Annotated in this window: 106 protein-coding genes and 2 pseudogenes (2 of these 108 running past the window's edge); 24 read left to right on the top strand and 84 right to left on the bottom strand. The window is 30.2% G+C overall.

Annotation, left to right across the window (positions count from 1 at the left end; all coding sequences use genetic code 11):
- Together J2Z43_RS07700 and J2Z43_RS07695 are read right to left on the bottom strand one after the other, a co-directional pair.
- Window positions 1-1,258: the 5' portion of a HAMP domain-containing sensor histidine kinase gene (locus J2Z43_RS07700; protein WP_209456642.1), read on the bottom strand. It extends 47 nt beyond the left edge of the window; the window shows 1,258 of its 1,305 coding nt (coding positions 1-1,258); its start codon is at window positions 1,256-1,258; the stop codon falls past the left edge of the window.
- A complete protein-coding gene (locus J2Z43_RS07695) occupies window positions 1,255-1,953 on the bottom strand; it encodes a response regulator transcription factor (RefSeq protein ID WP_234926156.1) in 699 nt (232 codons plus the stop codon). The genes J2Z43_RS07700 and J2Z43_RS07695 overlap by 4 nt, the downstream gene beginning before the upstream one ends.
- Before the next feature lie 129 nt (window positions 1,954-2,082).
- On the opposite strand from J2Z43_RS07695, the gene J2Z43_RS07690 reads away from it, so the two are divergent.
- A complete protein-coding gene (locus J2Z43_RS07690; protein ID WP_209456641.1) occupies window positions 2,083-4,470 on the top strand; it encodes an ABC transporter ATP-binding protein/permease in 2,388 nt (795 codons plus the stop codon).
- 122 nt (window positions 4,471-4,592) lie between these two features.
- On the opposite strand, the gene J2Z43_RS07685 is transcribed toward J2Z43_RS07690, so the two are convergent.
- Both J2Z43_RS07685 and J2Z43_RS07680 read right to left on the bottom strand, forming a co-directional pair.
- Complete coding sequence (locus J2Z43_RS07685) at window positions 4,593-4,823, bottom strand: hypothetical protein (RefSeq protein WP_209456640.1); 231 nt, start codon at window positions 4,821-4,823, stop codon at window positions 4,593-4,595.
- Between the two features lie 322 nt (window positions 4,824-5,145).
- Window positions 5,146-5,649 (bottom strand): DUF2975 domain-containing protein, encoded by a 504-nt coding sequence (locus J2Z43_RS07680; RefSeq protein ID WP_209456639.1) that lies wholly within the window; start codon window positions 5,647-5,649, stop codon window positions 5,146-5,148.
- A 324-nt stretch (window positions 5,650-5,973) separates the two neighbouring features.
- On the opposite strand from J2Z43_RS07680, the gene J2Z43_RS07675 reads away from it, so the two are divergent.
- From J2Z43_RS07675 to J2Z43_RS07655, 5 genes are all read left to right on the top strand, one after another.
- Complete coding sequence (locus tag J2Z43_RS07675; protein ID WP_027701259.1) at window positions 5,974-6,213, top strand: hypothetical protein; 240 nt, start codon at window positions 5,974-5,976, stop codon at window positions 6,211-6,213.
- Window positions 6,214-6,293: 80 nt separating this feature from the next.
- The gene (locus J2Z43_RS07670) at window positions 6,294-6,821 is read left to right on the top strand and encodes a DUF4342 domain-containing protein (RefSeq protein ID WP_027701258.1); all 528 of its coding nucleotides are present in this window, start codon (window positions 6,294-6,296) and stop codon (window positions 6,819-6,821) included.
- A 111-nt stretch (window positions 6,822-6,932) separates the two neighbouring features.
- Complete coding sequence (locus tag J2Z43_RS07665) at window positions 6,933-7,616, top strand: response regulator transcription factor (protein WP_209456638.1); 684 nt, start codon at window positions 6,933-6,935, stop codon at window positions 7,614-7,616.
- Window positions 7,606-9,159, top strand: a complete 1,554-nt coding sequence (locus J2Z43_RS07660) for a sensor histidine kinase (protein ID WP_234926153.1) — start codon at window positions 7,606-7,608, stop codon at window positions 9,157-9,159. The genes J2Z43_RS07665 and J2Z43_RS07660 overlap by 11 nt, the downstream gene beginning before the upstream one ends.
- A gap of 331 nt (window positions 9,160-9,490) precedes the next feature.
- Window positions 9,491-9,682 carry a hypothetical protein gene (locus J2Z43_RS07655; protein WP_209456637.1) on the top strand — a complete coding sequence of 64 codons (192 nt, stop codon included), beginning with the start codon at window positions 9,491-9,493 and terminating at the stop codon, window positions 9,680-9,682.
- A gap of 269 nt (window positions 9,683-9,951) precedes the next feature.
- Here J2Z43_RS07655 and J2Z43_RS07650 read toward each other — a convergent pair whose 3' ends face one another.
- The 4 genes from J2Z43_RS07650 to J2Z43_RS07635 all read right to left on the bottom strand — a co-directional run bounded on the left by J2Z43_RS07650 (window position 9,952) and on the right by J2Z43_RS07635 (window position 14,178).
- The gene (locus J2Z43_RS07650; protein ID WP_268828402.1) at window positions 9,952-11,913 is read right to left on the bottom strand and encodes a Na+/H+ antiporter; all 1,962 of its coding nucleotides are present in this window, start codon (window positions 11,911-11,913) and stop codon (window positions 9,952-9,954) included.
- Between the two features lie 281 nt (window positions 11,914-12,194).
- Window positions 12,195-12,422: a hypothetical protein gene (locus tag J2Z43_RS07645; protein WP_209456636.1), complete on the bottom strand. Its 228-nt coding sequence runs from the start codon at window positions 12,420-12,422 to the stop codon at window positions 12,195-12,197.
- A 383-nt stretch (window positions 12,423-12,805) separates the two neighbouring features.
- Complete coding sequence (locus J2Z43_RS07640; protein ID WP_209456635.1) at window positions 12,806-13,315, bottom strand: hypothetical protein; 510 nt, start codon at window positions 13,313-13,315, stop codon at window positions 12,806-12,808.
- A gap of 26 nt (window positions 13,316-13,341) precedes the next feature.
- Window positions 13,342-14,178 carry a hypothetical protein gene (locus J2Z43_RS07635; protein WP_209456634.1) on the bottom strand — a complete coding sequence of 279 codons (837 nt, stop codon included), beginning with the start codon at window positions 14,176-14,178 and terminating at the stop codon, window positions 13,342-13,344.
- 254 nt (window positions 14,179-14,432) lie between these two features.
- Between J2Z43_RS07635 and J2Z43_RS07630 the strand changes: the two genes are divergently transcribed.
- Complete coding sequence (locus tag J2Z43_RS07630) at window positions 14,433-15,470, top strand: YdcF family protein (RefSeq protein ID WP_209456633.1); 1,038 nt, start codon at window positions 14,433-14,435, stop codon at window positions 15,468-15,470.
- A gap of 223 nt (window positions 15,471-15,693) precedes the next feature.
- Here the strand turns inward: J2Z43_RS07630 and hydA are convergent, their stop codons facing one another.
- From hydA to J2Z43_RS07605, 5 genes are all read right to left on the bottom strand, one after another.
- The gene (gene hydA, locus J2Z43_RS07625) at window positions 15,694-17,061 is read right to left on the bottom strand and encodes a dihydropyrimidinase (RefSeq protein WP_209456632.1); all 1,368 of its coding nucleotides are present in this window, start codon (window positions 17,059-17,061) and stop codon (window positions 15,694-15,696) included.
- A gap of 30 nt (window positions 17,062-17,091) precedes the next feature.
- Window positions 17,092-18,312, bottom strand: coding sequence for a Zn-dependent hydrolase (locus J2Z43_RS07620; RefSeq protein WP_209456631.1), 1,221 nt, complete (start codon window positions 18,310-18,312; stop codon window positions 17,092-17,094).
- 34 nt (window positions 18,313-18,346) lie between these two features.
- Window positions 18,347-19,600 (bottom strand): NAD-dependent dihydropyrimidine dehydrogenase subunit PreA, encoded by a 1,254-nt coding sequence (preA, locus tag J2Z43_RS07615; protein ID WP_209456630.1) that lies wholly within the window; start codon window positions 19,598-19,600, stop codon window positions 18,347-18,349.
- Window positions 19,593-20,837, bottom strand: a complete 1,245-nt coding sequence (locus J2Z43_RS07610) for an FAD-dependent oxidoreductase (protein ID WP_209456629.1) — start codon at window positions 20,835-20,837, stop codon at window positions 19,593-19,595. The genes preA and J2Z43_RS07610 overlap by 8 nt, the downstream gene beginning before the upstream one ends.
- 475 nt (window positions 20,838-21,312) lie before the next feature.
- Window positions 21,313-21,783, bottom strand: coding sequence for a DUF1097 domain-containing protein (locus J2Z43_RS07605; protein WP_209456628.1), 471 nt, complete (start codon window positions 21,781-21,783; stop codon window positions 21,313-21,315).
- Window positions 21,784-22,582: 799 nt separating this feature from the next.
- On the opposite strand from J2Z43_RS07605, the gene yjeM reads away from it, so the two are divergent.
- Window positions 22,583-24,079: a glutamate/gamma-aminobutyrate family transporter YjeM gene (gene yjeM / locus J2Z43_RS07600; RefSeq protein WP_209456627.1), complete on the top strand. Its 1,497-nt coding sequence runs from the start codon at window positions 22,583-22,585 to the stop codon at window positions 24,077-24,079.
- Between the two features lie 139 nt (window positions 24,080-24,218).
- On the opposite strand, the gene J2Z43_RS07595 is transcribed toward yjeM, so the two are convergent.
- From J2Z43_RS07595 to J2Z43_RS07565, 7 genes are all read right to left on the bottom strand, one after another.
- Complete coding sequence (locus J2Z43_RS07595; protein WP_209456626.1) at window positions 24,219-25,205, bottom strand: lipoate--protein ligase; 987 nt, start codon at window positions 25,203-25,205, stop codon at window positions 24,219-24,221.
- Entirely contained in the window at window positions 25,202-26,089 is an 888-nt protein-coding gene (gene lipA / locus J2Z43_RS07590; RefSeq protein WP_209456625.1) for a lipoyl synthase, read from the bottom strand. The genes J2Z43_RS07595 and lipA overlap by 4 nt, the downstream gene beginning before the upstream one ends.
- A gap of 168 nt (window positions 26,090-26,257) precedes the next feature.
- On the bottom strand, window positions 26,258-26,845 hold the full coding sequence (locus J2Z43_RS07585) for a GDSL-type esterase/lipase family protein (RefSeq protein ID WP_209456624.1): 588 nt from the start codon (window positions 26,843-26,845) through the stop codon (window positions 26,258-26,260).
- Between the two features lie 169 nt (window positions 26,846-27,014).
- On the bottom strand, window positions 27,015-27,821 hold the full coding sequence (locus J2Z43_RS07580; RefSeq protein WP_209456623.1) for a DUF169 domain-containing protein: 807 nt from the start codon (window positions 27,819-27,821) through the stop codon (window positions 27,015-27,017).
- An 8-nt stretch (window positions 27,822-27,829) separates the two neighbouring features.
- The gene (locus J2Z43_RS07575) at window positions 27,830-28,489 is read right to left on the bottom strand and encodes a methionine ABC transporter permease (protein ID WP_027701243.1); all 660 of its coding nucleotides are present in this window, start codon (window positions 28,487-28,489) and stop codon (window positions 27,830-27,832) included.
- A gap of 86 nt (window positions 28,490-28,575) precedes the next feature.
- Window positions 28,576-29,379, bottom strand: a complete 804-nt coding sequence (locus J2Z43_RS07570) for a MetQ/NlpA family ABC transporter substrate-binding protein (protein ID WP_209456622.1) — start codon at window positions 29,377-29,379, stop codon at window positions 28,576-28,578.
- Window positions 29,380-29,421: 42 nt separating this feature from the next.
- Window positions 29,422-30,384: a methionine ABC transporter ATP-binding protein gene (locus tag J2Z43_RS07565; protein ID WP_209456621.1), complete on the bottom strand. Its 963-nt coding sequence runs from the start codon at window positions 30,382-30,384 to the stop codon at window positions 29,422-29,424.
- Window positions 30,385-30,908: 524 nt separating this feature from the next.
- Between J2Z43_RS07565 and J2Z43_RS07560 the strand changes: the two genes are divergently transcribed.
- A complete protein-coding gene (locus J2Z43_RS07560; RefSeq protein WP_209456620.1) occupies window positions 30,909-31,736 on the top strand; it encodes an EFR1 family ferrodoxin in 828 nt (275 codons plus the stop codon).
- A gap of 251 nt (window positions 31,737-31,987) precedes the next feature.
- Here the strand turns inward: J2Z43_RS07560 and J2Z43_RS07555 are convergent, their stop codons facing one another.
- The 4 genes from J2Z43_RS07555 to J2Z43_RS07540 all read right to left on the bottom strand — a co-directional run bounded on the left by J2Z43_RS07555 (window position 31,988) and on the right by J2Z43_RS07540 (window position 39,848).
- On the bottom strand, window positions 31,988-33,346 hold the full coding sequence (locus J2Z43_RS07555; RefSeq protein WP_209456619.1) for a peptide MFS transporter: 1,359 nt from the start codon (window positions 33,344-33,346) through the stop codon (window positions 31,988-31,990).
- Between the two features lie 1,333 nt (window positions 33,347-34,679).
- The gene (locus tag J2Z43_RS07550; protein WP_209456618.1) at window positions 34,680-35,048 is read right to left on the bottom strand and encodes a C-GCAxxG-C-C family (seleno)protein; all 369 of its coding nucleotides are present in this window, start codon (window positions 35,046-35,048) and stop codon (window positions 34,680-34,682) included.
- Window positions 35,049-35,145: 97 nt separating this feature from the next.
- Complete coding sequence (gene cdr / locus J2Z43_RS07545) at window positions 35,146-37,626, bottom strand: CoA-disulfide reductase (protein WP_209456617.1); 2,481 nt, start codon at window positions 37,624-37,626, stop codon at window positions 35,146-35,148.
- A gap of 461 nt (window positions 37,627-38,087) precedes the next feature.
- Complete coding sequence (locus J2Z43_RS07540; protein ID WP_209456616.1) at window positions 38,088-39,848, bottom strand: 1-deoxy-D-xylulose-5-phosphate synthase; 1,761 nt, start codon at window positions 39,846-39,848, stop codon at window positions 38,088-38,090.
- 180 nt (window positions 39,849-40,028) lie between these two features.
- Between J2Z43_RS07540 and J2Z43_RS07535 the strand changes: the two genes are divergently transcribed.
- On the top strand, window positions 40,029-40,403 hold the full coding sequence (locus tag J2Z43_RS07535) for a MerR family transcriptional regulator (RefSeq protein WP_209456615.1): 375 nt from the start codon (window positions 40,029-40,031) through the stop codon (window positions 40,401-40,403).
- An 812-nt stretch (window positions 40,404-41,215) separates the two neighbouring features.
- On the opposite strand, the gene J2Z43_RS07530 is transcribed toward J2Z43_RS07535, so the two are convergent.
- From J2Z43_RS07530 to hypB, 3 genes are read right to left on the bottom strand one after another with little or no spacing between them, the layout of a single operon-like run.
- Complete coding sequence (locus tag J2Z43_RS07530; RefSeq protein ID WP_209456614.1) at window positions 41,216-41,557, bottom strand: hydrogenase maturation nickel metallochaperone HypA/HybF; 342 nt, start codon at window positions 41,555-41,557, stop codon at window positions 41,216-41,218.
- 43 nt (window positions 41,558-41,600) lie between these two features.
- Window positions 41,601-44,288 (bottom strand): FAD-dependent oxidoreductase, encoded by a 2,688-nt coding sequence (locus tag J2Z43_RS07525; RefSeq protein WP_209456613.1) that lies wholly within the window; start codon window positions 44,286-44,288, stop codon window positions 41,601-41,603.
- Between the two features lie 28 nt (window positions 44,289-44,316).
- Window positions 44,317-44,991 (bottom strand): hydrogenase nickel incorporation protein HypB, encoded by a 675-nt coding sequence (hypB, locus tag J2Z43_RS07520; RefSeq protein WP_209456612.1) that lies wholly within the window; start codon window positions 44,989-44,991, stop codon window positions 44,317-44,319.
- Between the two features lie 237 nt (window positions 44,992-45,228).
- On the opposite strand from hypB, the gene J2Z43_RS07515 reads away from it, so the two are divergent.
- From J2Z43_RS07515 to J2Z43_RS07505, 3 genes are all read left to right on the top strand, one after another.
- On the top strand, window positions 45,229-46,152 hold the full coding sequence (locus tag J2Z43_RS07515) for a DUF5692 family protein (RefSeq protein WP_209456611.1): 924 nt from the start codon (window positions 45,229-45,231) through the stop codon (window positions 46,150-46,152).
- A 255-nt stretch (window positions 46,153-46,407) separates the two neighbouring features.
- On the top strand, window positions 46,408-46,878 hold the full coding sequence (locus tag J2Z43_RS07510; protein WP_209456610.1) for a cupin domain-containing protein: 471 nt from the start codon (window positions 46,408-46,410) through the stop codon (window positions 46,876-46,878).
- Between the two features lie 248 nt (window positions 46,879-47,126).
- A complete protein-coding gene (locus tag J2Z43_RS07505) occupies window positions 47,127-48,644 on the top strand; it encodes a DHA2 family efflux MFS transporter permease subunit (RefSeq protein WP_327786940.1) in 1,518 nt (505 codons plus the stop codon).
- Between the two features lie 95 nt (window positions 48,645-48,739).
- Here J2Z43_RS07505 and J2Z43_RS07500 read toward each other — a convergent pair whose 3' ends face one another.
- Window positions 48,740-49,234, bottom strand: coding sequence for an FxLYD domain-containing protein (locus J2Z43_RS07500; RefSeq protein ID WP_209456608.1), 495 nt, complete (start codon window positions 49,232-49,234; stop codon window positions 48,740-48,742).
- Between the two features lie 137 nt (window positions 49,235-49,371).
- Between J2Z43_RS07500 and J2Z43_RS15315 the strand changes: the two are divergent.
- Window positions 49,372-49,486: pseudogene (locus J2Z43_RS15315) on the top strand (helix-turn-helix transcriptional regulator); the annotation flags it as partial.
- Between the two features lie 89 nt (window positions 49,487-49,575).
- Here the strand turns inward: J2Z43_RS15315 and J2Z43_RS07495 are convergent.
- From J2Z43_RS07495 to trkA, 6 genes are all read right to left on the bottom strand, one after another.
- A complete protein-coding gene (locus J2Z43_RS07495; protein ID WP_209456607.1) occupies window positions 49,576-50,283 on the bottom strand; it encodes an adenine deaminase C-terminal domain-containing protein in 708 nt (235 codons plus the stop codon).
- 151 nt (window positions 50,284-50,434) lie between these two features.
- Window positions 50,435-51,259, bottom strand: a complete 825-nt coding sequence (locus tag J2Z43_RS07490) for a phosphoenolpyruvate hydrolase family protein (protein WP_209456606.1) — start codon at window positions 51,257-51,259, stop codon at window positions 50,435-50,437.
- A gap of 194 nt (window positions 51,260-51,453) precedes the next feature.
- On the bottom strand, window positions 51,454-52,674 hold the full coding sequence (locus tag J2Z43_RS07485) for a Tm-1-like ATP-binding domain-containing protein (RefSeq protein WP_209456605.1): 1,221 nt from the start codon (window positions 52,672-52,674) through the stop codon (window positions 51,454-51,456).
- Between the two features lie 122 nt (window positions 52,675-52,796).
- Window positions 52,797-54,005: a phosphoenolpyruvate hydrolase family protein gene (locus J2Z43_RS07480; protein ID WP_209456604.1), complete on the bottom strand. Its 1,209-nt coding sequence runs from the start codon at window positions 54,003-54,005 to the stop codon at window positions 52,797-52,799.
- 72 nt (window positions 54,006-54,077) lie between these two features.
- Window positions 54,078-55,523, bottom strand: a complete 1,446-nt coding sequence (locus J2Z43_RS07475) for a TrkH family potassium uptake protein (protein ID WP_209456603.1) — start codon at window positions 55,521-55,523, stop codon at window positions 54,078-54,080.
- Window positions 55,524-55,532: 9 nt separating this feature from the next.
- Entirely contained in the window at window positions 55,533-56,900 is a 1,368-nt protein-coding gene (gene trkA / locus J2Z43_RS07470; RefSeq protein ID WP_209456602.1) for a Trk system potassium transporter TrkA, read from the bottom strand.
- Between the two features lie 362 nt (window positions 56,901-57,262).
- Between trkA and J2Z43_RS07465 the strand changes: the two genes are divergently transcribed.
- Complete coding sequence (locus tag J2Z43_RS07465; RefSeq protein WP_209456601.1) at window positions 57,263-57,460, top strand: helix-turn-helix transcriptional regulator; 198 nt, start codon at window positions 57,263-57,265, stop codon at window positions 57,458-57,460.
- A complete protein-coding gene (locus tag J2Z43_RS07460) occupies window positions 57,460-57,936 on the top strand; it encodes a DUF6773 family protein (protein WP_209456600.1) in 477 nt (158 codons plus the stop codon). The genes J2Z43_RS07465 and J2Z43_RS07460 overlap by 1 nt, the downstream gene beginning before the upstream one ends.
- Before the next feature lie 313 nt (window positions 57,937-58,249).
- On the opposite strand, the gene J2Z43_RS14790 is transcribed toward J2Z43_RS07460, so the two are convergent.
- The 11 genes from J2Z43_RS14790 to J2Z43_RS07405 all read right to left on the bottom strand — a co-directional run bounded on the left by J2Z43_RS14790 (window position 58,250) and on the right by J2Z43_RS07405 (window position 72,417).
- The gene (locus J2Z43_RS14790; RefSeq protein WP_327786945.1) at window positions 58,250-58,432 is read right to left on the bottom strand and encodes a DnaD domain protein; all 183 of its coding nucleotides are present in this window, start codon (window positions 58,430-58,432) and stop codon (window positions 58,250-58,252) included.
- A gap of 462 nt (window positions 58,433-58,894) precedes the next feature.
- Complete coding sequence (locus tag J2Z43_RS07450; protein WP_209456599.1) at window positions 58,895-59,395, bottom strand: CarD family transcriptional regulator; 501 nt, start codon at window positions 59,393-59,395, stop codon at window positions 58,895-58,897.
- 500 nt (window positions 59,396-59,895) lie between these two features.
- A complete protein-coding gene (locus tag J2Z43_RS07445) occupies window positions 59,896-61,089 on the bottom strand; it encodes an abortive infection system toxin AbiGii family protein (RefSeq protein ID WP_209456598.1) in 1,194 nt (397 codons plus the stop codon).
- Window positions 61,090-61,091: 2 nt separating this feature from the next.
- Entirely contained in the window at window positions 61,092-61,892 is an 801-nt protein-coding gene (locus J2Z43_RS07440) for an abortive infection system antitoxin AbiGi family protein (protein ID WP_209456597.1), read from the bottom strand.
- A 461-nt stretch (window positions 61,893-62,353) separates the two neighbouring features.
- Complete coding sequence (locus J2Z43_RS07435) at window positions 62,354-63,883, bottom strand: vWA domain-containing protein (protein ID WP_209456596.1); 1,530 nt, start codon at window positions 63,881-63,883, stop codon at window positions 62,354-62,356.
- A gap of 3 nt (window positions 63,884-63,886) precedes the next feature.
- On the bottom strand, window positions 63,887-65,017 hold the full coding sequence (locus J2Z43_RS07430) for an ATP-binding protein (RefSeq protein ID WP_209456595.1): 1,131 nt from the start codon (window positions 65,015-65,017) through the stop codon (window positions 63,887-63,889).
- 100 nt (window positions 65,018-65,117) lie between these two features.
- Window positions 65,118-65,921, bottom strand: a complete 804-nt coding sequence (locus J2Z43_RS07425; RefSeq protein ID WP_209456594.1) for a hypothetical protein — start codon at window positions 65,919-65,921, stop codon at window positions 65,118-65,120.
- Between the two features lie 289 nt (window positions 65,922-66,210).
- Window positions 66,211-67,629: a Na+/H+ antiporter NhaC family protein gene (locus J2Z43_RS07420; protein ID WP_209456593.1), complete on the bottom strand. Its 1,419-nt coding sequence runs from the start codon at window positions 67,627-67,629 to the stop codon at window positions 66,211-66,213.
- Window positions 67,630-67,740: 111 nt separating this feature from the next.
- Window positions 67,741-68,934: a methionine gamma-lyase gene (gene megL / locus J2Z43_RS07415; RefSeq protein WP_209456592.1), complete on the bottom strand. Its 1,194-nt coding sequence runs from the start codon at window positions 68,932-68,934 to the stop codon at window positions 67,741-67,743.
- Window positions 68,935-69,236: 302 nt separating this feature from the next.
- On the bottom strand, window positions 69,237-70,811 hold the full coding sequence (locus J2Z43_RS07410) for a sigma 54-interacting transcriptional regulator (RefSeq protein ID WP_209456591.1): 1,575 nt from the start codon (window positions 70,809-70,811) through the stop codon (window positions 69,237-69,239).
- Window positions 70,812-71,013: 202 nt separating this feature from the next.
- A complete protein-coding gene (locus J2Z43_RS07405; protein ID WP_209456590.1) occupies window positions 71,014-72,417 on the bottom strand; it encodes an alanine/glycine:cation symporter family protein in 1,404 nt (467 codons plus the stop codon).
- A 638-nt stretch (window positions 72,418-73,055) separates the two neighbouring features.
- On the opposite strand from J2Z43_RS07405, the gene J2Z43_RS07400 reads away from it, so the two are divergent.
- Entirely contained in the window at window positions 73,056-73,544 is a 489-nt protein-coding gene (locus J2Z43_RS07400) for a DUF2975 domain-containing protein (RefSeq protein WP_209456589.1), read from the top strand.
- A 110-nt stretch (window positions 73,545-73,654) separates the two neighbouring features.
- Here J2Z43_RS07400 and J2Z43_RS07395 read toward each other — a convergent pair whose 3' ends face one another.
- Both J2Z43_RS07395 and J2Z43_RS07390 read right to left on the bottom strand, forming a co-directional pair.
- Window positions 73,655-74,494, bottom strand: a complete 840-nt coding sequence (locus J2Z43_RS07395) for a sialate O-acetylesterase (protein WP_209456588.1) — start codon at window positions 74,492-74,494, stop codon at window positions 73,655-73,657.
- Between the two features lie 241 nt (window positions 74,495-74,735).
- On the bottom strand, window positions 74,736-74,993 hold the full coding sequence (locus tag J2Z43_RS07390) for a CD3324 family protein (protein WP_209456587.1): 258 nt from the start codon (window positions 74,991-74,993) through the stop codon (window positions 74,736-74,738).
- A gap of 452 nt (window positions 74,994-75,445) precedes the next feature.
- On the opposite strand from J2Z43_RS07390, the gene J2Z43_RS07385 reads away from it, so the two are divergent.
- Window positions 75,446-75,625, top strand: coding sequence for a hypothetical protein (locus J2Z43_RS07385; RefSeq protein ID WP_209456586.1), 180 nt, complete (start codon window positions 75,446-75,448; stop codon window positions 75,623-75,625).
- A gap of 195 nt (window positions 75,626-75,820) precedes the next feature.
- On the opposite strand, the gene pepI is transcribed toward J2Z43_RS07385, so the two are convergent.
- From pepI to J2Z43_RS07295, 18 genes are all read right to left on the bottom strand, one after another.
- Complete coding sequence (gene pepI, locus J2Z43_RS07380) at window positions 75,821-76,702, bottom strand: proline iminopeptidase (RefSeq protein ID WP_027701198.1); 882 nt, start codon at window positions 76,700-76,702, stop codon at window positions 75,821-75,823.
- 457 nt (window positions 76,703-77,159) lie between these two features.
- The gene (locus J2Z43_RS07375; protein WP_209456585.1) at window positions 77,160-77,495 is read right to left on the bottom strand and encodes a cupin domain-containing protein; all 336 of its coding nucleotides are present in this window, start codon (window positions 77,493-77,495) and stop codon (window positions 77,160-77,162) included.
- A 3-nt stretch (window positions 77,496-77,498) separates the two neighbouring features.
- Window positions 77,499-77,837 (bottom strand): cupin domain-containing protein, encoded by a 339-nt coding sequence (locus J2Z43_RS07370; protein WP_027701196.1) that lies wholly within the window; start codon window positions 77,835-77,837, stop codon window positions 77,499-77,501.
- A 416-nt stretch (window positions 77,838-78,253) separates the two neighbouring features.
- The gene (locus tag J2Z43_RS07365; RefSeq protein WP_209456584.1) at window positions 78,254-78,406 is read right to left on the bottom strand and encodes an AgrD family cyclic lactone autoinducer peptide; all 153 of its coding nucleotides are present in this window, start codon (window positions 78,404-78,406) and stop codon (window positions 78,254-78,256) included.
- Window positions 78,403-78,990 (bottom strand): accessory gene regulator ArgB-like protein, encoded by a 588-nt coding sequence (locus J2Z43_RS07360; RefSeq protein ID WP_209456583.1) that lies wholly within the window; start codon window positions 78,988-78,990, stop codon window positions 78,403-78,405. The genes J2Z43_RS07365 and J2Z43_RS07360 overlap by 4 nt, the downstream gene beginning before the upstream one ends.
- Window positions 78,991-79,027: 37 nt before the next feature.
- Window positions 79,028-80,242, bottom strand: a complete 1,215-nt coding sequence (locus J2Z43_RS07355; RefSeq protein ID WP_209456582.1) for a GHKL domain-containing protein — start codon at window positions 80,240-80,242, stop codon at window positions 79,028-79,030.
- A gap of 384 nt (window positions 80,243-80,626) precedes the next feature.
- Window positions 80,627-80,839 carry an AbrB/MazE/SpoVT family DNA-binding domain-containing protein gene (locus tag J2Z43_RS15155; protein WP_327786939.1) on the bottom strand — a complete coding sequence of 71 codons (213 nt, stop codon included), beginning with the start codon at window positions 80,837-80,839 and terminating at the stop codon, window positions 80,627-80,629.
- A gap of 440 nt (window positions 80,840-81,279) precedes the next feature.
- Entirely contained in the window at window positions 81,280-81,558 is a 279-nt protein-coding gene (locus J2Z43_RS07345) for an adenylyltransferase/cytidyltransferase family protein (RefSeq protein WP_209456581.1), read from the bottom strand.
- Window positions 81,559-81,623: 65 nt separating this feature from the next.
- Window positions 81,624-83,801: a CDP-glycerol glycerophosphotransferase family protein gene (locus J2Z43_RS07340; protein WP_209456580.1), complete on the bottom strand. Its 2,178-nt coding sequence runs from the start codon at window positions 83,799-83,801 to the stop codon at window positions 81,624-81,626.
- A gap of 473 nt (window positions 83,802-84,274) precedes the next feature.
- On the bottom strand, window positions 84,275-84,574 hold the full coding sequence (locus J2Z43_RS15310; protein WP_209456783.1) for an FtsX-like permease family protein: 300 nt from the start codon (window positions 84,572-84,574) through the stop codon (window positions 84,275-84,277).
- A 7-nt stretch (window positions 84,575-84,581) separates the two neighbouring features.
- Window positions 84,582-84,782, bottom strand: a complete 201-nt coding sequence (locus J2Z43_RS07330) for a hypothetical protein (protein ID WP_209456579.1) — start codon at window positions 84,780-84,782, stop codon at window positions 84,582-84,584.
- Window positions 84,783-84,899: 117 nt separating this feature from the next.
- Window positions 84,900-85,535: a response regulator transcription factor gene (locus tag J2Z43_RS07325; protein ID WP_330617476.1), complete on the bottom strand. Its 636-nt coding sequence runs from the start codon at window positions 85,533-85,535 to the stop codon at window positions 84,900-84,902.
- A gap of 235 nt (window positions 85,536-85,770) precedes the next feature.
- Window positions 85,771-87,105: an MATE family efflux transporter gene (locus J2Z43_RS07320; protein WP_209456578.1), complete on the bottom strand. Its 1,335-nt coding sequence runs from the start codon at window positions 87,103-87,105 to the stop codon at window positions 85,771-85,773.
- Window positions 87,106-87,348: 243 nt separating this feature from the next.
- Window positions 87,349-87,486 (bottom strand): hypothetical protein, encoded by a 138-nt coding sequence (locus tag J2Z43_RS07315; protein ID WP_209456577.1) that lies wholly within the window; start codon window positions 87,484-87,486, stop codon window positions 87,349-87,351.
- A 462-nt stretch (window positions 87,487-87,948) separates the two neighbouring features.
- Window positions 87,949-89,391: a metallophosphoesterase gene (locus tag J2Z43_RS07310; protein WP_209456576.1), complete on the bottom strand. Its 1,443-nt coding sequence runs from the start codon at window positions 89,389-89,391 to the stop codon at window positions 87,949-87,951.
- 383 nt (window positions 89,392-89,774) lie between these two features.
- Window positions 89,775-90,203, bottom strand: a complete 429-nt coding sequence (locus J2Z43_RS07305) for an N-acetyltransferase (RefSeq protein WP_209456575.1) — start codon at window positions 90,201-90,203, stop codon at window positions 89,775-89,777.
- A gap of 152 nt (window positions 90,204-90,355) precedes the next feature.
- A complete protein-coding gene (locus J2Z43_RS07300; RefSeq protein ID WP_209456574.1) occupies window positions 90,356-90,625 on the bottom strand; it encodes a CD3324 family protein in 270 nt (89 codons plus the stop codon).
- 319 nt (window positions 90,626-90,944) lie between these two features.
- The gene (locus tag J2Z43_RS07295) at window positions 90,945-91,781 is read right to left on the bottom strand and encodes a MerR family transcriptional regulator (protein WP_209456573.1); all 837 of its coding nucleotides are present in this window, start codon (window positions 91,779-91,781) and stop codon (window positions 90,945-90,947) included.
- 171 nt (window positions 91,782-91,952) lie between these two features.
- Between J2Z43_RS07295 and J2Z43_RS07290 the strand changes: the two genes are divergently transcribed.
- The 3 genes from J2Z43_RS07290 to J2Z43_RS07285 are packed head-to-tail and all read left to right on the top strand — an operon-like array spanning window position 91,953 to window position 92,796.
- On the top strand, window positions 91,953-92,402 hold the full coding sequence (locus tag J2Z43_RS07290) for a GNAT family N-acetyltransferase (RefSeq protein WP_209456572.1): 450 nt from the start codon (window positions 91,953-91,955) through the stop codon (window positions 92,400-92,402).
- 51 nt (window positions 92,403-92,453) lie between these two features.
- Window positions 92,454-92,579, top strand: a complete 126-nt coding sequence (locus J2Z43_RS15050) for a hypothetical protein (RefSeq protein WP_268828398.1) — start codon at window positions 92,454-92,456, stop codon at window positions 92,577-92,579.
- A 49-nt stretch (window positions 92,580-92,628) separates the two neighbouring features.
- Complete coding sequence (locus J2Z43_RS07285; RefSeq protein WP_209456571.1) at window positions 92,629-92,796, top strand: hypothetical protein; 168 nt, start codon at window positions 92,629-92,631, stop codon at window positions 92,794-92,796.
- Between the two features lie 193 nt (window positions 92,797-92,989).
- Here J2Z43_RS07285 and J2Z43_RS07280 read toward each other — a convergent pair whose 3' ends face one another.
- From J2Z43_RS07280 to J2Z43_RS07220, 13 genes are all read right to left on the bottom strand, one after another.
- Window positions 92,990-93,172, bottom strand: coding sequence for a hypothetical protein (locus J2Z43_RS07280; protein WP_209456570.1), 183 nt, complete (start codon window positions 93,170-93,172; stop codon window positions 92,990-92,992).
- Between the two features lie 276 nt (window positions 93,173-93,448).
- Window positions 93,449-94,831 carry an MATE family efflux transporter gene (locus tag J2Z43_RS07275; protein ID WP_209456569.1) on the bottom strand — a complete coding sequence of 461 codons (1,383 nt, stop codon included), beginning with the start codon at window positions 94,829-94,831 and terminating at the stop codon, window positions 93,449-93,451.
- 11 nt (window positions 94,832-94,842) lie between these two features.
- Complete coding sequence (locus J2Z43_RS07270; RefSeq protein WP_209456568.1) at window positions 94,843-95,280, bottom strand: MarR family winged helix-turn-helix transcriptional regulator; 438 nt, start codon at window positions 95,278-95,280, stop codon at window positions 94,843-94,845.
- A gap of 257 nt (window positions 95,281-95,537) precedes the next feature.
- Window positions 95,538-95,723: a hypothetical protein gene (locus J2Z43_RS07265; protein ID WP_209456567.1), complete on the bottom strand. Its 186-nt coding sequence runs from the start codon at window positions 95,721-95,723 to the stop codon at window positions 95,538-95,540.
- 104 nt (window positions 95,724-95,827) lie between these two features.
- Window positions 95,828-97,051, bottom strand: coding sequence for a nitrogenase component 1 (locus J2Z43_RS07260; protein ID WP_209456566.1), 1,224 nt, complete (start codon window positions 97,049-97,051; stop codon window positions 95,828-95,830).
- On the bottom strand, window positions 97,032-98,333 hold the full coding sequence (locus tag J2Z43_RS07255; RefSeq protein ID WP_209456565.1) for a nitrogenase component 1: 1,302 nt from the start codon (window positions 98,331-98,333) through the stop codon (window positions 97,032-97,034). Before J2Z43_RS07255 ends, J2Z43_RS07260 begins: the two co-directional genes overlap by 20 nt.
- The gene (locus J2Z43_RS07250) at window positions 98,326-99,084 is read right to left on the bottom strand and encodes a nucleotide-binding protein (protein WP_209456564.1); all 759 of its coding nucleotides are present in this window, start codon (window positions 99,082-99,084) and stop codon (window positions 98,326-98,328) included. The genes J2Z43_RS07255 and J2Z43_RS07250 overlap by 8 nt, the downstream gene beginning before the upstream one ends.
- A gap of 122 nt (window positions 99,085-99,206) precedes the next feature.
- On the bottom strand, window positions 99,207-99,344 hold the full coding sequence (locus J2Z43_RS07245) for a hypothetical protein (RefSeq protein WP_209456563.1): 138 nt from the start codon (window positions 99,342-99,344) through the stop codon (window positions 99,207-99,209).
- Window positions 99,345-99,728: 384 nt separating this feature from the next.
- On the bottom strand, window positions 99,729-100,448 hold the full coding sequence (locus J2Z43_RS07240; protein ID WP_209456562.1) for an MBL fold metallo-hydrolase: 720 nt from the start codon (window positions 100,446-100,448) through the stop codon (window positions 99,729-99,731).
- Window positions 100,449-100,566: 118 nt separating this feature from the next.
- Window positions 100,567-100,842, bottom strand: coding sequence for a CD3324 family protein (locus J2Z43_RS07235; RefSeq protein ID WP_027701178.1), 276 nt, complete (start codon window positions 100,840-100,842; stop codon window positions 100,567-100,569).
- A 293-nt stretch (window positions 100,843-101,135) separates the two neighbouring features.
- Window positions 101,136-101,501, bottom strand: a complete 366-nt coding sequence (locus tag J2Z43_RS07230; protein ID WP_209456561.1) for a zinc ribbon domain-containing protein — start codon at window positions 101,499-101,501, stop codon at window positions 101,136-101,138.
- A 198-nt stretch (window positions 101,502-101,699) separates the two neighbouring features.
- A complete protein-coding gene (locus tag J2Z43_RS07225) occupies window positions 101,700-102,320 on the bottom strand; it encodes a flavodoxin family protein (RefSeq protein WP_209456560.1) in 621 nt (206 codons plus the stop codon).
- A gap of 240 nt (window positions 102,321-102,560) precedes the next feature.
- Window positions 102,561-103,238: a Crp/Fnr family transcriptional regulator gene (locus J2Z43_RS07220; RefSeq protein ID WP_209456559.1), complete on the bottom strand. Its 678-nt coding sequence runs from the start codon at window positions 103,236-103,238 to the stop codon at window positions 102,561-102,563.
- Between the two features lie 218 nt (window positions 103,239-103,456).
- On the opposite strand from J2Z43_RS07220, the gene J2Z43_RS07215 reads away from it, so the two are divergent.
- Complete coding sequence (locus tag J2Z43_RS07215; protein WP_209456558.1) at window positions 103,457-104,401, top strand: L-lactate dehydrogenase; 945 nt, start codon at window positions 103,457-103,459, stop codon at window positions 104,399-104,401.
- Window positions 104,402-104,704: 303 nt separating this feature from the next.
- On the opposite strand, the pseudogene J2Z43_RS15425 reads toward J2Z43_RS07215, so the two are convergent.
- Window positions 104,705-104,842, bottom strand: a pseudogene (locus tag J2Z43_RS15425) (linear amide C-N hydrolase); the annotation flags it as partial.
- A 40-nt stretch (window positions 104,843-104,882) separates the two neighbouring features.
- On the opposite strand from J2Z43_RS15425, the gene J2Z43_RS07205 reads away from it, so the two are divergent.
- Complete coding sequence (locus J2Z43_RS07205) at window positions 104,883-105,545, top strand: LysR substrate-binding domain-containing protein (RefSeq protein ID WP_209456557.1); 663 nt, start codon at window positions 104,883-104,885, stop codon at window positions 105,543-105,545.
- 131 nt (window positions 105,546-105,676) lie between these two features.
- Here J2Z43_RS07205 and J2Z43_RS07200 read toward each other — a convergent pair whose 3' ends face one another.
- The 3 genes from J2Z43_RS07200 to J2Z43_RS07190 all read right to left on the bottom strand — a co-directional run bounded on the left by J2Z43_RS07200 (window position 105,677) and on the right by J2Z43_RS07190 (window position 109,477).
- Complete coding sequence (locus J2Z43_RS07200) at window positions 105,677-105,919, bottom strand: hypothetical protein (protein WP_209456556.1); 243 nt, start codon at window positions 105,917-105,919, stop codon at window positions 105,677-105,679.
- 585 nt (window positions 105,920-106,504) lie between these two features.
- Window positions 106,505-107,119 (bottom strand): hypothetical protein, encoded by a 615-nt coding sequence (locus tag J2Z43_RS07195; protein ID WP_209456555.1) that lies wholly within the window; start codon window positions 107,117-107,119, stop codon window positions 106,505-106,507.
- Window positions 107,120-107,362: 243 nt separating this feature from the next.
- The gene (locus tag J2Z43_RS07190) at window positions 107,363-109,477 is read right to left on the bottom strand and encodes a cell wall-binding repeat-containing protein (protein ID WP_209456554.1); all 2,115 of its coding nucleotides are present in this window, start codon (window positions 109,475-109,477) and stop codon (window positions 107,363-107,365) included.
- 697 nt (window positions 109,478-110,174) lie between these two features.
- Here J2Z43_RS07190 and J2Z43_RS07185 point away from each other — a divergent pair.
- Complete coding sequence (locus J2Z43_RS07185) at window positions 110,175-110,339, top strand: tyrosine-type recombinase/integrase (protein WP_330617474.1); 165 nt, start codon at window positions 110,175-110,177, stop codon at window positions 110,337-110,339.
- A gap of 149 nt (window positions 110,340-110,488) precedes the next feature.
- Here the strand turns inward: J2Z43_RS07185 and J2Z43_RS07180 are convergent, their stop codons facing one another.
- Both J2Z43_RS07180 and J2Z43_RS07175 read right to left on the bottom strand, forming a co-directional pair.
- Window positions 110,489-113,362, bottom strand: coding sequence for a cell wall-binding repeat-containing protein (locus J2Z43_RS07180; RefSeq protein ID WP_209456553.1), 2,874 nt, complete (start codon window positions 113,360-113,362; stop codon window positions 110,489-110,491).
- A gap of 616 nt (window positions 113,363-113,978) precedes the next feature.
- Window positions 113,979-115,343: the 3' portion of a glucosyltransferase domain-containing protein gene (locus tag J2Z43_RS07175; protein WP_209456552.1), read on the bottom strand. Its footprint extends 258 nt past the window's final position; 1,365 of the gene's 1,623 nt are visible here — the last part of the coding sequence; its start codon lies beyond the right edge, outside the window — the gene reads right to left on this strand; the stop codon is at window positions 113,979-113,981.

Raw genomic sequence — 115,343 nt, 5'->3', positions numbered from 1 at the left:
CTACTCCAAGTTCACTTTTAATATATATCTTTCCACCACATATATCGATTATCCTTTTTGCTAACGATAGCCCAAGGCCATTACCTTCACTAAGATGCGATCTATCACCTTGGTAAAACTTATCAAACATATGTCTTTGTATATCTTCGGTCATACCAATTCCGCTATCTGAAATTTCAACTTCTATTTTATCTTTATAATCCTCAAGCTTAATAGAAACATATCCTCCGTCTTCTGTAAATTTTATAGCATTTCCGATTAGATTTATCCATACTTGTTGTAGGAGATCTTCATTTTCTACAATATTTACTTCCTCTAGTTCTATATCTAGATTAATATTTTTTCGACTCCACTCCTGTTCCATAATAAGTATCGCACATCTAATTTGCTCATCAAGCGAAAACTCGACCTTTTTAGTATTGATCTCTTGATTTTCTATCTTTGACAACTTGAGAATATTTGAAGTCAATTTTGACAATCTAGTCGATTCACTGATTATAATATCAGTAAACTCTTTCTTTTCTTCTTCACTAAAATTATTGTCTTGTAATAGCTTTGCAAATCCCTGAATAGACGCAAGTGGCGTCTTTATTTCATGTGATACATTACTGACAAAGTCATTTCTAAGTGTCTCAATACTGCTTAATTCATGTACCATCTTGTTGAAGTTTTCTGTCAGAAATCCAAATTCATAGTCCTTTGGGATATCCACTCTTACGCTAAAATCCCCTTTTGCTACCTCTTCTGTAGCTCTACTTAAAGCTCTAACTGGACTTAAAACTCTTTTAGAAATAACTCCTGATATTACTGTAGCTATTATTATAGAAATAGTTATAGCTGTTCCAGTTATTAAGAATCCTTTGAAGTGTTCATTGCTTCTATTATAGCAAGTAGATATAACCAAGTAGTTATCATCGACTTTTAATACTGTCTTCACAATAGGCATACCCTTGAGTCTAATTTGACTATATTCTCCATTTTTTAATTTAACTGCCTCATCTTTATACTTTGATAAATCCTCTATTTTACTTACTCTGTACATTCTATTACTGCTCAATTCACTTATTTTATCAACTGGATAGTCCGTGTTCTCAGACAGATCCAGTACTGTATTTACAATTTCTATCTGGCTATCCTTTGATTCCTTTATTATACTTTCACTTGAAATCAGTACAGATATTAATATTGTACAAACTCCTGAAACAAGCATCATCATAACAATAAGAGCAACTAACTTTACCCTCAAATTTTTCATCATACCTTTTTTACCGACTTATACCCAAGACCTCTCACAGTTACTATCTCAAACTCTGCTAAATCGTAATATTTTTCTCTAAGCCTCTTAATATGGACATCAACAGTACGTTCATCTACATCATTATCCATTCCCCAGATTTCATCTAGAAGTTGTCTTCTTGTAAATATAACCTCCGGATAAGACAACAACTTAAATAACAAGTAAAACTCCTTCTTAGGAAGTGTAGTCTTTTCTCCATTTATGCTTACAGATATCTCATCGTAATCTAAAACAATATCTCCAATATACACCCTATGTTCGTTAGATATTTTTGATCTCCTAAGGAGAGCTCCAATTCTAAGTATCATTTCATCTATATCTATAGGTTTAACCATATAATCATCGGCCCCTACAATAAAGCCCTTTTTCTTATCATCAAATGTCTCTTTTGCAGTTACCATCAGTATAGGCATATTATACCCTGATTCTCTAAGAGATTCGGTTAAATCATATCCGTCTACATTGGGCATCATAATATCTGATATAACTAGATCAATATGTTCATTATCTATAATATTTAAAGCTTTTTCACCATCTTCAGCTACAAATGAATTATAACCATTCTTCTTGAGAGTAGCCGATATAAGTTTCCTTAAATTTTTATCATCTTCTGCAATTAGTATATTAAACACTTTATCATCACCCCTAATTTTCATATTACTCTAAATAATACTATCTTAATATTAACTGATTGTGAACATATTGAAAAATAGACTGAGTTTATTCACATTCGGTTCATAATACAATTTTACAATTATATCACTTAGTAGTAAAGGAGGAGAAAAATGCTACAGTTAAAAGATATAGTCAAAAGTTATACAACAGGTGAATTTACACAAGTTGCCCTTAATAAGGTCAGTCTTAAATTTAGAGAATCTGAGTTTGTTGCAATCCTTGGGCCTAGTGGCTCTGGTAAAACGACTTGTTTAAATATTGTAGGTGGACTTGATCAATACGATGAAGGAGACCTCATTATAAACGGAAAATCTACAAAGAATTTTAAAGACTCCGATTGGGATGCTTACAGAAACAACAGTGTTGGATTTGTGTTTCAAAGTTACAACCTTATCTCTCATTTAAGTATAATGGATAATGTTGAGATGGGAATGACTTTGAGCGGCGTTTCATCTAAAGAAAAACATTCAAAAGCACTAGAGGTTTTAGAAAAGGTTGGGCTAAAAGAGCACGTACATAAAAAGCCCAATCAATTATCCGGTGGTCAAATGCAGAGGGTCGCAATAGCGCGTGCACTTGCAAATGATCCAGATATTATACTTGCCGATGAACCTACAGGAGCATTAGATACACATACAAGTGTACAAATAATGGAGCTTATAAAAGAGATTTCTAAAGATAAATTAGTCGTTATGGTAACGCATAACCCTGATTTAGCAAATGAATACACTGATAGAATTGTCGAGTTTAGAGATGGTGAAATAAAATCTGACAGCAACCCATTTGATGATAAATTGGTTAAATCAGATTACAAGCTTAAAAAGACCAATATGAGTTTTCTTACGGCTTTAAAACTATCTGCTAAAAATATTTCGACTAAAAAATGGAGAACTGCACTTACTGCATTTGCATCAAGTATAGGAATCATAGGAATTGCACTAGTACTTTCTCTCTCAAATGGATTTGACAAACAGATAGGTGAGTTTGAAAACAGTACACTTTCAGGATTCCCTATAAGTATCAACCAAAAGATGGCCAATATGGATATAGATGCAATGAAAGAGCAAAATAAAAAACTGGTAAGTAAATCTGTAAATAAAGATCAATACCCAAAAGTAAATCATATTTACCCTTACGATCCTAGTGATAACAGTCTAGAGCACACAAACAAGTTTACAGATGATTACCTAGAATATGTAAAAGACATCAACCCTGAAATGCTTTCAGGTACATCGTATACTAGACTTGTAAATATGAATCTGCTAAAATCTGATGGAGAAACTGCAAACCCAGTTAATACATCTACAGTCAACTTCTCTACATTCCCAAGTGGAAAAGATTCAGATTCAAGCAGTTATTTAAAAAGCAACTACGATCTACTATCTGGCTCATACCCTAAAGATAAAACAGATTTAGTACTTATTGTAGACAGTTACAATAGACTTGATAAAAATATGTTAAAAGCATTAGGAATGGAAGATTCTAAAAACGTTAATTACAAAGACATAGTAGGAAAAGAATTTAAGTTGATATTAAACGATGATTACTATAAGAAAAATGGAGATTTCTTCACTACTAAAGCAAATTCGGACAATCTTATAGATCTTTACAACAACGATAATGCAAAAACAGTTAAAATAGCTGGTGTTCTTAGATCTAGTGAGGATTCTAAATTAGAAATACTTTCACCTGGTCTTTTTTATTCGGATGATCTAGCTCAGTACTTTATAGACGATGCTAAAAATTCTGAAATAGTAAAAGCGCAGAAAGACACTGACTTTAATATACTGACAGGACAACCTTTTGGAGAAGAAACCTCATCAACAGGAATGCAATCTTCTGGAGCTGATCAAATGATGACAATGGGAAATTCAGTAGTTAATGCACAAGCACCTACTAAAGATCAGGTATTATCACAATTAGGTGCTAATTCTACTCCATTTTCTATAACTATATATCCAAAAGATTTTACTACAAAAGATGATATATTAAGTTACTTAAACAAATGGAATAACGGTAAAGATGTTGAAGATTCAATCTTATACACAGACCTAGCTTCCACATTTACAGATTTATCCGGTGGGATAATGGACTCAATAACACTTGTACTAATTGCCTTTGCATCGATCTCGCTAGTTGTATCATTAATTATGATAGGTATAATTACCTATATATCAGTACTAGAGAGAACAAAGGAAATTGGTGTACTTAGATCACTTGGAGCTAGGAAGAAAGATATAACTAGAGTGTTTACAGCAGAAACATTTATAATAGGAACTTGTTCAGGAGCACTTGGTATACTAATATCTTATTTATTGACATTCCCAATAAATAATGTACTTAAGAACCTTACAGACCTAGATGGTGTAGCTCAGCTTAATCCTGTTCACGCTATACTACTTCTAGTTATAAGTGTATCTCTTACACTACTTGGTGGTGCTTTACCTGCAAGAATGGCCGCTAAGAAAAATCCTGTTGAGGCACTTCGTACAGAATAGGCGTTTCCGCGGGAGTTATCGAATTGTTGGGTTTGCTTCAGGGCATAACTATCGGTACGGATTTGATTGTAGCTCACCTAACAAAATCAATAACTCTCGCTGGGTCAAGCCTTTCGGTTGGCTTAAAGGAATGAACTAAAAAGTATAAAAAATCTCAAATAATTCATCTTTGCAATAGGCGTTAGTGATATAACTGACCTTATCGGAAATACATTAGGTGGAATTATTGGAGTCGGATTATATTTTCTATTTTTTAAGCTGTTCAGTGCAAATACAAATAAAATCCTTAATGTTTTAGCTTCAATCGGAACATGCATTGTTGCATTATTACCGTTATTAATTTTAACTTCCATTAAATTTTTATTTAAATCAATGAAAAATGAATTGGAATATATTAATTTGAAAAACAGAAATAGGATGTAAATCGAGACATCCTATTTTCTATTGAATTATAAATTATTCAATTCTAATTTCCGAACTAATTATTTCTAATATTGATATAATTCTGATTTAAAGTAAAAGCTAACTGCTACTAAATAATAACTTAATTATTATTTAGTAGCAGTTTTTTCATTTATCAGTTTTATCCGAAGGGTCAATATTACGGTGTCATTCCTTAATTTTTAAATACATTTATTTAAAGGTGAGTTATTAGACACATTTTTTTCAACTAAGCTATATAGTATTATCATTTTCGTCCTTTATATCTATTGCCATAGTGAAAAATTTAAACGAAATAAGACTATAAAAACCTATAGCTAAAATTATTAGTGATATTATAACACTCAACATTACTATTGAAAAAAACATATTTTTATCAAATATATATTTGAATGTTAATAAAAAAATAGTTATGTTTAAGATTATAAACTCAACAAAAGCACACTTAGATATAGTTTTAAAGATGTTAGGTACTTCTTTAGAGAACGGATTTTTTTCAGTCACTAATATTTTACAAAATCTTTTAATTGAAAATAACGCAATCAAATAAGGTATTGAACATAAGTAAACGGATACAGTAATATTTGTAACAATATTTGAATCTAGTGATCGGCTAGTTTGAAAACTATAGACTATCTCTGATACTATCGAAGGTACTACAAAAAGTACCAAAAGTGTAATTGCTATTCCAAATATCATTATTATATTTAAAGCTTTATAACTAATGTTTTTTAACATTTTTTTACTCCTTCCAATTAATATAAATATATAATAGCACATTTCATATTGTTTATCAAAATTAAATTGCTGTTTATCGATATTAAAATAATCAAACAAACATATAACCACTTAGCAAATCCTTTTATTTTACAAACTGTAAAAAGCATTCCTCCTACCCTACCCAAAGTTTTCTAATCTGTTTCTAATGTTTCATTAACTTAGAACTAAGAATTATTTCATATAATAAGATTATCAACAACAAGCAAACAATAAAAACAAAACATAAGAGGAAATGATAAACTTAAAAGTTTATTTACATAAAATATCTTAAGGGGTGGTAATATGGTTAGGTTTTGTGTCAACATAGCAAAGATTATAGGAATTATTATACTAATAGGAATTGTTTTGGGGTTAGTTGGATCGACAATAGGATTTGTAGTAAAATTAGCTATTCCGATTTTACTTATATATCTTGCTAATGAAAGAATATCAAAAAGCGGTTTTGTAAACTTTGCAATGCTTGCAATAGGGATATTGATGTTAATAAGAGTTGCTTTAAACTTTATACATTTTATATTCTAAGCTTCATTAGCATAAATTAAAATTTGATTTGCAAATAAAAATTTAAATAAAATAAACTAAAAATTTAGGAGGAATAAATTATGATAACTTTAGAAATGATAGATGAATTAAGAAAGAGAGTCGATGTAAGTTTTGAGGATGCAAAGGAAGCTCTTGAACAAAATAATGGAGATATACTTGAATCTATAATATATTTAGAAAAAAACAAAAATATAAGAAATAGCAATAGAGGTTTCAAGGATTTAAATGACTTTAAAAATGAGTTTAAGAAAGGATTTGATGATTACAAAGGTTATGGCAATAAACACAACACTGGTGAAACTTTAACTGGAATAACTAGATGGATTAAAAAGGTTGTAAAAGTTGGAAATAGAAACCATGTTGTTATAAAAAAGGAAGATAAAATAGTAATGAATATACCACTTACTTTCTTAGCTATAGGTACTGTATTTGCTTTCTATATAGTAATCCCTCTACTATTATTAGCATTGTTTACAGGACATAAAATTAATTTCGTAGGAGAAGATGTAGAAAAAACTTCTGTTAATGAATACAGCTCGAAAGTTGGAGATACTGTAAACGATATAAAAGTCGAGTTAAGAAAATAATATAAATAGCACTAAGGATATTGAAAATATGTGTGTATTTTCAGTATCTTTTTGCTATTATAAGATATAAGAATAAAACTTAATATATTAGTGGGAACTATGGAGGGAACTATGAAGGGAAATATCCTTATAGTAGAAGATGAGGTAAAGTTAGCTCGTTACCTTGAGTTAGAATTAAATTATGAAGGCTATACAATTGAAAAATCAGGTAATGGTAAAGAAGCTCTTACGCTTGCTATTGAAAATAATTACGATTTGATTTTGCTGGATATAATGCTACCAGGTCTTAGCGGTATGGAAGTCCTTAGACGACTTCGTGAATTAAAAGATACACCAGTAATAATGCTTACGGCTAGAGACGAAACTTTTGAAAAAGTAAGTGGATTAGATCTCGGCGCTGATGATTATGTAACTAAGCCATTTGAGATCGAGGAACTTTTAGCTAGAATAAGAGTTATTTTAAAGAGAAAAAAATCTTATGTAGAGGAAAGCAACACTCTTACACTTGGAAACTTAAGTATAGATCTTGATAAGTACATAGTTGAATATCAAGACGATGTAATTGAACTTACAAAGAGAGAGTTCGATTTACTTAAGTACTTAGTTGAAAATAAAGACAGAGTATTATCGAGAGATATTATTTTAGAAAAAGTCTGGGGCTTTGACTACTACGGTGATACCAATATTGTCGATGTGTACATTAGATATCTTAGAAGTAAAATAGATGATAGATACAGTGAGAAATTTATTTACACAGTTAGAGGGGTTGGATATGTGATAAAGTATGAAGAATAAACATAAATTTGACGATATAAAGTTTAAAAAGGAATCTAGTAAAGCTTCTGTTGTATTCAAATTCATAGGAAGAGAAATTAAACAATTGGCTAGTAATGCCTACCAATCGATGCTTGAAAGATTCAGACTATCTATAGTATTAAAATTAAATATTATGTATTTTTTTAGAATGTTTAGCGTTTTTATAACTCTAAATTTGTTAATGGCTGTAGCGACAAGTGCATTTGTAATCGCAAGAACAGAACAAAGCTTAGATAAACAGCTTAACTCTTACTCAAACTATATAATTGAAGAGAAAATAACTTCAAGTAAAAGTGTAAAGAAAGATACTAAAAAAGTACTCAGTTTGTTGAATAGATACGATTCAAACAATGTTAGTATTTACGACAATAAAAATAAACTTATCTATAAGAATAGCACTATTAAGGGAGAGAAAGTTGGCAAATCCCACAAAGTGTACAAAAATAGATATTTAGATATCTACAAAGATACAAATAATAAATACAATATAAACTTCTTCTTTAAAAGAAATTTATCTATTAACTACAAGCTTGAGGAAACAGTAAAAGTTGGCAAAAATAATATTCAAGTAGATATGTCGTACGACCTTACTGAAGATGTGTGGCTAATAGGTTCTCTAATACTTGTCTTATTTGTTATTGAAGGTGTTATTACACTTATTTCACTTATAAAAGTATCTATTAAAACAAAAAAAATACTGAGACCTATTGACGATATGAATAGAACCGTTAAGGATATTACTATCAATAATATAGATACTAGACTAAATATCTTAGGATCACAAAATGAACTTAAAGATCTAGCAAACACATTTAACGGTATGTTAGATAGAATTCAAGAATCCTATGAAACACAAAATCAATTTGTTTCAGATGCGTCACACGAACTTAGAACTCCACTTACGGTTATACAAGGTTACGCTAGGATGCTTAACCGCTGGGGTAAAGACGACAAAGCAGTATTAGATGAATCGATTACAGCGATTGAATCGGAATCAGAAAATATGAAAGGTCTTATAGAACAGCTTTTGTTCTTAGCCAGAGGAGATAAAAATACTCAGAGGTTTAATAAGGACATGTTTAAATTAAACGACCTTATTGATAACTTAGTTAAAGAAAGCAACCTAATAGATGAAGGAAGACATAATATAAAATCTGATTTAAATGAACCTATAAATATAAATGCCGATAGAAACCTACTTAAAGAAGCACTTCGAGTGTTTGTAGATAACAGCATCAAGTACACTAAGTACGGCGGTGAAATAACTCTATCTTCTTATGCAACTGATAATAAAGCAACTATTGTTATTAAAGACACAGGTATAGGTATGTCTAAAGAAGATCTTCCAAAGATTTTCGATAGGTTCTATAGAGCCGATAAATCTAGAACTAGAGAAACTGGAGGCACAGGTCTTGGATTAGCAATTGCAAAGTGGATTATTACTAGACACGGCGGTACAATCGATGTAACTAGTAAAATAGACGTTGGTACCACATTTATGTTAAAGATACCACTTGAGTAATTTTGCTTTAGGAAATAAAATATATTGTAAACATTACAGGGAATCTAAATCATTTTAGATTAATAAGTTTTTGAGCAGTAAAAACTTATTAATCTAACAGATCTAGATTTCCTATTTATTTATACAGGTTTTATTTTGTATTGAAGTTAATTATCTTTATTGCAATAAAAATAATTTTATTTTTTGTACGCAAGTTATTCCAATAGTTTGACAGTTATTTATTACTTTTTTCTACTTACTTGGGTTTTTTATACAGATTTATTTGATATAATGTATTAATAGGATCACAACTAAAAACAGGTGTCGTTTCCATATTAAGTTTCAACCTTCTATGAAAGGAAGTGTCTATATGGAAATAGTTATTTTAAGTATGTTAGCATTTATTGCTAGTATTCTATTTGCCATAAATAAGGTTCTAATACAAATAGATTTATTGCTTGGTAACTATATGGAAATAGATGATAAGATACAAAAAATAAAGAAACACCCGAAAGGCCATTCGGATGTCTCTGACATTGATTAAGTTTTTTATCATATAAGAAGCGACACCTAACGATCAATTAGTTGTGATCCTTTTACTATTATATTCATTTCTTATATTAAGTATACATCTAAATAACATACTAGTCAATTCATCTTTACATTAATTTACATTGATTTACATTATGTCTTATCTAACGATCATGTTCAATACAACTTTATGATGAATTATCATTCATATGGCCTTTGTCTTATATTTAGATAATGCTTTCTATTCATTAAGATACTAATCCCATGTACATTTTAATTAGCTTAACTTAGTGTGTCACTTTCAATATAATTTAGATTTTTTCTTAGTTCAGATGCAATACTCCAATTAATAATCCCACTTTCAAACAAACTCTGTATAGTATGTCTCTCTATTTGTAGAGAAATTACTTCTATTTTTTTCTTTTCACCTTTATCAACTCTTCTTATTATAGGTCTTCTAGACATCAATTTTATACCTTTATAGTACTCAATTACTTTGTTGTATATTTTTTCATTGTCTTCGTTTTTATTATCTATTAGGTACTCTATTATATAATCCGCATTAATAGCATGTGTGTCTTGTATTGCTATCATTCTAGTTTTCTCTTCAGAAGTTGTAACTTTTTTTCTTCGTTTATAAAGCATCAACATCCTAAACAGTCTTCTAAATCCCATAGATGCTGCTGTTGCCAAAGATTCTATCCTAATTTTATTCTCGAGTATGCTTTCACAATCGAACGCTACATCTTCATCGATCTCTTTTTCTTCTAATAATCTATGTGTATTCTCAATTTCTTTTTTAAAACATTTTATAAGCAATTTTTTTTCTTCTTTGCTTCTAATTTCCCAACTTTTATAATACGTATTTCCTCTTTCAATTTGACTGATTTGATACTTGTACTCTGCAATGGCCATACCTACATATGGATTATCCGATTCTTTAGACTTTAGTGTCTCTATAGTTTCTCTCCACACTCTTATTTGAGCCTTCTTAAGCTTCTCTGAGTAATCATATTCTTCTGAAGTATCCTTTTTTGCTAACAATGGCAGTATAAATGTTGCAATCAAAAGCGTTACCAGCATTACTCCAACTGCCAAAAATAAAATTAAGTCTCTATTAGGAAACGGATTACCATTGTTCAGAGTCAGCGGAATAGAAAGAATCGTTGCAAGCGTAACAGAGCCCCTAACTCCAGATAGCGAAGTTAAGAGTGCATCGAACCAGTTTACTTTTATACTGTCCTCACTCGATTTATCACCAATACTGTACATAAATAATACCCAAATAAATCTAAGAAATAAGAGCACAAATGATATAATTAGAATATATAAAATGGCAACAGAGGTATTGATTGAAGCTTCTAGATAAGCTGTTTTAATTATGTTAGGTAGTTGAAGACCTACTATCATAAATACAAATCCATTTAAGATATAAACAAGCACCGACCATGTATTTTCAGATACTTCTTTAAGCCTTGCGTTATTCATTTTTGGTTTTTTAATAGACATTGAATATACCATTCCAGCAGCTACTACAGCCAGTACTCCCGAAACTTTAAATACCTCTTCTGAAATTAGATAAACTACAAATGGTGTTAATATTTGAAGTAGTACTTCTACAGTCAAATCCTCCATTCCAAGATTATTTATCCATTTTTCAAAATAAATAAGAAACATCTCTAAAATTAAACCTACAATTACTCCTCCTATTGCAACCAAAAAGAAATTCTCAGTTGCATTAAAAATCGAAAATGTACCCGTAAGTGCTGCTGTAAGCGCAAATTTAAAACATACGATGCCTGAAGCATCGTTCATAAGACCCTCTCCCTCTATTATGTGAACCACTTTGTTGGGAAGGTCAATTTTTTTAGAAAGCGCACTAACTGCAACATAATCGGTAGGTGATAAAGCTGCTGCAAGCGCAAATGCAGCTGCTAATGAAATTGGTGGAACCAGCCAGTTTATAAGTATTCCAACTATAAATACCGTTGCAAATACCAATGCCAATGCCATTAACAGTATATTTTTTCTTTCATTCCAAAGTGATCTCTTATCGGCACGTTTTCCATCGTAAAAAAGAAGTGGAGCGATAAACATCAACAAAAATGTATGTGGATCGAGTTCTATGTTAAACATCGGATTTATTATTACAATAATCGCACCCATAACGATCTGTATTATAGGAATTGATAAATATGGTAAAAATCTACTTATCACGTTTGAAAGCAGTATACAAATTAACAGAATTAAAATATATGTAAAAATAGATACTCCTCCTTTAAATTGCGCAACAATATATATTTATATTCTTGTACATTATTTATAAAATCATACATATATTTTACCATATATTGACCTTAAATTACTTTATTGTCACTATTTTGTTTTAATACCATAAAAAATAAAGTTTTGTATACAATTTCTAATTTTATTATTGTTGAAATAAAAAAGATTATACAAGATAGTACACTAATGTACCTTACTTTGTATAGATCTCTTAAATTATCCCTTAAATATTTCTACAATTAATGCCAGTTAAATAAAACTATACAAAATACTATTGATACTACAATTAAAATTCCATTTTCTATCTTTTGATTTCGTGTAAAGTCTAAACTAGATATATTTTTCATAAATCTTGCTAATCCTGCGATGATTGCTACAGGTAATATCCAGTTTATATACAACTGCATCTGCATAGGTTTCATTGAATCAAGATAAGGGTTACTTGCAAAACTAATTAAAACTGCCAAAATGTTTATTATAACAATTGATCCCGCCGCACTTATAGCAAAATTAGTCTTTTGTAGAGGATTCAGACCACTCTTATCTCTCTTTTTAACCTTATTTATTATACTTCTTCTTCTTCTATTCCCTCCTCTATAACAGTCGTGTTGCTATATATTTATTATAGGATCTTATTTGTTCATTTTTCTTACTCATTTCTTACAAAACTCTTTCTTTATTTTTACTGTATTTTCAATAATAATAAAGTTGGATACTTATTATATAAATCAACAATTTTTTGCACAAAAAAACACAGAGATTAATGTATATATGCTGTAGTATATACAAACATTAATCTCTGTATTCTTGTATTCTAAGGGACTATTTTCAATAATTACTCCTTTAATAATTACAATTTTGGCAAATCATTATTGTCATAATTATTATTTTCGTAGTTATTATTATTGTCATAGCTATTATTACTGTCATAGCTATTAACTTCATTTTTACTTAAATTAGGACTGTTGCTGTAATTCGGTCTGTTAGCATAGTTGTTATTGTTATTAACATTACCATAGTTTGAAGTATTGTTATTATTATAACCTCTATCATTTATTTGATTGTTTCCATAATTATTCCCTTGATTATTTCTAAGTATATCAACTATCTCTAATTGGCTCTTAGTCTGAATTGCACTATTTTCCAATAACTCTGCTATTGCTTTTAATGAATAGCATAATACTAGACCAATAATTATTAATAGAACGGCCACCATAAATCCTGTAATTGGATCTGATTCATCGTAATAGTAGCTATCATACGACAGTGAAAATACAAATATCAAAACTCCGATTATAGAGTATCCTATCCCTATAATTAACCCTAAAGTATTTAAAATTCTTGCTGTTTTATTTTCCATAATAATCTCTCCTAAAAATATTTATTCTAGTCTCCAGCGTTTGAAACAGATATTGTATCCATATATTCATCTAATTTGCGGTATCTATCTGGCTCTGGTTTTTGTGAATAGGATCCTATTAAATATAAAGCAATTAAAATTACTACTACAATAATTGCTGCTATAATACTATTCTTTTTCACGTTCTTTGATTTTGAAGCTTTTATTTCATCCCTCAATTTATCAAGTTTGTTATGATTATGCTTCTTATAACTTTCCCTGGTTTCCCTTGTATCGTTATCTATGGTTCCTTTGTCTATTTTTAGATTTATATTTACGTTTTGACCGCGATCACTGTATTGATCTTGATTTTTTCCTTGGTATCGATCTTCTCTTTGATCTTGATCTAAGTTTGAATATTGCCTATTTTTACCATAATCTATTTCATTATTATCGCATATATGATCGTCCTCTTGATAATTCGGGTTATTTATTGGAGTTGAGATTTCATTATTTATATACTCAATAAAACTCAAATCGCTATAGACTATCTTTTCTAAAAATATTTTAATTTTTCTAGTCTTAGTGCTGGTTAAAATTATAGGATTATCGTCTCCAAAAAAATCTCCTGGGTATACATTAATATAATTATAATTATGTCCTATTTTTTCGCTTACTTTTATACAGTCTTCATCGTAACTTTCAATGCTTAAAAATACTTCCTTTATATTTATATTAGATATATTTTGAAATTTTAGTTGCAACAAAAGATTTCCGTTTAAATTATCCTGAGTAATAGCTCCTCTAGTAATTTTAACTCCCCAGTCTTTATAGCTGATTTCATGTTGTATATATTTAAGTATCTCATATCTAGCCCTTACCATAAAATACCCCCCTGCTGAATAATAATTTCACTATAATATTTCTTTCGCTCAAATATACTAATATTATACATAATTTGCACTTATATTTATAGCTATTACACAAATTTGATTTAAAGCTTACCTTTGATTATCTTAAGTTTAAATAGCTTTTAATTTAATCCCATTTATCAAATGAATAAATAAATCGTATTTATGCTATAATTTATCTGTACGAGTAAAATTATTTACTCAAATAATTTCAATGCGAGGTAGATATGAAACTTTCAATTATTATTACATTAATTTCATTTTTTTTGTTCTTCATATCCTATAAAAAGGAACCTCGAAGAATAGTAAACGGACTTTTATTCAATATCTTTTTATTCTTTGCACTTATATCAATAGGAATAATATCTTACACTATACCAAATTTACAAATAATTTTAGTACTTATGGTACTTGTATTCTTGTTTATCGCTATTTTTGGTTTAATGATATTAATTACATTTTGCCTAATCAATGCACGAATCGTTATGAAAAAAGAAAGCAAAAAATTATCAAATTTACTTACTCTATTTTTAGGTGTAGGACTACTTTGTTATCTATTATTAAGAGGGTTTATGCCTCACAAAATCTGGGGGATAAATAGTGGGATGTTTGTAGCTTGGATTGACTTAATTTTAGTTTACTACTTTTTTAGTGTATTTAACTTCTTATCAATATCTTTGATATATTTATTCAACAAGCCAAAACTTAATCAAGATTACATAATTGTACTTGGAAGTAGATTGATCGGTGAAAGGGTTCCACCTCTATTAGCTAGCAGGATTGATAGAGCTATTGAGTTCTACAAAAAACAAGAAGTGGTAAGAACACCTCCTAAAATTGTATTTTCTGGTGGTCAAGGAAGTGACGAAGATATCCCCGAGGCATTGGGTATGCAGAGGTACGCTGTTTATAAGGGAATCCCTATTGAAAATACTCTACTAGAAGATAAATCCGTCAGCACATATGAAAATATGAAGTTTTCTAAATATATTATGGATAAAAAAGATATCGAAAACTACAACAGCGTATTTGTTACAAATAATTACCATCTATTTAGAGCTAGCTTATTCGCCAAGATGGCTGGGCTTAGAAGTCAAGGGATAGGTTCCAAAACTGCTTTTTATTTTCTACCAAATGCTTTTATTAGAGAATATATTGCTATAGCTGTTATGAATAAGAAAAGACATATAATAGTTGTTTCTTGTATCGTTGGAACTAGCTTGTTGATCTCTATTTTTGATATAGTGATGAGGCATATGGTGTAATCTATAATCACTATTTTAGATCAACTTATTTTAAATAATATAAAAAAATAAGGCTATATAGTTTTAAAATGTACCCTTTTAAAAGGATGTTTATTTCTACTTATATAGCCTTATTTTTATATTATTTTTACATCTTACTTCTTAGCTCCTCTTACCAATATTTATATACTTTACGAAGAGCCTTCAATATTTAAATTTATTTATTTATCTACTTACTTATCTATTACTTTCTACCAACTCTCTTTACAAACTCTCCGTATCCAGGTGTTCCAACAAAGTCTCCATTGTCGTATACAAGGTTTCCACGTACAAACGTTTTAACTGGATATCCGTGAAGTTTCTTGCCTTCCCAAATAGTATGGTCGTAATCAGAGTGCATTGTATCAACTGTTACAGTAAAATCTTTATCTTTGTCGTAAATAACTATATCAGCATCTTTTCCAACAACAAGAGCTCCTTTATCGCTACATCCGAAAATCTTAGCTGGATTAGTTGAACAAAGTTCTACAGCTCTACTAAAACTCAACTTTCCATCATTCGCAGCTGCAAGCATGTATGGATAAAGATTTTCAACACCTGCGCATCCATTTGGTATCTTAGTAAAGTCGTCTTTACCCCAATCTTTTTCGTAGCTTTGGAATGGGCAGTGATCAGTTGCAACTGTATCTATTGCTCCTATATTAATTGCATGCCAAAGAGCATCTTGACTCTCTTGACCCTTCATTGGTGGCGAACATACAAAGTTTCTTCCATCTTCTCTCTTGTATACATCGCAAGTGAATTCAAGGTATTGAGGGCATGTTTCTATGTAAATCTCAGCGCCTTCATGTTTTGCATTAATAGCAGCTTCTAGACCTTCTTTATCAGCCATATGCACTAAGTAAAGTGGAGCGTCAATTGACTTAGCCCAGTGAACAGCACGTTTATCTGCTTCTGCTTCTACAAACTCAGGTCTACTTAAATAGTGGTACCATGCAGAAGTCTTTCCTTCTTTAAGGAAGTTTTCAATATTCATATCTATAACATCTGGATTTTCGGCATGGATATTAGTTATCGCTCCTGTCTCTTTGGCTTTTAGTAGAACTCTAACCAATGTTGCATCATCTACCATCATTCCTTCTTTTTTATAAACTAAGAAACATTTAAAACTTGGAATTCCATATGCAACTGCATCTGCAAATTCATCTAAAATAGATCCGCCATTTAAATCTGTAATACAGCAATGGAAAGCATAATCTACACAGGCCTCTGGATCACACATATCTTTTCTAGCTTGAACTGTTTCGATAAGCCCGCTTCCTTTTCTCTGCATTGGATAATCAAAGACTGTTGTAACTCCTCCACATGCTGCGGCTCTAGTACCCGCCAAATATCCATCAGCAGATACAGTACCACCAAAAGGCATTGCTAAATGTGTATGAGCATCTATAGCTCCTGGAAGAACAAGTTTTCCAGAGGCATCTACAACTTTTGCTCCATCACATGTGATATCTGCTCCGATTTCATATATCTTTCCATCTTTTACGCCTATATCCGCTTTGTACATATCTGTAGCAGTAACTAGTGTTCCATTTTTGATAATTAGATCCATATCATTACCTCCAATAAAGTTTAGAATTAACTACTTCTTATCCACATCTAAAACTGTTTGGAGTAGTACATTTGCACCTTTCCAGCAGTTTTCTACAGGAGTGTATTCTATTTCACAGTGGCTGTGTCCGCCAACACTAGGAACAAATATCATAGTAGTAGGAAGAACGTCTGCCATATACTGAGCGTCATGACCGGGACCGCTGTATAATCTCGTATTGCTGTATCCATACTCTTTAGCATTTTTCTCTACAAAGTCGACTAATTCAGTATTGAATGGTGTAGTTTTTCTTCTCCAATTCAACTTAAAGCCAGCTTCACATTTCTCAACTTCTTTAGGTATTCTCTCCACAACTTCCACAACTTGTTGTATAACATCGGGATTTTGATGTCTCGCATCTAATGAGAAACTGACATCATCTGGAATAACTGTATGTATTCCAGGTTTAACATCCATTCTACCTGTAGTGTAGACTAAATTGCTGTCGAGTTTATCAAGTTCATCGTGTAAGTATTGAATAATCTTACATGCTGCATAAAGAGCATCTTTTCTGTAAGGCATTGGAGTAGTTCCTGCATGGCCTGATTGACCTTTAAAGAATATTTCGTAGTTAACCATACCTACAACACCTTCTACTGTACCTATATCTATCTTTTTGTCCTCTAGAACAGGGCCTTGTTCAATATGCAGCTCTAAAAGCGCTTTATAGTTATCTGATGTCATACGATTTGATTCATCGCCCTTGTACCCACTAGCTTCTAAGGCTTCTGCAAATGTAGTACCTTTTTTATCTGCTGATGCCAACATATCGGCTTTATCGAATTTTCCACTTATAACTCCTGAAGACATAAGAGCAGGTTCAAAACGAGCACCTTCTTCATTTGTCCAAACTACTACAGTTATAGGATGACGGTGTTGAATTTTTTCAGCTACTATAGTTTCAGCTACTTCCATAGCAGTAAGCACACCTAAAACTCCGTCGTAGTTTCCACCTTGAATTACTGAATCCAGGTGAGATCCCATAGCTATTGCAGGTAACTCTTCTTCGCCGGGTATAGTGGCGTAGATATTTGCCATATCATCTGTTTTTATTTCCATACCAAGGGCTTTGCATCTCTTGCAAAGTTCGTCTCTTGCTTGTATTGCTTCTGGCGACATCGATAATCTAGTAATTCCACCTTTACCTGTATCACCAAATTTACTAAAGGTAACTATTTTGTCTTCCATTCTTTCTTTACTGCAAGTTATCATGCTAAGCACCGCCTTTTTAAAGATTATTTTAATTCTAGCCGTAAATTTCTTGAAGCTTTACATCTTTAGCTTCTCTTCCCTCTTTAAACTTAACTTCGCCTGGAGTTATACATCCCTGTACGGGACAGACATTTAGGCATAAGTGGCAACCAACACAGTTGTCGTTGATCTTAGGTTCTCTCTTCTCAGAATCCCAGTCAATCGCCTGATGTCCTGCATCAAAGCAAGATACATAACATCTACCGCATTCAACGCATTTATCATCATCTATCTTAGGAACAACCATAAAATCTCTATCTAGATTTTCTGCTGGAATGATGTTAGGAAGCGCAGCCCCTACTAAATCCTCTAGCTTATCAACTCCTTGTTCTTCCATGTAGTAAGATAGACCACTTATCATATCCTTTACTATTCTGTATCCATACTGCATAACGCTTGTAGTTACTTGTAGATTTGATGATCCAACTAGTATAAACTCTAGCGCATCTTGCCAAGTTTCTATTCCTCCAATTCCGCTTATCGGAGTGTCTTTAGTTTCAGGATGAGTAGCTAAATTGGCTACAAATCTAAGTGCGATTGGCTTTACAGCCGCTCCTGAATACCCTGATATAGAAGATTTTCCATTTACAACTGGCATCGCAGTCATATTGCCTAGCTCAATATTTGTAATTGACTTAACTGTGTTTATAGCAGATATCGCTTTTGCTCCACCTTTTATTGCTGCAATTGCTGGAACCTCCATATTACCTATGTTTGGAGTCATTTTAGCAACTACTGGTAGATGAGTTTGGCTTACAACAGCCTTTGTGTATTTGTAAACTAAGTCTGGATCTTGACCTACATCAGATCCCATAGCACTTGTAGTCATCTGTGGACATGAGAAGTTGCACTCTATAATATCTGCACCAGCTTCAGTAACTAGTCTAGATAATGTCTCCCACTCCTCTACAGTACTTCCCATAATACTTACAGCCATTACCTTAGTTGGGTAATCTTTTTTAAGTCTGGATATGTACTCTAAGTTAACTTCAAGAGGTTTATCTGAAATCTGCTCCATATTTTTAAATCCAGTCCATACAGTAGATTCTTTGCTAGTTATATCAAAACGAGGGGAACATTCATCAGCTATAAATATACCAACTGTTTTATAAAAAACTCCGCCCCAACCTTCATCAAATGCTTTTGCTATCATGTCATAGTTGCTACATACAGGAGAAGAGGATAAGAAAAAAGGATTTTCGCATTTGACACCTAAAAATTCTATAGATAAATCTTTTTTACTAGCCATATACTTTTACCTCCTTTTTACTTAAATACTTTTCAATCTCTGATGCAGCCACCTTGCCTTCTGCAACAGCCTGAACTACAGTATCACCAGAGTTTATTAAATCTCCAGATGCAAATACACCGTCTTCAACCTCAAAGTCTTTAAATTCAGAACTGACCTCTTGTCCAATTGCTACTACTAAAGTGTCAGCCTTTATATTAAGTTCTGAGTACTCATCTCTAGATTTAAAATTAAGACCAACAAGCTTACCACCTTCAGATATTGTTTTTTCTGGTCTAAAAGGAGTTATTATAGATACACCCATTTTTTGAACTATATCTAATTCGTCAATATTGGCAGGAGCTTCAGCTATACTTCTTCTGTATACAATAGATACATTTTTAGCCCCTATTTGTTTAGCTGTCATAGCACAATCCATGGCAACATCTCCACCACCGATAACTACGACATAATCGCCTATATCTATTTTTCCATCGCTTTCTCTTGCATCTTTTAAAAACTCAAGAGCACTTCTAACACCTGTTACATTGTAATCTATATTGCTTTCATCTACCTTTTTAGATTCTGAAAGACCAACACCTACATGAACAGCATCAAAATCGCCTTTAAGCTCTTCTATACCTTTTTTACCATCTATTTTTTTGTTCATCACAAAATTTACACCTATAGATTTGATTTTTTCAATATCGTAGTCTACAAGCTCTCTATTAATTCTAGATGGATTTATTCCATATGTAAGAATTCCTCCGATTTTGTCCTCAGCTTCAAATACAGTTACATCGTAGCCTTTTAATGCAAGCTCAGCAGCACAAGTAAGCGAAGCAGGACCTGAACCTATACATGCTACTTTTTGATCTTTCTTCTCTTCTGGAGATTTTAATATTGCCATATCAAATAATTTTTCTTGCTCTACAGCGAACTCTTGTAATTTCCCTATTTTTATAGGTTTATCAATTCCCGTTCTGCTGCAAGCTCCCTCACATAATTTATCGTGTGGGCAAATCAGGCTACAGCTCCCTCCTAGAACATTATTTGTCCTAATAGTTTCTGCTGCACCTTTAACATTTTTAAATCTTATTGATTGAATAAAACTTCCTGGATCAGTTTCTGCTGGACAGCTTTTACTACATGGTGCATCGTGACACAATAGGCAACGTGATGCTTCTTCCATTGCTGTCCTAGTGTTGAATTTCTCAGTCAAAGACTCTTTGTACTTTAGTTCTAATACTTTTGACATTCTAATCCCCCTTATTATAAGATTTTTTCTATATCTTAAAATATAGGATCTGTCCTAAAAAAATATTACTAAATAAAAAAATAAGCAAATTCACCACAAAACATTTTACTGTTAATTGACAGTTCCTAAAATTATAGATAGCAACTAATTGATTTGAACTTCTTAATAGAGTTCTATTGCAGAACTCTATTATAGATAGTGTTTAGATAATATTTTCCTCGATGATATTCGTAGCTCTTACAATATAAAATAAACTTTAATATAGCTTTGAATAATGTTTAAATTGTTTTTAGAATATAACTTTTTATCTTTAAATATTATAATTTAATTATTAAATTGTATTTTGAAACTCTACTTTAAAACTTAATTTACTACACTTATTTATGATTTCTTTTAACTCACTTATTTTACTCTCTTTTTCTTCACTTCTTTATACTTTCTTTTAACTCACTTATTTTATTCTCTTTTACTTCGCTTATTTAGCTTCATTTTCAGCTTTTCCAAAGACTGAGTACAGCCAATCACCACTCTTATCACATGCAATACCAAGTACGGCACCGCAAAGTAGAGTTATAACTAAGACCACCCAGTCTCCATTAGCCGCAAATGTTGAAAAACATCCCACAAAACTTCCTGGTATAAACGCTAGGTATTTGAATCTTCCGGCTATACACATTACAAATGTTAAAAATCCACTAAATACCATTAAAGATCCTTGAAAAGGAAATAAATCGCATAAAGTTATTATAGCCATACCACATAAAACTCCAAACATATTCTGTCTTATGGTAGTGAAAACCCCATCAATTCCATGTTTTCCTGAAGCAAAATAAGTCGTACAACCCGCAAATCCTATCCATGCTAGTAAACCAATAGGACCACTTATGTACGACCATACTCCACATAGAATACCAGTCGTTATACTTAAAGCCATCAATTGAGTCATTTCTACATCCTCCCTTATATTATTTTGAGTGTAGCAACTTACCAAATATTAGCTAAAAATCTTTTTTATTTTTTATGAAATTAATCTAATAATTACAATTTTCACAAATTTGATTAGTTAATTATAGCATATTCTTATATGTTTATCCAAGACTAGTTATCTTTAAATTTATGTTAAATATAACCTATATACTAAAAACGTTTTATACTTGTTCTCTACCTTATATCTTCCTTCATATAATTTATCTATTTTTTCAATTATACCTTTAAAAATAAGTTTTAATTTTATTTATTTAAAATATATATTACATTCTCTGGCTATTTATTCATCGAAAATTTCTATTAAAGATAGTAAAAACTTATTTTTTAATTACTCAAATAACTTTTTATACCTCTCTTTTAGTATTGCTATAAAAAAGCGAATTTTATTAACTCAAATATTATTACTTATTAACTTTTTGTAGTTCTACTTAAATAAGTTTTCACCGATGTAAGAAAGTTTAATACAAGTTTAAATATTAAGTATTTTTGACCATTTTACATTGTTTACATTTCATCTTTCTATTGATATAATTTAATTAAATATACATATAGTGTAAAACACTACAAAAAAATATTTCACATATCATACAGAAAAGGTCTCAAAAATAAAAAGGAAGTGATGATAGATATGTCGGATAACGTTTTCATTATTTAGTTAAATCTAAAGAATCTTTTAAGATTTAGATGATTTACTTGCGATCTAATCATAATTATTAAATTAAGTTTGGGAAAATTATCTCAAGCGAAAGGAGTATGTTATGAACGATAATGGAAAGAAACTTACCTTAATGTCGTTAATTTTAATGATTTTTACATCTGTATTTGGCTTTACAAACATAACTAGAGCCTATTTCCTTATGGGATACTCTGCGATTCCGTGGTATATCCTTTCAGCACTTACATTCTTTATACCTTACGCATTTATGATAGCTGAATTTGGGGCAGCTTTTAGAAAAGAAACAGGGGGTATCTACTCTTGGATGAACAAATCTGTCAATTCCAAGTACGCATTTGTAGTTACCTTTATGTGGTACACATCTTATCTGATCTGGATGGTTAACGTTTCAACTGGTATATGGGTTCCATTTACCAACTTAATATTCGGTAAAGATATGACATCTACATTTGCTTTCTTAGGTTTAACAGCACCGAAAGTATTGGCGATACTTGCAATTCTTTGGATGCTTGCAATAACTTTCTTAAGCAGTAAAGGTCTCGATAAAATTCAAAAAGTAACTTCAGTCGGCGGTACATTTGTTGCACTAATAAATGCCGTTTTAATTGTTGGTGCAATTTTAGTCCTAATATTTAATGGTTTTGAACTCGCCCAACCTATTACGGCCACAGCATTTACTACTTCACCAAATGCAGCCTATCAGACACCTTTATCCATCTTCTCGTTCTTGGTATTTGCTTTATTTGCATATGGTGGTCTAGAAGTTGTAGGTGGACTTGTCGATAAAACAGAAAATCCTGAAAAAACATTCCCAAAAGGTATCACACTAGCAGCAATAATAGTTGCAATTGGTTATTCAGTTGGTATCCTTTGTGTTGGATTCTTCAGTAATTGGAGCAGAGATTTATCTGGGGATACAATAAACATGGCAAACGTAGCTTACTTAACAGTTGGTAACTTAGGATATTACTTAGGTGATTCTTTAAATCTAAGCCAAGGTGTATGTCTACAATTAGCTGCATGGTTCTCAAGATTTGTTGGACTTTCAATGTTCTTAGCATTGACAGGAGCATTCTTCACATTGATTTATTCTCCAATAAAACAACTTATCGAAGGTACTCCAAAACAAATATGGCCTAAAAAATTAATCAAGCTCGATGATAACGGAATGCCAGTAAATGCAATGTGGGTTCAATGTTTTATAGTTGTAATAATAATTGCTATTACATCATTTGGCGGAGATACTTCATCAGCATTCTTAAACTACTTAATACTTATGTCAAATGTAGCTATGACAATACCTTATATATTCATAGCTCTTGCATTCATACCATTTAAGAAAAGAGAAGACATCGAGAGACCATTTGTTATATACAAATCTAAAGGTGCTGTATTAGTTGCAACTGCTGTAGTTGTAATAACTATAACTTTTGCCAATGTATTTACTATAATCCAACCAATACTAGAAAACAGAGACTATGTTTCTACTATATTCCAAATAGCTGGACCAATTGTATTTACAGTTATAGCATTGGTATTATTCGGTAGATATGAACGTAATTATTTGAGAAAACAATAGGAATTAATATATAAACACAAAAGTGCCAGTAAAACAGATTTGTTTTCTGGCACTTTTTATAGTTAGCTTATAAAAGACTCTTTTTATTTTTTATATTTTTAATGTTAACAAGAATTATAATAGCTACGAAAACTAATATTTAATCAATTAAACAATCCAATAAATCATCGCTTCCTGTACTGTGAATATAAGATCCAGCATCTAGTTCGTCAAGTCTTTGTTTTAATTCATTTTTTCTATACTTAATTCCGACTAAACCTTCTTCTAAAATGCCGACATTTTTAAGCGAAAAAAAATCCCCATATAACTTACAATCTTTAATTATTCCGTCTTCAATATTTAAATTAAATTCAATCTTTCCGCCTGCATATCTCTTCGATTTGAATATTGTGAACTTTGGCGATTTTCCATAGTTCCAATCCCATGTATTAAATTTACTATCGTATAAATGTTTTATAGATGATTTATCCTCTTCAGTTAAATGATATACTTTATAATCTTCATCTAATAGTTCATCTAACATAATCGATCTAAATTCATCCACAGTTAGCTGTGAATTAATACAATCGGATATATTTGCAACTCTAGAACTAATTGATTTAACACCTTTAGATTTAATCTTTTCTTCTGATACTCTAAGTCCAGAAGTCATGTTGTCAATATTGGCATCAAATAGTATAGATCCGTGATGTACCATGCTTTTAGACTTCATAAATTGCGCATTTCCACATATTTTCTTTCCATCAGCTAAAAGATCGTTTCTACCCGTAAGCTCTGCATTTACACCGATTTTTTTAAGAGCTTTAATAATTGGATCTACAAAACCTTTAAAATCTATTTTGTCTCTTTCATAATCTTTTACAATAAAAGAGAACTGCCATATTCCAGGATCTGTGTAGATAGCACCACCACCTGAATTTCTTCTTACAACTTGTATATTATTTTTTTCTATGTAATTGTGGTTTATTTCCTCCATAGTGTTTTGAAATCGTCCTATCATAATAGTTGGATCGGTTCTCCAAAACATGAACAAAGCAGGAAAGTCTATTTTTCCGCTTAATGCTAGGTGTTCCTCAAGAGCAAAGTTGTAGTAAGGATCTAATGAATCACAAGGAACATAAATCATATAGTACTCTCCTCTTTCTTCCTGATATTAAGCGCTTCAGCTGCATTATACGAGCTCCTAACTAGAGGGCTACTCGCAACAAATTTAAATCCTTTTTCCAAAGCTTCAGTTTTATATGTATCAAATTTCTCTGGAGTAATGTATTCGACCAAATCTATATGTTTTGATGATGGTTGTAAATACTGCCCAACTGTAAGTATATCGCAGCCAGTTTGAAGTATATCATCCATAAGTTCGTAAACTTCATCATCTTTTTCCCCCAGACCTACCATAAATCCAGTTTTGGTAAGCATATGTGGGTCTTTATTTTTAATGTACTCTAGAACAAACAAAGATCTTTTATAATCTGCCTCTGGACGGACTGTATCGTATAGCCTTTTAACGGTCTCAACATTGTGATTAAGTACATCTGGTTTTGCATCAACAATCATATTCAAACTGTTTCTATCACCTTTTAAATCCGGTATTAATACCTCTATAGTCGTATCTGGACATAGTTTCCTAACTTCTTCTATTACTTTAACAAATTGCTCTGCACCGCCGAACTCTAAATCATCCCTTGTAACACTAGTTACAACTACATGCTTTAAATTTAATTTTTCCACAGCCTCTGCTACGTGAATTGGCTCCATAGGATCTACTTCTTCAGGCAGATCGTGAACTACATTGCAAAACCTACAATTTCTAGTACACTGACTTCCCAAAATCATAAATGTAGCTGTGTTTTTATTATAGCATTCTCCCATATTTGGACAGTTTGCCTCTTTGCATACAGTATTTAACGATAATTGATTCATTAGACTACTCACATGGCGAATTGAATTGTGATTGTACTTTACTCTAAGCCACTCAGGTTTTCTTCTCTTAATATTTGCATTGCTCATTTGCATCCTCCTTATCCCTAAAAAGCTATGTATTACAAATCGCTTGTCAATGTTGATATACCTTTATCACTACAAAAACTGTGTATTATAAATTACTGTCAATGTCGATATACTTTTTGTATTTATATACATTGACGTTGATGTATTATAAATATATATAGCTTTATGTTATAATATATCAAATTCCCTAAGCTTTTTGTAAATTATGTCGGCAATTAAACTGTTGCCTTCTCCTGTTAAATGTATCCCATCTAGATAGTACTTGAGTTTGTCTTGAATTATATTATCACTATAAAACTCCGTATAAAAATCGATTAGCTTAACATCATAAGTATTAGAATATAAGTTCAACCACTCGTGATATTGTTTCAGCGTCTCTACTATATTAGTATTTTCCATGTACAACTTCCATTTTCCTTCAACTAACTCTTCATGTATTGGAGTCGGGCATCCTATTATAGGTAAAATACCCACAGACAATGATTGTTGCACTATTGCAGCTATATTATTTTTAGCTATATCTGTATTTTCACTGAGAAAAATATCGTTTGTACCCCCTATAAACAGCAGTACATCTGGTTTTTCAGCTAATACATCCCTTTCGAAACGAGCAAGCATACCTGATGTAGTATCTCCATTGATTCCTTTGTTTAGAATTGTAGCATTTAATTTCTCTTCTAATTTTCTACACCAAGATTCAGATCTTTTTACTCCATAACCATAGGTCAAACTATCACCTAAACACACTATTTTCATAATTTCACCACCAATATATTTTGTTTATTTATAGTACAATAACACATCTAGTCATATCAATACAGTATATTTGAATTTATTTTCGTCCAATTTTATACTCGAGAAAAAAGACCTAGAAAAAAAGTTTCTTTTCTCTAGGTCTTTACTATATAATTAAATATCTCTATGACTACTCGTCCTTCTTTAACGTATAAACATTTCTGTAGTAATTTTCATTTAGCCTAATATCTATCCCGTCGGAATTAACATCGTTATCCTCAAGATTCTTGCTTATGACTTCTTTCTTACTGTTAGGTTCAACAGCATTTAGAGTACCTACTACCCCTTCGATTATATTCTCTAGGAAATGGAATGGGAAACCTACTCCCATATCGCCTTCGCCCCATCCTCCTACAGCTCTAGTTCCTGAGCAGAATAACGATAAGTTTATTGTATTCTTTTCATAAGGAACTGCTGTCATCTCAGAGCAGTACGCCTGATTTCCTGAGATAGTAAAGTTATTGTGAATTCCATTGTTGTATGTGTGAGCTTGTACAATTCTCATTGCTTTGTACGGAGTTACAACCATAAGTACAACATCTGGATCATCTTTAAATTCAGATAGCGGACCAACTGCAAATCCTCTTACCTTGTGATTGCAGAAAACTATCTCATTCGCTACTTTTTTGCTTATCAGTAAGTTTTTGTATATTTTTAGATTTCTTCCGTATTCTCCCGACTTGAAATCATCTGATATCTCCATCAAACCTAAAGCTCTAGCTGCTCCAGGGCAATTTATATTCTTGATTGTAGCTTTCATCATTTGTCCTGAAGTTATCGCTTTTTTTACCATAAGGCAGTATGTCATTCTGCCTTTTACTTCATCACATTCAAAATTATTGTAATCATCTTCATTGACTAAGAATTTTACTCCTATAGGAGCTCTTTCTAAATCTAATAGCGATGATAATAATTTTGTTCTCTCTTCTATACTCATAACATCACCTATTTTAATTTTTTATAAACAAAATTCCCTGTAAGTTGAATCGCTTCCACAAGAATCAAGATAATAAACACTGAAAAATACAAAATGAAGTTGTTAAAACTTTGGTATCCATAATTCAGAGCCACTGATCCCAGTCCTCCAGCTCCTACTGCACCTGCTAATGTGGTTGCTGTAAGGAAGTTAATCGTACATAAAGTAATTCCCGAAAGAATTGCTGGCAGTGATTCCTTAATCATGTAATGCACTATTATTTGTAGATTACTTGCCCCAAATGATTTTGCAACTTCTATAAGCTGCTTGTCAACTTCAAGAAGACAGTTTTCAATAACCCTCGCTATAAAAGGAATTGCCGCTATTGTCAGTGGAAAAATTGCCGCTTTTTCTCCAATAGTAGTTCCAACTAGTATCTTTGTAATCGGAGATATAGCTACAATTAAAATTATTATTGGAAATGCCCTAATTATATTAATTATAAAATCTAGAATCTTGTACACTTTTGGTCTAGGTTTAAGTCCATTATTTGGCCCGTAAAGCACTAAAACTATTGATAACAGGAAACCAAAAATACATGCTAGCACCATAGATATCAAAGTCATTCTTATAGTAGCCCCAACCGATGGTAAAATTATCTTTTCTGTATAATCCATCCAAAGTTCCATTTTACTCAACTTTACCACTCCTAACACTCACAATATTTCTAAGTCTACCAATAGATTTATCTTACTTATTTAAAATAATAAGAAATCTACTTATTATATTGTACTAATGTTCCGTTGTACTCTTTTTCAAACCAAGTTCTAAATTCATCGGTAGAAATATATTTCTGAGCTTCTTTAACCCAATCTTTATCTTTGTCTTCTTCATTAACAGTCAAACCAACTGGGAAATCTTTAGAAGTCTTATCTTCCTCTATAAACTTATTTGGATCTAATCCCGCTTGTTGTATTCTTATAGCTGGTGAAATTACTGCATCTGCATCGTTGATACTTCTAGCTATTGTTGCTACATCAGTTTCATAGAATTTAATATTTTTAGGATTTTCTTTGATATCTAAAATTGTGTAAAACTCACCTTTTTTCTCTCCTAGTTTTAATAGCCCTAAATTTTCTAAGAATTTAAGAGAGTTTTCAGTATTTGTCGGGTCATTTGCTATACCTATTGTCATATTATCCGAAAATTCATTTATATTTTTATATTTCGAAGAATACATCGCAAATCTATAGTATGCTAAGTGTGGATCAACTACTGTAAGTTTAGAGTTGTTTTCTTTATTGAATGTGTCTATCCAAGGTTTATGGTTGTGAACAAATCCAGATAAATCCCCATCTTTTGCGGCTATCGCTGCAGCATTATTTGCATCAAATAAAACTGTCTCTGCATTGTATCCTTCTTTGTTTAGGTGCTCTTTTATTTTTACTACTATTGGCTCTGTTGTACTCATTGAACCTAATGTTATCTTCTCTTCTTCTTTTTTACCACAAGCTGTTGCAGTTACCATTACTGCTAAAGCAAGTACAAGTGTTAAAACTAAACTTAATCTTTTTTTCATATTATTTTGCTCCTATCTCTTTTGATAATTTATTTTGTGCTTCTATATTGCTTCATCAAATTGTATTCCTTTATCTTCAAGGTATTTCTTCAATATAGTCATATCTTCCAAAGCCAAGTTTATTATAAATGATCCATTGACTTCATCTCTGTACTTATCCATACCTCCCCATACAATTTTACATCTGATATTTGTATCTCTTGTTATATCCGAAATAATATACTTATCTTCTGGATTTTTGATTACTATCTTTATGTTCACTCCATCAGCTGGAAGAACTTCTTTGCTGTCTTTACCTAATAGCTCTCTAAGCTCTTTTGGTTCATTCATAAATATATCCGTTACCTTACCATCTGCAATAAGCTCACCATCCTTTAGAAGCGCCATTTTATTGCATACTTTTCTAACGACTTCCATTTGATGGGCTACGACAATAACAGTTAGTCCAAATTCTTCATTTATTTTACGAACCAAGTGCAGTATAGAATTTGCAGTGTTAGGATCAAGCGCTGATGTAGCTTCATCAAATAAAAGTATCTTAGGATCAAGAGTTAAAGCTCGGGCAATCGCTACCCTTTGTTTCTGACCTCCGCTCAATTCTCCTGGTCTGCTATCCTTTTTATCAAGCAAACCGACCAAGTCTAAAAGTTCATTAACTTTCTTTTGTCTATCCTCTTTGCTGTACTTACAGCACTTCATTGGAAGATCGACATTTTCATACACCGTTAATCTTTCTAACAGCGAAAATTGCTGAAATACCATTCCGATATTCTTTCTAAACTCCATCAATTCTTCATTATTTAATTTCTTCAAATCAACGCCATCGACTACAAGACTTCCACTATCGTAATCTACCAAACCATTTATACATCTAAGCAGAGTTGATTTACCAGCTCCACTCGCTCCAACAAGTCCATATATATCTCCCTTTTTTATGTTAAGGTTGATATTTTCAAGAATTACATCTTTATCATATGATTTTTTTAAGGCTGCAATTTTTATCATATTAAATCCTCCTTAAATGACTGCCATATAATAATATCACATCATAAAAGATACTAATTATAGTAATTTTCTATATATTTCCTTTGCTTTATAGCTTTAATCTATTCGTATATTGTTAATATTTTTTATAATATAAATATGTATTATCGATATTTTTCAAAGCAAGTGATATCAATACTTGTATTAATTTGTCGCTTTTTAAGAACATAGAACTTTTTTTATTCCACCAATAATAACTATATAAAAATATAAAAAAATATTTGTTAAATTTTTTTATATAGAAATTTTTTATTAATAAATAAATCTATTTTAAAATAAGCGTCCAGAAAATGATTTCCCAATCATCGAAAATCTTATCTACTTCTGATACTATCTAAAAATATAGTACAAAAAATAACGAAGCAACCGAAAGGCAATTTAAAGCGCTGAATTCTAAACCAATATATGGTATACTCTCATCAAAATAGTTATTTAAATAACGCTATAATCGAATTTGATCTTATTTATAATTCTAGGAGGCCTATATGGATGTTAAAAGGATATACACAGTTTATTTTAGTGCAACAGGTACAACCGAAAAGATAGTTTCTGCAATAGCTGAAAATGCAGCAAATTCTCTAGATATAAAATGTGAAACGATTGATTTTACACCAGCAAAAATGCGAATCAATAGAATAAACTTCGAAAGAGAAGATCTCGTTATATTTGGCACTCCTGTATACGCTGGAAGAGTTCCTAATGTACTTCTTAATTTTCTATCGACTATTGAAGGAAATGGAGCAATTGCTGTTCCAATTGCAGTATACGGAAATAGAGATTATGATGACGCCCTTATAGAACTTAGAGATATTTTGGTTAAAGATAATTTTAAAACTATAGGAGCTGCTGCTTTTATCGGAGAACATTCTTTTTCAAGAATACTTGCAAAAGGAAGACCTGACAGTAAAGATTATGAAATTGCAGTTGATTTCTCAAATAAGATTGTGAAAAAGATCAAGTCATTGAATTACTATGATTTAGATGATCCAATACCAGTGAAAGGTACAGATTATCCTTATAGAGGATACTACCTACCTAGAGATAGATATGGTTATTCTATAAATATTTTAAAGGTTAAACCGCATACAAACGATAATTGCAATGATTGCAAATTATGTGTTTCCGTCTGTCCGATGAATTCTATAAGTTTTGACGATATAAGAATGTTTACAGGTATTTGTATAAAATGCGGCGCTTGTATAAAAAAATGTCCGCAAAATGCTAGGTATTACAATGATGAAGGGTATTTATACCATAAGCAGGAGCTTGAGGATATGTATGAAAGAAGAGCTGAGCCTGAAATTTTTATTTAGATGTTTAAAATGTCTTTTGTTTATAACCTAGATTTATATTTTTTATGTCTTATGTTAATCAGCTACATTTATATTTATAATACCTTTAGTTAATCGCTACATTTATAATATATAGAATTTAAAACTAAAAAAACAAAATTTAAATTTTTGCATAATTAACTATAAGTAAATATCTTACTTTTTAGATTTCTTTAAACTAAAAAATAGGTCTTAAAAAATTTAAGACCTATTTTGTAATTTATTTAATATTTTTAGTTTTCGTCATCCACAACAAGTTTACTTAATGACTTGTCGAATACGAATAAAAGTGCAGCTGCTATAAATAGTATTATAGGTATAACAGTGTATACTTTAATCATATCGAAATTTAAAGTAAATTTATATATATATCCGTAACCTAATCCAGCTAAGAATGTAGCGAATGTCCAAACTCCCATAAGTACACCTAAGTATTTCTTAGGAGCGAACTTACTTACAAATGAGTTTCCAAGTGGTGAGAATAGCATTTCTCCACAACTTAGTAATATACCGAAGAATATTATCCAAACTATACTAGCTTTAGCTGTTGCTGCTGCTCCAATTCCTCTAGTGATCTCAGCACCAACAAGCATTAAGAATGCAAGTCCTAAGAATATTAATCCAAGACCAGTTTTCCTAAATAAACTCATATCGCCTTGAGGTCTTTTAGAAAGCTTTATCCATAATGCAGCAAGAACTGGACCTAGAACTATACAAACTAGTGCGTTTAATGAGTCAAACCATGCAAGAGGTACTTCAAATCCTCCAACAAACATGTTTACAAACTCAGCTCCATAATCATAAACTGCAAGGTAAGTTAAATACCAGAATAACCAGAATATTACTGAGAATATAGATACAAGTATGATTGCCCATATTCTTTTTTTCTCCATTCCTGTAAGAGGAGCATCAGAAGGAGCATCTTCAACTTTTTCAGCAACTATTCCCTCTTTAAATGGTCTCTTACCAGCATCTCCAAGGAATCTCCATCCAAGTATGAACCATAAACCACCTATAACACATAGAACTGCTGCTATGAAGAAACATTGAGAAAATCCAAGTACTCCAGCTTTAGCAAATGTCTTTAGGTATAATATACCAACTGCTGTAGTTCCGATGAAAGATCCTATATTAACAAATGAATACTGTATAGAGAATGCAGCATCTAGCTGATCTTGATCATCAAAAAGTTGACCATTTACTGCTGATACATTCCCTTTAAAGAATGCTGTACCAATTGAAACAAGAATTATCATTATATTAACCATTGAAACTGAACTAGCGATTGAACCTACATAATATCCAGCTCCCATGATAAACATACCTACAGGTACGGTGTATCTAGCACCTATCCATCTATCTGATATATATCCTCCAAATATTGGTGCAAGGTAAGTAAATGCAACAAGGTTGGCTTGCATTATCGCCGCTTGTCCCTTATCTATTCCAAGACCACCGTTAACTATTGCAGTAGTTAAGAAGATATAGATTAGGAATTTTGCAGAATAGTATGCTGCTCTTTCAAATGAAAATGTTGTTGCACAGAAATAAAATCCTATCGGGAACCTTTTCTTTACTGTTTGTGTGCTCATAAGTAAAATCCTTTCTTAAATAAATTTTTTTATATTGTTTGAACATTTAGCTATTTCTTCTTTAATATAAAGAAAAATTTAGCCAATTTGCAAATCAATCCGAGATGATCATTAAAATAATTGCATAATTCTTCTTCGAACTTAAACTTATAGTTAATTTATCCAATATAAATAAATTAATTTTAAGTTTTATTTATAGACTGTACAAATTGATTTGCTATAAATTTTTGCTGATTTTTCAATCAACATAAACTTCGTCATTAAAATAATATTTAACGTCACACACTTTAATCACAACTAATCTGAAAATTTCAAATTTATATGTCGCTAATTAGCAACGTTTTCCTATTTATTTTTATATTTATTCTTAATACTTTTAAAACGAAGTTTTAATTTCAATGGTTATAATTTGCTAGTTACATGCAAGTATCCCATTTTTCAGAAAGTTTAAGATATAGGTCATTTTACATTTTTAAAACGTTGTCATTACCTTAACTTTAACCATCCTTTGATTTTTTAAAACTGAGTTTCAGCGTGAAATAATAATTTCATCAGTTTACAGACAGCTTGATCTATTTTATTTAGACTGAAACTGCTAATTCCGCAAATCTAGATTTAAAAGCTTTTGCTTTTTAGTGATTTTTTTAAATATTCGCTTTTTTTTTATCAATTTTGCAAATGATCTAGTCATTGTCATTACTAGATCTATCGACTTTTTTAAATTAATTTTTATGTAGTAAATATTTATCTTAATCACCATAATAATTATTCCAACATTGTAAATGATACCACATTGCAAATTTTTATACAATATAAATATACAAAATGTAATAATTATTCGACAATAAAATTTTTATGTAATATTATATTATATTTCCACTATTATATACAACAAAAAAAGAGATGCAAAAAAATTACATCTCGTTCATTTACTAATTAAAATATATAAAAATAAGTAATCATAATTCAACTATCAAGTGTATTATCAAATGTATTATTTATTAATGTTTAGGCACTATTGAAAAGAAAATTGACAACATCTATATAATAATATCCCTGATTACTTATAACACATGTCTAACATTGTGACTAAACTATTAACCCAAATATGTAATTATAGTAGCAGGAATTAATAAAGTTACAAAGTAGCCAACTTTAAATTTAAAACAAATATCTATTTCGGAATATAAAACGTGATTTTTAGTATTCCAAATTATTTAATATTGAGAATCTTTAGAACTCATTTTATATATTCTTTTTAAAAAAGAACTGCCTCAATTTTTTTATTTTGAGACAGCTCCTTTTTTCCCTATTTCTTTAAACACTCGGCTTTTTAATTTTCCAGGCAACACATTTCATTTAATGTATCATATGTGAAATTAATTATCTCATCACATCCAATTTTACTTCTTTTTAAATCAGCACATATCTCTGTGTTGTATTTATCTCTAACCCTATTCATTAATTCTCGAGAGTAATTTCTTGCTTCATTTTGATCAAGTCTATCATTTCTACCTTTTAAATACCCTATAATAACAACCCCTGCGTTAACTGCCCCACATATACTACCTACAGTCATTCCAACTCCCATTCCACTGCCTATCGATACTGGTATGTCTGTTTCATGCTCTTCATTATATGACTTTATTAATGCTTCAGCACAAGTATATCCCTGTTTATGATATTCTGATGGTTTTGTCATTTATATATCTCCCTTTTAGATTATAATAATTGATTTATATTAACATTACGAATTGTATTAAATCAATTGAATTAGAGTGTAGCTTTATCACATACTTTTATATAAATAAGTTTAGACCAGAGTCTTCAGTCGCACCTAAATATGATGCAACTCCTCCAATTTCGACCCCGTCAATAAACTCCTCTTTTTTTATTCCCATAAGTTCCATACTCATAGCACATGCAACTACCTTTACTCCCATGTCTATTGCATTTTTGATCAAGGTATCTAAATCATCAACATTATTCTTCTTCATAATTTGATTTATCATCTTAGGACCCATTCCCCCCATATTCATTTGAGAAAGAGGTAACTTCCCTGTATGAGAAGGTAACATGACATCAAACATCTTTTCCATAGTATCTTTAGATACATTCGGCTTATCTTTTCTTTTTAATATATTAAGACCCCAAAATGTGAAAAACATAGTAACTTCTTTTCCCATTGATGCTGCACCTGTCGCAATTATAAATGATGCTATAGCCTTATCTAAATCTCCACTGAATACAACTAAAGTAGCTCCATCTTTATCACTCTGCTCAATGCTACATGATTTACTAAGAACTGCATTTTTACCTTTTCTAATATAGGCAACAAATGCTTTTCTGGATTTATCGAAATCAGATTTAATCAATGTATTTCCAGTTTTTTCACACCAAGCTTCTATATCTTTACTAAATCCAGGATCACTTGCTCTTACTTCTAGGATCTCTCCTTCTTGCATCTTGTTCATTTCCTCAAATACTCTTCTTATAGGCCCAGGGCACTGAAGACCACACGCATCTAATGTTACATTCGTAACTATTTCATCTTTGTTAATCGTATCATCGCTTGCTTTACTAGTTGTTGATGACTCTAAATGTTTCTCACTTTGTTTTTTTATAGATTCAAAACCTCTTTTAACAGCTAGGTACGTTTTTACTCCACCATCAATATTTGTACACTTAATACCGTTTTGTTCTAGTATTCTACATGCAATATATCCTCTAATACCAACTTGGCAAGTTGTATATATTTTTTTATCCTTTGGTATCTCGTTTATCCTTTCTCTGATCTCACCTAATGGTATATTAATTGAATTAGGCATAGTACCTGAAATTAATTCAAATTCATCTCTTACATCTATAATTACTCCACCATTTTTTTGTATTTCATCTACATCACTCCACTGAATAGTATCTAACATACCTTCTATTATATTGCTTGCATAGTATCCCAACATATTTACAGGGTCTTTAGCTGAATTATACGGAGGAGCATAGCATACCTCTACATCTGGTAGATCAAAAACTGTAAGCCCGCCTTTTATAGCAGTAGCCAAAACGTCTATACGTTTTTCCACTCCATCTAATCCTACCCCTTGGGCACCAAATATCTTTCCTGTTTTAGGATCAAACGTCATTTTAAGGTATATAGGAAACGAACCTGGATAATACCCTGCATGAGAATTTGGATGGATATGAACTACTTTATAATCAATTCCTAATCTTCTTAAGATCTTCTCATTATTACCTGTAGTTGCAACAGTATAATCAAACACCTTAGCTACTGAAGAACCTAAAGTTCCTTTGTAACTCACATCTCTTCCACAAATATTGTCTGCTACCAATCTTCCTTGTCTGTTTGCTGGCCAAGCTAGAGGTATCATTGTCGGCTTTTTGTTTACAAAATCCATAACTTGTATAGCATCACCTATTGCGTATATATATTTATCTGAACTCCTCATATGGTCATCAACGATTATTGCCCCACGATCATTTAATTTAAGACCTGCATCTTTAGCTAATTTCGTTTCTGGTTTAACTCCAATAGACAGTATTACCATATCTGTATCTATTTCTTTTCCACTTGTTAAGACTACTTTTTCACCATTTTTATCAAATAATTTAACTCCATCATTTAAAATTAACTCTACCCCTTTACTTACTAAGTGCTCATGAACTACGCTTACCATTTCTATATCTAAAGGGGCCATAACTTGCTCACTTGCTTCAACTATAGTTACCTCTATACCTCTTTGATGCAAATTTTCAGCCATTTCTATGCCTATAAAACCGCCACCTATAACAACAGCACGATTTGGTTTATTGTTATCAATATATGATTTTATCTTATCAGTATCTGGTATATTTCTAAGCGTAAATAAATTATCACACTCGTTTATTCCAGGTATAGGAGGCTTTATAGGATTTGCCCCAGGAGAAAGTACTAATATATCATAACTTTCTTCATATATCTCGCCAGTTTTATGATTTTTTACACTTACTTTTCTATTGTTCTTATCAATTTTAATAACTTCACTTAAATTTCTTATATCAATATTAAATTTGGAGCTCATAGCATCTACTGACTGGACAATTAATTTATCTCTTTCACTGATAGTTCCTCCAATGTAATAAGGAAGACCACAGTTGGCAAATGAAATATATTCGCCTTTTTCAAACATTACTATTTCAATATTTTCATCTAAACGTCTTAGTCTAGCTGCTGCTGATGCACCACCTGCAACTCCACCAACTATAACAACTTTTTTATTCATCTATATCCCTCCATATAATTTCATATTTTATAAATATCTATATCTAGATAGTAATTCAATTAGATTCATATAACAGTGACAAAGTCACATATACAAAAATAAAATATTTATATAAGAAAAGAAATACTAATAAACTTTTTATATAATTTTTTAAAAAGAAATATAAAAAATTTATTAGTATAGAATTTATATATGAGGTTTTCCGATACAGATAAAAAATTTATCCTAAAAAATCATTTATCTTATTATAAAGGTCTATCCAATAAGGAAATTGAAGACTTTAAAATATTATGAGTATTATAAATGTGGATGTTTCAAAAGTGAATTATAATCACTTTTGAAACATCCACATTTTATTTTCTATATAATAATTTTGATACTGATGTATAAGCTACCAAAAGGTATCAACTTTTTAATTTGATACCTATAAATCTAATCAACAATATATTCTAACTTTAAGTTTATTTAAGAGCTTTTTTTATGTCTGATATTATTAACTCATCAGTTAGGTGATAACGTTCATATAATTCTTTTAATGGTACGCTATCAGTAAATTCTTTTGAAGCTCCAAAGTTTAATACTTTTATATCTTTATCTCCATAGAATCTTGAGATCTTTTCTCCAAATCCACCGTCAAGTATTCCATCTTCTAATGTTATTACTAACTTATGGTTATCTAATAACTCAGTTAGTAAATTCTTATCTATTCCACTTATAAATCTAGGGTTTATTAATGTAGCATTTATACCTGTTGTTTCTTTTAATTTTTCCTGTACTTTCTCTCCCAGATTATAAAAACTTCCTAGGCCAATTATTGCTACTTCACTTCCATCTTTCATTTTTTCATAAGTGTTTAAGTTGTCAAAGTTTGGCTCTACTTCAACGTTTGCTGATAATACACGCTTGTTTGGAACACGTATAGCCACTGGATATTTGCCTTGTTCTATTCCCCACTCCATCATAGCAATTAATTCTTCTTTATTAGTTGGAGCAAGATAGACTATGTTTGGAATATTAGAGATTAAAGAGATATCAAATATTCCATGATGTGTTACATCGCTACCGGTTACTCCTCCACCATAAACCATAATAAGTGCAGGGTTATTATTTATAGCAAGATCTTGAGATAATTGATCATAAGTTCTTTGTATAAATGAACTAATAAAAGATGCAACAGGTTTACCTCCTTGTGACGCTATACCAGATGCAAGTGCTATTGCATGTTCCTCAGCTATTCCAACATCTATGAACTGATCTTTAAATTCATGTCTAAATGAGCTTAAACCAACTGGACCAGGAGTAGCAGCTGTTATTGCTACTACTCTACTATCTTTTCTAGCTTTTTGTGATAAAAATGCACCTGCAATTTCTGCATAAGTTTCTCTATTGTTTTTAACTAATGGTTCTTTAGTTTTTAAGTCAAATGGCATTATCCAATGAAAGGCTTCTTTATTTTCCTCAGAATCTTTATATCCTTTTCCTTTAACTGTGTGCATATGAACTACTACTGGATGACTTGTATCTTTAACTTTTGAAAATGTTTCAATTAACGACTCAATATTATTTCCATCTTTAACATAATAATAATCAAATCCTAAAGATTTGAAAAAGTTATTTTCTGATTTCCCATTTGTCTCACGAAGTAGAGCTAAGTTTTTATAGAGACCTCCATAGTTTTTTGCTATTGACATATCATTATCGTTTACTAGTATTATTATATTTTTTCCTGTTGCAGCTGCGTTATTTAGTCCTTCATAAGCTTCTCCTCCACTTAAAGAACCATCACCTATAACTGCTATAATATTTTCATTGCCGCCCTTTACGTCGCGAGCCTTTGCTAGACCACATGCTAAACTAACTGAAGTCGATGTATGTCCAATTGTAAAGAAATCATGTTCGCTTTCATCAGGTGAAGTGTATCCTGTAACACTTTCATATTCATCTGGATTTATGAATGCATGCTTTCTTCCAGTTAAAATTTTATGTGTATATGATTGATGAGAAACATCATAAACTATCTTATCTATTGGCGAATTAAATACACAGTGCAGTGCTATAGTTGCTTCAACCATACCTAGGTTTGGTCCGAAGTGCCCACCTGTTGTACTTACTTTTGTTATTATACTCTCTCTTATCTCACTAGATAATACTTTTAGTTCATCAATAGAAATTCCTTTTAAATCTTGTGGTCCGTTAATTTTATTTAATATATTTATTGACATATTAATATCTCCTACATTTTATAATTTAAATTGTTCTTGCTTGCTATATTGATTAGTATACTGCTTAGAGTGAACTCTAAGTCAATAGGTAATTTAAATTAATTTTTTCTAAATTTTACTTTACTCAGAGTTAAGTCTAAAGGTTATAATATAATATCATTTATTTTAGGAGGTAAGATTATGCACTATACAATTAAAGAGGTCGCTGAAAAATATGATTTATCTGTTCATACTCTTCGCTATTATGAAAAAGAAGGTTTACTTCCTTTTGTAAAGCGAAATGAACAAGGTAATAGAATCTTTAATGTTAATGACTTTGAGTGGCTTGATTTGATATGTTGTCTTAGAAATACTAATATGCCTATATCTAAGATTAAAGAGTATGTTGATTTGTGCCTGAAAGGGCCTGAGACTATATGTAAGCGAGAAGATATACTTTTAAAACATAAGGAATATATAGAACATGAGATAAAAAACTTTAATTCTTATCTTAGAATTGTAGATAACAAGATAAATTATTATATTAAAGAACAGAAATCTATTATATGTAAATAATTTAATATATTAATAATAGATCTCATAATATAAGAAAGAGTACTCTATGATAGTCTTAGAGTACTCCGTTTATGATTATTTAATCTCTATAACCTGAAGTCTCTTTAGCAAGGTTTACATCAAGATTAGCATAATTATCACACAAGTATTATATTATAATTTTTATTTCTCCTACTGACTATCCAATCCCAAATCAGTATTAGCTACCTACCAAGGTTGATAACATAAGTATATCTCTTCTACTTTGCCGTTTTGATCTATCTTAAAATGTTTACCAACATTATCTTTTTTACTTTTGTCGTAAGCATGATTTTGGTAATGAATACTATTAGTTGTATCATCCTTACTTCTTTCGAAATCTTTTCCTAGTATTTTTATAACATCACTTTCAGATGTTCCAATTCTATACCCTTGTATTCAAATTTTGGATCAGTTGTTTTAATATTATTAATCATAGGTAGGAGTGGTCTCTTTTTTATGTGCTTTACCTGTGAAATTAATTTAGATTTATAGCTGGTGTGATTATTGATTATATCTCCAACTTTTTTATACTTCTAGTAGGTAGATTATTACAAGGACTTGCGACTGGAATTGCACTTCCTCTTATGTTTAATATTATTTTAGAGGAAGTTTTAAATTTCTTTAATGATTATATCTATATAATCTTGAGCAATGTGTATAATTAAAAAATCACTAAGTAAATTTTTTACCTAGTGATTTTTTTAATAGTTTTATTTTATGCTACTTTAACTTTTTTACCTATTTTGTTTATAAATCCCTATTAAGCTTTTATATTTTTAGCAGGATATATTTTAACAAGCGATAATTTCCTTAATCATAAACTCTCTACCGCACAACAACTCCCATTCCCTACTTTCACATTTTGGGCATATCCGATCATTTTTAAGGAGGTTAAAAACTTTACTGCAATTTTTGCAAATACCATTACCTGGTAATACCTCAATTTCTAATTTTGTATCCTGAAGTATTGTACCATCGACTGCCGCAGGATAACAGAGTTCTATATATCTAGGAATCATTGATGATAGCTCCCCAATTTGTAAAACTAAAGTATCGATTTTATTCAATTGTTCCTCTACAACAATTTTTTCTACAGTCTTTACAACCTCAATTACAACACCCAGTTCATGCAAATCAATCACCTACTCTTATTTTTTACTATTTACTTAATGTTCTCTACTGCTCTTTCTCTGTAAATAAATTTTTAACTTTCTTAACTGCGATTTTCCCCTTACGTTTAACCATATGTTTTACCACAATCGGTTTTAAATCTTCATAAGCCGCACCTTCACCATCATATTTTCTAACAAGTGAAATCGCATCAAACTTACATTTTGTAGCACATACTCCGCACCCTACGCACATAAATTCATCTACAACTGTAGCTCCACAACTAAGGCAACGCTCTGTTTCCTTCTTCATTTGCTCTTCTGTAAATGTTTTTCGAAGATCTTTAAAAGTTTCTTTTGATTTATCTGAATCAACATGGGGCGCTTCTTGTCTTGGTAGACGATCGTATCCGTCTAGATCTAAATCTGTTTTATCAAGGGCATGATATTCTCTTTTGCTACGACCGATAGTTAAACTTTGACCAGGTTGAACGTAACGATGAATAGAGATCGCCCCCTGTTTACCTGCTGCAATAGCATCGATAGCAAACTTTGGTCCTGTTAATGCGTCTCCACCTATAAATATATCAGGCTCACTAGTTTGATAAGTAAGTAAATCTGCTTTTATAGTGTTGTTAGGGTTTAATTCAATTTTGCTACCTTCAATTAAATCTCCCCAATCAATTATCTGACCCACTGAAACCAATACATTATCAGCATCGACAATCTTTACATCATTATCGTCATAGGTTGGATTAAATCTATTATTTTCATCTAGTACAGAAATACATTTCTTGAATTCTACACCTACTACCTGATCGTTTTTAGTAATAATTCGTTTTGGACCCCAAGAATTATTAATCACAACGTCTTCTGAGATCGTTTCTTCAATTTCTTCGTCAAGTGCAGGCATCTGTTCGCGTGTTTCAAGACAGAACATATCAACCTTTGAAGCTCCTACTCTTGTAGCATTTCTTGCAACATCAATTGCAACATTACCGCCGCCAATTACTACTACATTTCCTTCAAGTTTTATGCCTTCTCCCAGATTTATATCTCGTACAAAATCAACCCCTGGTATAACCCCTTTTGCATCTTCACCTTCAATACCTAGCTTTCTACCTGCCTGAGCACCGATTGCAATATAGAATGCTTCAAAACCTTGTTTCCTCAATTCTTCTATGCTTAAATCTTTTCCAACTTCAACACCTGTCTTGAACTCAACGCCTAATTCTCTTAATATATCTATTTCTGCATTTACAACATCTTTTTCCAGTCTGAAAGATGGAATCCCCAGTGTCAACATTCCACCGAGTGATTTTTGCTTTTCAAATACTGTTACTTTATAACCGTCAATAGCTAAGTAAAAAGCACATGAAAGCCCTGCAGGTCCACCTCCTATAACTGCAATTTTATTTTCATAATCATTTTTTATTTCAGGTACATATCGTTGTTTAATGTTTAAATCCTGATCTGCGATAAATTTCTTAATTTCATCAATAGCGATTGGATCATCAATATCGCCTCTGGTACATTCAGATTCACATTTTCTAGGGCAAATACGTCCACATACAGCCGGAAATGGATTTTCGTATTTGATAAGTTGAAGCGCCTCTTTATACCTACCTTGAGATGCCAACTTTATATACCCCTGAATACCTATATGAGCAGGACATTCTGTTTTACATGGACTCGTGCCGCTATCAACAACATCTCGTCTGTTGTAGCGATACTCAGGATTCCATTTATCTGGGCCCCACTCTGTATTATGTGGAAGATCTCTTTTCTTTTCAGGTACATGTGTTTTACCACATAATTTCTGTCCTAATCTTAAAGCATTAACTTGACAGTTTTCGACGCATTCACCGCACCCAACGCATTTGTCTTTATCTACTTGTGAAACATAATTTGAACGTACCATATCGGGATTTAAAAACATCTCAGCACTTCTCAAAGATAAACAAGAGCACCCACAACAGTTGCAAATCGCATGAGTCTTTCCTGAACCATCTAGATTCGGTATTTGATGTACCAATCCGTTCTCTTCTGCTCTTTTAATGATCTCAAAAGCCTCTTCTCGTGTAATCTGTCTCCCTCTACCTGTACGAATATAGTATTCAGCTGCATGACCCATCTGTATACACATATCTTCTTTTAAATGACCGCAACCCTCACCCATAACTTCCCTTGCAGTACGACAAGAGCAGTCTGAAACTGTGAAAATATCATTGTCTTTTAAATATTTGGATACTTCTTCGTAAGATGCTCTTCTTGTTTCCCCTTCAATTGCCTGCTCTATAGGTATAACGCGCATCAAGCCAATTCCTACAGGGAAATTACCCACAGTATTTGGCCCCCTTACTCTTCCATAAGCTTCAAATGCCTCGGCAATTTGAGGATACTTTTTAACATTTTCTTTGTTATTAACCATCATTTCCATAATTCCCGGAACCCAAGTCTCATACCAGTACTTATCAACACCATCTATTTCATTTACAAAACAAACGCCTGCAACTGCTAATTCCCATAAAAGTTCTGTCGTTTCCTCTATAGACTTACCACATAGAGGCGCTACTTCCTCTGCACTCATAGGTTTGCGCATCTGTAGACATAGTGCGACCTCTGCCATTTCATCTGTAACAACTGGCTCCAAAACCATATATTCTGGATCTGTCGTCTTGATTCCAGATTTTGACCCCATCTTTTTTCTACTGACCTTATTAGCAAATTCTAATACCTTTTCCTTCCTAGCCATAGATTTACTCCCCTAATTAATTATATTTTTATGAATTTACGTTCCAGTTTTTCACTTCTGTACGTATCCAATCCGCCCATTCATCAATTCCATCACCTGTTCTAGCTGAGATCGGAATTATTTTAATATCAGGATTTAATTTCTTTACATGCTCTTTTACTGATTCTAAGTCGAATTCAAAGTGATCTATTACATCCATCTTGTTGATTAATAAGACATCAACTATAGAAAACATTAATGGATATTTTAGAGATTTATCATCTCCTTCTGGTATGCTTAAAATCATAGCGTTTTTTGATGACCCAGTATCAAACTCTGCCGGACACACTAGGTTTCCCACATTTTCTAAGATAGCGAAATCAACATCTTCTGTTCCTAATCCTAATAGACCTTGTTTAGTCATATCTGCATCAAGATGACACATGCCACCAGTATGCAATTGTATTACTTTTGTTCCAGTTTTAGAAACGGTATGTGCATCTACATCTGAATCAATATCCGCCTCTAAAATCCCTATTCGCATTTCATCTTTTAAAGCATCAATTGTTCTTAAAACCGTTGTTGTTTTCCCAGAGCCTGGTGATGACATTAAATTTAATAAAAAGGTCTTCTCTTTTTTTAATTCTTCCCTAAGTGAATCTGCTTGTCTATCGTTATCTTCAAAAACACTTTGCTTAATCTCAAGTACTTTATACTTCTCCATATAATTTATTCCTCCCATTTTTAAGTTCTGATTTTCTTTTGGTTTTGTCTTAATATTGTTTCATATTCAATGTAAAGCACTTATATTGTTGATGTTCTAACACTAAGCCTCTATTAATATATTAAATTAAGACTACTCAAAATCCTCTTTTTGTTTAAACGTCTCTCACTGAATCTTACGATGTATGATGTAACAATATTCGTGATTCATACTTTAAATTTAATTGGAGGTAACGCTATGTTCTTATTTGAAGCACAGCCAATATCCAATTGGCTAATGTTACTCTTTGTGTTCTTTATATTAATTATATTGAACGAAATTGGCCGCCGTTATAAATGGGGCGGTGTAACACTATTTATAATCTTACCAATCGTTCTTACAATTTTTGTATGGCCTAAAACCACTGCTGGTACAAGTGTAGATGACTGGTTTCACTACGCTAAAGTATATTCTGCTTTAGCAGGATGTATCGGCTTCTGGTTAATCCGTCACTTAAAAGGTGTCACTGATCACAAATGGGTTTTATTTTTTCCACCATTAATCCTTGCAATTAATATTCTTGAAGCTGTTGCTCGTGATTTCCAAATTGGTTCACTAGGGCTTACACAAGAAGTATTTGAAGGAATGATGGTGTACAGTGGTTCTTGGAATTACTTAAACGGTATTGCTGGAATCCTAAATATCGTTACAATTACAGGTTGGATTGGTATCTGCATTAGCAAGGATAAGAGTAAGGATATGTTATGGCCAGATATGTGCTGGTTCTGGATTATCGCTTACGACCTTTGGAATTTTGCATATACTTATAACTGCTTAGGCGACCATGCTTGGTACTGTGGTTTGGCATTACTCATCGCACCTACCGTATCTGCCTTTTTACTTAAAAAAGGCGCCTGGTTACAACATCGTGCACAAACACTCGCTCTGTGGTGCATGTTCGCAATGACATTGCCTTCATTTATCGACGGTTCTCAATTTGCTGTTAAATCAACACAAAATCCAACTGCATTGTTTATAGTAAGTTTAATTGCATTACTTGCTAATATCACAGTATTTGTTTATATGATCTACAAGGTTAGAAAAACAAAACGTAATCCTTATAAATCTGAGCTTTATACTGATTTAAAATGTTATGATGAAGTAAAAGAATTGGCTAAATAACATAAAGCAAGCTTTGCAAATATCTGCGAGGCTTGCTTTCACTTATTTTATATAGATTTTTCTAAAATAATTTTGTCGAATCATATATTGATAGTTGGACATTAAATAACCTGTTTTTCAATAATATATTCGGAAGGAAGTCTATTTTAAATACAATATTCACTACATTCACCGATTAAATCTTTAACTTCTACTATTACTAACAAATCATCAAATTTTTGATATAATATATTTATTATATTTTGGAGGTATAGTATGAAATCAGCACAGTATTATATAGATAAATTAAACATGACACCACATGTCGAAGGTGGATATTTCAAAGAATCGGTAATATCAGAAGATTTATTTAGAGAAGATAAAAGGTTATTTAGCAGCATATATTTCTTACTTGAAACAGGAGAAGTTTCAAATTTTCATAGATTAACTTCTGATGAAATGTGGTACTACCACGATGGACAGGCTCTTACTATATATATGATCATGCCAGACGGTGAACTCATAACCAAGCAATTAGGGCTAGATATTGAAAAAGGAGAAGTTCCGCAAGTTTTAGTTCCTAAGGGTTACATATTTGGATCATCTATGAACAATGATGGATTCGCACTTGTTGGATGTATGGTCGCCCCTCAATTTACTTTTGATGAATTTGAGTTGTTTGATAGAAAAAAACTTTTGAACTTGTATCCAAATCACGGAGAAATAATAAAGAAATTAACTAGATAAGACGTATTACTATATATTTTAAATGATATGTGTTTTCAATATATTTATCAACAAAATTTCATATTGACTCAAACATACCTATTAGATTTGAGACAACATTATAAATTAGACACAATAAATCTAAGATTTAATTTGAAAATTGAAAAACTTGATTAGAAAAAAGATTTGTTGTATTATAGTTGATAGGCAATTCGTACAGATAGTAATTTTTTTTACTGATAAGAGAGGCGATTTCTACTTATGTAGAAGTGGTCTCTTTTTTGTGTGGTTTCACTTATAAAAATAATTTGAAAGGGAGTGTTTTTTTGAAACAAAATTATAAAGAAAAAAATAAATTATTACTTGCAATCTTTGCGACGGGAATCATGACTTTTTGTGGTGTATTAATAGAAACAGCTATGAACGTTACCTTTCCGTCCCTGATGAACGAATTTAATATATCTCTATCGATGGTACAGTGGGTTACAACGATCTATTTACTTATTATTTCGATTATCGTACCTATTTCTTCTTTCTTTAATCAGAAGTTTGATAAGAAAAAATTGTTTATTACTTCAAATCTTATTTTCATAGCTGGAGTAATTATCGACTGCGTGTCTCCAACTTTTTCTATTCTTCTAATTGGTAGATTATTACAAGGGTTAGCTACAGGTATAGCCCTTCCACTTATGTTCAATATTATTTTAGAAGAAGCTCCACAAGAAAAAAGGGGTACAATGATGGGATTTGGTGTATTGACCACTGCCATAGCACCAGCTATAGGTCCGACTTTTGGCGGATGGTTAACTACTGAATTATCATGGCGTTACATTTTTATTTCACTTATACCGATACTGATTTTATCGCTGTTTTTAGGAATTTATTCGATATCATCAAAAAAAGAAAAGAATACGTCAGATACTAAATTTGATTTTTTAGCGGTATTTTATATTACTTTAATTTTCGGAGGTTTGCTATTCTTTTTCACTATAGTAGGTGAAAAAGGAGTCTTTTCATGGCTACCTTGGACATATTTTATTGTAGGAATTTTAGGTTTATTATTATTTATAAAACGTATGAAAATTTCTGAAACACCGTTAATTAATTTAGAGGTCTTTAAACATGTAGGATTTGATTTATTGCTAATTAGCTTTTTAGTTTATCAATTCCTTTTACTAGGTTTATCATTTATTATTCCAATCTACCTTCAAATAGTGCAGTTAAAATCTGCGTCGATCTCTGGTATGTTTATGCTACCTGGTGCGTTGATAGGAGCTATACTTGCACCTATCTCGGGAAGAATCCTTGATAAACTAGGACCAAAAAAACCAATTCTTCTTGGACTTATTCTTTCATTGATCGCTTTAGCTCTAATGGCATTATCGATTCGCTCCAATATACTAGTATTTATTATCATTTGCCATTCTCTATTTATGATAGGAGAGGGAATCGCTTATAGCAACTTGATGACTACTGCTTTAAATCAATTACCTACTTCATTTGAATCAGATGGTAATGCTATATTTAATACTCTTCAGCAATTTTCTGGTGCCGTTGCTACTTCAATTGTTGCAGCTATTATCGCTTCGTTCCAGAAAAATAGTGCGTCTGGAGATCATATTCTAGGTACTCAGGTTGGAGTACAAGCTGGACTTATATTTTTACTTATATTGATAGCTATTGGTTTATTTAGTACAATGATATTTTTTACAAAACAACGCAGTCTTAAAACTAATATTGATAAATGCGACTATTGCAAAGATGAAGTTATTGAGCGTATAAATTAATTGAAAAGTCAGTTCAACTAGATCCTGGTTTATAGAATTAAGCAAAAAAATACAGTAGCTATAATAGCTACTGTATTTTAAAGTTGTTGTTATATTTAAAAACCTGTTATTTCGCCTAACTTAAATGTATCTATTTCACCATCAACATCAAGGCCTATTGCTTTGAATTTCCAAGTACCATCTTTTGCAAGATTGTTAATATTATCCAAAGCCGTACCTATTTGGTTGCCATCTTTATCAAATAAATTATATGTTATCTGAACATATGAAACATCTTTCCCACTATTATTTTTTATAACACCTTTAATATAGGTAGCAGCTGAATCAGTTTCTGATGTAACATCACCTACTATTTCGTATTTAGCTTTTTCTACTTCTTTTACTCTCGAAGCTTCTTTTCCATTGCTTGTACTTGTGTTATCATTTCCTCCAAGATTAGCCATTGTTCCTCCTACAATAACTACTGCTAAAATTATAAACCAAGCTCTTTTATAAATTGGTTTTTTGTTTTTAGCTCCACATCCAGGGCAAGATTTAGCATTTGAGGCTATTTCTCTTGAACATGATTTACATTGAATCATTTTTGCCATTTAAATTTTTCCTCCTCCATAATAATAATTGCATATATTATTATAACTAAATATACTGTCGAATTTTGTCATTTCTTCTGTAAATATGGTATTTATTGAAATTTATTCATATTTTATGTATATTCTTTAAATTATTTATAAAACACTTAGAAAATGGAAAATATAATCCTTCTTTAAAGTTAGCAATGGATGTAGCTAAAATTTTTTGATACGACAGTAGAGGATTTATTCGAATTTATTGAAGAAAAATAAAATAATAAAAGCTCTAAATTGTATAATATTTTAAATAGAATAAGAGTGCTCTTTCCAATCAGAAGACTGTACTCTTATAAAATCGATATTTAATATATTACTTTTTTACTTTTTACTACATCTATAATTTTCTTATTTGAAACGTCTACTAATCCCAAATCAGACATTTTACCTTTAGGTATAACTGGTAGCGCTAAAGTTACTATTCTTAAAAGCGGGTTTTTCATTTCCGTAATTCCCATTTCTCTTAATGAATTTTTCATTTCATTTGCCTGTATCGCTATCTCATTCGCTTCTTTTGTCGACATTAAACCTGCTACAGATAATTGCAAATTGTTTTTAATCTTATTCAAAGCACAACTCAATCCACCGCCAAGTTTTATTAAATCCTCAGCGACTAGTACAGCCTCATCGGGATTGTCGTATACAATAGTTAAGTTATGGCTATCATGAGAAATCGTACTTCCAACAGCACCTTTATTTATTCCAAACCCCTTAACTAAGCCTATTGATTTTGTATCTAATTTATTATGTCTATTTAAAACTGCAACAAATTTTATGTCACTATCCTCTGCTAGTTTTACTACTCCATCTTCTACTTCCAACTCTCCTTCAATTATTTCTGTTGATGAAGTATGTTGAGATAGATACTTTATTATATTCGCTTTAATTTTTCCATTATTAATTTTACAATTATCTATATCTACTTTTAATTTAAAATCTTCTACAGATAAGTTATTAATATATACTAAGTTATTATTTTCAATATCAAACTCTTCATTTTTTATATCTGCCAATAATGGAAGTTTTTATGTATCATATATGTATGAACAAAAAACAACCTCCTATAGTTAATTTTATTTTACCATAGGAAGTTGTTTAGTTATTATTTTCTAGAATTTTATTAGATTATATGGTACAGCTCACAAAAATTATTTTAAACTCTTCTTATTTTCTAACTTTCTTAAATGCTTCTGCCTGATTCTTTATACCAACTTCAGTAGCAAATCTCTCTATACTAGATGCACCAAAGAAACCATCTACGCCAGTAGTTCTAGCCATCACGTACTCCACATCATTTGGATCAGCTATCGGACCACCGTGACAAATTACCATAATATCTGGATTTACTGATTTCCCTGCATCTGCTATAGCTTGAACCTTTGCTACACTTTCATCTAATGTAAGAGCTGTTTTAGCACCTATAGTTCCTTTAGTCGTTAAGCCCATATGCGCAACTAAAACATCGGCTCCTGCCTTTGCCATTTTTACTGCTTGCTCTTCGTCAAATACATACGGTGTAGTTAGCATATCAAGCTCATGTGCTAGTCTTATCATTTCTACCTCTAAGTCATAACCCATTCCTGTTTCTTCTAAATTTGCTCTAAACACACCATCTATCAATCCAACTGTTGGGAAGTTTTGAACTCCTGCAAAACCTTGTTCTTTAAGTTGCTTTAAGTAAACTTCCATCACTCTAAATGGATCTGTTCCACATACACCCGCAAGTACAGGAGTATTCTTTACAACAGGTAAAACTTCTCTTCCCATATCCACAACTATTTGATTAGCATCTCCGTATGGTAAAAGACCTGCTAGTGAACCTCTACCAGCCATTCTGTATCTACCTGAATTGTATATAATTATTAAATCTACTCCACCAGCTTCTGCACTTTTAGCAGATATACCAGTTCCTGCTCCTGCTCCAAGCAATAAATTTCCCTTTGTTACTTCTTCTCTTAAAGTCTTTAATACTTCTTTTCTTGTTAACATAATATTATACCTCCAAAACTTAATCTATCTTAACTTAATTTATCTTAATTAAATCTATCTTAACTCAACTATCTTATTTTAATTATCATATCTTAACTATCTTTTCTTAATCTATCTTTTCTTAATCTATCTCAACTTAACTATCTTCTCTTAATCTAGCTCAACTTAACTATCTTCTCTTAATCTAGCTTCTCTTATTTTGTCTTTGATTCATAAATCAATTCTATCAATTTTTTAGCTGCAGCTAATGCGAATTCTCCATCATTAATGTTGTTATTCATTTCTATTATATCTACTTTATCCGAATTGATATTAGATTTTAACGTATTAAATAACATCTCATCTTCTTCTTTACCGTAAAAAGCTTCACCCTCTTGATCTATCATTGATACTCCTTTTAATGGTAGCATCAAAGTAGTTTGAGACTTTGACATATTTAATTTACCAGCTATAATTTCTCCTAGCTGTTTGTTTTCTTCAACTGTAGTTCTCATTAAAGTTGTGCTTGGGTTATGTTTATATAAATTTCTTTCCTTGAATTTAGCTGGTATAGTGTCTATTGCTCCGAAATTTACCATGTCCATAGCGCCTACTGATACAACTTGAGGTACTTTGTATTTCGCCGCAGCTTCAAGTCTATGTGGACCTGCGTTTAAAATTCCACCTACTAATTCATCACACCATTCTGTCGTTGTAAGGTCTAGTACACCCTCAAAAAATCCTGACCCTATAAGACTTTCCATTGTTTTTCCACCAGCACCTGTTGCGTGGAATACTAAAACCTCATATCCTTGATTTTCTAAATACTCTCTTGCAGTATCAACACAAGGAGTTGTAACTCCAAACATAGTGGCTGCAATTAAAGGCTTTTCTATTTTTTCTTGTTCAACATCAAATTTAACCATACCACAAATAGCAGATGCCGCATTTGTAAATATCTTTGTAGATATTGAATTCAGCCCTGCAACGTCTACAATTGAAGGGTACATTATAATATCGCTAGTTCCCACATATTCAGAAACATCTCCTGATGCAACTGTTGACACTATAATTTTAGGTACACCTATTGGTAATGCTCTCATCGCTGGAGCTATTAAAGATGTTCCTCCGCTACCTCCTAAAGAAATTATTCCATCAAATTTCCCTTGGGCATAAAGTTTTGGTATAATTTTTGTCATACCTTTACATAAAACTTCTGTTGCTAGTCCCCTATCTTTTTTGATCGCAATCTCTTTGATATCATGTCCTACTTCTTTTGCTACTTCTTCATTTGATATATCTGGTTTAAACTCTGTCTCAAACACACCGCAATTTACTGTAAGTGTTTTCAAACCTAAACTTTCTATAGTCTCTTTAATAAATAAATACTCTTTTCCTTTTGAATCAAAAGTTCCTGCTATAGCTATTGTTTTCACTGTCGCTCCCCCTTTAATAATATAATTTAGTTTAGTTTATTTCCGCCTATGTTAACTTAATCTTACTATATATCGGGTTTTAAAGTATATGTATATATGTATCATTTACTTTTATATTTGTACTATTTTATAGATTCTTTAGGCGACATATTTATATATTCTTTGGGCGACATACCTATTTGTTTCTTAAAAACCTTGCTAAAATGTGCATAGTCATTATACCCCACTAAATCAGCAACTTTCTTTAACTGTATCTTCTCTTTTTTTAGTATTTCTATAGCCTTATTGATCCTGTATCTAGATAAGTATTCCGAAAAACTACATCCTAACTCAGTATTAAATAAACGACTTAAATGAGTTCTAGAAATATGCACTACTTTTGCCAATTCAGTAAAACTTATGTCCTCCATATAATGAACGGATACATATTCTTTTACGAATTCCACATAATCGTAATGCTTACTTACTCCTTCTAGCATTTTATTTAATAACTGATCGTCTTCAAATCTGGATGTAACCTTAAATTCTTTAGTTTTTTTAGTTATAAATTCTTCAGACGGTATTCTTTCAAAAGCAGAACCTCCAAAGTAACCCATAGTGTCAGTATTATCGTACATATATTTTAAATCTCTAGATGAACTCACAGGTCCACCGTATATAACTTTTATGATATCCCTATCTGAATTATTGCATACTTCGAAAACTTCATTAGCTAATTCAACAGCGGACTCAAGGGATAGCATTTTTTTCGCTCCTAATACTCCTCCCTTTGTAACTCCTAGATGAGCACAGATCACATCTGCCCCAGCATCAAACATTTTCTTAGCCTCTTCTTTATTAAATACAAATGCTATTGTGAAAATATTTTTATTACTCGCTATTTTTATTGCTTTTACCTCTTCATCATAAGAAAATCCTTCTTCTTCCAACGCCTCACGAAATAAACCATCTATCATACCTATAGATGGATAGTTGACGATTCCCGAAAAACCTATATTACGGATATTATCAATGTAGAGATCGAGATTTATAGTGGGGTCCGTAGCGCACAACCCAAATATGATGGGGATCTCTCTTATTGTAGGCAATATTTCCCTCGACGCAAAATCAATAACTAATTCATTCGCATTGAAATACGGCATCATGCCGCCTAATGAGCTAACCCCCATCTGTCTAAATTTTCCTGAGTTTAGTGCTAATATTAAATCTGCACCACCCTTAGCCGCATATTTAGCTATTATTCCCGCTCCTAGCGATACACCTATTATATTTCCATTTATTTTAAATTGCGACTTTAAATCGCTTATTATTTTTTCTCTGGTGAAAAGCATATTTCGACTCCCTAAGATTTCTTCTTTATACTGATGTTTTATTATTAATTTTAACATAGTAATAGTATTAATTTAAAACTTGTTTCTCCACAAAGAAGGTGAAAATACAATTAAAAATGGAAATAATTCCAAACGACCTGCCAACATATTAAAGCACAGCACTAGTTTTGAAAACACTGAAAAATCGTAAAAACTCTGAGTAGGCCCAACTCCTGCCAATCCCGGACCAACATTATTTAAACAACTTAATACCGCACTAAATGTAGTAGCAAAATCTAAATTTTGAATTGATACTAACAAAACTGATAAAACCAACATAATTACATAGACAATAAAATATATGTATACACCGTGAATAACCTCACCGCTCACTCTTTTTTTATCTATTGTAACAATACTAACTGATTGAGGATGAAGAATGTGTTTGATCTCTTGCCTTACAGTCTTCACAAGGATAATCAATCTGGATGTTTTAATTCCACCTCCAGTGGACCCTGCACACGCCCCGATTATCATTATTCCAAGTAGTATAGACTTTGAAAACATCGGCCACAATTCATAATCCGCGGTCGCATAACCAGTAGATGTAATAATTGAAACCACCTGGAAAACTGCATATCTTAATGCTTTTATAGGCGTTTCGTATATGCCTAAGATATTTATAGCTATAGCAATTGTTGCAAGAAGAATAACCCCTAGATAAACTCTTACTTCCTCACTCTTAAAAGCTATAGAAAATTTCTTTATTATAAATAAATACAATATATTAAAATTTATCCCAAATAGTACCATAAAAAGAACAAGAACGCCCTCAATATAAGCACTGTCATAGTGCGCTATACTATCGATCCTATTTGAAAACCCACCAGTACCCGCGGTACTGAACATATGAATTAAACTATCGAATAAAGACATTCCTCCAAACATCAACATTATAGTTAAAATTATAGATAGAAGAATATAAATCCCATACAATATCTTAGCTGTAGAACTAACCTTAGGTACAATTTTATTCACTGTAGGTCCTGGCACTTCTGCACGTAATAAGTGCACTGATCTTTTTTCAGTCAATGGAATAAATGCCAATACGAATACCAAAACTCCCATACCACCTATCCAGTGAGTAAAACTTCTCCAAAACAACATGCCTTGAGATAAATTTTCCAGATCGTTTAATATAGTAGCTCCTGTTGTACTAAACCCAGATACAGTTTCGAAAAAAGCATCTATAAAAGTTGGAATACTTCCGCTCATCAAGTAGGGAATACAGCCAAATAAAGACCAGAGTACCCAAGTAAAAGCCACAATTACAAAACCTTCTTTTGCGTAAATTCCTGAGTTTTCCGGTTTTTTTCTACCAAATATTAAAAATAGAACAAATAATAAAGTTGAAGTTACGAAAAAATCAATTGCTTCCCTTTCACCGTTTAAAATAGACACTATCCCAGGTATTAGCATTAGCACTCCCTCGATACCCATCAACTTTCCCAATATATATACTACCATTCTTTTATTCATAGTTTTGTCCTATCCCTCTACCTTAAATATATCATTTAAATCATTAAAACGGTGACAAGTTGTAACGACAATAACGCTATCTCCAACCTTCAGATATTCGTCTCCATCAGGTATAATAATTTTTCGTTTTCTAACAACACAAGCAATCAACAAATTATCTTTAAGTTTCATTTCTTTAATTGGAATTCCTAAATACGATGTCTTTTCCCTAATGATAAACTCAATAGCTTCTATCTGGTTGTTTACCAAACGATACACAGTTTCTATATTCGCACTCGCTAACGAATTCTGCATAGCCCTTACATACCCTAAAATAGTATCCGCAGTAACAGTCTTTGGAGATACAACTGTTTCTATACCAATATCTTCAACTATGCTAGCTAATGGTTCGCTATTAACTTTGGTAACTATCTTAGATGCCTTTCTAGTTTTAGCGTATATCGACATAATTATATTCTCTTCATCAATTCCCGTTAAAGCAACAAATGCGCCTACTTTATCGATGCCCTCTTCCTCTAATAATTCATGATTAGTCGCATCACCGTGAATAATTGTTACATCTGGAAGCAATTCACATAATTCCATACATCTATCGTAATCTCGTTCAATAATTTTTACTTGAATCCCCATGTTACTTAATTTCTTTGACAGATAATAGGATACCCTACTACCCCCACAAACTATAACTGTAGAAACTCTATTTTTAAATTTCCCAGTAACTTTGAAAAACTTTTCTATCCCTTTATGAGAAGAAGCTATATAAATTCTATCTCCTGGCTTTAGAACAAAGCTTCCCCCAGGAATTAGAACTTTTTGATCTCTCTTTACTGCACAAATTAGAACAGAATGCGAATATTTTTTCGATAGTTCTTCAAGGCTCAATCCATCTATTGGAGTTCCCTGTTCTACCTTAAACTCGACCAACTCCACCTTACCTTTTGCAAATGTCTCAATTTTACTAGCAGATGGGAAAATCAATACCCTTGAAATCTCCTCAGCCACTTCAAGCTCCGGATTTACAGCCATAGATAATCTCAAATCGTCCTTAATCAAATACATTTGTTTATAATAAACCGGATTTCTTACTCTGGCTATAGTTTTTTCAGCCCCAAGTTTCTTGGCAAGCAGGCAGCACATCATATTCATAGAATCCGATGAAGTACAGGCGATCGCCAAATTAGCGGTATCAATTCCCGCTTCAATTAACACTTCATGGCTCGCTCCATCTCCTTCAATACCAATTACATCCAGCTCATTCATAGAGTTCTTTAATTTTGCAGATTTATGGTCTATCAAAACAATATCATGATCTTCTTCTGATAGTTGTTTTGCTAATTTATGTCCAACTTTTCCATCCCCAATAATCACTATTTTCATCTATATTTCCCTATTTCCTCTCAATGTTATAATAATCACCATGATAGCATATATAAGGGCTTGAGACAATTGTTTATTCCACTAACTAAATACCACTAACAGCCATCAACTCATCCACATTGCACTTACTCTGAAAACTTAGCCATCGCTCCTTAATAGCCTTCAAATCTCCCCATAAGCTTTTCCCCTCGTTTTGCTGATCTGTTCCAGAATCTTCTCCCCAGTCAAAATCTACTCTATTTGGATTCAGCGTCTTTAGTTTCTCTGCATTTGAAATATATATAACACAAAATGCAATTTATAATTTACATTTAGGAATATATAATATATAATAAGATTATAAATAATGAAGGAGGACTTCCATGAAAAATAAAAAACTCAAAATTGCCAGAATTGAATGTGATATGAGCCAGGAGGATTTGGCTAATATTGTTGGTGTCACACGGCAAACTATTGGTTTGATAGAATCTGGGAATTATAATCCGACACTGAAACTTTGCATTGCAATATGTAAAGCACTTAACAAAAATCTAAACGAATTATTTTGGGAGGAATCGTAATGAAAATCAAGAAAATCAAAGATGAACGTGTCTTACAATTAAACAACAAAATTCAAAGTGAAGCCTATTTTGTAGTGCTATTCCTTTTGGCTTCTTCTGTTTTTATTAAGGTCTATGTAATGGATATGTCTTTCTCACAGTATGGATTTGAACTTGGCATTATCCTTTTATCAACAGCTTATATTACAGTAAGGAGCATGTTTGTTGGATATAGTTTCATGGACACTTCTAAAAGTGGAAAAGTATCAGCTATTTTAGCTTTAAGCCTTTTTATAAGCATAATAAATGGAATAAGAAACTACTCTCTATATGGACATAAGTACACTGGAATATTCGATGGACATTTTATTGCAGTATTATTGTTTACTTTTATATCTCAGGCTGTTTTTATCTCCGTTGTATTTACTATTCTATATTGGTTAAATAGGATAGGACAACAAAGGATTGAAAAAAAACTGAATGAAGAAGATGAATAGGATTGATTGCTTTAATCAATCACGTTTCCTCCGTTACAGAAAGGAATGTACTGGAGGGGTGATATGCAAAATGATAAATACCTTTATCTTGTAAGCAGAGCCAGGGCCACCAGTATAACAGACGTAACCTTGTCTCCAATGTTGCGAAACTCTCTGCAACTTGAAGTGTCGTATGGTATTTAAAAGTCTAGTTTCCATCAGTAAATCATAGTTCGTATAAACTACTCTAATATACCTTATACCATTTTTAAGTCTAAGTAATCTAACTTGTCTATTCTCAGACACTTGCTTATACTCACAATCTTAACCTGCTCTAACCAAACTTCGACTTCTGACTTTTTCTAATAATTTCACCCAGTTCATCCTCACTGTACTTAGTAAAAGTCTCATAAGCTTCAAGCTGATTGTATGTACAAATATTTTTAGATTTCCATTTCTTCAGAATCCCCTTCAAATATGCCAACTCCATCGTGCTTTTCTCAGAACAAATCGCAATCGCTCTTTTACAACAGAATGTCGATCTCTTTTGATTTTTCTAAAAGCCATTATCAATTATTGGATATGTAAACCCTAGATTTTTCTCATACAAACTTTTAAAGTCTTTAAAGTATTCACAATCTTCATAGTTATCCACAGTACTATCCGATAAATACAAATAGGGTTTGTTATTAATATTTATACTGTTACTATTACTGTCCTCCTTTACCATATACGGCAAATCGGTACACGGTATTTTTTGTATATGGATTCTTTAGTTTATTCTCTTCATTTTTAACTGCCATCGTATTTTCAAGTGTAGTAGTATATTCAACTGTACTCTTGTTTTCAATTGTGGTAGTATTTTTAACTATACTCGTGTTTTTAATATTCTTATCTATTTTTCCATATACACTTGAATCTATAATTTTAAATTAAAAAAAGGAACTACTTAAATATTATATCTAAGTAATTCCTATTTCTATTGTTTATCTACTGCTCGTTCTATATACGATCTTACTTCATCAGGAGAGATATTTAAAACAACTGCAAATTCTTCATTTATCAATCTCTCCGCTTCTTTCATAATATCACTGTCTACTTTATGCACTTTTTTGCCAATAGATTCTGTGTATCCTTTATTAGAATATATACTTCTTATTAATGAAATTAGTTCATCACATTTACCCCTTTTTAGTATTGCTTTAAATTGATTATTCCTTGCTTTCTCATCTTCTATCCATAAGCTATTTAAATTGGGGCTATCATTAATTAATGATTTTACCTCGTCTTCTGATATTATTTTTCTAATTGTAATTTTATTGTTCTCTACAGGCGTTTTTATTACTGTGGTATCGTTGTATACCGGGCTTAATATGTAGTATTTTCTTTTTTCTTTCCCTATAAAACTCTCATTTGCAATATCTACTACTTTACATACACCTGTCATTCCGTACACTATATAGTCATCAATCTTAAACATTAAGAGCTCACCATCCTTAATATAATAAACGAGTAGCTTTGCCAACTGGAGTTAACCAAAACTACTCGTTTATATACATTTTATCACATTTAGCATATTTTAGATAATGAAAAGATTATTTTAATGCTTTTTAAAATTTTTTATTTAAATAATCGCCCCTAATAAAAATATTTAATGTGCTCATATAACTAATTCTGTAGGATATAAAATCGGAACCATAGTAACAATTGTTGTAGAATGTTTTAACGAATGCTCTTACAAGAGATTAATGATAAACATTGTTTATATGAATTAATTGTGCGGGAGATTTAAATATAACTGATGAGGATATAAGTGTTTTTGAAGATTAAGTTGAAAAAATTTGGATTAATTTGCATAAGTATTAACCTAATATACAAAATGGATCTATACCCTCCATCAAGAGACCTCTAACCCCCATTGAGGTCTTTTGTACTTTAGAAGATTTTTATTTGCTTTATAATGGGGATTTATCGGTAAATTTATATTTTTATCTCTTTAGCTTTTGAAAATTCTTCAATAAGATTATCAAATTTATTTAGATACTCATTTCTTGATTTTGAATTAGTAAAATACATACAAGATTTATACATTTCTTTATCAGGCAAATTAGAACATTCTAGTTGGTATACATAATTATCACCCACTTTTTCATGAGTTTCTCCTGTTATTGTTAAATCGTGTATAGTTAATATACTGTATAACGGTATTTTTGTTTCCAAAATTTCGATTTCAGTATCTTCAATTGTTTTAAATGAAATATTATTATTTTTCAAGTTAATAAAATCCACTTCTTCATCAACTGTAACACTTAAATTATCAATTTTTATATATTCCTTGAATGGTTCTTTTTTTATTATACACTTATTAAGAACTTCCAAATTATATATATCCTCTTCGTAAACTTCTTCTTTTGGGTTAATATTAATACTTATATATTGAGTTATTGCATTTAACTTTTTATAGAAGTTAAGAATATAGTCTAATGAATCAACCTCAATTTTAAAATTAAAGTCAGGTAAAATATCACTTATTAGTTTACCATTTAACTTTAATGTCTTATTACCTAGCGTTTTAAGAATCTCTAAATTATCAATAACTTGATCAATTGATTTACAATCTTTGAAATTAATTTTTATATAAAATTTACCACTTTGGTTTTCTTTATTTATGTTTAAATCTATAACTAAATCTTTTGAATCAACTCTTTTAAAGGTAATTATATCTATATCTTTCGAAGGTTGTCTTTTAAGAGTAATAGTTTTAATTATATTATTAGATTCAAGATTAATATTAAAACTTTTAAACTCAGGAGGAGCGAATGTAATATTTTTTTTACCTTGAAAGTCTTCGGTAATAGAAGTTAATAACATATTACTAGTTCGAAATAATTTTCCATTAATATCTACATTTTCTTTTAATTGCAACTTTTCTTGTGAGTTATATGAATATTCAAGAATTTTATCGATACTATTACCCACCAAATACTCTGGCAATTCAAATAAATCTTTATTTAATAAGCTTTTCAAACTATCTGTTGATAACATACATGAGCCATCTTCATAAGCTTCATATTTAAATTCATCAGGTAACAATTGTTTTTCTAGTTGCCTTATTATAGTTTCTGGGATTTTAGCACTATTTCTTTTGAAAGCATCATGAAACCTTGCACACATTGTTAGATATCCTCCTTTATTACTTCTAGTGTTATTATTTTAGATATTAAAGTATATTTGTCTTTGTTTTCTATATTTAATCCAATTATAAAATTAATTAAATCATCAAGATCATCTTTATTTTCTACAAATATATACTTTATATCTTCGTATTCAAATCTAAGCCATAAATTTTCGTATTCTTTAATACCATCAGAATAAATTTTATAACATTTTTCATTCATACACGATGTAAATGTTAATACTTCTGGTATATCGTATTCTTCAGTTATAATAGGTATATATCTCCACTCTTTTTCATCATGAAAATTTTTAGGTACATATTTACCATTAGCTAACATCTTACCTGCGATTGGTTTAATGAAAAGTACATGTTCTAATAAATAATTTTTATAAGGTTCTAAAACAATTTCGTTATTTTCATCATCTTCTGTAATAAATATTTTTTTTAACTCTTTACTTAATCTTGAGTTTTCGTTTAAATATTGAATTGGCTGTATCCCATTATCTATTCCCCAATTTTTATCCATTCCTAATCCAATAAATCCATAAAATTCACAGTGATCATATATGTTTTTAATATTAATATCACAAAAACATGTCATTGGAAAAGCGATTTTAGAAAATTTTTCTAATTCTAGATATGGTATTAGTTCTTCATAATATCTAGGTATAAATGCTTTATTCTCAATTATTTGTTTTAAATATTCAATTTTTCTCATAAAATTAAACAATGAATTAGCACTTTGCTTAAAGCTATTATTATTCAACTCTATGTCACTTGCATAGATATTTAATGCCATGACTCCCTCCATATAAATCGTAATATAATATTTATACATTTTATTATAATATATTGAAAGAATTAAATCTTATTACTCCATATGTAATTGTTCGCGAATCACTTTATTACGCATTTGAATAACAGGCAAAGGCGTATAGTTTTAAGATGTAATAAACATTGAGCGTAATCGACAAAAGTGGCCATTGGCCATAGAGGAAATCTTTTTATTTAGATTTCCTCTAATCTTAGTGTAAATTTAATTAATATAAGTCATTTTATATTACATAAAAAACTGCCTACAATTAAGTAAGCAGTTGCTAGATATTGCATTAATTGATAGGAATATATATATTATCACCTCAAGAACATAGAAATAATCCTTTTGGGTCAACAATAATCCTGATATATATTAATCCCAATCTTAATCCTAATCTATATTAATCCTAAATCTTATTATTACTCATTATAAACTTGTAGTATTTATAACATTGGTTGTTGGTTATTCATAGAATACCCATCGCTCCTAATATCTCTTATATCTAATCTTTCTGCTTTTGTTTTAACCTTGCTTAGTTTTTTAACTGCCCCATAAGGCTCCTTCAATGAAAGTTTATCTCCATGTCCAGAAATAATCCATAAAACTTTATACCCCCTAGGTATCGTTTGTAGCTTGTTTTCGCCCTTGCCATCAGTAAAATACACAAGTAAATTTATCTTTTTATTGTTAGCGTATTCAAAAACTGGAGTGAATTTAGTGGTTCCACCTTTTTTAACCCTATCTTTTACATCATTTACAGATTTAACTTTGTATGCACGTCTAATTTCACTATCGCATTCTATAATCGTAATTTCATGGTTGTAATTTTTAACTATATTTAGAACCTCTTTAACTGCTTGTTTAAACTCTTCATCGCTAATACTTCCACTTATATCAATCGCAACAGCTATTTCTGCTTTATGAGATCTCAATTCACCTCTCAAGTCTAATCTGTCTGGTTGTCTTCTATTTCTTCTCGTTATAGTTTTCTTTTTATTGCTTTCAATAGTTCCCATCAATCTATTTAGATATAAATTCCAAGGCAATTCGCCCTTACTATTTTTAAGTGCTGATATCATATCTTTTAAATAGGCGGGATTTTCACCTTTTTGTGAATTATCTATAAATTTTTCTGTAAATTCTTTAAGAGTTTTCCCGTCTACATCATCTGAATCTTCCCAAATATCGTGAGTTTTTTCTGGGCTAAATTCTCTTTCTATATTAACGGATTCATCGCTGTTTTCGTCTTTGTTATTTTTGTCTTTGTTATCTTTGTCTTTATTATTTTCGTCTTTATTGTCGGAATCCCTGTCATCAGCTTCTTTATCGTCGCCTTCTTTCTTATCCTCTTCTTTGTAATCATCCTCTATATCCTCATCCATCTTATCCAGCAAATCTAACTCGGTTTGAATCTTTTCAACATAATATTCAAAAGTCTCATATGGCTCGAGTTTTAATGAATAATTTACATTTACCCAGTCTAAAGTAATAGCATAAGGCGGTAGATAATCTAAATATTTATTTACGACTATATCCATTGCCATATTAATAGCTAATGTACTATATCTTCCTTTTAAACCTTTTGCTCTCACTAAGTGCATTGACACTACATGAAGAATTTCGTGTTTAATAGAACTCTCCATTTGTTTTATATCGAGGTTTAAAAAAATCATGGGATTAAAGTAAATTACATATTTAGCGCCTTTAAAATTCACAGCTGTGGGACTACTTATGTCAAACCTTATCTCCCTTGACATTTGAAATAGAAAATACCCATAAAAATTCTCTTTATCTTCCATAAGACTCAAATTAACTTTATCTACAATGCTAAAGAACTCATTCTTAAAATCTTGTGGTATATCTATTTCAAATCTTTTATTAGTTCGGTTTGCTTTTAAAATAGACACTGTATCGATGAGTTCAATTGTTCTATCGTAAAGCCACTTTACTTGTTTTTCAAAATAATTTTCCATACATTATCCCCTTATCAAGTTATAAGATTCAAAATACGCCTCCACAAATTCTTCATTCTCTAAAGCTTTTTTGTACACCTCACTATAACTATTTTTCATATCCTTCATAATCCCTACCATAAGATCTACAGGATATATTTTTAAAAACTCAATAAATCTATCTATATAATCGTTTGATTCATACTTACCATATTTTATATTCGATTCTAAAATTTTTAAAATATTCATTGCCGATAGATATAGTCTTGTATGACTTTCATTTATCGCTCTTTCTACAACAGATTCGTTAAGAGTTTCTCCTAAAAACACATCTTCATAAGATATTAATAAACTGCTATCTGATTCAACAAAACTAATAAACTCTTCTGCAATTACCGTCCCTACATTTCCTTTTAAGACATTTACAAATATAGCTCTCGGTATAAAATCTTTTTTCTCATTATAAATTTTATAACTCTTTGAAATTCTTTCATAGCTTCTCGGAGTTGCCTTTACATCGTCTTCATTTGTTTTATTTAGATATTCTGGGAAGGTTGAAATAAACTCAACAACCTTTTGTTCAATCCCTACATCTATCGCCCATTTTAGCCACTGTACATAATCACTTTCCATATTAAGCCACACAAATCTATTTTCTTGAGCTGCATCCATATCCACAACCTGATAATCAAAATCTGAACCATATTTACTTGAGGGGTTCATCGCTGCCAAAATTTTTACATCATCATGCAAGTTGTATCCATTGATTTCTCTATTTAATATTAAATTCATAAGCTCTTGCTGTACCGTATGCTCGCAACGATTTATCTCATCTATAAATAAAAGAACTGTCTTACCTTTAGATATTTCTTCATCTATATCCCTTAACTTGTTATGAACAGCATATACTGTCATCTTTTTTTCTTTCTCATTTCCGTCGGAATTAATATCTATATATGATTCCACAGTTGGAAGACCTCCTATTTCACCTTCTTTAAGTAGGTTCCCATCAATAACTATTAAACTCCAATTATTCTGCTTGGCAAGCTTCTTTGCCAAAGCGGTTTTTCCTATTCCACTTTCACCAACTACTAAAGGTACTTCTCCAGTAGATAACACTAAGTCAACGCTTTGTAATGTATCTATAAAATTCATTTTGTCCCTCTCCTATATCATCTTTATCATCTATTATAAGTCTTAATTTTCGCCTATATAAGTTTTAACTTTTCATCTATTGCAAGCCTTAATCGTTCATCTATATAAGTTTTAACTTTTCATCTACAGCTATTTTCTTTGCCTTTTTGCTTCCGAATTTAGAAATAAATATTATCTTATCAATTGGCATAGTTTCGCTATCTCTATCTATAGTTCTACAATTTAAAAAATCTCTAATATATTTTTCATCGACGTCTTCCTTTGATAATACTTTTTTCAATACTTCCTCTAATTCATATTTAGTTACATCTTTTACGATATATTTAATCACTAAAATATTAGCTTTCAAAAACTCCAGCATTTTTTTCTTATCCAAATTTTTTATAAGCCCGATAGCCGACTCATCTTCCTTTATAGCCATAAGCTCTACATTATGTGTAGGCGTATCAATATATCTTAATGCTACAGAATTTATTTTTACAGCCTCTTTTTCCACGCTTTCATAAGGGTCTTTTATATACTTTATTGAATCATAATTTTTTCTAACTGCTAACAATTGCGACTCCTCATTAGGATTTTCAATGTACTGGATAGCCCATCCAGCTTGATTTATCGCTAATTTGACGACCTTATCAGTCGGATTATTAATATACTCTAAACTACTCCAACCATCGTTTACAACTTTTATCATCATATCTTCTGTGGGGTTATCTATATATTCAATTGCTCTAACATTGTTATCTATTGCTAATTCTTGCATCTCCCTAGTTGGGTTTTCTATATATTTTAATGCAGTTCCATCTTTTAAAATGGCCGCTATTTTCATCTCATCTGTTGGATTGTCTATAGTTTTTATAGTTAAAGGATTTATTTTTATATATTCAATAAGTTTTGATTCTTCCATTGTTCCCCTCCGTATTTATTATTTTATTACTTATTATATAAATATACTTTTTATATGGATTTAAACATAATTATAACAAAATCCCTAATGCTATAATAGCTTCTAGATTTTAAAAATTATTTGGAGTCAATTTATATAGTTGATATAATTAGTATTAAGAAATAAAAAAGATGTACACCTAGAGCAAAATCTCTAGATGTACATCTATTCATGTGTATTTATATATAACATTTATAACTAAAGATATTAAATTACCAAAAAGGTTTTCCTATATTGAACTTACTCTATATTAACTTAAAGTCTTTTCTCGTTTATCGACTTTTCTCTTCGCAATTAACTCAGGGAAATCAATAGTAATTGAAATAATACCGAAAATAAGTAGGAATAATGGATAGTGTAGATATTTGATTACGGCAACTGATGAAACGCCTGCTATACCTACTGCTGTAAGTATTTGAGCACCATATGGTATCATACATTGCCAACAAGAAGCGAATATATCTAAAATACTGGCTATTTTTCTTGGATCTAGGTCGTATTCTTCACCTATATCTTTAGCTAAAGGCCCTGCTGTGATAATTGTAATAGTGTTATTTGCAGTACAAAGATCGATAACACTTGATAGAATCGCTATACCAAACTTTGCGCCTCTCTTACTTTTAATTTTGCTAGTTACGTAATTAAGAATAAAGTCCATACCACCGTTGTGTTTAATTAATCCAATAACTCCCCCTACCACTAAAACTAGTAGACATAGCTCTTGCATTCCTGCCATCCCTTTAGATATAGCTTCAATAAAGCCCCACATGCTAAGAGAATTTGTGAAGATACCTATAGCTCCAGCAAATACTATTCCTACACCTAGTAACATGAAAACGTTAAGTCCGGCCAATGCTCCAACTAATACACCGAGATATGGTAAAACTTTAACTACTTGGAAGGGATGACTTTCACCTGGAACAGTTTGAACACCTGAAGTCATCACTAGAATTATTATAAGACTTACAAGTGCAGCAGGTAGTACCACAAAGAAGTTTTTTATAACCTTGTCCTTCATTTGACAGCCTTGAGTACTTGCAGCCGCAATAGTAGTGTCTGAAATCATAGATAAATTATCTCCTACCATCGCTCCACCTACTATGATTGCTACTAAGAACTCCAATGGTATTCCCGTCTTTTGAGCTATTCCTATACCTATTGGTGTCAATGCAGAAACAGTACCAACTGATGTTCCCATAGATATGGATATAAAACATACAACTAGAAATAGTCCAGCTACTAATAAATTTGGCGGAAGAACAGATAAACTCATGTTTACTGTTGAGTCTACAGCTCCCATTGATGCTGCAACACTTCCAAAAGCGCCTGCTAATAAAAATATGACCAACATAATAACTATATTGCTATCTCCAGCACCTTTACAAAAAACGTCCATTTTAGTATCGAAAGAGTCTTTTTTTCCTTTGGGATTTATCATAAAAGCAACTGCTGCGGCCACTATAAAGGCTATTAAAGCTGGCATTTTATAAAAATCACCAGTTGCTATACCGCATCCCATAAATAGTAATAAAAAGACAGCAATTGGAGCAAGTGCAATTGCATTGCCTTTACCTGTTTCTTTACTTATTTCTTTACTTATTTCTTTACTTATTTCTTTACTTATTTCTTTACCTGTTTCTGTCCCTGTATCTTTATTCGATTCTTGCATAATTTTGGTCTCCTTTTAAATTTTATGTACAGTAAAGGAGAAGATATTGATTAAAAAACATCTTCTCCCTTATTATTTTTTAAAGGTAGTTTGTATGGGTGTTTCTAATTTCTATAATCTATCAAGACCTTGTTTTAAGTCTGCTATTATATCTTCTGGATCTTCAAGACCAACAGATATTCTTATTAAACCTTCTGATATACCAGCTTCAGCTCTTTCTTCTGGAGTGTAAGGAGAGTGAGTCATTGAAGCAGGATGTTGTATTAATGTTTCACAATCACCTAAGCTAACTGCTAATGTACATAATTCTAAAGAGTTTAATAGTTTTTTACCAGCTTCTAATCCGCCCTTAACTTCGAATGCTATCATACCACCTGGTTTATCCATTTGTTTTTGAGCTAATTCAAATTGAGGGAAGCTTTTTAGTCCTGGATAATTAACTTGAGTTACATTTTCATTGCTTTCTAAGAATTCTGCAACTACCATTGCACTTGCGCAATGTCTGTCCATTCTTACTTGAAGCGTTTTCATTCCTCTAATTATTAAGTATGCGTCAAATGGGCTTAATACTGAACCTGTCATATCTTTGATTCCGAATAATCTTACTTGAGTTATAAAATCTAATTTACCAGCAACGAACCCAGCTACTACATCACCGTGTCCATTTAAGTATTTAGTAGCAGAGTGAACAACAACATCAGCACCTAATTCTAATGGTCTTTGTAGGTAAGGAGTACAGAATGTATTATCAACAAATACCATACAACCTTCTACACTGTGAGCAACTTCAGAAACAGCTTCGATATCTATTAATTTTAAATCAGGATTTGCAGGTGTTTCTAAATAAACAACTTTTGTATTTGCTTTCATTGCAGCTTTAACTTCTTCTAAATTTGAAGCATCTACAAATGATACCTCTATTCCGTATCTGCTGATTCCGTGATTAAACATAGCATATGTACAACCGTATAAAGTTTTACTTGCTACAACATGATCCCCAGCCTTAAGCGCAGACCATAATGCAGAAGTTATAGCACCCATTCCAGAAGCAGTTGAAACACAAGCTTCTGCACCTTCAAGTAACGCAACTTTGTCTTCAAGTTGAGTATTAGTTGGGTTACCTAATCTTGAATATATATATCCGCCTTCTTCAAGAGCAAATCTTCTTCCTCCTTGTTCAGCACTATCAAACACGAATGTAGAAGTTTGGAAAATAGGAGTAGTTAAAGCTCCTGTTCTTGTATCTCTTTCATATCCACCGTGTACAGTTTTTGTTCCAAATTTAGCGTTTTTTAAGTTTTCCATTTTTTAATTCCTCCTAATATTTTATTTACGCTATTATATAAAAGCAATTCTCATACCAAGATTAGATTTGTACACAGAAAAATATTTTTTTAACGAATACATTGAAAAAGCTTCACTTACTGAAACGTTTTCACAATTATAATAGAACTTTATTTTAAATTAAATTCACGCTGTAAATATATATTTACATTTTCTATATTTATCGTAAACTTTTCTTTACAGCAGTAAATGTTTATTTACGCTTTTTTTACAATTAATACTATCTATCTGCTTTTTTATTCATATATTTATATATTTAGACACTATGATTTTATTTCCTTAATATTGTACTTTTTAACCTTATTCATTACAGCAGTATGTGATATACCGAGTATTTTCGCACTTTCTCTATAACTTTTTTCGCTATTATATACCTTATTAATTATTTCTTTTTCATAATCCTCCATTTCTTCTTTTAATGATTTCGGCTCTATCTTCTCTTTTTCAACAAAATTGTATACAATATCCTCATTTTTGCAAATCGAACCGCTAACAATATCCTTAGAAGTTAAAATATCACCATTACATAAATTCATAGACCTCTCAACTAAGTTTTGAAGTTCCCTTACATTACCTGGCCAATCATAACACATTAGCTCATCTATAAATTCTTTTTTAAATCCTTTTATATCTTTTTTTAACTTTTTATTAAGTTTATCTATAAAGAATTGAACTAATATAGGTATATCTTCTAATCTCTCTTTTAAACTAGGTATCTTTATTGGGATTACATTTAATCTATAATATAAATCCTCTCTGAACTCTCCATCTTTTATCATCTGTTCAAGATTTTTATGAGTAGCCGCTATTACTCTAACATCAATTTTTTCTTCCTTGCTACTTCCGATTTTTCTTATCTTACCTTCTTGGAGAACTCTGAGTAGTTTCGCTTGTATAAACATTGATAATTCTCCAATTTCATCTAAAAATATCGTTCCACAATTAGCTTCTTTAAATAGACCTTCTTTACCATTTTGCATAGCTCCTGTAAAACTCCCTTTTTCATAACCGAATAACTCACTTTCCAACAGATTTTCTGGTAGAGCTGCACAGTTAATAGCTACAAATCTTTTATCATTTCTATCACTCAAATCGTGTATTGCATTTGCGAATAGCTCTTTACCAGTACCGCTATCTCCTCTTAACAAGACTGTTGAGTCACTATTAGCTATTGCCGCTGTTACTTTTTTTACATTTTCTATACTTTTACTATCACCTATAATATTTTTAAAAGGTCCATCATTGTTAGTATTTATTATTTTCACAAGTTGTCTAGCTTTATTAACATCTTTTATAGAAATGACTGCGCCTACTGATTCATCATAATCGTTAGTTATTCTTCTGCCTGTAGTTATATAACTACTTGTAGTATTATTATGTTGTAAACTAGCTTTTATATTATCGTACTCAATACCTTCGTTTACTAGATTTACAATTGCATCGTTTTTACCTACAATATCTCTAATATCTATTCCGATTACATCTTCTTTCTTATAGTTAAATAGTTCTTGGCAGTAATTATTAAAAATATTAATTCTAAAATCTTTATCTATTGATATAATTCCTTCATCCACAGAGTTAATAACAGCAAGAAGTTGTTGTTCATTTTTTTCATACGATAACAACTGTATTTCATTTACCGATATTACATCATCTATATTGCAAATAGCTTCTTTTAATATTTCTTTAGTTTTGGCATCAATATCGTCTATTTTTACACAAACCTTTTTCGGAAAAACTTCCATAGATACTAAGTCTATTTTTTTGTTATAAAGCTTGTACAATATTTCAGTTGTAATGCCTAATCGATCTTCTGTATTTATTTCGAGTCTAATCATACAATCTTCTCCTCCATTATTAAAAGTCGTTGCCCTTTACAGTATTCATTATATTGTATTGAAAATATTAAATCTAGCTTATGACCTTCGTATATTAAATTCCTATAGTGAGTAATTTATTTAAGAGAATTACCTATACAAAAAAGTACTCCTTCTTCCATTCAAGATAGGAGTACTTTATAACCATATTATCTATATATTATTAAGCTGTAGGTTTCTTCTTTTTACCTTTAGAACTTATTCCACCATTTATCTTAATATAATCATTATGTACAGTCTTAACAGTTCCAGTAAGAGCAAGCAATGCAATTAAGTTGGGAATAACCATAAGTCCATTAAACATATCTGACATTGTCCATACAATAGAGACTTCTCCCAGTGTTCCAAGTAATACACAAACACAAACTAATACTGCATATACCTTAACAGACTTTGCTCCAAATAGATATTTTATATTTGCCTCTCCAAAGAAATACCACCCAATTATAGTAGAAAAAGCAAAGAAGAACATACAAATAGCTATAAAAATATCTCCAAACTTACCAAATACTGATGAAAATCCTGCTTGAGTAAGTGCAGTACCTATAAGAGAAGCATCTGGAGTCACAGAACGAGTTGTAATAATAACTAAAGCTGTTAAATTTAATATAACAAAAGTATCAATAAATACCCCCATCATTGCAACAAATCCTTGTTCTGATGGATAATCAACCTTCGCCACAGCATGAGCATGAGGTGTAGAACCCATACCAGCTTCATTTGAGAATAATCCACGTGCAACACCTTTACTCATAGCCTTTTGAATAGTAGCCCCGACAACTCCACCTGCAATCGACTGAGGTGCAAATGCTCCTACAAATATTTCTTGGAATGCCAAAGGTATATTCTTATAGTTTGCAAAAATAACAATTGAAGCTCCTATAATATAAAATAATGCCATAATAGGTACGATTGTTTCTGTAACTTTAGCTATTCTTCCAATACCACCTGAAAACACTATAAATGATAAGACTGCTAATACAACACCGACTAAAAGCGGATTAAAACCAAAAGCGATATCAAACGCAGCCGCGATAGAATTTGATTGTACTGCATTCCCCATAAATCCTAAAGCAAGTATAATAAACACTGCAAAAAAACCTGCTAATATTTTACCGAATTTCCCTTTAAATGCTCCCTGTATGTAATAAACAGGGCCTCCTGTTACTGTGTTATCGTCACCGATTTGCTTATATTTTTGTGCCATTGTAGCTTCTGCATAGATTGTCGCCATACCGAAAAATGCACTTATCCACATCCAAAATATTGCTCCAGGTCCACCGACTGCAATAGCCGTAGCTGCACCAGCCAAGTTCCCAGTTCCTACTTGAGCCGCCACTGCCGTAGCTAATGATTGAAATTGTGACATCCCCTCTGCGTCAGCTTTTTCACTCTTTTTGAATAAACCACCAAAAGTTCTTCTAAATCCTTCTCCAAAACCTCTAATTTGAATAAATTTTAATTGAAATGTATACCAGACACCTGTTCCAACAAGTAAAAATAGTAGGATATTTTTATCCCATAAGATACCATTTACTGCATTTACAATTTTCGATAGTACTTCCATTACAAACGCCTCCTTGTTATTGAATTTAGTTTCTCTGAGTTTTGATTTAAGTACTCAGCAAGACTTAATTTTATATCAAAGAATTTTCAACTTTATATAGAAAACTCTGCGACATTTGAAAACTAATATTCTATAACTTAATGGACTACTTTGATGAGTTTACTTATGAAGCTAAGCCTAAGTTACCTTCACTAAGATTTGACCTTGTGATATTTTTAGAAATGATATTGTTAAAAATCGTTAAATATTTTACATATTATTAACATTGTATACACTTTTATCTATATATTCAATACAAATATAGATAATGTCTATATTAAAAATATTCAGAAAAAAGTGCCTTTCCTTCATAACTATTAGTTGTACCTGTTCTTCGCAAACTTATCTCAAAAAATGTTTTTATCGATAAGATATATCAATTAAGCTCCTACTAATATATTTGCTTTTCTCGGTATTGATAATTAATATTTATTTATTGTTTTTCGATATTTTCTTATTGTTTTTTGTCAAAAAACATGTTAATATATGTTTAGTGAAGAAATTGAGGTTACAATATTAGAAATAGAAGTATTAAACAAAGAAATGTTAAGCAAAGAATATAAAATATTTATATCTACAGGGAAGGTTGAGGTAACATTATGAAAAAAGACTTAAGTTTAAAAATATTAGATAAAATTGTTTTGGTAGGAATTATTTTAACTATACTTGTGCTTTTGGCAACACCGTTGATACTAACTGCTTATTTTAAATCTGGTTTGGGAATAGTTGGAAGTAATATGCCAATGAATATATCAATAGGAATATATATTTGTGCTGCTCCTTATCTTATAGCATTATTTAATTTAAAGCGTTTATGCAAGATAATAGCATCGGAACAAATATTTTCAAGAGAAATACCTAGATATTTGAAACTAATATCATTTTGGTCCTTTAGTGAAATTTTAATATTTAACATTATTCAAATATCATTATATTACATTTTTAATATATACTTATATGGACTAACTATCATGTCATCGATTGTAGTTTCATTTGTATCTTTAGCAATAGGATTTTTATGTTTTGTTTTAGCTAAATTCTATGAAACAGCAATAGAAATAAAAGAAGAAAATGACCATACTATATAAAGATAAAAGCCAGTTTCTACATTATTTGAAGAAATTGGCTTTTTATTTAGAATAATTCAGAACCTGATTTTATAGGTATTCTTAAGTCATTAATTAACATTCATTAATCATTATTTAATATTCATTTGCGATTTATAATCTTCTAGTGACATATCCCCTCTAACAAATTTATTTTCTAGTAACGTACTCTTTTCAATTTTTGTTAAAGCCCTTTCACTCTCGATATTAATTGCATCTTCTTCACCTTCCAAAGGTTCTAAGACATGATGAAGTTTATCATAGGCATCAAAATATCGAACGCCAAATATTCTTTGTGAAACTGCATTTAAATGTATACCATCTGGATTAGGTGTTAAACCAGATGCTGCTACAAAATAACAATTCTCCTGCGTGTTAGCTAATTTTTTAAGTTCCTGATCGACTTCAATATGTTCAGTAAAATACTCACCGAGCCAACCACTTCTTAAATAATCTCCCATTCCACCTATAATAATAGGTATATCGGGCGCATTAAGTTCGCGGCGAAATGCCTCGACAATTTTTACAAACTTCTCATGATAAAGTTTGTAATTTCCTGAAGAACATTCATTTTCGCCCTGATGCCAGAGTATTGCTTCCAACTTACTGCTTTTTTGAGCTAGTTTTGCTTGAAATATAGCATGTTCAAATATCGGTCCATCCACTGCCCAGTCATCTAGGCTTGAAGCACCTTCAGCACAAGGTATTAACCCGATATCCTCATTTTCATTTTTTCTACACCACGCTGCTGCAAAAGAAGCAGAAGGCCCGATGCCCGAATATGCACGATCGTAGTTTATTGGCTCCGTCATGATTTGCCATCTCCCATTGCGTATTACTTTTATACGTTCATTGTAAATCACCGGTACATCTTTTAAAAATCCACGGCCGGCCATATTCGATTGACCAACCAGTAAGAAAGAATGTATCATAATTTTTTACCTCCTTATATTAGTGAAATAAGATCCACAAAATATATTTTGATGTATGGATCGTTACCTAATATTCCATTTAAACTCATATATTATTTGTAGCCACCCTTGAAAGTAGTAATTACTGCTGAAGTACATTTCTTATTATATATATTAGAATACTATTGTAATAGCCTTGAAAATAGTTATAATTGTTTTTTCCTATAAAAAAATACTCTACCAAAATGGTAAAGTACCTCTCTCATCTTTTTACTATTTTTCTTACTGAATCATATGATAAACAATACTTTTTGGCAATTTCCGTTATCGAAACGCCACTTTCGTATAGATAGATTATCTCACTATTGCGTTTGTTATAATAATCTCTTGAACCACTATTTTCTCCCCATTTTTGCTTTTTACCAGCTACGGGAATGTACAGTAGCTCACCATTTACATAATTCAAAATCTCGTTTAATAGCTCTTCTGGAAGCACGTCTGCCGCGTTAGTATACTTCATAATTTCTACCCCTTTACTTATTAAATAGTTAAATAAAGTGCAGAATCAGCAGATGATGCAACTTACAAACCCATACAGATTGTTGCACCTCTACTATTCTGCATGGGAATGTACACTTTTTAAGTTATTTTGATTTTTAATCTTTTTAAACATACCTATCACCTCGCTCGCTTACAATTATACAGACGAGTATAACACATGAGATAGATATGTCAATATTTTAGTATTTACACCGATATAGACCTTAAAATTTATATAGATTTAAATTAATTTAACCTAAAATTTATTTGAACTTAAACGATTTATGTGCTTTAGCAAATATTAGAGATTTATGAATATAAAACAAGCTATAAGCTAATATTAGTTTATAATTGAGATAAGGTTGTAATCTGGAAAACAAATTATTTCTCTGTTATAATTAATTAAAATACATTTTTTATGGAGACGTGCAGATGAGCAAAGCAAAAATACACAAGATCTTTGAAAATGAAGAAGCAAAGAGATTATTTAAGCAAGCTTTAAAGGATAGCAATGGTTTTTCAGCGTTTGATTTAAATAGTCTATATATAACTGAAGAAATGGTTAAAAAATGGTATGACAATTTTAATTCAAATAATGACGGAAATAATTAGTCTAGGTTTAGACTAAAAACTATTCATAGTTTTGCCATTTTGATTGACTTTTTTAATTTTAAAATAATAAAATGCTACAAACTGGTATTTTATATTAAATTAACATGGTCTCATTATAAAAAAAGAGATTAAGCATATATCGCTTAATCTCTTTCTTTATCTAAATTTATATAACTTTAATCATTTTATTTAATATTAATCATTTTCCTCTAACCATTTATTTAGAACTTCTACATACTTATCAAATTCTTCAACAAACGGCATATGTCTTGAGTACTCAAATAACTCCCATTTGCTGTTAGGAATTCTATCATACATAGTTTTTGCAATATATGGTGAGCTTAAATCTATCGCTCCACTAGTTATCAAACAAGGTTCCTTTATTTCATGTAATCTGTCTGTAAACTCATATCCAGCAAGAGTACCAGTTGGAGAAAATTCATTTTGTCCCCATCCTACAACATAAGCTTCAGAACCAGCTTTTTTAGGTCTTCTTAAGCACTCTGGAGAATCTTCAGTTACCTCGCCTGCACAGTACATTAGCATAAACTTGTCCAATGCTTCAGCATATTCTTTACTAGAATAATCTCCTGTTTTCTCTGCCTCAAGCAAAGGTTTTCTATAAACTTCATCCATATATGATATTCTTCTCTTTTGCTCTTTTTCCCAAAGCTTTGCAGAAGAAAGAGTAGATGAAAGGATATAAGACTTAATTCCCTTTGGTTTATGCTCAAGAGCATACCAAATAGCCTGCATTCCTCCCCAAGATTGACCTAATAGGTGAATCTCTTCAAGTCCTAGATGTTTTCTTAATTCAATAAGTTCTTCTATCCAAGTTTCAGCATTAAATAACTCAGGATGACCTTCCACAAATGAATTACCACAACCAATTTGGTCGTACATTATTACTTGTCTACCACTTTCAGCAATCTTGTCCAATACCTCAAAATAGTTATGTGTAGAACCTGGACCTCCGTGAAGTAGTACTAGTGGCTTCTTCCCTTCAGTAGCTTCACCTACTACACGGTAATAAGTTTTGAAACCTTTAAAAGGCATATATCCTTCAGTGATTTTCATATTTACTCCTCCAATTTATTATTAGGAACGATAATTAGTTCCCTAATAAGACTGTTTTAAAATTTATCAGTCATATTTAATATGTATTTAAATTTCTATATTTACTTTCATAAATAGTATAACATATAAGTAAATAATCTCCATAGATAGCAAATATAAAATTTAATTAATATATAAATTAATATGTAATTTATATCTATAGGTTTACATAATATGGATGCTTCTAATTTCGATTTTCAAAGATATACAGGCTTAATATAAATAAAGTTAAAAAATTAAATCATATCGTTTAATATCTTAATACACTCCTTTTCAATACATAATATACTAATACTAATAACCTTTCTTTCAAAAATAATATCTCAGAAAGGATATAAGGCCAAAAAGCAACTAAATCATTTTAAATAACCTAGTTGCTTTATTAGAAAATAAACATTTAATTTAATTTTTATATCGATTATGCCTTTACCAATATATTAAATAATTTAACATCGGTTAAAGCTTCTACACCATAATTTATATCAGCTTCCATCGCAACAACATCACCTCGATTTAACACAACTTCATCGCTTTCATTGTACAAAATTTTAGCAATGCCTTCTATCATTACAAATAATGTTTCCATTTCATAATACTCTTTATCTATACTTTCCCCACAAGCATAAGAAAAAAATCTTATCTCTGTATTATCATTATCTATTAATGCCTTACTCGCTATAGTATTTCCTGTATGACTTATCATATCAGTCATAGCAATAGCCTCAAATGGTTTTATATTTCTTAAATATCTCATAATCTAATCCTCTTTTACTACTACTAAAAGCATTTTCATATCTTCTTTTGCAGTTACTTGATGTTGTATATTAGCTGGCATTACTACTAATTGACCTTTTGTAGCTTCCATTGTTTCTTCCCCTATTTTTACAGTCGCAACACCTTGGTGTATATATATTAAAGCGTCTCCCTTAGCTGCATGAGGTCCAACACCTTCACCTTTTCCAAATGCTAGAGCTGTTACTCCTACACCTTTCTTCTGAGCCATAGTTACTGTTTCTATTTGACCTTCTTTACAACTTACTAAACTATCGAAATCAACTGCTTTTGATTTTTCTATGTTTCTTATTAATTCTTCCATTTTATTTTCTCCTTATCTAAATTGTATTTATAATAATTTTATATAAATAAATAATTTTAATTAATCTGATAATTTTACTATCACTATCCAATAATTTTTAACTAATCAATCTACTTAACCCAATTTATTATTTCCTTTCTATGTCCTATAAATTCATCAGAATTTATATCTCTACTGCCAATGCTGTCTTTTTCAAGATTTTGACTCTTAGTAATGACGTAATTTTGGATTTGGATAGGTTAAATTCAATTCTTATGGATTAAAGTTTTGCTTAAATTTGTTAAGGATATATTTAATTAATTATCTAAAATATATTTTAACTTATCTTTCAATAATTCCTTAATAATAAGGTACAAAAAAAGGCCCTATTATAGATTGCACACTTTTTTGCACTATATAGGGTCCATTTCTTTTTACTATTCACTTTTCTTCTTAAATTGATTTATGCTCTTAGGCATTTTAGGTTGGTGAGAAATTGTCGATGATGTTGAATTGGCTGATAATTTCAGTGTATTTATTGCTATAGCACCTACCTTTTCTAAAACTACAGAACTTAAATTTTTTTTCATAACTTTGTCACTCCTCTCTTTATTATACCTAATACTAACATTATAAAAATACAAACAATAACAGATGATGCATACATTGAATACTCATATGTGATTGTATAATTAATGCCCAAAATTATTAACAATAAAAGAAAACTACATATGTACATAACTATTTTTTTATATTTCTTTTTTTCTTTTTCACTTAATGGATTGTGTCGATGTTCCTGTGGAGCTAAAAAGCTTATTCCTATATAACTTATTAATGTTATTACAATCATAATAATATTAGCATTAAAAGATACTAGCATATCAACCATATATATATTAGTTATATATAATATCATAAAAGCTAATAAACATCTACGATAATTTTCAGCATGAAATCCACCGGAAAATTGTCGTATAGGACAATAAAATGCTAAAAATATTACTGTTTCTATAAATCTACCGAACATATACCCTATAGCTAAAATCACTGACATCTGAATTAAAAATGCAACTATAGTCTCAAAAGCATACTGATAAAGTTCATAGTCCTCAGAGTCAATTGTTTCTTTTTTTATTAAATATGTTGTTATTTTATTAGCGCTAGACTTAACCATAATACTTCCTCCAGATCTTTCGTTACTTCTACGTTATTTATGTACTTTTGTTTGGCTGTGATATTCTTTGAGTCAATGGAATTAGAATAGTCATAATTAAATTATCATCTGATATTTGAACAACACCATTGTATTTTTCTATTGTCCTATTTATACTATTAACACCTATCTCATGAGAAAAAGTCTCCTGTTCATCTATATCAATATCTTTAACTATTTTTAAGTATCCCGCTGAATTTGTACATTTTATTACAAAAAAGTTATTAATAATTTTTCCAGATATCGTAATTTTTTTTAGATTTTTTTTACTTTTTTGTTCAGTATCAATTGCACGATCTAACATATTAGAAAATAAATTACATATATCTATTACCTCTAGGAAATAGCATTGAGAGAAATCTATATTTACACATAACTCTATATCATTTTCATCGCATATAATTTTTTTTTCCGTTAGAATTAGATCTAAAACATTGTTTTGTGTATCAAATAATGTTTCTAAACCAAACTGTGCTTTTTCTAAGCTTAGATAGTGTCTATATTGATTATACATTTTATCCTTGAACAACTTATTTTCATATCTTAATTCACTTGCTTTTACAATCTTTGATACTATTAAAACAAATAAGATATTTGAAAATAATAGAAACAAAGATACAACCAATATCGCCATTCCTATATTAGTTGTGACAATTATTGATTTATCAAATAAAAAGAATACCATTGCTACTAGACTCATTACATTGGCTAAAATTGGAATAAATACTAATAAATATTCTTTTTTATTAATTTTCAAGGTACATTTTATACTTTTTATTATAGGTATTACTAATAATAAAATTGACTTAGTTATAATTACCAATTCCAATCTATATAAATTATCAGCTAATAATAAATTAATATTATCTAATGAATGTAATAAAACTAAGATACTGCAAACAACTAAATCATTGACTGTCAGTATAGTCCAAAACATTGTACTTATTAATATACCTTGGAATATACTTGTGTCATAATTAAATTTATATAGTATAAAAGATAAAATAATACACATAAAGATTTTTAAGTTCACCATATAATTATTAAGTGTCATAAAAACCACTATTGAAACAAACGCTATTAAACATAAATATACGATTTTTTTACTTCTTCTAACAGTACTAATATTATTAAAGATAAAATTTAACACAGCCCATTCCATAAATGTAGTTAAAACCGTTAATATAGACCAATAAGTACTTGTTTCTAACATAGTTCCCCCTCCCCTAGTTTTAGATAAAATTATTTCTAAAAGCTCGTCTGACTAAATTCTATCATATAGTAATATTAATTTACAACTTATCACTAGAGAAAGCAATTGATCTTTTTCGACTATTTATTTGAATACTTTATAAAAGGATAGTAAACATTGTGCATAATATTTAAAATGCCTTTTTTTAATTACAAGATAATATACACTTTTATATTATTCGATATATAGTGACTTATAACTCAACAAGATTATAGCTTTTTTAGACAATTAAATAAATTATAATAAAATAATAATTAAGCTAGCATCATACAATTCTATCTATTTTTGTTTTAATATATCTACTAAATATTCCCCATTTCATAATTTATTTAATTGATAATTATTTCATTTCTTTGTTGCTATTCCTATTTCTCCTACAAATTTCATTATGTCTATTTGATGAACAATTCCAATACCTCTTTCTTCATCACCCAAGATTATTAACTTGTCGCCAACATTGACATTAAATACCTCTCTTGCTTTTTGGGGGATAGCTATTTGACCTTGATCTTCAACTGATACAATTCCAAAAAAGTGTTTTCCTTTAGGCGGTATCACAATTCCTGATTCCTCCTCTGAATGGTTAACATATAAATCTGCTAGTGCAATGCAACTATTTATATCAGGTACAGATTCACCGTTTTCCCATTTCGCAACAGATTGTCTTGAGACATTAATACTTTCAGCTACATATTTTTGTTGTATTGCCTATTTTTTCTTAGTCTTTTTTAATTAATATTAAGCATCTTTATATTTCCTCTCATGTATATTTTATTTAACTTAATTTTTTATGTCTATCAACCAAAGTTAACATTGAAGTATATATTTATAGAAATAAAACACATTGACAAAGCTGTCAATGTGTTTTTATAAATTATATGAAATAAGTATGCCAAATTTTAATGCTGTTTTTCTAGATTTTGTTATGGAATACAATATCCAATTAGAACAAATACGTAAATCTCTTTTCTACATAGTGATTCGCAGAAGTCTAGTGCTCATTGCAATAAGCTTACAATACAAAATATATATTTGCTATTTAAAATTTTTTGTTCCCAACTTTTTTCTTCTATTACTTCATCAACATACTTTAAAGATTCTAATATAATTTTTCTTTCTTGATAACTATATATTGATTTTTTGCCTTTTATGATATTAAACTCATCACTAGATAAACCTACAATTAGGTAATCTCCCAAACTTTTCGCTCTTCTTAACAAATTTATATGTCCTATATGGAGTAAATTGAAAGTTCCATATGTTATAACTTTTTTCATCTACACAGCCTTCCTATAACTAATCCATTCATATCATTGATATATCCTCAACTATATCTATATAATTAAAATAAATTCTCTATAAATTCCCATGTTCTATCAGAAGAATTAAAATCTACGTATTTATGGAATTTTTCTTTTAAACTTATCCTTTCTTCTAAGTAGTATTGATTATACTGCTCAAATTTCATAATCTCATTTTTTAAATCATATACACTCTTAATTTTAGGGCCTGGTGTAACTTCATTGTATTCAAATAGTAACCCCCTATTGTTAGAGTACTCTTCTATATCATTGTTAGTAAATATTAAAGGAATATTTAATAACAATAAGTCAATATAAACAGATGAATAATCTGTAATTAAATAATCTGAACACCCTAAAATTTCATATAAATCAATATTGTTATTTTCTAAATCTTCACTTAATATCAACTTTATACTTTTACTTTCTTTTACCATACTAGAAATGTATTTTTCTTCATGCGGATGTAATTTCAATATAAATACCATATTATTTTTTAATAACCATTCTTCAAATTCTATTAAGTGTTCTTTATTGAAAAGTTCATCTTTCATAAATATATTTATCCCATCATTTATAGAATCGTTTTCTCGTATCCTAAATGTAGGCATATAGAATATAACTTTTTTATTACTTGTATTAATCCCAAGTATCTTGTTTAGATTGTTTATTCCATTTTCTTTGTCTAATAAATCATTTCTCGGTGCTCCTGTTATTATGTATTTGTACTCTTCTACTTTTATACACCTATTCATATTAATATTAAAATTCTCCGAATAAGATGTAATATAGTTTATATCTGCAAATCTTTTTTCCATACTTTCAATGTCTTTCTCATTTTTATCTAAATAACCCATACTCTTAATAGGGAATCCATGCCATAAATCTATAATAATCTGATTTCCATTGTAAACCTCTTTAGGAATAGCGACATTAGCTTCAGTTGTAATTATTATATCAGCTTCCATAACCATTCTCACATAGTTATAATCTATAGTTTGCTTTATTATTTTAACATCAAATTTTTCTTTTATATGTTGAGGAATTTTTTTATATAAAGCATAAGTATTAGACCCTGAGTAATCTTTGTGAATCAGTAATATTACTTTTTTAAAATTATATACATTATCATTTTTATTAAATTTTTCTAACTCTGCTAATTCTCCTAATCTAAACAAATGCAATGCCGGATATCTTGTATTTACATGTAAATCTAAACCTAACGAATTTGCTCTTACACAAAAATGCCTGTCTTCTCCTACTAATGATATATTATCAATCTTTGTAAAATTTACTCCCTTTAATAATGCTTTTTGAGATATAAGGGTACAAGCACCTAATCCTCCAACTTTATACAAACCTTTCCTCTTCATTTGGTTTATATAATCCAACTCCATTTTAGCTGATACTATTATGTTATTATTGCGGTTATCGTTTTTAATAAATGAATAATTATCTTCAAGCCAAACTTGTGGTTCTAATCTTGTATTCAAATTCCATTTTGTCCAAAATATATTTGATACTATATCAACATTACTGTTAATCAACTCTTGCAATGTTTCTCTATGCAGAATCAAATCAGAATCTATAAAAAATATATAATCAAATTCTCTGTCTATAGCATAAGTTATCAATCTATTCTTAAATTCCGCAACTTTATCCATTAGATCTGCATTCCAATAATGAGTATTCTCATCTTTAACATAAGTATTATTACTTTTAACTTTAATCACTTTTGTTTTCAGGGGAATAAATGAGTTTAATATGTAGCTTGATTCTTCATCCACATTATCATCTATAAAAATATATTCTTCAACAATATTATCATAATTTAATTCTTTTAAAGACTTTAAAAATTCTTTTAATATTTTGTAGTCTTGCCTTACAGGACTTGCAATTAATACTTTTATACTTTCTTCACTTTTTAATATCGTCGATTTTCGGTAGTAAAATTCAGCTGCTTTATTTCTGCCTAAAGCTTCAAGAATTATTGCCTTAATATTTATTAATTGTAAGTTTTCATGTGAATTTTCAATACCTTCGTTTGCCTCCTTTAAAGCTTCTTCATATTTTCCTTCAAAAAATGATATTAATGCTTTATACCTCTTTACTTCTTCATACTCAATAAATTTCTCATTTTTTAATATTATTTTTTTTGCTTCAACTAATTCATTTTTTTCAATTAATATTTCAATTTCTTCATAAAGTTTATTTGTCATATTCTCTCTCCTTTAATGCTTCAACACTATGTCTACTTAATAATTATTAAAAATAATATTTACCTTTTGTAATTAAAATGACAAAATCTACATATTTCATCAGTTTTAATAGGATCACTCTTCTTTTTGAAGGTGTAACTTAATTATATAGCATATATTTACATATAAACTATAATTTGATAAAATATAAATTCACTTTTACGCAATATTTTAAAATAAAAATCCTTCACCTTAATTCCTCAATTACTGAGTAAATAGAAAAAGATATTGACTATTTAGCCAATATCTCTTCGTGGATTTCAATGGTGAATACGATTATAGCAATCATATCCACCATTTTTTTATTATTATTTGTTCCTTTTATATAATCTATTAACATTTATTTGTTATTTAATTATATAGTAGATATCATGAAATAAGGTAATGGACTAGAATATCCTAGCATATCTCATAATACTGCATCTATTTTTAATTTAATTTTTTATATTTCTTTTGAATGTATAATATGTACCTACAAAGTAACATAGATAAATACATATCACCAAAATCAATGCCACCACTACATTAAATACAAAAGATGAATCTCCTATATAAGAAGTAATTACTTGTGAATTTAAGACATAGTAGTTATATATAAATATAACAAATCCTGCTATTGCAATAATTATCGGAATAATAAAGTATAAAGATACTTGTTTTAAGATAATTTTATTTATATCTTTGTCTTCTACTCCCAACTTCTTAAGAACATTAAATCTTTCTTTATGCTCTATAGAATCTTCAAGTTGCCCAAGTCCAAGAACAGTTTGGTGGTATTTCTATTACTTCACTCATTAGATACTTTTTATCTATGTTATCAATATACTTTGTTAGTCTTTCAAAATATATTTTTCTTTTTTTGTATTCATAGATAATAAATATTGTTAAAACTATTATCCACCCTATTGCCACTGTTTTTATAACTTCAAAAGTATTACCCACACTAAAAAGAAAGATACTAAGGTTATTAAAGCTATAATATTTAAAAATATCTCTCCTACTTTGCTATTTAGATATTCTTTTAGACTCATATTATATACCATTGTCCTCTTTTGGTTTTTATAAAATCAAATCACTTACACCGATTTCTTCTATCTTATTTCTTATTCTTGTTATATTCACAGTAAGAGTGTTGTCATTTACAAATAATGAGCTATCCCATAGGTACTCCATGATATCAACTCTTGCTCTTGATACTATTTTCCCTTTATTCATTAGTAGATAATATAATATCTTTAATTCATTTTTTGTAAGTTCACAAACATTTCTATCATGTTCTATAGTACTTGATAATATATTAAGTTTCACACCATTGTACTCAACTATATCCATGTTTTGATCATTAGGATAAGCTCTTCTTAATATAGAATTTATTCTTGCTAAAAGTATATGAGTGTTGTATGGCTTTGTTATGAAGTCATCTCCTCCTAAAGTTATTCCCATAAGTTCATCTATGTTCGTGTTTCTACTTGTTATAAATATTATCGGAACTTGTGAGAAACTTCTTATTTCTGTACATATTTTAAATCCATCATCTGTATGTAAGTTTATATCTAGTAAAATTAAATTTGGATTCTCTTGTTTTACGAGGTAAGCTATATTATTAAATTCCTTTGGTTTTATGATCGAATATCCATTAGCACTTAAAAGATTTCCAATTTCATTTTGTAGTTGTTCGTTATCATCAGCTATCATATATAGTAAACATATTTTTAATTTCCCATCTACAATTTATTTTTTAATATATAGATAATACTATAATAGTAGTACTTTTTCTTCAATATACTATTTATTCATAATAATATTTCTTACAACTAAAAAAAGTATTGATATTTTTATCAATACTTTCTTCGTGGATAAATGTTAATATTAAGTTATTTTAGATATATCATATACTAATCATTAGGTAAATCATAGTTTATTTTCCTATTTAATAAATTATTTCGACATTCTTTTGTTCTTTTAATTTTAATTTGGTTAAAAACATTATTGAAATTATTGTTGTTATAATCTCAGCAAATGTAAATGATAGCCATACACCATTCATTCCCAAAAAGGCTGAAAGAATGAATAAATTAGGTATAATAGCTATGCACCCACGCATAATAGAAACAACAAAAGCACTCTTCATTTTTGCGGTTGCACTTAAAAAAGCTGCTATAATAATATTAAATCCAGCAAAGAAAAATCCGGTAAAGTATAGTCTTAATCCATTTGTAGCAATATGAATTAAACTCGCATTGTTTTCGCTGTTAAAAGCAGCAATAATATTATCCGATAAAAGGAAAGTCAATATATATATAACAGTTGCAAAACCTAAAGATAAAGTAATAGCATATTTTAATACTCGCTTCATCAATATACTATCATTTATTCCATAGCCCTCGCTTAGCAGTGGCTGTATTCCTTGTGCAATTCCTGTAAATATTGAAATTACCACAAGTGCAACATTTGCAACTATTCCATATGCCGCCACTCCAATAATTCCTGTTAGATCCAATATTACAAGATTAAATAGAATAAGAACAAATCCTGATGAAATTTCCGTAATAAATGCCGACAAACCAAGTCCTAAAATATTTTTTATGTTTTTTATATTTACCTTACATTTTATAAATTTAAAATTATTTTTTTGTTTTATAAAATGTGAAGATAAAATACAAAGACTTATAATCGGTGCAAGTCCTGTAGCAAAAGCCGCTCCAAACATTCCCATTGAAAGAGGAAAAATAAAGATGTAGTCAAGAATAATATTTGAAAAACTTCCTGTAAGCATGCCTGCCATAGACAATCTTGGATTTCCATCATTTCGTATAAATGCAATCATTACATTGTTTAGGATAAAAAATGGTGAAAAGCAAAGTATTGTTGATAAGTAAATACTCGCCAACGTTAATGTAGTACCATCTGCTCTAAGTAGCTTTGCGATTGGTGTTGATAAAAATAATCCTACAATAAGCAAAATAATTCCTACAACCATTCCTATAATCACAGTGTTAGAAAAAATTGAATTAGCCTTTTCATCTTCATTTTGAGACTTTAAAATACTATATTTTGTTGCACCTCCAATACCAATCATCAAGCCTGCACCATTGATGATACAATAAATTGGAATAGAAAAGTTCAATGCAGCGAGTCCATTTGAGCCAAGAGCTTTGGAAACAAAAAAAGTATCTGCAAGAATATAACAGGACAGTCCTATCATTCCTATAACATTTAGGCTCACATATTTAAAAAAATTTTTTAGTACGTAGTATTTATTCATACAAAACCTCCCATAAAAAAATGCCCAACAACATTCCTTCTAAGACCTAATGGAATGTGTTTGAGCACTTTGAGTTGTTTTGCTCGGTAGCAAAACAAAAGTATTTATTTACTTATTTAAATAATAGCATCTATCTGCTAGTTTTTCAATATATAAAATATTTTAGAATTTTTAATTTACAATTGTATAAAATTTTTTTAAAATCATCTTCTACTATTTTTTCTTTTTTAATATTTTGTATAATTATATTTGCTTAGAATAAAAATTTATGTCGTTCATAAGATGCAATAGTTTCATCCCATATAGTAGTTTGTTCTGTACTTCAACAAAACCATGTATTCTAAGCCTCTCTGTTACACTCTCTGTAAGTTTATAAAACACAATCTTAGCCTCTTCATCTATAATACAATACCATAGTATTAAATTATAATACCAATAAATTTCTAAAAAGAAAAGACCTAGAAAAAATCTAAGTCTTTCTTCCACTATATATAATCAAAGGAGGAAAACAGGCAGCAAGATGTAGGAGCCGAACCTACTTTACTATTATTTGCATATTGAGTGAGGCACCACCCTCATCCCATTAACTATATATTCTCGTTAAATATAAAAATCCCTGCTTTCGTAAGTGAATTTACTAGATTTACCTACAATAACCGTTATTAATTATGAATTTTTATCTTATTAAGATCTTATTAAGATGCTATTTTAACACTTTGCTGGTTAGACAAGTCCCTTTAACTAAATCTATCCAGTAATTATATAGTTGTTATGTATAATTTTTCTACAATACAATTATCTATGTATTTCTTAATAAATCAGGCAATTAAAATGCAATTTATTTTATAAATCTAAAATGTCACTATTATTTATATGTTTTAAATGTGTAACAGTATTTTCATAATTATAACCATCATATACTTTTATAACCTCTTCTTTCTCAATACTAAATTTATCATTGTCTCCAGAAATAATTGTAGCTACATTATCTTTATACTCAGACTTATTGAGATTTATATCTATACCAATATCATTTATATTACCGTATAAATAAAACACAGGTTTATTATCTTTTATAAATACCATTTGTGCCATGTCTGTGCCTTCAGTTTCAGTTATATTTCTCCATTCATAACCAACTTTTTTATAGATGATTTCTCTTGGTGTTTCTGGAGCAAATACAAATGCCTTATCCCATTCAAATGGTGTTATTTCTGACAAACTGGCCTCTTTAACTTTATCATCAATTTCAAATAAAGCCATCGACAATGATCCAAAGTATTCATCATATTTTTGTAAGTCACTTAAATCAAATTCTGTTAAATCGCTGGTTTTTTTAATTACATTCCAATTATTGTTTTTCTTTTCTAGTTGAAAATTTATTTTTGATATACATTCTCCATGCTTACCTGGTTGTGTAACTATTACATTTTCGCCAGACTTATTTTTATAATTATGTTGAGTAATTTGCTTATGTGTATGGCCTGCAACTATAGCATCTATTCCTTCTACCTCATATGCTAAATCTTGTATTCTATTACCTGGATTTCTTGGTTTCTTAGGTTTTTCACCTGAATGAACAACTGCTACTATAATATCAGCCTTATCTTCTTTCATTTTACCAACCCATTTATTAGCATCTTTTACTAAATCATTCATATATAATTTTCCTTCATACTCTGGCTGGTCTTTTAATTCTCTAGATTTTGATTCAACAAGTTTTCCATCCTGGGTACCATCATCTATTCTAATTTGCCTTTCCCCAACTTCTTTTATAGTAAGTCCCAAAATACCTAGCTTTACTATTCCATTTGATGTTGGAATTTCTTTAATTATATAAGGATCAGTATAACTCTCACCATCTTTTTTATATGTATTTGCTGATAATACTTTTATATCCTGTTTTTCAAAGTCAGAAATCATATTATCTAATTGAAGTTTATTGTATAAAAATTCATGATTTCCAAGAACTACTGAATCATATCCCAATTCTTTCATGTCTTTTACAATAGGTGCTTCTCTGTATTCAGATGGGTTTTCTCTCCTTTTATCAAAATATTTAGCCATGTCATCATTGTTTTCAGAATCAAAAAAATCACCAGCATCAACTAATGTTAAATTTTTATCTTTTTTAAACTCATTCTTTACATATGAAGATAGCTTGTAAGGTATATCTCCATGTAAATCAGTAGTGGCTAATATATTTATTTCTTCTTTGTCAGTACTACAACCTGATATTAGGAAAACAGATAATACTACTAAACATGTCATTAATATTTTTTTCATTACTTAAAACCTCCTGATTAGTACTTTATATAATTTGACACAATTTATAGTATATCTGAAAACATATTATTATTTTGTATTATTATGTCGAATAAGTATTTATTAAAAGCTATTAATTTATTAAATCAAACAAGCTAGGTTCTTCTTCACTAAAAACCTTTCATTAAAAAAGAGATATTAGTATTTCTACTAATGTCTCTTTTATTAGTTTTTAAATTCCGATCTAGTAGTTTGTCTATCAGCATAGATCATAATTATAATATAAGTTTAAAAAATTAATTGTTATATTGTATTTTATAGGTTATGTTAAAACAATTATGTGAAAAATAGTTAATAAAAAATGTATAGATATTATTACTTATACATTTTTAGTATATACTTCTTTAAATTATTTTTTCCATTATATATTCTTTATGGGCAGAATCTTCATTAATTTGTTCTTTGATTATTTTAAACCCTCTATGAATATAAAAATCTACTGATTTCTGGTTTTCTTTGTACACTGCTAAATTTAATTTATTGTATTTATCTAGTGTATAGTCTATTAAACTTTTTCCTATACCTTTACCTTGAGCATCTACATCCACGAATAATGCCCCTATAAATTCATTATTTATAATACTTATAAATCCTTTTATATCCTCCTGGTCTTCATATACAAATGTTTCAGCTATTGGTATATATACATCTTTTACAGTATTATAGCTATTTTCCCAATAATCTTTAGATATAAATGTATGAGCCTTTATAGTGCTTTTTAACCATATATCCATTATTTTATCTATATCTTTATTTTCTATATTCCTTATCATATCTATCAACATCTCCTTATTATTTTATATATTTAATTTTATCACTACCTAGTAAAGAGTGCTAAGTACATATATACTTCTGTATCATTCTTGTACTATAAAAAAGTGTCTTAAGTAATTTTATCAATCACTTTAAGACACTCAGTTTATTGTTATTTATTATATATCTTAATAATTCTTCTTATACTATGTTCTGTAAGATAATAATCTTTAGATATTTCTTTTACTGTTTTTCCTTTATTATATTCACCAATTATTTCTTTATTTCTATTTTCCAATTCTTCTCTAAATCCGCTTTCTTCACCCCAGGATTTTTTATTTTCTGATTTTCTTGGTATATATAAATATTTTCCATCAATATATTCTTGTATTAGCTCAACAATATATGGTGGTAATATATTATTTGCATTTTCATAATTCATAGCATTTGCTCCTATCTACTTATATTTGTACATAGTCGAGCAAAATCTATTCTGGCTATATTAGCCGTATCTATATTTAATACGGCTCCAAACAATTTTTATCTATAGACTTTGCTCGGAGCCTTACACATTTTCAAAATATCTAATATTTATCATTATATTTTCACCTCCATATATTTATCTTTATCTTGTTACCTGCTAAATTCAAAACTATATAAATATACCACATACTGTAATCACTAATCTTTTATTAAAAATTAAACATATATTCTACCCCCACCAGGCACATGAATGAGGAGGATACTATTTAATACAATTTTTATCGCTTATTTTCTTCTATTTTAACTGTAATCTGAGTAATAAAATCTCTCTCATTTTTATTTGATATCTCATCCAGAAGATAAACTTCATAGGCAAATTCTCCCATTTGCAGTCCATTTTCTTCAAGAAACTTTAGTAACAAATCATAAGTCCTATATATGGTTTCATAACTTCCTGGGTGATAAGCCACAGCATACAACCCCTTTGGCTTTACATAAATATTGTAGGATTCATTGTTATTGCTTACTTTTTCAAATATATACGAATAATTGTTAAAATTTCCATTTTTAATATTGTCTTCGTTAAGCATTGCACCGAAAAGATAACTTTTCCTTGTTGTCTGAGTACTATTCCTAAATTTTGTATAATCCGATATCCATTTTGTATGATCCGTACTCTTTTCTTCATTTAGTAAGGTACTTAGAAACATATACTCTTCCTCTTGGTTCTCTAAAGTTATAATGTCACAATCAGCATTTAATCCCAGATTTGTACAAATAATGGTATCTTCCAGTAGATTCTTTATTTGGTTTAATTTATCTATTTCCCTATTCGCCATATCTATCTTTTGTTCTGCTAATGAAAGTAACATTTCAGGTGTTCTTGTATTAAGATATATCTTAATGTCTTTTAATGGAACATTTAGTTCCTTTAAAATTGTAATAATTGAAAATGTGTCAAACTGATGGTAAGAGTAATAGCGGTATCCATTTTTATCTGTAATAGCAGGTAAAAACAAGCCAATATCATTGTAATGAAATAGGGTTCTTTTATTTACTCCACAAAGTTTGGCAAATTCCCCGGTTGTTAAATGATTTTTATAATTTCCACTCATAATTTATTATCTCCTCTTGACCGTCCGGTTACGTTATACCTTATCATAAAGCAAGAACTAAAGAAAATCAAGCAAAAATGTTTCAATTAATACAATTACTTAAGGGCACACAGTTGAATTAATTAGGAATTTTGTAAGAAACAATAATTTTTTAGAGGAGAATAGAATTATATGTTAACAATAAGAAAAATGAGATCAGACGATAAAAAAGTAGTTTTATCTATGGTAAATGAATTTTACCATAGCAATGCGGTAGATCATGAGGTAGAAGAATCTAAACTAAAAACAACTTTTCAAGATGCAACAGGCGAAGAGCCTTATATATGGGGTGTAACACTTTGTGAAGCTGATGATATTGTTGGATTTGCATATCTGACTATGTGTTATTCATGTGAAATGGGTGGTAAAACACTTATATTAGAAGAACTATTTATGAAGGAACAGTGCAGAGGTAAGGGGTATGGCCGACAATTCTTTGATTGGCTATTTAATGAATATCAAGATGTAGTCCGCTTTAGATTAGAAGTCACAGAGTCTAATGAGGGAGCTAGTTCCTTATATAAACGTTTGGGGTTTTATTATTTACAGTATAAGCAAATGGTTTATGATAAGAAAATTTAAATATATATATCTTTGCCAAAGCTGAATTGATTTAGATTAAGGAGATAATAAATGAAAATCACAAAATCAGATTGTGTTGTGGGAATAATTGCAGGACTTATTTGTTTTGGGGTATTAATTAATATTCCGGTATGGGCAATGTTTATAGGATGGGGCTTGCGCATTAGCGTCATTTAACGCATATTCTTGTTTATTTGCAGTATATTCAGCAGGTACTTTTCCTGCAATGACTACATCTATGCAATGGGATATCAATAATGTTTTAATTGCTCTTTTATGGGTTGGAATAGCAAATACTCTCGGTTTAATCTGTGGTTATATAAGTATAAACCTAGGTACTAATGATTCTGATGAAAAAAGGCATAATAAGCAGGATACATTTGAAATATTTTAAGCATTTTGATCGGTTTAATACCTTTTTTATCAAATATATCCATGCTATCAACCTTCTAAAAATAATATGGCCAAGTGATGCTTATTTTAAGCATTCATTTCGTAAAACAATATTCATAATAATGTTATAATACATGTATCATATATGCTGCGTCTATTGTATAGAAGGTACTTAACGTACCTTCTATTGTAGTCTAACTCTGTTTTTTATTTCGAATATCATTCTCTAATTTCTTATTTTCATTAGATAGTTCCTCATATTTTTTTCTTTTATCTAAGTTAATTTCACGTTCTAACTTTCTTCCCAAGTTATATACTATAATTAGACATACAACACCTACTGTTAAATAAATTGAAAAAGTTATTATATTATTCATAATTCCACCCTCCAATTCCCCTCTTAGCCTCTTCTATATTTTTAAAAATTCTCATTTTATCTATTTTATGCAATTCGTATTAGTGTATGTCTATATTATTTATCTTCTAATAAATATTTCTTTACTAATTTTTACTCTCATTTCATATCATTATTTAAATTAATTATTCAACCCTAATTAACTTCTCAAATGTATGATATTGCTTAAAATTTGTATAGGTGTGTTCCAAAATAAAAAACACTTAAATACATCAGCTGTAAGTAAGTGTTATTTTTGCTATATAGCTTTTTCTTCTTCAATTAATTCGTATTCTTGATTTACAGGATATTTTCTAATCTCTCTAATTAAAACTATCCCTGTAACAATTGCTGATACTATATCAGCAGTTGGTTGTGCAAACCATATACCATTTAAACCTAAGAAATTAGGTAATATTAAAATCATAGGTATTAGTACTAAAACTTGTCTTAATAAACCTAATATCATAGACATTTTTGCTTTTCCAATTGATTGTATAAAGTTACTTCCTACTATTGATATTCCTATTATAGGCATTGCAAATGCATATTTTCTTAGTCCATTTATAGTTATACTCATAAGTTGTTGGTCTTTATTAAATGCTCCAACTAAAACTTGTGGCGCAAGTTGGACGAATAAAGCACCTAATATAAATACAACTGTTGCTAATGATAAACTAATTTTTAAAGTTTTCTTAGCTCTATCATATTTTTTAGCTCCATAGTTAAATCCTACTATAGGTTGCATGCCTTGTACAAAACCGTATGCTGGCATTACAAATAACATATTTATTGAACTTATTGTCGCCATTGCCCCTATTGATAGATCTCCACCATATTTTTTTAATGAAGTATTAAACATAAGTTGAACCATACTATTAGCTAATTGCATTGCAAATGGAGCCATACCTATTGCAAATATTGTTTTTATAATTGCTTTATTTAAATTTAAATTTGATTTTTTAAACTCTACGTTTGATTTTCCTCTTAAATAATATGATAATCCCCACATTGATGATGTTGCTTGAGAGATTATAGTAGCAAGTGCTGCACCTTGTATCCCCATATTAAATACAAATATAAATATTGCATCTAATATTATATTCATAAAACATCCTACAGTCATAATAATAGCTGAAAGTTTTGGATTTCCATCTCCTCTTAACAAGTTACTAAACATCATTGACATTATGTTAAATGCTGCACCAATTAATATTATACTCATATAAGATTTTGCATAACCTATTGTACCTTCACTTGCTCCAAAGATTGTAAGGATTTCATTTAAAAATATTGTTCCAAATATAGTTATTACAATACCTAATATTACTGCTAAACTTATTGCATTTCCTACAATACATTCAGCTTTATCTCTTCGTCCTTCTCCTAGTTTTATAGATACATTTGTAGTTGATCCTACACCTATAAGTGTTCCAAAGGCAATTATTATTGACATTATCGGCATTGTCACTCCAAGACCTGTTATTGCCATAGGACCAACACCTGGTATGTTTCCTATAAATATTCTATCTACTACATTGTAAAGTGCATTTACCATCATTCCGATAATGGCTGGCACTGAATATTTTAATAATAGCTTACCGATTGGGTCTGTACCTAATATATTCTGACTACTATCCATAATCTACCTCCCTATATATTTATATTTTTACATACTTTCTCAAGTAGATTTCTTAGCGTTTCTTCTTCTTCCTTAGTTAAATTTTCACTTATTTTTTTATTCCAATCTTTAAAAACATTATATACATCTGGCTTAATCTCTTTGGATTTTTCTGTTAAATAGATTCTATTAGCTCTTTTATCATCTTTATCTTTAACTCTAGTTATAAATTCTTGTTCTTCTAATTTTTTTAAAGCCCTAGCGGTTGTACCTTTATCTATTTTTAATCTTTCAGATATTTCTTCTTGATTTTTTCCATCTTGAAGATATAGATCCATTAAAAATATAAGTTGACCTGATCTAATATCATATTCAGATACTACTCTATTTATATATACACTAGATTTTCTATACAATTGAGAAATATATTTAGCTATATGTCCATTATCATTACACTTACCTTTGTTCATATTTATCCCACCTTTAATTAGTTGTTTATGCAACTGTTTTATTATAACAAAAAATCGTTGCATAGACAACTAGTTTAAAATTAGATATATTCTACTATAGAAAGTTAATATTTTAGAACATAATAATATAGAAGTATATATATCATTTTTAAGAAAAAACTTTATTATGTTGAATCTAACGTAAAAATAACAACTATAAGAAGAGTTGGATATAGATTGGAAAAATTTATGCAAAAAGTAAATTAGGTGAATTTACATCATTTATAGTTAAAATTCCAAATTATTCCTAGTGATAAAAAATAGTTCATTTTCATGTTTATATGATAATGAACTAATTTTTTATAATAGATTTTATATTGTGTTGTAGCTTGATTTGTAGGAGATTCCGTCATTTCTTTTCTGCCTTGTCCTCCTAATTCCCTATCTCCACTTGAACCACCCATATTCCCCTTAGATGTTGCTCCATCTTGAGTAATATTTTTGATAGATTCTGATACATCTCGAGTAAAACTTCTGTTCCTCCAGAATATTTACCATCAGAATATAATCAATTAGTTTCATTTATCCATAAATTTGCAAGATTAACGGCACCTCTGAAACCTACAAACGGCGAATCATATGGATGTAAACGATATTTAGTATCAGGATTTGATATTTGCATATCTGTACTGCGCCCTGACCAATCTAATGCTTCACCACTTGCCATAAGAAATCCTTTTTTATGAGACTTAATTACTCGTATCCACTCATCTTCAGAAAAAAAAGGAATTTCTTCACTTCCCATATCAGGGCTATCACACCAGCAAGTTCCTTTAGATAAGAAAAGCTCACTACATCCAAAAGAAAGTATCCCACTTACTACATCAGCATGTCCACCCAAAGACAATACCGTTTCATCTGGATGAGACTTTGCAATATGAAGAAATAATGGTATTACAGGCTTAAGTTGTTTTCTTGCATTTTTTCTCTCTTTCTTTAAAAACTCAGTATTTAAATTTAAATTAAAAATATCTGCAATTTTGTCAATCCAGCTCAATGTTCCATCAATACCATAAGGCCTTCCTACAATATACGGTATCCCAAATCGCTTTTCTAGATATTTAGCTGCTGGTATTCCTTCTCGGCGCAAAACAATATTAAGATGTGCGCTGCCCATATTTTCAATATCCTCAATAGAGGTATCCGAACTCAAAACACAAACTGGCTTAATTCCAAAAGTTCCATCCATAATTCTAACTATTTCATTTGCATCAGATTGAAATCTAAAAATATCGGCACAAGATCCTATTATATTAAAAGTTGGCTGATCCGTTTTCTTTATATCTACAGGTAGTTCTTTTACTAATAACAAAAGAGCCTCTTGTACACCTTGATGCTGCTTAACATCTAATCCTCCACATCCAAAAGGTATTAATTTAACTTCAGGGTATTTTAGCTGCAAACTTTCGCATACAGCTTTAAGGTCAATTCCTATTACCTCGGGTATAGATGATGGTAAAAGAAAAATCACTTTTGGGGAATCTTTTTCTATAATATTTTCAATAGTTTTATCAAGTCTACTTGTATCACCAAAAGCTATATCAGTTTCTTCTATATGTGTAGAGTATAGTTTACACCCATCATATACTCCTGAACGTTCTAGTGTTACACTGCTATAGAGCATATGTCCCATGCATCCAAACTCAATAAGAGCTGCATCTCTAATTGAAGCTATAGTCCAAAGAGTTCCCATTCTTCCTGAAGGAATTGGTTTAAATCTGTGTAATCCCATATTCAGTCCCTCCATTGTTTAAGTCGTTTTTTTCGTCCAATATCTTTAATATTATCTTTAGTACACTAACTGTACGGCTATATCCTATATGTCCATAAAAATCAAATATCTCTGGCACGTAAGTAATATTATTATTATTGATATTTGGTGAAAATCCGAAATACAAGTCTGCACCTAACTTTTCTAAAATAGGTAAATCTGCTTCAGGATTAACCATTCTACAAATTAATGGATTATAACCCATTGAAATAATATCTTTTGCATTAGTTTTGTCCTCTGGATAATATTCTTCTAGATGTAAAAGTAGAGGTTCCATTTCAAGCTTAGTGAGATAGTGTGCTAAAGAAATTGTCATATCAACTCTAGGCAAGAATATATATTTAAGCCCTCTAAACCTTTCAACTGCTTGGTTTTGCAATTTAAGCGCTTGTTGTCTTTCTTCCTCAAAAACATCATGTAGATTAAGTCCAAATTGATCTGCAATATCCTCGTAAGCTTTATAAATACTATTTACATCGTACATATTGTGTAAATCTATATATGGTATACCAAAATCTCTTTTCATTTTAACTGCAAGTGGCTGCATATATGGTGAAACCACTATATTTAGCCTAGCATCTGAAGCCATTTGGAAATATTCTAAAGAAGCTCCTGGTGCAAGAAAACGTAAATTAAGACCTTGATTTATTAATTCTTGAAGTATATTGGGCATAGGAATTTCTTCTTCATTTGGCGCACGTCCCAGCACATTAATTTGAATAGGATCAGTTTCTTTTACATCCATCAGCATTCCAAGAGCCCCCATGGTTTTCCTTGAACCTGGTGGATAGCTAACATTTTTGAATTGACCTAGCATTACAAAAGTAACCTTAGCATTCAATTTGGGTTGAATTTCACAAATAATACCTTCAATATCCTCACCTATTAATTCAGGAATACAAGTTACTATCAATAAAATCGCTTTTGCACCGGATTTATCCATCTTGATAAGAGAGTCAATTAAACCTTGTCGACATCCGAATACCACTTCATGCGAGTCCAATACATAAAGCCAGTGAAGTTCACCGTCCTTGCCTTCTGGATTTGGACTGAAAAGTCTTGAATAAGTAGTACACTCCTGCATACCTACAAGTAAGGAGGAAAGTCCTTCAACATCTTTTGAAATAACCGATGCTATACGCATTGGGCAATGATTTCCTTTAAAAACAGCCGGCGTTAGAAATTTTATACTTTTATTCGATTTAACTTCTGAAAGTAGTTTTAGATGTTTAAAATCATTCAATACATTTTCCTCCTTCTACTAATAGCTTTGCAAGATTCATGTAATGTTCTGCCATTTCTGAATCAGGAAAAGCCTCTACGACAGTTTTACCTTGATCCTCAGCTTGTTGTACATACGGGTTACGAGGCAAACGATAAATTACTGGCACATCTATTTCCTTAGCTACATCATCTACTAGCTTATTTTCTCCTTCAATATTTTTAGCATTTAGAATTAGACCACGTATAGAGGCATAACCCCTATTTCCAAAACTTTTAACTGCTCGCGATATATTTGTCGCAGCGTATAAAGACATCACCTCACCAGAAGTTACAACACACACTTCATCCGCGTAACCACCTCTAATAGGCATTGCGAACCCACCACATACAACATCTCCTAACACGTCATACAGAACTAGATCTGGCTTGTAAATATCATAAGCTTCTAACTCTTCAAGTTTTTCAAAAGCAGTAATAATACCTCTACCTGCACATCCAACTCCAGGTACTGGACCTCCTGATTCTACACATAATACTCCAGTGCTACTTTTCACCACAAGTTCATCTAAATCCGCATCACTCTTTTCTCTTAATGTATCAAGTACAGTAGTTATATTTTTTCCTCCAGTTAAATTTCTGGTAGAATCAGCTTTTGGATCACACCCTATTTGCATCACAGTCAATCCCATACTAGATAAAGCTGCCGCCACATTAGATACGGTAGTTGATTTTCCAATTCCACCTTTACCATATATCGCTATTTTTTTCATTCTAACATCTCCTAACACATATTTTTCTATTTATTAATAAGATCATATGAAATACAAGTTGGCTTCCTATGCGAGGATCCATCGCAATCATAGCATCAATATTAAAGGTCTCTATTAAAATTTCAGCAGTCATAACATCTTACAATTTTCCATGCTCTATGCCATAAAGATTCTTCCGCATTATTTGCATTTTTCTCTGTATTATTCTCAATATTTTCTACTGCCTTACCAGAACAACCAATTGAAAATAAACCTACCAAAATCATAATAGAGGCAGATAGTGTCATCAATTTTTTTCATCTTATATCCCTCCAATAAGCTTATAGTTGCTTTATTAACTTTATAGATTATTCTAGCAAAACGCTTATTATATTTGAATACAAGTATCCTTAAACTCATATGGATTATTACTGAATTTTTTTCTGAAACTACTTGGATAAATACCTAAAAATATTGCTTAATCTAGATAGTTAGGTTATTATTGTATTTCTATATAATAAAAAAGGAATTGCTTAATTTATATAATCAAGCAATTCCAATTATTCTACTGAAGTAATTCTTTAATTGGTGGGGCGAATCGCAGGAATAATACCCACGATTTAGTACCCTAGTTTATTTTTTATATAATTTATTTTCACTTAAAATTATATTCTTTTAAGTGAACTTTTTATTTCTTCTGTATATATTCCACCATGATAACATACTATCTTATCAATATCATAGTTCAATAATTTATATACAGATTCCTTAGCTTCTTTTATATTTAGAGTATAATTTGGATTTGCTATAGCTAACTTATCATTCTCTAATACTAATGCATCTCCCGATATTAAAGTCTTACTTTCCTTAGCATAAATAGATATATGCCCTGGCATATGACCTGGAGTTTCAATTATTTCCATACCCCCGCACCAGTCAAATTTATCTCCATCTTTCAGTAACATATCTACTTCAATATTTTCTATTGATTCAAGCATCTTTTGAAAATTCATAGCACCTTCTTTTTGTTCTTCTGGCAATTTATCATATACTGATTCAGCTTGCTGTAGTCTTAAAGATTTTTCTTTTCCACTAATATATTTTTCATCTATTATTGATGATAATATTTTTACATTAGGGTACTTTCGTTTGAAATCAGCTGCTGAACCCATATGATCAAAATCGTGATGAGTTATAATTAACTTTGTTAGCTTACTTAAATCTATCCCATTTTTTATTGCTCTTTCTTCTATTAATGTTAAAAAGTTAGGATAACCACAGTCAATTAAAATCATATCATTGTCGTCCCTTAATATAACCGGATATATTGCATCTATAATTCTATTAAATTCAAATTCTACTTTTAATACATCTAATTTATTCATTGTACTACCTCCATTATAAATATAATCTCCTAATTCAGATTAAATTATATCACTAAATTAATTGGCATAATAAGTTAATAAATGAGTCTGTATTAAACTTGATTGTAAAAAATGATACTTATAAATTATCCTTTTGTTGTCTAATTATTCTTCTAATACTGCTTTCAGTAAGGTAATATTGATTAATCAGTTCTTTAACTGATATTCCTTCATTATATTTATTAAAAATTTCTTTATTTCTTTCACTTAACTCTTTTTTAAATCCGCTTTTTTCTCCCCAAGATTTTTTAGTATCGTTTTTAGTAGGTATATATAAGTATCCCCCATCTACATATTCTTGAATTAATTCAATTATATCTTGAGGTAATATCTCTTGTGCTTTTTTGTACTTCATAACCTTTTCTCCTAACTATCATTTTAATTTATAAATAGTTAGGCAAAGACTGCACAAAACATATAAGCCATATTTAATCTTTGATTATGGCTCCAAACAAAACTTTATTTGCAATTGTCTTACAGTCTTTGCCTGGAGCCTAATACTATAATCATTTTTGATTTATTAAACATTTACTCACTTCCTTTCTTAAATTATATTATCATAAAAAACACATTGAATATTTGAGTGCTCGCTTTAACTTCATAAGTTATTTATACTCTATATATGATAGTATCTTCTACATAATTAAATTATAATTTATTAGAACACTTAGGACAAAATGTAAAATCTTCTTCTGTTTTATATCCACATACAGAACAAACTTTTATACTGTGTTCGTCACATCCAAAGTCTAGTTCCACTGTATTAATACTTATTGCTTGTCCTTTTTCAATACCTTCCCCAATCTTATTATCTATTTTAGCTACTTTGTTGCAACAATTAGTCTTAACATAGTATTCTTTGTTCCATTTTATAAGAGGTATAAAAAAGAAAATGAAGTACCAGTATGTCATATATACTTCAATATTAGAATACTTTCCACAACATTTACATATGTTAAGTTCTTTGTAATCTAGCTTCTTTTGATTTTGACTAACTCCCATTATTAAAAACATATATTTCCTCCTAAAAATTTCCTTCCAATATTAGAAGGGGATTAGTATTTATATACTAACCACGATATTTACATTTTTAAAGCTTCCTCTATAAAATAAACTATATAGTTTATTTTAATAAAAGCACTTACATAATGTAAGTGCTTTTAACTATATCTTTAATAGGGCCTGATAATCAGCGTTTTTAGCTTTTTATTATTATCGAATAAAGTTTGTCCTCTGACGTTTTTCCTTTTCCGGCATCTCAATTCCCGCTGCCTTTCCAGCGTCCAAACATTTTAAAAGCCATGCCATATTACTTCCTAGAGTACGCATGATTTGCAGTCCTTCTAAGTCTTGTTTTACTTCTTCGGGAGTATTTCCATGCACCATATTCCAGTACTGCGAAGATACAATTGGCATCTCGCTATGCGCCAAATACTTATTCAACTGATCAAACGCAGCCGTTGAACCACCACGACGGCAACTTACAATTCCAGTTCCTGGCTTCCCTCTGAAGTTTGGAGTTCCAGCAAAGAAAACGCGGTCTAAAAATGACGCCATCGCACCTGAAATCGCCGCAAAATGAACTGCCGACCCGAACACAAATGCATCTGCTACATCTGCTTTATCCAAAAACTCGTTTACCTTATCATTCATGAAACATCTCCCTGTTTCACGACAACGTTCACATGCGATACATCCCGAAACCGGCTTCACTCCAATTTGAAAAATTTCTGTTTCAACTCCTTGCGCCTCAAGCTGAGTGGCAATTTCCATTAAAGCTGTGTACGTACATCCTCTTGGATGCGGGCTCCCATTCACTAATATAACTTTCATCGAAAAAACTCCCTTCATGAAAAATAATCAGATAAACTTATTGACACTTTTTATTATAAGCTACCTATACTAATTTTAAACTTATTTGTTCATAATAGCAATAATACCGTTCACACCCTCTAATCTTTATACTTGCTTTTATAAATAGTATTCTAATAAAAAAGCACATTGTTAAATTATCAATGTGCTTTTTGGATTTTAACGGTTGAGACGAAGGGAGTTTCTTATTGGATCTGTATTCTAAGCAACAAAGGATTCAATTATAGATACATCCTTAATTAAAATTTTATTATTTACAATTTTGATGCTATTCATCTCTTTTAGCTTACGTAACATACGATTAATACTACTAGCAGAATTGATACCACAAAACTTAGCTAATTCTTCATTAGTGATATTAAAATCAATCAAGATACCCTCTTTGGTCACACAACCAAATAATTCTGATAATTCATAAATTTGAGCACACAAGGCTCCGAATTTTCCATTCATAGCAAGATTCTGTGACTTTTTAATCTGTTTAACCAAATTTTGTCGGTAATATTCTTTCACAAATTTCAACAAATTTTCGTTCGTATTAACATCTTCCCAGAATTGTACTCGATTAATCTGATAGAGTTCGGCTGTATCACTTTCCACCCTAATATTAAAAGGCATATCTACATGATTGGAATACTCATTCCCCACTAATGAAACCAACTCATTTTCTTGAATGTAACCAATATTAAATTCGCGTCCATCCTTGGTAAGAAGACTGGTTTTAACGATACCTTCTTTCACTACATATACAAACGGTATCTGCACACCTTCAAAAACAATGTATTGATAGTGCTCTTTTTTTACAGTAGTAAAATGCTTCTTTTCCAGATATTCATGAAAAGTCACTTCATATTGAAAAAATTCATTGTTAGCAGTCATCTCTTTCCCTCCTAACTAAATTAAAGACTCTAATTATTTATACAATACAATATACCAAATAATTTTTACTTTTATTCATAGTAAAAAAGTTCTTGATGATATCTTCTATATTAGATTAACATATGTTAATGTCTTTTGTTATAGCAAATAGTAAATTCTTTATTTATACTAGGTTGTAAATAGAAAGCGCTTTCTAAAAATAAAAAGGAGTTGATTTTATGCATGTTTCAAGACGAGTTGTTTTAATTGGTACAGGTTCAGTAGGTTCTAGTTATGCTTTTGCCCTCGTTAATCAAAAACTCTGTAATGAATTAGTCTTAATTGATGTTAATGAGAAAAAAGCAGCTGCAGATGCAGCTGATTTACAGGATGGAATTCCAAGTTTTTATACAAATATTCATATTAAGAAAGGCGACTATAAAGACTGCGAAAAAGCAGATATTGTTTGTATTTGTGCAGGAGTTCCTCAAAAACCTGGGCAATCAAGATTAGATCTGATTAATACTAACATTAACATTGCAAAAAAAATCACTGAGAATGTAATAGCGAATGGTTTTGATGGTATTTTTCTGATTGCTTCTAATCCAGTTGACATCATCTCCTATGCTGTTTGGAAATATTCTGGTTTTTCTAGGGGAAAAGTGATCGGTTCTGGTACTACCTTGGATACCGCTCGTTTAAGATGTCAACTAAGTAAAAAATTTCAAGTTTCACCACAAGATATTTCCGCTAATATCTTGGGCGAACACGGTGATTCAGAATTTGTCCCTTGGTCAACTGTTAATGTTGCAGGTATGAAGTTAGATAAAATCAAATCAAGTTTCAATTTGACAGATACAGATATGGAAAAAATCTACCTTCAGACTAAAAACGCTGCTTATAAAATTATCGAAGCTAAAGGCGCTACCTACTATGGGATTGCCATGGCTCTTGCAAGGATCACTAAAGCTATCGTGTTTGATGAACATGCCCTCTTAACTACTTCTACTTTATTAGAGGGTGAGTATGGCTACTACGATGTGTTCGCTGGTATACCTTGTATCATTGGAAACGAAGGCATCTTAGGTACCGTGCCTGAGGACTTAACTTCTAGTGAACTTGATCAATTTGCATATTCGATTTCTGTTTTAGAGCAAAATAATCCGCTGATTCAAGGAAAGTAGTTAATGACAATGCTTAAGTAATTAATTGTTCTACATTGGGCGTCTACAAGTATTAAATACACCAATTAACGACCAAGAGACATCTTATAAAGTATTGGCTATAATATCTATATATCCATTTATTAAACCACAACCATTTGGTTGTGGTTTAATATTAATAATATAGCCCTAATCCTTTTTGTATTATAGTTTTATATACTTTTTAATAGCTATAACCACTATACTCTGGGGCTCATTTTAAATTACTTTACTTCTTTCTATATGGATACAAGCACATTAAATTAATAATGATAACACAATATTTTAATTCATGTTATTAATTGCCTGAGTTGTAGTAGTTGGAAAAGCTTTTATAGAAGTAGCCTCTAAATCTTCATTAAATAAGCTAACAACTGAAATCTGATGATTTTCATAAGTATTATAGTAATAAGTCCCTGATTCACTGCATACAACTTCAGCCGTTAGTCAAGCTGTTTCATCATTGGAAAAAGAACTTAATGTTATAATATTTAAACGTTCTAAGCAAGGGAGTTTTCCAACAACTAAAGGTCAGTATATAATTAAAAATGCTTATAAAATTTTAGAAAGACAAAATGATATATATACTTATGTAAATAATAAGTTTACTCTTCCAAAGATTAGATTAAGAATCGCGTGTATTCCTGGTATTAATTCTTCACTTATCAAGGCACTATATGAATTAAAGATGGAATATCCTTTTGCAGAAATTTCAATAGTTGAACAAAACACACAGGATCTTTTGTTATCATTACAACAAGAAAAGTTTGATTTTGCTTTAGTTGCATTTTCAAATAATATTAAGAATCATAATTTACACTACGAAATCGCACAAAAACCTGCAAATATTTTATTTAAGACTAATAATTTTATTTCAATTATAAATGCTGTTGAGGAAAATATGGCTATTTCTTTTGGTCCATCGTATTCTATAATAAACGAGTTCAATCATAAGAAGGATAATGTAAAAATAATACCTGTTATAGAGGATGAGAATATAATTAGCCCTTCATTATGGTTTTTAGCAATAAAAAAGAATCATTTTGATGAAATAGGAAATGATCTATTATCACTTATAAAAGAAAAAATTAAAATACTTGATTCATCAAGTTATTCTTTACTTTAGTATGTGAATAATGTAAGAGTATTATACAGTAATACATCTAATACCATCTAATTTTAGACCTTAAATGTAATCAGGTGAATAACAATATTTTAAAATAAAAAAGAGCAGTTATTTATCTGCTCTAATTCTTCTTAATCTTTCAGATAGTTTTTTATCAGTAGAGTCAACTCGTCTTGTATATCCTTTTTTGTATTATAGATACCCAAATTAAGTGTTCCTATTTTGTCTACTTCGATGGCATTATTATAACAGCTTGATATATCTGCTATTTCCAATCCATATTCTGCATCTCTAAGTATGCCTACTTCTTTATGTCCTCTACTTGCCATATCTTCTAGTTTGCTTGATACTTTATCTAAGTTTATCTCTTTCATTTTTTAATCCTCCACTTTTGATCATATTAAATATATATTTATTTCTATATACATTCTTTTGCTAGTTTATCCTCTCTTATCCCTTTTAATACAGGTTGTCTTAGTGCTCCTCTGTCGTTAGGCATGTCTTCCACAGTATATACAAGGTTCTATCCAAACAGCATTCTCATTGCCAGATCCAGAAGGTACATTTTTAGCGGTAATCCAACCTTTTTATATTTATACTGATTGAGTTTTCTTAGACTGACACCTAAAGTGACATGACATTATATATCAATTCATTTTCTTCATTATATTGTGAGATAACTAGGCTAGTCATATTATTTTCTTTCAATATATAACCACACACGACAAAATCTTCATCTTTCATATACTGGAGAGTCAAACGCCTCTTGCATCTCCACTATTAACATTGGCTTAATTCCTTTTTTATCGAATATATCTATATATTCAACCTCCTATGAGTAGTATGGTAAAGTAAAGGTAGTTTCAAGCATAAAAAAAAGAACTAGTATTGTTAAATAAACTAGCTCTTTTTATAATTCTTTAACATTCAAATATTTTTACAACTTCAAGAATTGGTTTTTATCTATCACCCATACTTATCTGAATTACACCTGTACTGTGATTACAATAATTAAGTGTATAGTCTTCTATAAGAGTTCCATCTGAGTTAAAAAATTTAAACTTAATATCTCTACTTGTAGATAACTTACTAAGTTCATTGTCAGTAAAAATAACCATAGAAGGCTCACTTAACTTTACTTTCTTAGAATAACTTTTTTTCTCATTTACCACTAATTCTACTCTACCTACATCTTTTCCATCAGATATAATAACATATGATGATTTACTGCTATCACCATAACGTACAGAAAATGCAGATACTTTTACATGTTTTTTATCTATAGTCTCAAATATTCCATCTCTACCTGTCGTATAGTTACCTTTCTTATCTTTATCAAATGCAACTACTCCTAGACCTTTATTATTTAAAAATCCTACAATCTTAGAATCTTCAATTTCTACAGTGTCAATAATATTTATATCTTCAGTTTTTGGTATTAAAGTATTATATAAATACTTCTTTATTGAATTTTCGTTTTTTCCATTTATTAATTTATTTTGTTTAAAATAATATCCTGTTACCCCTAATATCATAATTAAAATTACAAATATAGTTATTAAAATTTTTTTCATTATTTATATGTCCTTTCCAAATCTAACATAAATTTAACATTCATTAATATATTTTCCAATGGATTTGACATAACTGGTCTTTTTAATGGTAAAATCGGTTAATATTCTAATAAAACGCTTAATTTACACACACCTAATAACTATAAAGAGCAATCTTTCCATTAATGGATTGATTGCTCTCCTATTACTACATTATTTATTTTTACAACTCTAAATGAAACTCTTAGAATTATTTTTCTCTTCTTATTTCTCTCCTATCAAAGAACTATTAGTACGTCTTTGAGAGATCTTTACTGCAGTTTCATATCTATCTTGACCTGCAACTCTCTCTTTTTTGCTAATATTTAAATTATCTTCTATTGGCTTAGATACTGAATTATATCCCCCACCTATTAATATATTTTGTGTTGACCATTCTTTTATCATATCAGAAGTTTCTTTACTTAGTTTATTTGGTGTTGTAAGCATAATTGGCGATTTAAATTTTGATGCCAAGCTGTTTATTGTTATTCCATCCGGGAAATCCGTTCCGTCAACTAAAACCATATTCGATTTATTTCCTGTCAAATTGACTACTTCTTGCCCTATAATTTTTGAAGTCTCGTATCTATCAACTCCACCTAATCTATTAATTTTACTTACTTTTAAACTATTTTCAATATCTTTAGATACTGAATTATAACTTCCTCCTATTGTAATATCCTCTAAATTCCATTTATCTATTGTTTTATCTGTAGTTGAATTTAGTGTTTCAGGCTCAGTTATTAGTATAGGTGCTCTTTTTTGTGATGCAAGAGTTGATATAGTTATTACGTCTGGGAAGTTTGTTCCGTCTACCAACATTGCGCCTTCTTTATTGCCTGTTATACTTCTGACTTCATCTCCTATTTTTTCTGCTGTTTCATATCTATCTTTACCTGATATTCTAATTACATTGTAATCCTTTAACTGCTCAACAACTTTATCAGATACTGAATCAGCGCCACCTGAAATTATAACTTCTTCTGCGTTTAATCTTTTTATCTCAGCTAAAGTTTCTTCATCTACAGAATCTTTTTTAGAAAGTAGTATTGGTGCGTCTTTCTCATTTCCTAAAACTGTCGCTGTAAGTACATCTGTATATTTCTCTCCACTTGCTAATATTACTGTTTTAGTTGAAGTTGGTGGTTCAGTAGAGCCACCGCCTCCTCCTCCAGTATTCTTTTTAGTCCAACTAGCGAATAAATGTAAATTATAAGAAGGCATTTTTTCTGTATTTAAATCAAATTTCTTGAAGCTTACTTTATCTCCTTCTAATACAGGTATTGTCCATCCTGCAAAATTGTACCCATCTTTACTTCCTGGATCTACTTCTGAATCAATATTTTTTAAGGATTTTTCAAATTTAATATTATTAGTATTATTGATAATCGATTGATAATCATCTGAATAAAAGTATAGGCCATATGAAAACCTGTAGTAATTAATATCGTATGAGTTATATTTATTAGGGATCATATTATAAAATCCTTTTATCTTATTATTAGAAGAACCATTATAAGCTGAGAAACTATAATCCTCATTTACTTCAAACTCTTCATTATTATCAACACTTTGCAATTTAGCTATGAAATTATAATAATAATTTTTTTCACCCATTGCTAATTTTATATTTATATTATTATCATCGATCCCTCGCACAAACTCAGAATGAAATACAAACTGCTTATTAGCGAAGTACCCATAACCACCTTCATTATTCATACGTGTCAATACCACATCATCTAAAATGTCTCCATTTGAATCTATAAACTCTATATCAGAAGGCCATCGTTGACTTATATCTTGACCTACTTTAACATTCTCAATTTTATATGTATCACCATTCGTGTATACACTATCCCCTACTTTGTAACCTACAACTGATTCAGTTACATCGTTTATATTATCAGTATCTAAGTGAAAATCTATATCGTATTTATTTCTACTATAAAACACATTTACGATTGTTTTTCCATCCGCTGATATTGTTTTATTAGCATTTGTATCAGCTGTTTTTACTTCATCCATATTTATATAATCATACTGACTTTCTAAAGGCAAATTTTGCTTGTAGGCACTGATATCTAAAGGGAATCTTATATCAGATTGTTTATCCTCTTCTACAGTTGGAATTGATATATCTCCTCCAATTTCACCAGACCTTTGAATATTTCCAGCGAATGTATACTCATCATTATCCGCGTTTTGTAACCAATAAAACACCTGATATGTGCCTTCATTATTATTAGTTTTGGCCGATTCTGATGCAAATATCCTTATAGGCAACCATGAAAGTACTAGTATAAAAGTCATCAAAATCGATAGTGATCTCTTCATAACTATTGATACCTCCTTATAAATTATTTAATACTGCTCTTATATTTATTACGTCTAAGATACTAACATTATTTTTTAAATAATTGATGCCAATTGTTGTGAAATGAAGTTTTTTTGTAGTGAAATGTAATTTTAATATAAATAAAGAGGGTGTTATATAAAAAATTTAGAGGCATCTATTTTTTCCAAAAATAAAAATATAGTCCCGAAGAACTCCTAATTTATGTGATAATGAATACGCTTACAGTTAGCTTAAATAAGTACTATCTCTATACTAGAATTTTTATTTGACACATCATATACGCCATTTTCTTTTAGCTTATGGCATCTTCTGTCCCGATTTTATATTTCTAAATTTTTAGCAAGTATATTCAGTATCGAGAATCTGCTTGGGTCCCTACTGCTAGTGGTTTATCTCGTAATGATAGATTCAGGGGATTGATGGAAATTAAAAAGAGAGCCAGCTCTCACTGACTCTCTATTTCTTTTCTATTTTACCAATCCTTTTAGTTCATTAAATGCATTTTCATTTCCATTTCTACCAACTTGAGTTATGGTTTCAATTTTTTCATTCTTAACTAATTGTTTTTATACTAGCATAACTGGAGATTGATTTTTAGCTGATAAAACCTCAACGGAAAGTGCATCTATTAAATCATCTTGACGTAACATTCCATTTTTACAAATATAATCTTTTTTGCATACTTACGCTACTCGTTTATTTGAAGCAGGAGTTCCTCCTAAGACAGTGCAAACCTTAATGGGTCATTATGATATAAGTATAACTATGGATATTTACACTCATGTTATGAAAGATTCTAAGTTAGAAGCAGTAGATAAAATTAACGATATCTTCGCTTAAAATCTGTATAGGTGTGTGTTTAAAAATAAAAAACACTTAAATACATCAGCTGTAAGTAAGTGTTTTCAACTATTTCAAATTTTCATTTCTTAAATTGGTGGAGACGATTCTCAAAAATCATACCCACTATTGCAATCTCTCTAAAATTACTATTTAAACATATTTACTAATTTATTAAATGCATTTTCATTTCCATTTCCACCAACTTGAGTTATTTTACTTGGTTGTTTTTTAGATAATAAGCTTTTTTGCTTATCATTTAAATCATTTCCTACTATAACTACTGGTGATTTTTCTTGAGATGCTAGTACACCTACTGACAATGCATCTATTAAATCATCAGGTTTCTTCATTCCATCTTTAGCAATAAATATGTTATTTAATTCTTCACTTGAATAGAACTTTTCTAATATAACTGCATTGGTCTCATTTCTATCTATTCCACCTAATCTTTCTGGATTTGGTAGTTTATTAGCTATTTTATTTGATATAGCTGCTTCTTTTCCTATAATATAAGATTTATTTATATTTTGATTGTTATCTTTTATATATTGGTCAAATGCTTTAATTCCTTCTTTTGGTGATACTAATACTATTGGCATATCTTTCTCTGCTGCAACTGGTGCAATACTTACTGCATCAGGAAGCCCTGTTACACCATTTACAACTGCTATTTCTGATGGTGAATTTAATTTTTTAGCTATCTCTAAAGATGTCTCGTATCTATCATTCCCACTTATCCTCTCTACATTAAGATTCATGGACTTTAATTCATTTATAACTGAATTTGATACAGCACTCTCTCCTCCTATTACACGAACTCCTTTTGCTTTAAGCCTTAATATTTCTTTTTTAGTATCACTATTTAATTTATTTCCTTCTGTTAGAAGTATTGGCGCATTTAACCAATTTGCATATGGTGTTGCACTAAGTGCATCTGTCATTGAATTTGAGTTTACTATTACTATAGTATTTGCTACATCCCATCCTTCATTACTTACTTTTATAGCTGTTTGATGTCTATTTTCTCCAACTAATTTATTTTCATATACAACAGACTTCGGTTCATTTCCTTCTCTATTTTTCGTACTATAATAAGTATATGACCATTTATCAGTTACTCTTTTTATTTTACTATCATCATAATGAACCTTAGTATATTTACCTTCATCTTCTGCTTTTATTGTGTATGTATCTCCTTTTTGCTTTATATCTCCATCTATATATAGTTCTACTGGGTTCTCTGTACTACTATTCTCACCTTTCTTTAAAACTATTGCTTCTTTTTTTGCACCATCGATCTCTAATGTTCCCTTTATTCTTATCTTACTTTCAAGTTTCTTGCTTCCCTTTGCATATATTGCATGGTCACCTGGATTTGTTATTTTTATATTTTCTAACTCTATATTTCCTCCATTTAAACTTATTGGTCCATGACCCTCTATTTCAGTATTGATTATTTTCGCTATTCCACCTTTATTTTCATAATAATCTGAGATTGAAATATTACTATTTTTTAATTTACTTGAATTTACAACTAGATTCCCGTTACCAGATATTGATGCATTATACATTTTTACATTTTCTAATAATACATTTCCTTCCAACGATATTGATGCACCATTAATTTCGCTGTTATTTACTATATCTAAGTTTTTCCCCTCTACAGTGTAAATCCATCCACCTAGCTTTAAATTATCCATTTTTGTATTTGTATCTATATTGATCCAATTTGTTCCTGTACTATTTCTTATTGTGTGTCCATTTCCTTTTATTTCTTTTTTATTTCCATATATATGTATATTAAATGGTTCGCCTATAGATGAATTTATATCTATATCATTTCTTATATCTATTGTTTTTATATTTGTATCTTCTAATGATCTTAGTAAATTACGTTTATCTGTTACTACTGCTATTGAATTTTCATAGCTAGGAAGTGGTGGTTTAATCCCTTCTCTATTTTTAGTATTGTAATATTCATTTGACCATAGGTCAGTTCCTTTTTCTATTTTTCTGTCATCATAATATATCTTAATATTTTTTCCTTCATTTTCTGCTATCACTGTATATGTATCCCCTTTTTGCTTTATATCTCCATCTATATAAAGCTCTAAAGGTATATTTTTATTACTACCATCTTCCATCTTAAGAACTATTGCCTCGTTCTGTGCACCATCTACCTCTAACGTTCCTTTTATTCTTATTTTTTGTTCTGTTATATCTTTTGAGTTACTTCCTGCTGCATATATTGCATTACTACCTGGGTTTATTATCTTTACATTTTCTAATTCTATATTACCTCCATATAAATATATTGGTGCTTTATTGCCTCCATGGTCGCCCGGCGCAATTAGACCACTACTCGGATGATGCTCTTTTATTTCAGTATTAATTATCTTTAATTCTCCAACTTCATCTCCATCTCCAAAATGTTTAATTATACTCTTGCTCATTTTACTTGAATTTATAACTAAGTTTTTATTACTTTTTATCATTGTATGATTTACTTTTACATTTTCTAATGTTATATTCCCACAATCTGTTATCTCTCCATTACTTATTTCACTGTTGTTTACTATATGTAAATTTTCTCTATTTGTGCTCGTTATAGCTATTTCTTTCAGCTTTAGATTATCTATTTTTGTATTTGTATTTAATAATAAATTAAATATTTCACCACTACTTACTGTATATCCATTTCCTTTTATTTCTTTTTCATTTCCTTTTATTTCTATCCTTAGTGTAGGATTTGAATCTTTTATTACTATATCATTCTTTATTTCTACTGTCTTTATATTTGGATTTTCTAGTGCTTTTATTAACTCTTCTTCGTTTGTTACTTTTACAATCTCTTGTTTTACATAATTAGAAGACTGTGGTACGTTTTTTTCTATACTTTTTTCTAGTGTAGTTTGGTTTTTATCATCTTCCAGTGCATATGATAGCGTTGTGATTTGTGTATTAGTAGCTATTACTACTCCCGATAAAATAATCGCCATATTTTTATTATATTTTTTCATGTTACCATCCCCCTATTTATAATAAATGCAATAAAACTAATTAAATTCTTTTTGTTATAATTTTTATATCTAAAGTTGTCAATGTATTTTCGTGGATTTCATTGGTGGAGACAAATCGCAAAAAATAAACCCACTAATTTTGCATAACTAATAATGCAATTATACTATGCCTCTACATCGCTACCACCACATCTTGTAAATTAAATATCTTCTCGTATTATACAAAGACTACCATAGTATATAAGAAATTTTTGTCATTTTATGTACTATTTTACATTATATTTATTTTCTCTTAATTTATTAATATGTAAATCAAAAAAAGACCATATTGAATACTACTTTAACATGATCTTTAACTTCAAATTTCATAGCTTCGCACTCATTTTTTAAATCATAATGAATTATGATTATCATATTATATAGGTAGTGCTATGTCAATCAGTGTGCAGCATGTGATTTTTGTAATTATAATAGTTTCCAGTGTCATATAATCGCTAAACAAATATTAGTGATCCTGACTATCCTACTAAAGTAAAAAAATAGAGTAGCATAATAGCTACTCTATTTTATAATTGATTAGATTATTTTTATACATTTACTAAACACTATTTATCTATTATTCAAATCTCACAAATATTTTATTTTCTATAATTTTAATTCCACCGAAGTTTGGATATAAATCCATTTGTTCTATCTCCTCTTTATTGCTTTTATATACTTCGTCATCGCTCTCTAATTGGATGTATCTATATCCGAGAAAGTTTTCTATAGAATCTTTTCTCGAATACGTATTTAATGGAGAGGAGTTACCTCCATATTTAAATGGCGTATATCTCCACCTCTCGTTATCAAATGTCTTGTCAGTGATATCTTCTCCAACAAAATAAAGCTCCATATCTTGAGTGTAGTCTTCTATAGATTTAATTCTAGTCATTAAAGTTTGATAGTAGTTTTCCAGCTGTTTGTTTTCAAAGTACAGCGAACGATAGTTACCATTATTTTGCCAAGTATAGTTAAATACAGATACAAATACTATAAATAAAGTGAAAAACAACACTACTTTATTTAATTTATATTTATTAGAGCTCTTAAGTTTATTAGCTCTACTAGATTTGTTGACTGTAGCAACTTTTTCATACGAACCTTCATTATTCAGCAATGAGCTTACCAATAAAATTGTCAGATAAAATAAAGAGACAAATCCCATTTGCATAAGAGTGTATATCTCGCCATTAGGAACCATAATAATCACAAAGTTTACAGCTATAGGTAATATCAGAATAAATATTGCCAATAGAATAAGCTTAAGTACAGATTCTTTGTTAACTGATTGATTTTTTATGTGAAGTACAATTACTATACAATTAATAATATACATACCTATAAACGAGTTTTGAATTACTTTCGTTGCACTTATTGACATATAATCCCTAAAAGTTATCCCCCCTATTGATTTGTAAATCTCCTTAATTTGCATTGGAAGTGATTTGATATCTATTTGCCCCATCTGATCTATGCCTTGATAATTACTAAGCTGCATATCATTTGCATTTAGGTAGAATTGTAAAAATACATTGTACAGTAGGTATCCAATAGCCAAAGAAATCAGAAATTTAATCCCCGTAAGTATAATCTGCTTAAATGTAGTCCCAGAATCCATACACATTTTTATCAATATCAATAAAAATATCGCTCCACACAAAGGATAGTATGCTTGATATATACCTATTGAAAAGGAAAACAACAACACACCCATTATAAATCCTAATAATTTAAATTCCTTTATTAAGTAAATCCCCAAGAAAGTTAAAAATATTGCTGCTGTGTAGTATGCGACTGTAAATGAATATATCATTGCGCTAGCTATAGGTGGAAATACAACAGTAATACCACCTACCAAAACACATAACCATTTATTTTTTATATCAAAAATTTTTATAATTATACAACAAGTAATCGCTAATATAAATATAGCTAAAGT

The organism is Metaclostridioides mangenotii, assembly GCF_017873185.1.
Classification (GTDB): domain Bacteria; phylum Bacillota; class Clostridia; order Peptostreptococcales; family Peptostreptococcaceae; genus Metaclostridioides; species Metaclostridioides mangenotii.
This window is presented reverse-complemented; position numbering and strand designations above follow the sequence as displayed.

Bases quoted from the DNA above. Each gene is read 5' to 3' on its own strand.
- J2Z43_RS07235 (WP_027701178.1), bottom strand. From the start codon at position 100,842: ATGAAGTACAAAAAAGCACAAGAGATATTACCTCAAGATATAATTGAA.
- J2Z43_RS07605 (WP_209456628.1), bottom strand. From the start codon at position 21,783: ATGACTCAATTGATGGCTTTAAGTATAACGACTGGTATTCTATGTGGA.
- J2Z43_RS07565 (WP_209456621.1), bottom strand. From the start codon at position 30,384: ATGATAAAAATTGCAGCCTTAAAAAAATCATATGATAAAGATGTAATT.
- J2Z43_RS07280 (WP_209456570.1), bottom strand. From the start codon at position 93,172: ATGAATAATATAATAACTTTTTCAATTTATTTAACAGTAGGTGTTGTA.
- J2Z43_RS07320 (WP_209456578.1), bottom strand. From the start codon at position 87,105: ATGAATAAATACTACGTACTAAAAAATTTTTTTAAATATGTGAGCCTA.
- J2Z43_RS07525 (WP_209456613.1), bottom strand. From the start codon at position 44,288: ATGGCTAGGAAGGAAAAGGTATTAGAATTTGCTAATAAGGTCAGTAGA.
- megL (WP_209456592.1), bottom strand. From the start codon at position 68,934: ATGGAAAACTTAAAAAACGCTAAATTTGGAACAAAAACTGTACACGGT.
- J2Z43_RS07435 (WP_209456596.1), bottom strand. From the start codon at position 63,883: ATGGAAAATTATTTTGAAAAACAAGTAAAGTGGCTTTACGATAGAACA.
- J2Z43_RS07285 (WP_209456571.1), top strand. From the start codon at position 92,629: ATGACTACATCTATGCAATGGGATATCAATAATGTTTTAATTGCTCTT.
- cdr (WP_209456617.1), bottom strand. From the start codon at position 37,626: ATGAATAAAAAAGTTGTTATAGTTGGTGGAGTTGCAGGTGGTGCATCA.
- J2Z43_RS07385 (WP_209456586.1), top strand. From the start codon at position 75,446: ATGAGCAAAGCAAAAATACACAAGATCTTTGAAAATGAAGAAGCAAAG.
- J2Z43_RS07445 (WP_209456598.1), bottom strand. From the start codon at position 61,089: ATGTGTGCAAGGTTTCATGATGCTTTCAAAAGAAATAGTGCTAAAATC.
- J2Z43_RS07250 (WP_209456564.1), bottom strand. From the start codon at position 99,084: ATGAAAAAAATAGCGATATATGGTAAAGGTGGAATTGGAAAATCAACT.
- J2Z43_RS07325 (WP_330617476.1), bottom strand. From the start codon at position 85,535: ATGATAGCTGATGATAACGAACAACTACAAAATGAAATTGGAAATCTT.
- J2Z43_RS07635 (WP_209456634.1), bottom strand. From the start codon at position 14,178: ATGGTAAGGGCTAGATATGAGATACTTAAATATATACAACATGAAATC.
- J2Z43_RS07610 (WP_209456629.1), bottom strand. From the start codon at position 20,837: ATGTCAAAAGTATTAGAACTAAAGTACAAAGAGTCTTTGACTGAGAAA.
- J2Z43_RS07630 (WP_209456633.1), top strand. From the start codon at position 14,433: ATGAAACTTTCAATTATTATTACATTAATTTCATTTTTTTTGTTCTTC.
- J2Z43_RS07620 (WP_209456631.1), bottom strand. From the start codon at position 18,312: ATGATAACTTGCAGTAAAGAAAGAATGGAAGACAAAATAGTTACCTTT.
- J2Z43_RS07480 (WP_209456604.1), bottom strand. From the start codon at position 54,005: ATGCTTTTCACCAGAGAAAAAATAATAAGCGATTTAAAGTCGCAATTT.
- preA (WP_209456630.1), bottom strand. From the start codon at position 19,600: ATGGCTAGTAAAAAAGATTTATCTATAGAATTTTTAGGTGTCAAATGC.
- J2Z43_RS07555 (WP_209456619.1), bottom strand. From the start codon at position 33,346: ATGAGCACACAAACAGTAAAGAAAAGGTTCCCGATAGGATTTTATTTC.
- J2Z43_RS07640 (WP_209456635.1), bottom strand. From the start codon at position 13,315: ATGGAAAATAAAACAGCAAGAATTTTAAATACTTTAGGGTTAATTATA.
- J2Z43_RS07355 (WP_209456582.1), bottom strand. From the start codon at position 80,242: ATGTTAGAAACAAGTACTTATTGGTCTATATTAACGGTTTTAACTACA.
- lipA (WP_209456625.1), bottom strand. From the start codon at position 26,089: ATGAGCAATGCAAATATTAAGAGAAGAAAACCTGAGTGGCTTAGAGTA.
- J2Z43_RS07425 (WP_209456594.1), bottom strand. From the start codon at position 65,921: ATGGAAGAATCAAAACTTATTGAATATATAAAAATAAATCCTTTAACT.
- J2Z43_RS07560 (WP_209456620.1), top strand. From the start codon at position 30,909: ATGGATGTTAAAAGGATATACACAGTTTATTTTAGTGCAACAGGTACA.
- J2Z43_RS07390 (WP_209456587.1), bottom strand. From the start codon at position 74,993: ATGAAGTATACTAACGCGGCAGACGTGCTTCCAGAAGAGCTATTAAAC.
- J2Z43_RS07410 (WP_209456591.1), bottom strand. From the start codon at position 70,811: ATGATTAGACTCGAAATAAATACAGAAGATCGATTAGGCATTACAACT.
- J2Z43_RS07270 (WP_209456568.1), bottom strand. From the start codon at position 95,280: ATGAACAAAGGTAAGTGTAATGATAATGGACATATAGCTAAATATATT.
- J2Z43_RS07490 (WP_209456606.1), bottom strand. From the start codon at position 51,259: ATGTTAACAAGAAAAGAAGTATTAAAGACTTTAAGAGAAGAAGTAACA.
- J2Z43_RS07550 (WP_209456618.1), bottom strand. From the start codon at position 35,048: ATGACAAAACCATCAGAATATCATAAACAGGGATATACTTGTGCTGAA.
- J2Z43_RS07675 (WP_027701259.1), top strand. From the start codon at position 5,974: ATGGTTAGGTTTTGTGTCAACATAGCAAAGATTATAGGAATTATTATA.
- J2Z43_RS07200 (WP_209456556.1), bottom strand. From the start codon at position 105,919: ATGAAAGAGATAAACTTAGATAAAGTATCAAGCAAACTAGAAGATATG.
- J2Z43_RS07230 (WP_209456561.1), bottom strand. From the start codon at position 101,501: ATGTTTTTAATAATGGGAGTTAGTCAAAATCAAAAGAAGCTAGATTAC.
- J2Z43_RS07240 (WP_209456562.1), bottom strand. From the start codon at position 100,448: ATGAATAAATTAGATGTATTAAAAGTAGAATTTGAATTTAATAGAATT.
- J2Z43_RS07395 (WP_209456588.1), bottom strand. From the start codon at position 74,494: ATGATACATTCTTTCTTACTGGTTGGTCAATCGAATATGGCCGGCCGT.
- J2Z43_RS07190 (WP_209456554.1), bottom strand. From the start codon at position 109,477: ATGAAGAGATCACTATCGATTTTGATGACTTTTATACTAGTACTTTCA.
- J2Z43_RS07575 (WP_027701243.1), bottom strand. From the start codon at position 28,489: ATGGAACTTTGGATGGATTATACAGAAAAGATAATTTTACCATCGGTT.
- J2Z43_RS07375 (WP_209456585.1), bottom strand. From the start codon at position 77,495: ATGAGATATTTAAGAAATATAAAACCATTTGAGGCTATTGCTATGACT.
- J2Z43_RS07655 (WP_209456637.1), top strand. From the start codon at position 9,491: ATGAAAGGAAGTGTCTATATGGAAATAGTTATTTTAAGTATGTTAGCA.
- J2Z43_RS07685 (WP_209456640.1), bottom strand. From the start codon at position 4,823: ATGGAAGTTAAAATTAATAACGGTAATAATGCAACAATGCATGTTCCG.
- J2Z43_RS07475 (WP_209456603.1), bottom strand. From the start codon at position 55,523: ATGAATAAAAGAATGGTAGTATATATATTGGGAAAGTTGATGGGTATC.
- J2Z43_RS07360 (WP_209456583.1), bottom strand. From the start codon at position 78,990: ATGGTTAAGTCTAGCGCTAATAAAATAACAACATATTTAATAAAAAAA.
- J2Z43_RS07660 (WP_234926153.1), top strand. From the start codon at position 7,606: ATGAAGAATAAACATAAATTTGACGATATAAAGTTTAAAAAGGAATCT.
- yjeM (WP_209456627.1), top strand. From the start codon at position 22,583: ATGAACGATAATGGAAAGAAACTTACCTTAATGTCGTTAATTTTAATG.
- J2Z43_RS07695 (WP_234926156.1), bottom strand. From the start codon at position 1,953: ATGAAAATTAGGGGTGATGATAAAGTGTTTAATATACTAATTGCAGAA.
- J2Z43_RS07260 (WP_209456566.1), bottom strand. From the start codon at position 97,051: ATGGGATTACACAGATTTAAACCAATTCCTTCAGGAAGAATGGGAACT.
- J2Z43_RS07300 (WP_209456574.1), bottom strand. From the start codon at position 90,625: ATGAATTATGAAAATGCAAATAATATATTACCACCATATATTGTTGAG.
- J2Z43_RS07400 (WP_209456589.1), top strand. From the start codon at position 73,056: ATGAAAAAAGACTTAAGTTTAAAAATATTAGATAAAATTGTTTTGGTA.
- J2Z43_RS07515 (WP_209456611.1), top strand. From the start codon at position 45,229: ATGTTCTTATTTGAAGCACAGCCAATATCCAATTGGCTAATGTTACTC.
- J2Z43_RS07420 (WP_209456593.1), bottom strand. From the start codon at position 67,629: ATGCAAGAATCGAATAAAGATACAGGGACAGAAACAGGTAAAGAAATA.
- J2Z43_RS07290 (WP_209456572.1), top strand. From the start codon at position 91,953: ATGTTAACAATAAGAAAAATGAGATCAGACGATAAAAAAGTAGTTTTA.
- J2Z43_RS07340 (WP_209456580.1), bottom strand. From the start codon at position 83,801: ATGACAAATAAACTTTATGAAGAAATTGAAATATTAATTGAAAAAAAT.
- trkA (WP_209456602.1), bottom strand. From the start codon at position 56,900: ATGAAAATAGTGATTATTGGGGATGGAAAAGTTGGACATAAATTAGCA.
- J2Z43_RS07310 (WP_209456576.1), bottom strand. From the start codon at position 89,391: ATGAAAAAAATATTAATGACATGTTTAGTAGTATTATCTGTTTTCCTA.
- J2Z43_RS07570 (WP_209456622.1), bottom strand. From the start codon at position 29,379: ATGAAAAAAAGATTAAGTTTAGTTTTAACACTTGTACTTGCTTTAGCA.
- J2Z43_RS07535 (WP_209456615.1), top strand. From the start codon at position 40,029: ATGCACTATACAATTAAAGAGGTCGCTGAAAAATATGATTTATCTGTT.
- J2Z43_RS07305 (WP_209456575.1), bottom strand. From the start codon at position 90,203: ATGATAAGGAATATAGAAAATAAAGATATAGATAAAATAATGGATATA.
- J2Z43_RS07365 (WP_209456584.1), bottom strand. From the start codon at position 78,406: ATGAAAAAAAATTTAAGTTCTGTAGTTTTAGAAAAGGTAGGTGCTATA.
- J2Z43_RS07580 (WP_209456623.1), bottom strand. From the start codon at position 27,821: ATGAGTATAGAAGAGAGAACAAAATTATTATCATCGCTATTAGATTTA.
- J2Z43_RS07430 (WP_209456595.1), bottom strand. From the start codon at position 65,017: ATGAATTTTATAGATACATTACAAAGCGTTGACTTAGTGTTATCTACT.
- J2Z43_RS07690 (WP_209456641.1), top strand. From the start codon at position 2,083: ATGCTACAGTTAAAAGATATAGTCAAAAGTTATACAACAGGTGAATTT.
- J2Z43_RS07275 (WP_209456569.1), bottom strand. From the start codon at position 94,831: ATGGATAGTAGTCAGAATATATTAGGTACAGACCCAATCGGTAAGCTA.
- pepI (WP_027701198.1), bottom strand. From the start codon at position 76,702: ATGAAAATCACTGAAGGATATATGCCTTTTAAAGGTTTCAAAACTTAT.
- J2Z43_RS07215 (WP_209456558.1), top strand. From the start codon at position 103,457: ATGCATGTTTCAAGACGAGTTGTTTTAATTGGTACAGGTTCAGTAGGT.
- J2Z43_RS07180 (WP_209456553.1), bottom strand. From the start codon at position 113,362: ATGAAAAAATATAATAAAAATATGGCGATTATTTTATCGGGAGTAGTA.
- J2Z43_RS07195 (WP_209456555.1), bottom strand. From the start codon at position 107,119: ATGAAAAAAATTTTAATAACTATATTTGTAATTTTAATTATGATATTA.
- J2Z43_RS07595 (WP_209456626.1), bottom strand. From the start codon at position 25,205: ATGATTTATGTTCCTTGTGATTCATTAGATCCTTACTACAACTTTGCT.
- J2Z43_RS07465 (WP_209456601.1), top strand. From the start codon at position 57,263: ATGAAAAATAAAAAACTCAAAATTGCCAGAATTGAATGTGATATGAGC.
- J2Z43_RS07450 (WP_209456599.1), bottom strand. From the start codon at position 59,395: ATGTTTAAGATTGATGACTATATAGTGTACGGAATGACAGGTGTATGT.
- J2Z43_RS07665 (WP_209456638.1), top strand. From the start codon at position 6,933: ATGAAGGGAAATATCCTTATAGTAGAAGATGAGGTAAAGTTAGCTCGT.
- J2Z43_RS07460 (WP_209456600.1), top strand. From the start codon at position 57,460: ATGAAAATCAAGAAAATCAAAGATGAACGTGTCTTACAATTAAACAAC.
- J2Z43_RS07500 (WP_209456608.1), bottom strand. From the start codon at position 49,234: ATGGCAAAAATGATTCAATGTAAATCATGTTCAAGAGAAATAGCCTCA.
- J2Z43_RS07670 (WP_027701258.1), top strand. From the start codon at position 6,294: ATGATAACTTTAGAAATGATAGATGAATTAAGAAAGAGAGTCGATGTA.
- hypB (WP_209456612.1), bottom strand. From the start codon at position 44,991: ATGGAGAAGTATAAAGTACTTGAGATTAAGCAAAGTGTTTTTGAAGAT.
- J2Z43_RS07585 (WP_209456624.1), bottom strand. From the start codon at position 26,845: ATGAAAATAGTGTGTTTAGGTGATAGTTTGACCTATGGTTATGGAGTA.
- J2Z43_RS07345 (WP_209456581.1), bottom strand. From the start codon at position 81,558: ATGAAAAAAGTTATAACATATGGAACTTTCAATTTACTCCATATAGGA.
- J2Z43_RS07220 (WP_209456559.1), bottom strand. From the start codon at position 103,238: ATGACTGCTAACAATGAATTTTTTCAATATGAAGTGACTTTTCATGAA.
- J2Z43_RS07370 (WP_027701196.1), bottom strand. From the start codon at position 77,837: ATGGAAGAATTAATAAGAAACATAGAAAAATCAAAAGCAGTTGATTTC.
- J2Z43_RS15050 (WP_268828398.1), top strand. From the start codon at position 92,454: ATGAAAATCACAAAATCAGATTGTGTTGTGGGAATAATTGCAGGACTT.
- J2Z43_RS07225 (WP_209456560.1), bottom strand. From the start codon at position 102,320: ATGAAAGTTATATTAGTGAATGGGAGCCCGCATCCAAGAGGATGTACG.
- hydA (WP_209456632.1), bottom strand. From the start codon at position 17,061: ATGGATCTAATTATCAAAAATGGAACACTAGTTACTGCTACAGATATG.
- J2Z43_RS07405 (WP_209456590.1), bottom strand. From the start codon at position 72,417: ATGGAAGTACTATCGAAAATTGTAAATGCAGTAAATGGTATCTTATGG.
- J2Z43_RS07680 (WP_209456639.1), bottom strand. From the start codon at position 5,649: ATGTTAAAAAACATTAGTTATAAAGCTTTAAATATAATAATGATATTT.
- J2Z43_RS07295 (WP_209456573.1), bottom strand. From the start codon at position 91,781: ATGAGTGGAAATTATAAAAATCATTTAACAACCGGGGAATTTGCCAAA.
- J2Z43_RS07540 (WP_209456616.1), bottom strand. From the start codon at position 39,848: ATGTCAATAAATATATTAAATAAAATTAACGGACCACAAGATTTAAAA.
- J2Z43_RS07265 (WP_209456567.1), bottom strand. From the start codon at position 95,723: ATGGGTGGTTCAAGTGGAGATAGGGAATTAGGAGGACAAGGCAGAAAA.
- J2Z43_RS07440 (WP_209456597.1), bottom strand. From the start codon at position 61,892: ATGGCATTAAATATCTATGCAAGTGACATAGAGTTGAATAATAATAGC.
- J2Z43_RS07510 (WP_209456610.1), top strand. From the start codon at position 46,408: ATGAAATCAGCACAGTATTATATAGATAAATTAAACATGACACCACAT.